The following is a 115,343-nucleotide window of genomic DNA, read 5'->3' on the forward strand; positions in this document are numbered from 1 at the left end:
TGCACGCGGCCTTCCTTCTTCACGGCATCCTGGCGCGTGACGATGGTAGAGCGCGCGTAGTAGAGTTCGACGATCTTCGACGCAGAGGCAAAGAAACGCTGCAGGTCGTTGATGAGCATGCCGAGCGTGCTCATCGGGTTCGTCAGCGTCCAGCACAGCGAGTTAAAGAGTGCAAACGTGCCGATTGAAATGCGGCCCATGATGAGGAACGAGCCGCCGACGAGCAGAACGGCGATGGAAAGCGACTGCGAAAAACCGTCGATATACGGCGAGAATTTGAACCACAGCAGCGACGCTTTGAGGTTCGCTTTGCGGTAATCCTCGTTTTTCTTATCAAACTGCTCGATCTCGTAGTCTTCGCGAGCAAAGGCTTTAACGACACGGTTGCCGGCGATGTTCTCCTGCGCGGCGGTGTTCATGCGCGAAAGGCGCTCGCGCAGGTCGACATACAGCGGATGCACCTGCTTTGCGAAAACCTTCGTCAGGATGAAAATGATCGGCGTTACGGCCAGCATGGCAAGCGCGAACAGCCAGTCCACACAAAGGAATGTAATGGATGTGGTGAGAAACAGCACCACGCAGTCGATGATCATGCGGATGACATAGCACGTAGTGTGGCGCACCATGTCAAGGTCGCCGGTCAGGCGGGTCATCAGATCGCCGGTGCGGTTCTTTGAGAAGAATGAGCTATCCTGCGCCTGCATGTTTGCGTACAGATCGCGGCGCAGCTTAAAGAGCAGCTTCTGCGAGCACGTCTCGTACGTCATGACCGAAAGATAGTTAAAGCACATTCTGAACATCGTGAAACCGATCAGAATGGAGACGAGCACAACGAGCCGATGCCAAAGCTCCGGCGTAGTGCCCTGCCCCTCTTTTACCGGCGTAAATACGGTGTCCATGATCTGCGCGGTCAAAACCGAGTTGACCAGCGCCATCATAGAAAGAACCGCGGTAGAGCACAGCGCGAAAACATATCGCTTTCGGCAGCCTTCCAGGTTTTTCCAAACCCATTTCAGCTGAAACATAGCGTTCCCTTTCCTTTCAATGCATATCCTGCTTTCTTTGTACCCTTGGTACAGTTGTACCTTCGGTACAGTCCGCACCGCACGTGCGGTTTCCTCCTCAGGCGCATGGAATATTTACGCAGAAACACTTCATACGCTTGTTTAAACTATTATAACTGTATTCTGTTAAAATGGAACCCTTTTTCGCGATTTTCTCTCCGTGAGAACAAACAAACTTTGGTTGAGATTTTTAGGCAATAAAACAGCCCCGCAAATCGGACTTTTCATCCGTTTGCGGGGCATGCTCTATATGCTTTTATTATATATAGTATACGTACTTTTGTAATTTAGATTTCAAAGACCGTGTAGGCGTACTCGGCTTCTTCGCCGGGCTGCAAAGTGCGCATGCCGTGCTTCTTTTCAAACACGTCGTCCTCCTGTACGGCGGTGGCGCAGCCGGTCCACGGCTCCAGCGCAACATACGGGCCGTCGTTTGCGGCAGACCAGATGCCGAGCATCGGGAAGCCGGAAAACTCCATCATCACACCGCGGCCGGACTGGCGGCTTTTGAGCGAAACGCAGGTGGAGTTGAGGTTCTCGAACACGAGCGCGTCCTTATAGAACAGGCTGTGCTGCAGCGGGATGGTATCCGTATCGTCAAGCTCGAAGTTCGTCTTCTCAAAATCAATCAGGCAGCTTTCCATATCGAGCGTCGGGCATTTCTGGTCTTCCTTTTCCTCGAACACGATGTCGTAATCTTCAAAAACTTCATCGGACTGAATCGGGATATTAAAGCCCGGGTGACCGCCGATGCAGAAGGGCATGGGCTTCGTATCGGCATTTTTAACGGTAAATTTCGTCGTGATGCTGCTGCCGGTGAGGTAATAGGAGACCGTCAGCACAAAATCGAACGGGTACTGCTTTTTCGTCTCCTCGTTCGCCGTAAGCTGCAGGGTAACGTAGTCCTCTCCCTGCTCTGTGACGGTGAATTCCTCGTGGCGCGCGACGCCGTGGCGCTTCATCTCGTACCACTCGCCGTTGATACATGTGCGGTTATCGCGCAGCGCGCCGACGATAGGAAACAAAACCGGCGCGTGGCCGCCCCAATATGTTTTATCGCCCTGCCAAATGTGCTCAAAGCCGTCATCGCCCATAAAGGAGACGAGCTCGGCGCCGAGCGTATCAATGGCAGCAGATTCGTTTTCGTTTTTTATGTGGATCAGCATAATTCGTCCTTTCAAATCGCGGCGCTTTTGCGCCCTGTCTTTTTGCATGCACATAACCTGATTTTCAATCAACAGTATTATAACAAACAAAACCGCTTGAAGCAAGAGCGAAAGCCTGCTATAATTGAGAAAACACCGAAGAAATCTCCCGTTTTATCGGTCAAAATCCACCAACCGGAAAGGAATTTACAATATGAGAGCAGTTATTCAGCGTATAAACGGTGCAGAGATCACCATAAACGGCGGCGAGACCCGCAAAGTCGGCGAGGGCCTCGTTGTCTTCATCTGCGCCATGGAGGGTGACACGGACGCGCAGGCGGATTTTCTCGTGCAGAAGGTGTGCGGCCTGCGCGTATTTAAGGACGAAAACGACAAGATGAACCGCTCACTCGAAGACATCAAGGGCGATATTCTCATTGTCTCGAACATCACGCTGAGCGCCGATATGAAGCACGGCCGCCGTCCGGATTTCAGCCGTTCCGCTTCCCCGAGTGAAGCTTTGAGATTATATAACTACTTTGTGGAACAGGTGAAAAGCCAGCCTATCGGCAAAGTATGCACGGGTGAATTCGGCGCGCACATGCACGTAAGTGTGGAAAACGACGGCCCCGTAAACATCATCATCGACACGGAACGCATCGGAAAGTGACGGTGTGCCTATGACGCGATTTTTAACGTTGTTTGACACGGCTGTCACCGACCCGCTTGAGGACATTCCCACCGTGAACGAGCTTGAAAAATGGCTGAAAAACGTCGGCGAACAGGCGTTTTACTTTCTCATTCGCTTAGCCGCCGCCGGGCTGCTTTTGTTTATCGGCAGCAAGCTCATCAAATTTTTGATGAACCGCTTCAAGCGCTCGAAACTATATCAAAAAATGGACCCGGGGCTCGCTTCGTTCATGGCGAGCGGCAGCCGCATCGTGCTGTATATCATCCTCATTTTGATGTGCTTCGGCGTTCTTGGCATCGAGACCGCCTCGTTCCTCGCACTGTTCACCTCGGGCGGCGTTGCCATCGGCCTTGCGTTTCAGGGCGCCGTGACGAACCTTGCGGGCGGCGTGATGATTTTGCTTTTTCACCCGTTCCGCGTGGGCGATTACATTGAAACGACGGAAATTGCCGGCACGGTGAACGCCATCAGCGTTTTATACACCGTGGTGCTGACACCGGACAACAAGCGCGTGACCGTGCCGAACGGCTCGCTGACGAACGCCGCCATCACGAATTACAGCGCGGAGGGACAGCGCCGTGTGGAGCTGACATTCTCTGTCTCCTACGATTGTGACATTGACAAGGTGAAGCAAATTTTGCTTTCCGTTGCCGAAAGCGACCCGAAATCGCTGAAAGACCCCGCCCCGCTGGCGCGCCTGAAAACGCAGAGCGCGAGCTCGCTCGATTTCGTCCTGCGCGTTTGGTGCGCCCCGGAAAATTACTGGGACCTCTATTTTGACCTCAACGAAAACGTGAAAAAGGCGCTGGATGAAGCCGGCATGGAGATTCCGTTCCCGCAGATGGACGTGCACATGCGGTAAAGCACGCACGAAAATACGAATATTCCCGCAGCAGCGCCGTGAAACTTCCGTTTTCGGCGCTGAAATTTTCGTGGACTTTCCCAACAGAACCCCCGAAGGGAGATTTATCCGGTCTTCCTTCGGGGGTTCTGTATTATTCAATCTCTATATTCTTGATGCCGTATTCAAGTATCACGTTGATAAGCTCATTGCGCGAATAGTTGCTTTCGCTCGCGATTTTATCAAGACTTTGCAAAATATCTTCCCGAATACGCACGGAAATGATTCTGTTCCCGTCCTCTCCGCGCTTTTTAATCTTCAAAGGTTCATTTTTCACAAATTCCACCTCACAATCTATACTAATTATAGATTGACAGCCGAATTATAGTATGCTACAATTAGATTTGTAATATGATATTTATTTGTAATACAAATAAATATCATTAAGGAGGTGAAATGATGAAGAAACCAACCTTTGATAAGCTCGACGAGATATTTGAACATATCACAAGCCTACGGTTAACTGACCGTGAATATGCAGACAAAACAGGTGCAAGTTTGCCTAAAAGAAAGAGCTATCTTGTAAATGAGTCTGCCTTTTCAAGATGGCTAAACGAAAAAGGATTTAAAATTGTTGATGTTCAAGAAGAAGCCGTCATTGAACGAACCGTTTACATTCAAAAGAAGTAGGAGGAATTTCTCATGAAAAGAACAGTATCCATAATTTTAGCACTTCTGTTGTGCATTTCTCTCTGTGCCTGCGGAACATCTTCAGAAAGCAGTTCAAGCGATACGCAAGAAGGAGCAGATGTATATAGCAATTCGGAAATTGAAAGTAGTTCTGAAAAAAGTCACGAATTAACAGATGACGAAGTAGAAATGATCGTTGTTCAAGAACTGTACAATCAAATTTCAACAAGCGGATGGTACCAAGCCGATCCAGGTAGTTGCAGATACTCTATTAACAAAACCGAAAGAAAACCTGGGTTTATATATATATATGGTGAAGTTTATTTATACGATAAATATGGAAAACTTACAACCGGATATAGCGATGGCTCTGGATCTTATTCTCATACTTTTGAAATTGAATATTCTCTTATAACTAAATCGGTATATAAATGTATAATCGAATGACGACATTGATTCATCTATTCAACATTTTTTCATTCTGTTAAAACTAAATCGAAAAGAGGAGAAGGATCAAATCCCTCTCCTCTTCTTTTTTAATTATTCAGCGGGGTAAAAAGCATCTTTTCCGAGACCGCAGGTGGGGCAAACCCAATCTTCGGGGACATCTTCCCATGCCGTGCCGGGTGCAACGCCGTTTTCCGGATCGCCGAGTGCGGGGTCATAGACATAACCGCAGGGACACTCATATTTCATAAGATACACTCCTTTTACTTGTCGCCGAAATATCTCTTAAGGAGACCTGCGAACGCCTTGCCGTGGCGGGCTTCGTCGCGGGCCATTTCATGGACGGTGTCGTGGATAGCGTCGAGGTTTGCGGCTTTTGCACGCTTTGCAAGGTCGAACTTACCGGCGGTTGCACCGTTCTCGGCTTCAACGCGCATCTCGAGGTTCTTCTTCGTGCTGTCCGTTACAACTTCGCCGAGCAACTCTGCGAACTTTGCAGCATGCTCTGCTTCTTCGTAAGCGGCCTTCTCCCAGTAAAGGCCGATTTCCGGATAGCCCTCGCGGTGTGCAACTCTTGCCATTGCGAGATACATGCCGACCTCGCTGCACTCGCCCTGGAAGTTTGCGCGGAGATCAGCAAGGATATCCTCGCTGACGCCCTGTGCGACGCCGACAACGTGCTCAGCCGCCCAAGTCATGTTCTCTTCCTGCTTCGTGAACTTGGAAGCCGGTGCCTTACATACGGGGCAGAACTCCGGAGCTGCTTCGCCTTCAAAAACGTAACCACATACGGTGCATACAAACTTTGCCATAATAAAATCCTCCTAAAAATTTAAATTGATTTTTGTTTGCGGCTTTTAAGCCGTTTTATTTTTGCTTTTTTCTTTGCATTCGGCGCACACACCGCCGAACAGCAGGTCTTCTTTTGTGATCGTAAACCCGTGTTCCGCTTCAATGCGCTCGAGTGTTTCTGTGTCCACAAGCGGTTCAAAGATATCGAGCACGCGCCCGCAGCAGTCGCAGACGAAATGGCTGTGTGCCGAAGTATCGCCGTCGAAATGCTCCTGCCCGTTGATGACGCCGACGCTTCTCGCTTTGCCCTCTGCACAGAATTTTTTAAGATTGCGGTAAACTGTGCCGAGACTTAAATCGGGATATTCGGGTCGCAGCGCAGCGTAGAGCCACTCCGCAGTTGGGTGCACCGTTGTGGCACGCAGTGCGTTGTAGAGCGCCTCACGCTTTCGGCTGAACTTTTCCGGCATCGGCTTCACCTCCTTTAGGTTTGTGGGACTTCTTTCTCTCTCACTTGTTGGCACTATTATAGCACGCTTTTTTCAATTTGTAAATAGTAATAATTATCATTTTTATTATTATTTTGTAAACAAATTATGAACAAGCCTATTGAAAAGCTGCCAAAACCCCGTTTGCTTGCTTTCCGAAAACAAGATACAAAACGGCTCTGCATTTTACCCGCAAAGCCGTTTTCTTCGTTTCTATTTATTCTCCTTTGGTCTCATCGTTTTCCGGTGGAAACATTTTCATGAAGTTAAGTGCTGCGCCGACGAGGTCGTCGTTTTTCATCATTTCGGGAACATCCTGCGGTCGGAACCAGATCTGCGCAAACTTCTCTATGACGGGACGCACCATTTCTCTTTCCGCATCCGTATGCGGTGTGCCGATGCCGCCCGGGTTCATCATGTGTGCAATGAATGTCGCGGCACTCTGCACGCGCGCTTCACCCTCGGGGTTCCACCCGTCTTTTGTCATACAGTTCACGCCTTGCTTTGCGGCAATTTCAATTTTCTTTTCCGCACGGTGTTCAAAATCTGCGTAATCCCCCGCTTCGTTCCACGCGATTTCGGATACGGCATACAGGCGCGGGAACAGCAATTCTTCGAGGTGTTCCGGCGTTTCCACCTGCTCCGACCACAATGCCGCTTCGTAACCGAGCATATTCGGACTGTCTGCGTAGCTCTTGCCCATGACGACCGGCTGATAACGGTAGACCTTATTCAACGAATTGATGCCATGCGGGTAATCGAAATACAAAGCGGACATATTGGAGAAGATCACCTTGCCGCCACGCTCGATAAATGCCGGCACCGGCGCTTCATGCTGCGCCGTCCAATACTGTATGATGTTTCCGGTATCGACATCTTTGGATTCCAGAACATCGTTCCAGCAGACGGCGCGCTTGCCGTGCTTTTTGAGGATGGCGACGACACGCTTCGTGAAGTAGCCCTGCAAATCTTCATAATCGGTAAGGCCAAGCGCTTCCATGCGCGCCTTGCAGTGCGGGCATTTTTTCCATTCGGTCTTCGGCGCTTCGTCACCGCCGATGTGGAAGCGGTCGTCCGGGAACAGTGCGCAGACTTCTGTCAGAAGCTTTTCGATAAACTCGAATGTTTCGTCCTTACCGGGGCAGAGAATTTTCTCAAAAATGCCGCCAAACTGGCACAGCTCCGTTTTTTCGCCAAAGCAGCTCAAATGCGGGTATGTCGCAATCATCGATCTGGTGTGGCCCGGCATATCGATTTCCGGGATGATCTCCATGCCGCGCACGCGGGCATACTCGATAACGCTCCTGATCTCCTCCTGCGTGTAATACGTGCCGGTCGTTTCGTGCAGCAGCGGCAGCGTTTTGCACTCGATGCGCCAGCCCTGGTCGTCTACAAGATGCCAGTGCAGAACATTCAGCTTCACACGCGTCATCTGGTCGATGACCTTTTTCACTTCGTCCGCCGTAAAGAAATGACGGGAGCAGTCAAGCGACAGGCCGCGATGACCGTAGTGCGGTGCGTCTTCAATGGTGACGATTGGCAGCGCTTCGCCCTCTGCTGTGAGCTCCGTGACAGTCGTCAGCGCCCATACGACGCCGCTTTCGTCTGCCGCTTCCACGGTGATGCCGTCCTTTGTGACGGTCAGCTTGTAGCCCTCTTTTGCGATATCGGCCTTTTTCAGCGTGATAAACCCGTTTTCGGCGGTCTCCACGTGGCCGTCCAGTCTTGCAGCAAATGCCTCAAGGCACCACGGTGCAAAATCACCGAGCGAAACGGTGACGGTCTCCGGCAGCTTTACACTGCCCTCCTGCATGTGCACCGATCCGCGCGGCGCGGGAATAAGATTCAACATAAGCAAGATTCCTTTCTTCGGGCAAACGAATAACACGCTTGTCCTTTTACAACTTCTCCTCGGCTGCAACCGAACCGCAGCCTTTTTGTTCTATTAAGAACATTATACCGCAATTTGCTTCTTTTGCAAGAAAACCGTGCTATATTTCTATATAATTTTCAAAATTTTAATAATTATAAACAGATATGACAAAGCGGAATTTTGAATCTCCGTCTGGACTTGTCGAAATAGATATGGTATACTTCAAGCGAAAAGTTTTTGCATGACGGAGGAGCAAACATGGGCAGATTGATCTTAATTACGAATGACGATGGCATTGACGCAGGCGGCATTCGCCAGCTGGCAGAGACAGCAAAAGCATTCGGCGAAGTGTGGGTCGTCGCACCGGAGAGCCAGCGCAGCGGCAAATCGCACAGCGTAACGTATTTAGAGCCGCTTTACGTGCGCGAGCGTCCGGGTTACATGGACGGCGTAAAGGCATACGAATGCAGCGGCGTACCGGTGGACTGTGTGCGCGTGGGCATCCATCTGCTCGGTCGCAAGCCTGACGTTGTGCTTTCCGGCATCAATAGCGGCTACAATATTTCCGGCGATATTCAGTATTCCGGCACGGCGGGCGCCGCGCTGGAGGCCGCTTTCTGGGGAATTCACGCCATCGCGCTTTCCCAGGCCAACCTCGATTATCATCCCGTGACCGACCGCTACTTGCGTGCGCTCATCGGTGAATATATTGATAAACCTCTGCCGCAAAACACGGTTTGGAACATCAACTTTCCCGGCTGCGCACCGGAAGACTGCAAGGGTGTAAAGCACGGCTGCGCCGTTTCGCAGGATGATTTTTACACGGACAGCTTCACCTGCAAAACACTCGGGGACGGCACGGTGGAATACACGGTCGTGCCCGGCAGAAACTGGCACGGCAGCGAAGGCACCGACCTTGGCGCAGTGTGCGACAACTACGTCGCTGTCGGCACCGTGACGAATGTGCGATAATAAAAACATACAGATTTTGCACCTGCTCTTTGAAATCGCAAAAGCAGGTGCTTTTCTATTTTTAAAAACCGTGTTATACTGAAGAAAAGCAAAACATTGAAAGGAAACAGAACATGGTTATATTAGGTGTAGACCTCGGCAAGGCGCGTACGGGCGTTGCCGTATGCGATAAAAGCGAGCTGCTCGCAAGCCCCGTGGAGGTCGTGAACGAGCACAACCGCGAGCGCCTTTTGGAGCGTGTAGCGCAGCTTGCCAAAGCGCGCCGCGCCGAGCAGATCGTTGTCGGCCTGCCGCGCAACATGGATGGCAGCGAGGGCGAAAGCGCGCAGAACGCGCGCGCTTTCGGTGCGGAGCTTGCGGAAAAGACCGGGCTGCCCGTTGATTTCTCCGACGAACGCGGCACGACGATCACGGCACACGGCTTTTTAAACGAAACAAATACGCGCGGTAAGCGCCGCAAAGCAACCGTGGACGCCGTGGCGGCGACGATCATTTTGCAGGATTATCTCGATTATCGGCGAAACCGCAAAGGGTAATTTACACAAAAAACGCATAGACAAATTCGCTTCGCCTGTGCTATAATAACGATGTGCCGCGCAGAAATGCGTTTTTAAGGCACGGAAAGGAAAGATAACTATGGGTTACAAAATCATCACCGATTCCACCATCGATATGGATCATAAAATGATCGAAGAGTTAGGCCTCACAGTGGTGCCGCTCCGCTTTACAATCGACGGTAAAACATATAAAGACAAGGCAGATCTTTCGGATATGCCGACGGAAACTTTCTACGCAAAGCTGCGCGAGGGCAAAATGTCCACCACATCGCAGATCAACGCCGACGAATTCACACGGGTCTTTGAGCCTGTTCTGCAAGGCGGCGAAGACGTTCTGTACATTGCGTTTTCCAGCGGTTTATCCGGCACCTGCCAAAGCGCCTTCATCGCGCGCGATGAATTGAAAGAAAAATATCCCGAGCGCAAAATTTATGTGTTCGATTCGCTCTGCGCGTCCCTCGGCGAAGGTTTGCTCGTATACCATGCAGCCATGCTGAAGCGCGCCGGCACGGACATTGATTCGCTGTATAAGTGGCTCGGTGAAAACGTTTTGAAGCTCTGCCACTGGTTCACGGTGGACGACCTCAACCACTTAAAGCGCGGCGGCCGCGTTTCCGCCACAGCAGCGCTCGTCGGCACTTTGCTTGGCGTAAAACCCGTTTTGCATGTGGATGATGAGGGCCACCTCATCCCGGTCAGCAAGGTGCGCGGCAGACGGCAGTCCCTTGATGCCCTTGTGCAGAAAATGGAAGAGACCGCCATTCAGCCCGCAGACCAGACCGTGTTCATCAGCCACGGCGATTGCCTGGCAGACGCCGAATACGTCGCAAAACGCGTGCGTGAAAAGTTCGGTGTGAAGAACATTTATATCAACTTCGTCGGCCCTGTCATCGGCGCACATTCCGGTCCCGGCACCGTAGCACTGTTCTTCATCGGCGAGCACAGATAAAGGAGCAATACTATGTTAAACGGCAACACGATAGAGCTCGGCGTATGCTATTACCCGGAGCACTGGGATGCTTCGTTCTGGAAAGAGGATATGCTGCGCATGAAATCCTACGGCATCGGTGTCATCCGCGTGGCGGAATTTGCGTGGAACCTCTTTGAGCCGGAGGAAGGACGCTTTGACGACAGCTTTTGGGACCGCTTTTTAAATGTGGCAAAGGACTGCGGAATGCAGGTCATCTTCTGCACACCCACCGCGACCCCGCCCGCCTGGCTGACGGAAAAATACCCGGAAGTATTAAACTGTGATATTTACGGCCACCCGGTCTACCACGGTATGCGCAAGCACCACAACATGACATCCCCCGTGTACCTCGATTTTGTAAAGAAGATCGTTGAGCACATTGCGGCGCATTACAGCGCACACCCTGCGATCATCGGCTGGCAGATCGACAATGAAGTCAACTGCGAAACAAACAGCTACCACGCGCCGAGCGACCACGAGGCGTTCAGAAAGTACCTTAAAGAGAAATACGGCACGCTCGAAAACCTGAACCGCGCCATGGGCACGACATTCTGGAACCAGACCTACACGGACTGGGAGCAGGTTCACCTTTCGCGCTACACGCTCGCAAACTCCAACAATCCGCACATGATGCTGGAGGAAAAGCGTTTCATTTCCGAAGCGGCCATAAACTACATCGGCATACAGGCGGATATTATCCGGAAATATCGCCGTCCGGAGCAGTTCATCACGACAAACGGGCTTTTCGGCGTGCTCGATAACCACAAGCTCGTCAAGGAAAAGCTTGACTTCATGACGTATGACAGCTACCCGAACTTCGCGTTTGCGATGGAGGGCAGCAAGCTCTCTCCGCGCTCCCTGCGCGACCGCGAAACATCATTTAACCTTGCAAAAACGCGAAGCGTCTCAAACCGCTTCGGCATCATGGAGCAGCAATCCGGCCCCGGCGGTTGGAACACCCGCCTTCTGCAGCCCGCGCCAAAGCCGGGTCAGTTAAGACTGTGGACATTCCAGTCTATCGCGCACGGTGCAGATTTTGTCAGCTACTTCCGCTGGCGTACCTGCACATTCGGCACAGAAATGTACTGGCACGGATTATTGAACTATGATAATTTCCCGAACCGCCGCACGGAAGAGCTTTTGCGCGTAAGCGAGGATATTCAGAAGATTCAGCGCATCGCAGGCACAAAGCATACGGCAAAGTTCGCAATCCTCTGCGACTACGACAATGAGTGGGACGGCATGGAGGACAAATGGCACGGACCCTTGAACCGGGAGAGCACCGACGGGTGGTTCAAAGCCTTGCAGCGCGCGCACATCCCGTTCGAGTTCGTCAACATCAACGACGAGGGCACGTCCCGGCCGCTCGAAAATTTCACGGCTGCTGTGTACCCGCACCCAACCATCATGACGCCCGCCCGCGCGGAAATATTACGCGCTTACGCCGAAAACGGCGGCACTCTTTTCTTCGGCTGCCGCTCCGGCTATAAAGATATTGACGGGCAGTGCCCCATGATGCCGATGCCGGGGCTCTTAGCGCCGCTGACCGGCTGCACCGTGGAGGATTTCACGTTCATCGGCCCGGCGGACGAAAAGGAATACATGACGCTCGGCGAAAAGAAAATCCCCGCGCCGACGTTTAACGATATTTTGCGCCCGGATTTTGAAAACTGCGAGGTGCTGGCGACGTATGACGGTAACTATTACAACGGCAAACCCGCGCTGACCAAAAACACCGTCGGCAAAGGCACGGTCTACGCCTGTGGCTCCGTTTTTGCGGAGGAGACCGCTGCGGCGCTCTTGGAGCTGCTGCCGAAAGCAGAGCTTTGCCCTGTGACAGGCTGGCTGGAGCTGCCCGAGGAGATCGAGCTCACGGTGCGTGCAAACGAGAAAAACGGCCGCAGCTACGCGTTTTTGCTGAACTACACCGCACAGCCGCAAACCGTCACCGTGCAAAAGCCGACGAAGGAGCTGCTTACACGCGAAACGCTCGACGGCACGTATACCATGGAGCCTTACGGCGTGCTTGTGCTCGATAAACCACAATAAACGACAAAGGCCGTTACGATAAACATTTTGGGAGGAATTCATATGAAAGAGGAAGAAAAAATCTTTGCCGGGAAATTTTTCTGCCCCGGTCACCCGGACTTGAAAGCCATCAAGCTGCGTTGCCACAACCTTTGCAGCGCCTATAATGCAACGCTCGAAGACGAAACCGAAAAGCGTAATGCAATCGTGCACCAGATCTTCGGCGATTTCGGCGAGGGCTCGTTTGTGCAGGGGCCGATCCAGATCCACTATGGCACGCACACGCACATCGGCAAGAGCTTTTTCGGCAACTTCAACCTGACCATTCAGGATGACGCGCCCGTGACCATCGGTGACCGCTGCAACTTCGGCCCGAACGTGACCATCGTCACGCCGATGCACCCGATCATCGCAGAGGAACGCCGCGTGCTGAAAACAAAGGACGGCCGTGAAATTCGCGTTTGCTACGCAAAACCCGTCACCATCGGCAACGATTGCTGGTTCGGCGCAAACGTCGTCGTATGCCCGGGCGTGACCATCGGCGATAACTGTGTCATCGGTGCAGGCAGCGTGGTAACGAAGGACATTCCGTCAAACAGCGTAGCCGTCGGCAACCCCTGCCGTGTACAGCGCACCATTACGGAAGCAGACAGCATGAAATATCATCCGGAACGCTTCGGCGAAGATGAATTCGTGTTTGACGAATAAACTGAGCTTATAATACGCAAGAACAGCTCCGAGCTTTTCGCCGGAGCTGTTCTCAATTCATCTTAATTCGAATTAGAAGTAAACGACCTGATTCTTCTCTGCGCTCTCAAAGATCGCTTCCATCAGCTTCATCAGCTGGCGCTGCTGGTCGTGCGTGACGATCTGCTCTGCTTCGCCGTTGACAACTGCTGCGATGTTGCGATAATAATCGTGAATGTCGCAGTCGATTCTCGGCAGCGGAAGCTCACTGATCGTTTCCGGCGTTCTCGGCGCCATGGTCTTCGTGAGGCCTGCTGCGGTGACGATCGGCACTGCATCGTGCTCTTCGTCCGCCGTTGCGATGACAATCTTGCCGTTGACCTGGAAGTCATCGATGACAGCCGTGCCGTTCAGGCCTTCGACATACCAACGCGGCAGGTTGATGAAGTTGCTCGTGCCGACTTCTACGGTGAACACGAGATCGTTATCAAACTTGAACGTAGCGGTAAAGCCGTCGTCCACTTCTTCGTTCGTTACGTTGGACAGCGTTGCGTAAACGGAAACCGGCATTTTGCCCATCATCATGTTCATCTGGTCAAGGAGGTGCACGCCCCAGTCAAGAACCATGCCGCCGCCCTGTGCCTTCGTGTTTCTCCAGTCGCCCGGGATACCGCGGGAACCGTGAACACGGGACTGAATGGCGAAAACACGACCGAGCTGGCCGGACTTTGCAATCTTCTCCGCAACGCGGAAATCCTCGTCCCAACGGCGGTTCTGATGAACCGTGAAGACGGAGCCCGTGCGCTTGGAGGCTGCGATCATCTCTTCGAGATCAGCGGTGCAAAGCGTGACCGGCTTCTCGCTGATGGCAACCTTGCCCGCTTCCATAACCTGAATGCAAACCTTCTTGTGCTGATCGTTCGGGATTGCGACCGTTACAACATCAACGGTCTTGTCGGCAAGCAACTCCTCAAAAGAGCTGTATGCGTGAATACCGTTTTCCTCAGCAACCTTGTTGCGCTCCGGCTTAATATCGTATACGCCTGCAAGCTCTACAACACCCGGGATTTCCTGTAATCTCTTTGTGTGCCAGCCGCCCATGCCGCCATAGCCCACGACTGCTACTCTTACTACTTTAGACATAATAAATTGGACTCCTCTCGATTTAAAATAAATAACCTATTTGCGCTCTCTAAACTACGCGCTATACACCTTATTATACTAAAAGACGCGCAAGTTTCAAGATGTTTTTATAGATTTTTGCATCTTGTCCGCGATTTCGGCGAAAGATACAAAGACCGCCTGCGCAAAACTGTGTATAAATCCCACGTTTGATTGGAAATCGGCGCAAAAGGAATTTAGCCCCTTGAGTTTTTTCACCCGATGTGCTACGATGAACCTGAATAACACGTGAATACACCGGAAAGGTTGATTATATCTATGAAAATGTCATTTCGCTGGTATGGCCCGGACGACCCCGTGACCCTCCAAAATATTCGTCAGATTCCGAACATGCAGGCCATCGTCACCGCTGTATACGACGTGCCCGTCGGTGAAGTTTGGAGCCGCAAGAGCATTGCCGCGCTGAAAAAACAAACGGAAGATAACGGCCTGCAATTTGAGGTCATTGAAAGTGTGCCGGTGCACGAGGACATCAAACTCGGCAAACCCACGCGCGACCGCTATATCGAAAATTACTGCGAGAACATCCGCCGCCTTGCCGAGGCCGGCATCCGCTGCATCTGCTACAATTTCATGCCGGTGTTTGACTGGACGCGCACGCAGCTTGACCACCGCCTGCCGGACGGCTCTACAAGCCTTGTCTACTATAAAGAGCAGGTGGATGCCGTGGACCCGCTGAAAAGCGACAGCGACCTCACGCTGCCCGGCTGGGACGCGAGCTACACGCGCGAGGAGCTGAGGGCCGTCGTGGCGGAATACAACAAAATGACCGAGGAAGACCTTTGGGCAAACCTCACTTATTTTCTTGAGCGCATCATTCCCGTCGCTGCGGAATGTGACGTGAACATGGCCATCCATGAAGACGACCCGTGCTGGAGCATTTTCGGACTGCCACGCATTATCACGTGCGAAAAGAATCTCGACCGCTTCCTGAAAATCGTCGATGACCCGCACAACGGCATCACGCTGTGTACCGGCTCGCTCGGATGCAGCGCCGAAAACGATGTGGTGCACATGGCGGCAAAATACGCCGCGATGGGCCGCATCCATTTCGTTCACGCCCGCAACGTCGCCGTGCTGGAAAACGGTTTTGAGGAGCGCGCACACTACTCCGCATGCGGCTCGCTCGATATGTATGCCATTTTGAGCGCGCTCTACAAAAACGGTTTCAACGGTTACATCCGCCCGGACCACGGCAGAATGATCTGGGGCGAGACCGGCCGCGCCGGCTATGGCCTTTACGACCGTGCCCTCGGCGCCGCGTACTTAAATGGCCTGTGGGAAGCCATCACAAAGCGCAACTCCAATATGGAGCGATAAATTAAAGCCAACAAAAAAACCGATGCAGTCGAAACTCTGCATCGGTTTTTTTAATAGATACCGTAAGCTTCACCTTCTGTTTTACCGCAGCGAACACAGGTCTTGGGGTAGTTGATCGTAGCAGCTTTCCAATCATGCCCAAGCGGCTCGCCTTCCGTCATACCGCAATATACACAGGTTTTCGGCTCGGTGCAGGTGGCTTCCTTCCATTTATGCGCACAGGTGCAGGTCGTAAGAAGAAAGCATACCAACAGCATGAACAAAATTACTTGTCCCCAGCGTTTAAGCATTGCTTTTTCTCTCCTATCTCTCCTCTTTTCCCAATTTTAGATGAAATATATCTAAAAGTCAATAGATAAAATCCGTCTACATATACTTTGAGTGGATACCACTCAAAGCAGGTGAAAAAATTGACGGAAAACAGAATACGCGATCTGCGGGAGGACTCTGATTTAACGCAGCAGCAAGTCGCAGATGCAATCGGCATTACACAGCGCAAATACAGTTATATCGAAACAGGCCAGCAGCAGCTTACGGACGACATTCTAATTAAACTCGCAAACTTCTATAACGTGAGCATTGATTATCTCTTGCGGCAGACGGCGAACCCCAAACGAAATCTCTGACGTAAAATTCCCGAAAAGTCGTTTGTTAGGCTTGACAATTATTCAAAAAAAGGGTAACTTTATAGATAAGAACGCCGACAAAAATGCGGCGTTTTGTTTCCGTATGCAAAAACGCAAAAGCACTTTGCGATTATTTGCAAACACACTGACAAAAATACTAAAACAAAGGAGTGGAGAAAATGGACGCTGGCAGTAGTGGCGGTGCGGTTCCTCGAGAACGGATGCAGCCGCCCGCAGAAAAACAGGCGATTTTCTCCGCTTGTTTTTTGCGTAACCTTACATTTGTAAACGGCTGAGTTCAAACCGTATCGTCCGATTGCCGATTTTTGCACGATTGCAGAGAAAGGACGGACGAACTATGTTGGATATGTTGGACAAAATTTCAGAGCTGCTGGAGAATAAAGATTTCCCCCAGTTGGGCAATCTTCTGAAAGACATGAACCCGGCAGACGTGGCAGAACTTTTTGAAGACCTGCCGCGTGAAAAGATGGCGCTTGTGTTTCGCCTGCTCCCAAAAGAGCTTGCAGCGGACGCGTTCGCTTATATGAATCCGGACGAACAGACGGTGCTTGTTGAAGCATTCAGTGATAAAGAGCTGCACGACGTCGTGAACGAGCTGTATGTGGACGACGCTGCAGACATGATTGAAGAAATGCCCGCAAACCTCGTCAAGCGCATTCTGCGACACACGGACGCCGAAACGCGCGTACTCATCAACCAGATTTTAAATTACCCCAAAGACAGCGCAGGCTCCATCATGACGATGGAATACGTCGATTTGAAGCGCGGCATGACGGTGGAGGAGGCGTTTGACCGAATCCGTGCCATCGGCGTGGAAAAAGAGACGGTGTACACCTGCTATGTCACGGACAGCCGCCGCAAGCTGAAAGGCATTGTGACCGTGAAAGACCTGCTGCTTGCCCCGAAAAACGAGCTGATCCGCAATATCATGGAAACGAACATTATTTACGTTTCCACCCATACCGATAAAGAAGAAGTGGCCTCCCTGTTCGGCAAGTACGATTTTCTTGCCGTGCCGGTCGTCGATAACGAAGAGCGCCTTGTGGGCATCGTCACTGTTGACGACGCGATCGATGTTATTCAGGATGAGGCAACGGAAGATATCGAAATGATGGCGGCTATCACGCCGACCGATAAGCCGTACATGAAGACGGGCGTTTTTGCTACATGGAAAAAACGTATCCCGTGGCTTTTGCTCCTCATGATCTCCGCTACATTTACGGGCAGCATCATCACCTCGTTTGAAGATGCGCTTTCCGCTTCCATTGTGCTGACGGGTTTTATCCCCATGCTGATGGACACGGGCGGCAACGCGGGCAGTCAGGCTTCAGTCTCCATCATCCGCGGTCTTTCCCTCGGCGAGATCGAATATAAAGACATCGGGCGTATCCTCTGGAAGGAGGCGCGCGTGGCTTTTTTGTGCGGTGTTTCGCTTGCCGCCGCAAACTTTGTCAAATTGCTGTTCATTGATCGTGTGACCATCCCGGTCGCCATCGTTGTGTGCAGCACGCTTGTTGTAACGGTGCTCGCTGCAAAGCTTGTCGGCTGTTCGCTGCCGGTGCTTGCAAAGCGCATCGGTTTTGACCCGGCCGTCATGGCCAGTCCATTCATCACGACCATTGTAGACGCGCTTTCCTTGCTGATCTATTTCCGCATTGCGTGCGCGGTGCTGCATATCGGTTAACTTTATCCATTAAAGGAGGCTGCTGTTATGAACCAAAAAGATATTGAAACGCTTGCAATCGCGCTGCCGGAAGACATTTTAAAGGCAAAATGGTGCGGCGATTTTAACCGCGCGTTCCACCTGATCGACCTATACCTTGCAAACGAGAAAGTCCCGGCGTTTATGAAAACACGCCTTGCGCTGGAGCGTGAGGTCTTGAAAGCACTGCCGACGGGCTACACATACAGCGAAGAAGACGCTTTGGCGCTCGTGCAGAAGGAAATTCCGGATTTCACGAAGGCAGAGCTTGACGCATTGCGTGACCGCGGCGCCATCGACTGGATCTACATCAACGGCAAAACGACGTATTCCCGCACGTTCTACGATACGCTTTTGGGCGTTTACCCGGATATCGCCACGCGTGCAGGCAAGCCGCCGAAGGACAAAAGTGATCGCGTGGAATTTCTGCGCCAAAATGTACGCGACATGAAAAAAGACGGCGACGCGCTGTGGAGCATTCAGCTGCGCGCCCAGTTCCGTCTGCATGACGATGTTTTCCGTCCCGGCGAAGAGCTAACCGTGCATCTTCCCGTACCGAAGAACGCGATGAACATGCGCGACATTGAGATCCTTGCGACCTCCCACCCCATTTATAAGCTTGCAGATGAAAATGCACCCGCGCGCACGGTCTCATTCCGCGGCAAATTCGAGAAAAACGAAACCTTCTGGGTCGAATACAAATATCTTTCCTATGTGAAATACAACAACCTCGAATCCGCACAGGTCAGTGCAGAGCAGCCGACGTTTGACACCGAGGAGCTTTACCCGCACATTCGCTTCACGCCGCTCATCCGTGCGCTTTGCAAAGAGCTTTCCGGCGATGAGAAGAACCCGCTTCTGCTCGCACGCAAATTTTACGACTACTGCACGAAGGTCGGTACATATTCGTATGTGCGCGAATACTTCGCGCTGCCGGGCAGCATTCCGGATTATTACGGCGCGGGGCTGCACGGAGACTGCGGCGTGCAGGCGCTGCTGTTCATCACGCTGTGCCGCTGCGCAGGTATTCCTGCCCGTTGGCAGAGCGGCCTGTTCGTCACGCCGGACGACACCGGCTGCCACGACTGGGCACAGTTCTACATTGCTCCCTACGGCTGGCTGTTTGCAGACCCGTCCTTCGGCGGCAGTGCGCACCGCATGGGTGACAGCGAGCGCAACGACTTCTACTTCGGCAATCTCGACCCGTTCCGCATGGCGGCAAACAGCGAGCTTCAGGCGGATTTTGACCCGCCAAAGACACAGCTGCGCATCGACCCGTTCGACAACCAGCGCGGCGAAGCCGAATACGCAGATGCCGGCATCCGCTGGATGGACAAGGAGTGCGACTGGAAGACCATCGAAATGAAGAAGCTCTCTTAATTTAAAACGTTAAATGCCCGCCGTGCTTTTGCACGCGCGGGTATTTTTGACCGCAAAGGAACAGATCTATGGAAACGAAACTCGATATTCTGCGGCGCTATTTCGGTTACACGTCCTTTCGCCGCGGTCAGGAGGAAATTGTAGACGCACTGCTCACGGGCCGCGATGCGCTGTGCGTCATGCCGACGGGCGCAGGCAAATCCGTGTGCTATCAGGTGCCGGCACTCCTGCTGCCGGGCATCACGCTTGTCATCTCCCCGCTCATTTCGCTGATGAAAGACCAGGTGGAATCGCTGACGCAGGCGGGCGTGCACGCGGCATACCTCAACAGCTCGCTCACCCCGGCACAGTACAGCCGCGCACTGCACAATTTATCCGAGGGGTTGTATAAGCTCGTCTACGTCGCGCCGGAACGCCTTTCGACCGAGAATTTCCGCACGGCCGTAGAGAACCTCCATATTTCTCTCATCGCCGTGGATGAAGCGCACTGCGTCTCTCAGTGGGGGCAGGACTTCCGCCCGGACTATTTAAAGATTGCGGAATTTGCCGAAAGTTTGAAAAATCGCCCGACGATCGGCGCATTCACCGCCACGGCAACAAAAGCCGTGCGCAAGGACATTGCGGAGCACCTGCACCTCATTGAACCCGTGCATATCACGACGGGCTTTGACCGCCCGAACTTATATTTCGGCGTGCAGACGCCGCACAGTAAGGCGCTGGCGCTTTTGAAGCTCATTGAGGAACGCCCGGGAAAATGCGGCATTGTGTACTGCTCCACGCGCCGCACCGTGGAAGAAGTGGACGCGCTTTTAAACGACAAGGGCATTCCTTCCACGCGCTACCACGCCGGTCTGCCGGAGGAAGAACGCAGGCAAAACCAGGACGATTTCGTCTATGACCGCAAGCCCATTATGGTCGCAACGAACGCGTTCGGCATGGGCATCGATAAATCCAACGTGTCGTTCGTCATCCACTACAACATGCCGAAAAACCTCGAGAGTTATTATCAGGAAGCCGGGCGTGCCGGGCGCGACGGCAGCCCCGCCGAGTGTATTTTGCTTTACAGCCCGCAAGATGTGCGCACGAACCGCTATTTAATCGAAAACAGCGACCCGAACCCCGACCTCGACTTTGAAACGCAGGAAAAGCTCATCCAGCGCGAATACGACCGTCTGCGAAAAATGACATATTACTGCACGACGGCGGACTGTCTGCGCGCGTTCATCTTAAAATACTTCGGCGAGCCCGCCGAGGAATACTGCGGCAATTGCTCCAGCTGCGCGGGCGGCTCCGTTTTGGTAGAGGCCACCGTGGAAGCACAGCAGGTGCTCTCCTGCGTGGCGCGCACCGGGCAGCGGCTCGGCATCAACATGATCTGCGACATTCTGCGCGGCAGCGAAAATGAGCGTGTTTTGCAAATGAATCTGCAAACACAGTCCACCTACGGGCTCATGCGCGAAAAGCCGATTTTTGAAATTAAGCGTATCATCGACGCACTTTTGATGCAGGAATTGCTCATCCAGACCGACGGGCAATACCCGGTTTTAAAGCTGACACAGAACGCGCGGCCGGTTTTGCTCGGGGAAAAAAGCTTTGAAATGCGTATTCCCGTGCCGCAGGAAAAAGCGAAGAAGCCGGACAAGGCCGCAGGCGATGCCGACCCGAAGCTTTTCGCACGGCTGAAAAAGCTGCGTGCCGCGCTTGCCGCAAAAGCGAGCGTGCCGGCCTACGTCGTTTTCACCGACGCCACTTTGCGCGATATGTGCGCAAAAATGCCGACGGACGAACAGGAGCTTTTGCAGGTCTCCGGCGTGGGCGAGCGCAAGGCGCATCGCTACGGCAAGGCCTTTTTGGAAGAGATCAACCGCAAAGCGGAGGAAGAATAAATGGAACAAGCAAAGCACAAATTCAATCTTGTCGACCACATCGAGGTGCGCGGTGCGCGCGTGCACAACCTCAAAAACATTGACATCCATGTGCCGTTGCATAAGATCGTTGGCGTAGCGGGTGTTTCGGGCTCCGGCAAATCGTCGCTCGCGCTCGGTGTTTTGTATGCAGAGGGCTCACGGCGGTATTTGGAGTCGCTTTCCACCTACACGCGCCGCCGTATGACGCAGGCGGCACAGGCACAGGTGGACGAAGTTCTGTATGTCCCGGCCGCGCTCGCACTGCACCAGCGCCCCGGCGTACCGGGCATCCGCAGCACATTCGGCACGGGCACGGAGTTACTCAACAGCCTGCGCCTGATGTACTCGCGCCTTGCAAGCCACCGCTGTCCGAACGGGCACTACATTCAGCCGACATTGGCCGTCGCGGCGGGTCAGCCGTGCGTGTGCCCCGTTTGCGGTGCGGAATTTTTCGCGCCGTCCGCGGAGGAACTCGCGTTCAACAGCCAAGGCGCGTGCCGCAAATGTGATGGCACCGGCATCGTGCGCATTGTGGACGAAAGCACCCTTGTACCGGACGACACCCTCACGATCGACGAAGGCGCCGTGCGCCCGTGGCAGACGCTGATGTGGTCTTTGATGAAGGACATCGCCCGCGACCTCGGCGTGCGCACCGACGTGCCGTTCCGCGAGCTGACGGAAAAAGAAAAGGACATTGTGTTTCACGGCCCTGCCATTAAAAAGCACATGATCTACCAGAATAAAACGAGCGGCGCAGCAGGCGAAATGGATTTCACCTACTTCAACGCCGTGTATACCGTGGAAAACGCGCTCTCCAAAGTCAAAGATGAAAACGGCATGAAGCGCGTGGAAAAGTTTCTCAAGACCGAACCGTGCCCGGACTGCGGCGGCTCACGGCTATCGGAGAAAGCTCGCGCTCCGAAGCTTCGCGGCATTTCTTTAGATGAAGTCTGCCGTATGACGCTCGCCGGCCTCACCGATTGGGTCGCGGACGTACCGGGTTCGCTGCCCGAAGAAATGCGTCCCATGGCGCAGAGCATCTGCGATTCGTTTACATTGAATGCCAAGCGCCTTTTGGAGTTAGGGCTCGGCTACTTGACGCTCGACCGCGCCGCCTCCACGCTTTCCACAGGCGAGCGCCAGCGCATGCAGCTTGCCCGTGCCGTACGCAACCGCACCACCGGCGTTTTATATGTGCTCGATGAGCCTTCCATCGGCTTGCACCCGGCGAACATCGTCGGCCTCACCGGCGTGATGCACGATCTCATCGACGACGGCAACTCCGTTCTGCTCGTCGACCATGACACGCAGATTTTGAGCGAGGCCGACTGGCTCATTGAAATGGGCCCGGAAGCCGGTGCAAAAGGCGGCCATGTCATCGCGGAGGGCACAACAGATGACATTAAGATAAACGAAAACTCGCAGATTGGCCCGTTTTTGGCGGGAAAGCAGGGCATCTCGCGACAGAAAGCACCCGAAAGCGAGCTTTTCCAAAACGGCGCTATTCACCTTTCCACCGACCGCATCCATACGGTGAAGCCGCTCGAAGTGGATATTCCGAAAGGCCGCCTGACCGTTGTTACGGGCGTTTCCGGCTCCGGCAAAACGACGCTCATTCTGGAAAGCCTTATCCCGGCGCTTTCGGCGCATATTCGTGGTGAAAAGCTACCAGCGCACGTGAAGTCGGTCAGCGCCGAGGGCATTGACCAGGTGAAGCTCATCGACGCTACGCCTATCGGTATCAACGTGCGCTCCACCGTTGCGACATACGCCAATGTGCACGATGAGCTGCGCAAAATTTTCGCCCGCACGCCGGACGCCAAAAAAAGCAAATACAAAGCCGGCGACTTCTCCTACAACACCGGCAAGCTGCGCTGCCCCACCTGCGACGGTACCGGCAGTATCAGCTTGGACGTGCAGTTTTTGCCCGATGTGAATATCCCCTGCCCGGACTGCCGCGGCAGCCGTTACGGCAAAGACGCATCGAAGATCCGCTGCGTGACGAAAAGCGGCGAAGCGTACACCCTGCCCGAAATCATGGACATGGACGTGCGCACGGCGCTTTCGGCCTGCAAGGACTGGAAGCTCGTCTCGCAGAGATTAAATGTCTTAAACAGTCTCGGCCTCGGCTACCTCACGCTCGGTGAGGAAACGCCCGGACTTTCGGGCGGCGAAGCGCAGCGCTTAAAGCTTGCGAGTGAGATGGGCAAGGCACAAAGCGGCTCCGTGTTCGTGTTCGACGAGCCGACCATCGGCCTGCACCCGCTCGACGTGCAGACACTGCTCACCGTGTTCCAAACGCTCATCGAAAGCGGCGCGACTGTCATCGTTATTGAGCACGACCTCGACGTCATCCGCAGCGCTGATTATATTCTCGATATGGGCCCCGGCGGCGGTGAAGCGGGCGGTCGGCTTGTCGCCTGCGGCACTCCGGAACAGATCAAAAACGCCGCGGACAGCGTGACCGGAAAATTTATTTAAACCAAGCGCGTGTACCCACAACTCCGTGTGATGCACGCGCCTTTTTTATTCGTCGAATGCTTTTCGCAGCTTTTGCAGCGCTTTTTTCTCAAGGCGCGAGACATAGCTGCGGGAAATGTTCAGCTTTTTTGCGACTTCTCTCTGCACGAGCGGTCGCTGGCCCGTAAGCCCGTAGCGCAGCAAAATGATCTCGCGCTCGCGCGGCGAAAGACGGGTCTTCACCGCGTCGTACAACTGCCGCACCTTCATGCGCAAGTCGATGTCCTCCAAAATGTGGTCGTCCGTCGCGATGGTGTCGAGCAGCGTCAGCGTGTTGCCGTCCTTGTCTGTATCGATGGGGTCGTTCAGCGATACGTCCTGCGCTGTCTTTTTCGCGCTGCGGAAGAACATCAGAATCTCATTTTCAATGCACCGCGAAGCGTAGCTCGAAAGCCGAATGCCCTTTGTCGGGTCGAAGCTGTCCACAGCCTTGATGAGCCCCACCGTGCCAATGGAAACGAGGTCATCGCGGTCATTTTCATCGGCATAGTATTTCTTCGCAATGTGCGCCACAAGCCGTAAATTGTGTTCGATGAGTTTTTGCCGCGCGTGGTGGTCGCCCGCCGCCATTTGCTCCAGATATTTTTTCTCCTCCGCCGCAGTCAGCGCCTTTGGAAACGACCCGGCGCTTGTGATGTGCAGAAAGAAAAACAAAATCGACGATAAATACTCCAAAAGCCCCCAAAGCATACCCACTCCCCCTTTGGAGAATGGTATGCTTCAGGGGCTTTTCTTATGTCTTTTGCTATATATTATTTGTGGACAACATACTGATTCGGGTCGCCGAGCAGTTCCTTCGGCAAGTGGCTTTTATCGCTGAGGCGCACCGTTTCCACGCTGCCGTCTTTGCCGATATAAAATTCCGAAACCGAGGTGTTGCCGCCGATACGAATATCACTCAAACGTTCAATATCGTGCTCCAAAATCTCACACGCCATGCAGCGCAACAAAAAGCCGTGCGACGTGATGACCGCTGTTTTGCCCATGCAATCCGCTTTCACGCGTGCAAGCGCTTTTTTTGCGCGGTCATAGACTTCCGCTGTCGTCTCCCCCTCCGGAAAAATGCAGTTTTGCGGGGAATTCTGCCACTTTTCGGCAAATACCGGATAATCCGCAAACGCTTTGTCAAGCTTCATGCCGGACAGCGCGCCAACATCCACTTCCATCAGCTCCGGCAGTTTTATGATGGGCAAACTGTGGTATAAATTCACCGCTTCCGCCGTTTTATACGCACGCTTTAACGGGCTCGAATACACAGCATCGATGGGGATGTTCCGAAACCGCAGCGCCAAAAGCGCCAGCTGCTTTTCTCCTGCAGCGCTGATATCGAGGTCAAGCTGACCCTGAAAAATATTCTCGTGGTTGCCGAGGCTTTCGCAGTGGCGCACGAGATATAAGTGCAATTTTTCCATATCATTTACCACGGACGCATCGCACCGGTCAATTCGGAAAGGGTCTTCACGCCGTTTTTATCCATGTAATTTGTAAGCCCTTCGGTAATCTTCACGGGCGCATACGGGTCTGTGAACAGCACGGTGCCGATCTGCAGCGCCGTCGCACCTGCAAGAAGCATTTCCACGGCATCCTGCCACGTGCTGATGCCGCCGAGACCGACGATCGGAATTTTCACCTTCTGATACGTCTGCCACACCATGCGCACTGCAATGGGCAAAAGCGCCGGGCCGGAGAAGCCGCCTGTGTTGTTGTGAATGATCGGACGCTTTGTGTTGATGTCGATACGCATGCCGGTCAGCGTGTTGATCATGGAGACAGCATCCGCACCGGCGCTTTCCGCCGCGAGCGCGATCTCGGAAATATCCGTCACATTCGGGGAAAGCTTCACCATCAGCGGCTTTTTGCAGTGCGCGCGAACCGCTTTCGTGATGTCTTCAACGCCTGCGCAGCTCGTGCCGAACTGCACGCCGCCCTGCTTCACGTTCGGGCAGGAGATGTTCATTTCGATCATGTCGATGTCGGTGTCATTCAGTTTTTCCGCCATGGCGCAGTAATCCTCCGGCGTGTTGCCGGCAATGTTCGCAATGATGGTCACACCCTGCTCGCGCAGCCACGGGAGATCTTTTTCGATGAAGTGATCGACACCCGGATTTTGCAGACCCACGGCATTCAGCATACCGCCGGGGGCTTCCGCAATGCGCGGCGCAGGATTGCCCGGTCGCGCCTTTAACGTGATGCCCTTAGAAGAAATACCGCCGAGTGCGGAGAGCGGGTAAAACTCTGCATATTCGCGGCCGAAACCGAACGTGCCGGACGCCGCAATGAGCGGATTATGGAACTCCACACCCGCAACCGAAACCTTTAAATCAGCCATCAGAATACCACCCTTTCTGCCGGGAACACCGGGCCGTCCTTACAGACATGGCCCATATACGTTTCACCGTTTTCGTCGTAAAGCTCCACCGCGCAACCGAGGCACGCACCGATGCCGCACGCCATGCGCTCCTCAAGGGAAATTTCGCACGGAATGTTGTGCGCTTTTGCAAACTCCGTCACGGCGCGCAGCATGACCTTCGGACCGCAGGCAAAAATTTTATCGGGGTGCACATCCTGAATTAAATCGATGACAAGGCCGTGGTGGCCGTAGCTGCCGTCATCCGTCGCAATGCGCAGGTCGCAGCCTGCCGCATGGAAGTCATCTTCGAGAATTACAAAATCCTTATTGCGGAAACCGACCGCCACCGTGGCGTTTTTGCCGCACTGCTTTGCTGCGCCGAAAAGCGGGGGCACACCGATACCGCCGCCGATGAACAAATTGTGCGCGTTCGGGTCGAACGTAAAGCCGTGGCCGAGGGGCGCCAAAATATCCATCTTGTCGCCGACCTCAAACTTCGAGAGCTGCTCTGTGCCCGCGCCGCGAATCTGGAACACAAAACGCAGCGTGCCGTTTTTCTTATCGATGTCACAGATAGAAATCGGGCGGCGCAGCGTTTTACCGGGCACGTAAATGTGCGCAAACTGTCCGGGCTGCGCCACTTCTGCCAGTTTCGGCGCTAAGACCGTATAATCAAAGGTGTTCTCTACGGTCTGCGTGCGGCGCAGTACCTCGCAGAGCTGAACGTCATATTTCATAGCTTGTCCTTTCCGAGCGTTACTCATCCGTTCGCGCGAATTTCGCCGATGCGTGCGTAGATCTCGTCGCGCATGCGAATGGCTTCGCGTCTTGCCGCCTGTGCATAGTCATGCTCGTCGCACTTTTCCTTCTGCCATGCGCACATAATGCCGCGGGAGGAATTGATGATGGCGCCGAGACCGTTCTTGTCAAACGCCGGGGCAACATCATCCGCGCCGCCGCCCTGTGCGCCGTAACCGGGCACGAGGAAGAACGTGTGCGGCGCCTTCTCGCGCATTTCGCCGAGCTGTGCCGGGTACGTTGCGCCGACGACCGCACCGACGCCGGAGTAGCCGTATTTGCCCATGACAGCTTCTCCCCAGTGCTCGCAGAACTCGCCCATGGTTTCGTAGACAGTCTTGCCGCTTTCCATTTTCTGATCCTGCAATTCGCCGGAGGACGGGTTGGAGGTCTTCACGAGCACAAAAATACCCTTATCTTCCGCTTCGCAAACGCCGAGCAGCGGCTTGATGCCGTCCGTGCCGAGGTAGCCATTCACGGTCAGCGCGTCCGCACCGAAGGCTTCCGTTTTCTCGCCGAACACATCCGTTTTGCCGAGGTGCGCCGTGGCGTAGGCTTCCATCGTGGTGCCGATGTCGTTGCGCTTGCCGTCCGTGATGACGAACATGCCCTTTGCGCGCGCGTAGGCGACGGTCTCCGCAAGGGTTCTCACGCCCTGCCAGCCGTACATTTCATAGTACGCCGCCTGCGGCTTTACGGCCGGGACAATATCGCACAGCGCGTCGATGAGGCCCTTGTTGTATTCGAGCAGTGCGGCGGCCGCAGCCTCCAGCGTTTTGCCATACTTTGCGACGGCACCGTCCAGAATGTAGGACGGAATGTACGCGAGCTTCGGGTCAAGACCTGCAACGGTCGGATTCTGGGTTTCCACAATTTTTTCAATCATACGGTCAAAAGACATAGTAATCCCTCTCTCATTTCAAATCTATAATTTCAAATTTCTCAAACTTTTACAGTTCATTAAATACAACTCTGCCGCCGCAGACGGTCGCCTTTACGCGGCCCGTGAGCGTCATGCCCTTAAACGGCGTGTTGCGGCTTTTGCCGTGCAGCTTTTCGGGGTCCACAACCCACGCTTCGTGCTCGTCAATCAGCGCAATATCGGCCACTTCTCCCGCACCGATGGCGCCGGCTTCAATGCCGAGCAGCTCCGCCGGACGCACGCTCATCTTTTCGATGAGCTCTGTAAGCGTCAAAACGCCGGTCTTTACAAGCGCGGTATATGCCGCCGCAAACGACGTTTCCATACCGATGGAGCCGTTCGGCGCGTGCAGAAAATCGGCTTTTTCCGCCGGCGTGTGCGGCGCGTGGTCGGTCGCGATGACGTCGATCGTGCCGTCCTTTACGGCCTCGATCATCGCAAGGCGGTCCTTCTCGCTGCGCAGCGGCGGGTTCATGCGGTAGTCCGCGTCGTGCTTTTCGAGCGCTTCGTCGGTCAAAAGCAAGTAGTGCGGCGCGGTCTCCGCCGTCACCTTTACGCCGCGGGCTTTGGCATCACGGATGAGCGCCGCAGAGGTTGCCGTGCTGACATGGCAGATGTGCACCGGCACGCCATACGCCGCAGCCGCCGCAATTTCGCGCGCCGTGCCGCAGTCCTCCGCCGCCGCAGGTACGCCGGGCAGATTGAGCTTTTCGGAAACTTCTCCCTCATGCATGACCCACTTTTTCGCGAGGAACAAATCTTCGCAGTGCGCCGTCACGCGCATGTGGAGCTTCGGCGCTTCGCATAATGCCTTTACAAGGCAGGCGGTATCAATGACCGGGCGACCGTCGTCGCTCAAGGCAATGGCACCGGCATCGTGCAGCGCTTCTAAGTCGCACAGCTCTTCGCCTTTCAGCCCCTTTGTAATCGCCGCCGCAACGTAAACATGCGCATCGGCGGTCTTTGCTTTGTCCAAAATATAGCGCACAGTCTCGGGCGTATCAACCGCCGGCTTCGTGTTCGGCATACACAAAAGGCTCGTCACGCCGCCCGCCGCAGCCGCACGGCAGCCCGTGTAAATATCTTCTTTATCGGTAAAGCCAGGGTCACGCAAATGCACATGCATATCCACAAAGCCCGGCACCGCCGTTAAACCTTTTGCTTCAATGACTTCGGCATCCGCATCGTACAGGTTTTCGGAAACCGCGCTGATGCGGTCCCCGGAGATCAAAATATTGCCGATATAATCCTCGCCGCGCGCGGGGTTCAAAATGCGCGCACCGCGGATCAGCAAGCGCTTTTGCTCTTGTTCCATTCGTCTCATTCCTTTCGGGTAAACAGCAGGAATTTCAGGATAGCCAGAAATTCTCGGCACAGGTTTTTCGGCAGACTTTTCAAATTGGTCTTCGCATGCAGCGGATACGGCGTAAGTCCCAACATTTTTGCCATGCGGCAGGCGCGCCACTGGTGGTAACTTTGCGTTGCAAGCAAAACGGTATCGGAAAAGCCATTTTCGCGCAGAATATCCCGCGCAAAACGCAGGTTTTCAAGCGTCGTTTTGGAGTTTACTTCCGCAAAGATGCGCTTCGGCGCAACCCCGAACTTCATCAGCGCTTCCTTTGCGGCTTCGCCCTCGCTTTGCGGCTCGTCCTTGCCCTGCCCGCCGGTCGTGATACAAACGGCTTTCGGATAGGCTTTTAGATACGATGCTGCAGTATCCACACGATATTGAAACGCGCGACTGAGGTGCGCGGGGCAGGTTTTCGATGCCCCCACCACCCGTGCGCCAAGCACAATGACAACGCCGTTTTCGGGCAATTTTCTTCTTCGGTGCATAGTTTCTCCTTGTCGCATACTGAATAGCCAAAACACCTCATAATAATTATAAAGAATTCCCCCGAAAACCGCAAGGGCTTCGGGGGAAAAAGTTTACATGGTATGAAATTTCATTTAAGCCGCAGGCTCTGCGATTGTTTCGCCGCCGTTTGTGCCGGGATCCGGCTCTGCCGGTGTCTCGCCGCCACCGGAGGGTTCGGATGGAATCTCTTCGCCGCCGGAAGGCTCAGACGGTGTCTCGTCACCGCCCGCAGGTTCAGACGACGTTTCGCCGCCGGAGGGTTCGGATGGCACAGAAGGCTCTTCGTAGCCGGAATTGTCGGATCCACCCGAATAGCTGTAATCGTTGCTGTCGGAGTAGCTGTAGTTGTCGCTGGAGCTGCTCTGGGTACCGCTTCCGCTGCTCGTGTACGAGGCAGCGGGGTCACCCGGCATAGAAGCATATCTTGTGCGATCTGCATCCGTAATGTTCGTATCGGACTTCGAGAGCGTTTTGCCGTCCTTAACAGCCTGCATCAGCTCTTTTGCCTTATTTACGGTGTTATAATCCGGACGCATGACGTAGGCGTAATCGCTCATGGAGTACGGGATCTGCGAATCGCCCGTGCCGGTCACGCTGTATTGGACGACGTTCCAAGAGCCGTTATCGGAAAGCTGACGGCGCACGAGCGCCGCGATGTCGTCATACGGCACATCCATCTCGAAGCAGTCCTTGATGCTGTCCATAATGGAGTTGTAGCGCACCAGAATATCCGGGGAAAGTGCCTTATCGATGATGGCGGAAATAACCTTCAGCTGGTTTTTACCGCGCTGAATATCGCCATCCACAAACGAATAGCGCTCGCGGGCAAAGGTCAGCGCCATTTTGCCGTCCATCTGCACCTTGCCCACCGGGTACGTATAATCGCCTTTTGTAAACGCAACATCGTTATCGACCGTAATGCCGCCGAGCGCATCCACAATGCCGGTAAAGCCGGAGAAATTGAGGCGGAAATAGTAATCAATATCCGTATCATACAGCATTTCGAGCGTGCCTATGGAAACGTTCACGCCGTAAATACCCGCATGTGTCAGCTTATCCGGGATGCCGCCCGAAACAGGCAGCGGCACATAGTAGTCGCGCGGGGTCGTCACAAGCAGAATCTGGCGCGTTTCCGTATTGATTGTCGCCAAAATGTTTACGTCGCTGCGGCCGACCGTGTTAAGGCCCTGGCGTGTATCGCTGCCGCTGATGTACAAGGTGTAGATGCGATTTTCCGCATCGCTGTTGCCGGTGCTCTGCGTCTTTTCCGCTTCGCTCTGTACCGCCGTTTCCACGTGCAGCACTTCAAGCTCGCGAATTTTGCTTTCTACATCGGCGTATTTATCGAGCTCCGTCACAACGTCGAGGTATGCAGTATTTAGGATGATCGCACCGCATTCTTTGTTGAGCAGGCCGTCGATGAGCTGTGTGATGCCGGCATACGTCTTCGTCGTCACTGCGCTGCCAAAGCGCTCCGTGATCTGGCTGACGGCGGAATCGGTGCTTTCGCGGTCAAGCGATTCCAAAATGCCGAACGTATAGCCCTTTGTGTCTTCCAACGCGGAAGCCGGGTCATCCGTGCGCACATAGACCGCTACGGGCGTATATTCCGTGCGCACCGCGCCAATCTCCGTCAGCGTGCCGGTCGCGACCGAAATGTAGTTGCTCGCAAGACCAAGCACCAGCGTCAGCACCAGGGAAAGCGACGCGCCGCAGATGAACTGCCCTTTATTTCGGATGCTGCGCACCAACAAAACAGCAGAAGCCACCAAAAGGACAAGTGCAATACCGCCAAGGATCAGCAGCTTCGTCGGCACCATCTTGCTTTGCAGAAGGATCACCATAAACACGGCAAACACTGCCACCAAAAGGACAGAGATCACAATGCCCGGGATCCGTTCCTTCCATTTGCTCATATCGTGTACTCCTTTGATTTTGACGTTTCGGGAAAAGTCGGCGCGCCGCGCATTCCGCGGCAGTGCCTTATCCGAGTTATTATATCGCTTTTACCCGTTGTGCGTCAACGGATTTGAACAAAAAGCCGTCAAAATCAGTAAAACGCCGACAAAACATCTGCATTTTTAGCTACAAGGCACTATTTTGACGAAGCCGTCCGCACTGCAAAAAGCTGCTGCGGGTGCACAGCCGCGTAAAAATCATTCAGGATAAATCCGGCAAAATCCGTCCCGCTCTGCGTGAGCGCGTCGGCGCAGTCGTTTACTATACCGGCCGGAGTGTAGTCCTGCCGCACAACGAGCACCGAAAGATCCGAAAGCGCACTGAGCGCCTCGGCATCGGCGGAAAGCAGCATCGGTGGGGAATCGAGCAAAACATAGTCAAAGCGTTCGTCCGCCCGCGCCGCCAAAAGCAGCTTTTTCAGCTTTTCGCTGTGCAAAAGGCGCTCCGGGTGCGCGGCGGGCGCGGTAAGGCCGAGCGAAATGCCGTATTTTTCCGAAAAAATAAGCGGCGGCTCCGCGTCTTTCTCTGCCTGCAAATATTGCCCGATCCCGTTTTTAGCCGCCGTGCGCAGGCCGAAAATTTTGTGCAACGCCGGTTTTCTTAAATCGAGATCCAACAGCAGCACATGCCGCCCGCGCATGGAAAGCGCCAGCGCCAAATTTGCCGCTACGCTTGATTTTCCTTCGTTTTCTCCCGCGCCCGTGAGCAGCAGCACTTTTTTGCCGTCCCGCCGCATGCGGTGCTCCAACGCCGCACAGAGATCCTGATACGCTTCCGTGTAGGTGTACCGCACAAAAGGGTCTGTCAGCAGCGCCGCAGCCTTGCGCCCCGCACCGCGGCTCTTTTTTACGAACAGCCGCTTTTCCTTGCGCTCGTGCCCGATGGTGCCCAGCACGCGCCCATCCAGCTTGTGCCGCGCGGCCTGCGGAGTTTGCACCGTATCGCGCCGCAGAAACAAAACCGATACAATCAGCGATGCAGCCAGCATCGCGCCCACACAGGCCCGCATGCGGTACGGCTTTAAGTCCACCGGGTTTGAAGGAGCAAGCGGCACCTGCGGGTCGCGGATGACGCGCAGCTCGGCGTTTGAGAACAGCTCGTCCGTCAGGTCTGCGTGGTTTTCCAGCACATTTTTCAACGATAAAAACGATTCGCGCGGGTTTTCCGCCGTCACCTGCACATTGATGAGGTTTGTCTCCGGCAAAACGGAAGCCACAACGTCGCACTGCGCGGCCTCGCGGAACGTATCGCTTTGAAACACACTCGCAAACACCTGCGCCATGCGGGCCGTGAGATCTAAAGAGGTATACGCGCTCGTGCCGCCCTTTACATTTACCGCCACGGTCGCCGAAGCGGTATACACAGGGTGATACGTAAAAAGATGATACCCCTCCACGCACAGCCATGCCGTGAGCACCGCCAAAATCAACACCCACAGATTATAGAGCAGCCCACGCAGCACGCACACGGGGTGCAGGTCACCCCAAAAAAAGCGCTCGTCCTTCACGTTTTCCCCTCCTCCACGATCACCGTCAGGCAGGCGCGCACGGTCTCTGTTTCCGTCTCTGCCGCATACTGCACCGGGTAACAACCGGGCTTTGCGGTATCTATTTGCGTCACTGTCTGCTTTTTCACCTTTACCGCCGTGCCTGCATGGTCAAACACGCCCTCCAAATAATCCTTCGGCTCAAACTTTTCGCCTGCCTTCACATACACGATTCCCTGCTTCAGGCGAATTTCAAGACTGCTGTCGCTCAGCTGCATATAAAGCTGCATCTCGCTCTGTCCGCCGTAGGAATTCGTCACGGATACCGGCAGCGTGTACATGTCGTTTTCCACAAAAGTAATATCTTCGGTGAACAGTCGAATACGGTCGGAAACGTCGCCGTCCATTACGTCCTCCGCTGTGATCTGCGCCAAAAGCGCGGGCATCTCGCCCGTGCGGTAGGTCGACGGTACATTCAGCGCAAAGCGCGGCGGGTTGTAATCCGTATACCGCACCGTGCGCGTGAGCGTCGCCGCGTGGCAGTCCGCATCGAACACCACGTATTTTATGCGCCGACGGTCGCCGTCCAACAACGCGGACATACCCGCAATGCAGATCTCATCCGTCAGGTCTCCGTCATGCGCGTCTTCGGCATGCAGCCCCGCGCAATACGCGCTTTCCGGCGCGGTGACGCTGAGCGCAAGTTCGCCGTCCGTTTCGTCCGTCAAAACGGGCATGGAGGTATCCTGCGCCTGTACGCGCGGCACGGCAACCCACAGGTAAAACGTCAGTGCGGCGCAGAACAGCACTGCCATTACCATTTGAAATACCCTCATGCGATTCTCTCCTTTCCGGCTTCGCCGCTCAGAATTCTGCGTGGGTTTTCATGCAGCATCCGCTCGGCATACGCAGCACCGAAGTGCTCCGTGAGCCACGCGTTCACGTCCTCCAAAATCGGTCTGCGGTACGCGGTCCCGTGCCCGTCGCTCGCCACGCAAAAAGCCAGATCGCGCTCCAGCAGCACCCGCGCGGTCTCTGCCGCCCTGCGCCCGAAAGCGCCGAAAATACCGCTGCGCGTCACTTGCAGCGCGGCCCCCCGCTCTGTCCACAGCTCCGCGCGCCAAGGTTCGTTTTGCAAAATGACGTACCGCTCCGGGTGTGCGATGAGCGGCACATACCCGTATTTTCGTATATGCTCAGTCGCCGCCGCGCACCATTCCGACGAGTCGAGCGGGTCAAACTCCACCAAAAGGAACCGACTTTCGCCGAGCGGCTGCACGTCGCCGCTTTGCAGGCGGTCAAACAGCGTGCCGTCCGCCATCATTTCCATGCCGAAAAAGAGCTTTACGGGCAGACCTTCCCGCGCAGCCGCCGCTTTTAGACGCTCAAATTTTCCCAAATACTGCGTCTTCGTCACCCACGCCCCATGCGGCGTGACGGCTAAAGCTTTCGTGCCATGCTCTGATGCCATACGCAGCATCATAAGAGACGCTTCAAGCGTTTCCGCGCCGTCATCCACGCTGGGCAGCACATGCGCGTGCAGATCGATATAGCTCATACCGTCTCCTCCCGTGTGCGGTGCGAGCCGTAATGACCGTAGCCGTAATGCCCGTAGCGACCGTATTTTCCGTATCCGTAGCCATAACCGTACTTGCCGTAACCGTAGCCGGAAAGCCCCGCCTGTACGCCGTTCAGCACGCAGCCCGCAACGGTCACATCGCAGCTTAGGAGCTTTTCGATGCCCGCTTTGATCTTCGTCCGCGATGCGCGATCTTGCTCGATGACGTACACCGCCGCATCGCAGCTTTCCGCCGCGGGCAGAATTTCCGCAAAGCGCGCGCTTTCCGGGGCAATGAGCAAAACGCAGTCCGCGTCTTCGCGCAGAGAAGCAATCGCGCCGCGCAGATTTTCGCCAACAGCGAGCACCTCGCGCGGTGAAAGCCCGCGGCTGCACGCGGCGTAGCGATACGGCTCTGCACCGCGCCGATGCAGCACCTCCTGTACCGGGCAGTGCCCAAAAAGACACGCTTCCAAGCCCGGCGAGAGTTTATCCATGCCGCGCTTTAAATCTAAATCGATCAGTACCACGCTTTTGCCCATTTCGCCCAGCACATGCGCGGCAGTCATCGCCGTGGTGCGCACGCCTTCCCCGGGCAGTGTGCCGCAAAACAGCAGCACCTTGTCACCCGATGCCGCCATGCGACGTTCAAGGCGCATGGCAAGCCCGCGCGCAGCCTCGCGGTAATGCTCCGGCACATGCGGGTTCGTAAGGGTGAGCGTTTCGCGCCTACTCTTGCTTCGCTTTTTAAAGACGACCTTCGGCAGTGTGCCGAGACACAAAAGATGCAGCTTAGATGCAATCTCCTCCTCGCGCCGCACGGTGCGCCGTGTGCAGCCGTACAGCAGGATCACTCCTGCGCCAAAAAGCAGGCCGTACGCCGCGCCCGTCAACGCCGCACGTTTGCCGTCGAATATATTATACGGCGTGGTCGGCAGACTTGGGGCGCTCAGCATATGGAGCTTAATGTCGCCCAGCACGTAGCGTGCGGCCTCCGGGTAACAATCAATAGCGGCGTTCAGGACATTCAACGTGCTTTCGGCATTCGCGCCCGTCGCGGTCAGCGTGAACAGGTTGGAATCCTCCACTGCGCTCGCCGAAAGCGAAGCTGTAATAGAATCCGTGCCGAGCGCCTGCTTGATGCTGTCCGTTAAGAGCTCACTTTCGAGTATGTACGGGAACGTGCGTGCGAGCTGCGAAGCCGTGGCGGTGTTGTAATAAAACCCGTAGCTGAACCCGCCGCTTTCCCCGCTGCCGGTGGCAACCGTGAACGAAGCCGCCGCGCGGTACAGCGGGCGATACGCGCGCTTTGCCGTGTACCACGAGCCCGCGGCGCACAGTACCGTGAGCAAAAGGCACGCCCACCACAGCTTTTTCACACCGCGCAGCACATCGTGCAAAAGCGTGATGATGTCGATGGGCTCCGGCACCGCTTGCTTTTCCTTTTGCGTCTCCTCCATATAGACCTCCGAAATGCTTCATTTTTCATATACCGTAACGTTTTAAATGCCTGTCTGCGAATTTCACGGGCATTATAGCATTTTGCGCCCGATTTCTCAAGCACTTTCGGGATATTGTATATATACAAATATCGCAAATTCCGTTAAAAAATGAAAAAAAGCGACGCCTCAAGCGAGGCGCCGCCAATAATCGACAAATTAAATTTCTATTTTAGTTTCAATCAGCCTTCCGGCTCCAGCACGCCGTACTTGCCGTCGCGGCGCTTATACACCACATCAATCTCGCCGGTGTCGCCGTCACGGTACATGAAGAACGTGTGGCCCAGCATTTCCATCTGCAAAATGGCTTCTTCCACCGTCATGACCTTCACATAGAACGTCTTGCGCTTTGCGATTTCCGGTTCGTCTTCCTCATCCGGCATATCGTAGTACGTATCCGGCAGCTCCACGGGCTGCATCTTCTGTGCGCGCTCAAGGCGCTTTTTATTTCTACGGATCTGGTTGCCCAGTGCCGCCACAACATCATCCAACGCTTCGTTCATTTCCGGCGCAGTGGCTTCTGCACGGTACAGCATGCCGCGCTGCTTAATCATAATCTCCACGGTCTGGCGATTCTTTTCCAGCGTTACGGTTACGGTAGCATCCGCGTCTTCATCAAAGATGCGGTCAAACTTAGAGAGCTTGCGCTGCACCAGTTCCTTAAAATTCTCTCTCAGGTTCACTTTTCTGCCAACGATCTTGATGTTCATACGTCTACCGGTTTTTTCCGCAAAAAGCACAAAGGGATGTGCTTTTTTTCATCTACGGAAAAAACACATCCTTTCTGAAAGACTCGGCTTTCATTATTCAGCTTACGGCTTCTGCCGTTCTCTGTACCTACAGTATAAATCATTTGAACAAAAATTGCAATAGAAAAATAAAATTTTCAAGATTTATAAACAATTTGTTTGCGATTTAAATTTCTCATAAAACAAAAAGCGCCGTTCCGAAGAACAGCGCCGTTTCTGTTTTACTTTAGTTGTTGCGCGGGCCCTTGCGGGAATAACCGCCGCCGCGCTTATTTTCCGCACGCTTGAGGTCCGAGATCTTCTCATCGCTCATCTGCTTAAAGCGGGACATCATATCTTCAAAAGAGCCGGAGTTTTCGCGCGCGCGCCACTCATAATCGCCCGGTCTTGCGGGGCTCTGCACCGGGGCAGAAGCTTCGCGGCGGTGATAATTGTTCTGGCGCGGGGGTCTGCCGTTCTCATCGCGGCGGCGCGGGGGGCGCTGCTGCTGCGCGTTTTCGTCTGCCTTTTTCATGGAAAGGCTGATCTTGCCGTCTTCATTGATGCCGATGATCTTGACCTTCACGGTCTGGCCTTCCGTGACGAAATCGCGAATCTCCTTTACGAAGACCGGGGCAACCTCTGAAATGTGCACCATACCGGTCTTGCCGTTACCGAGATCGACGAATGCGCCGAACTTTGTGATGCCCGTTACCTTGCCCTCAAAAATTGCTCCGACCTCAAGCTTTGTTTCCTGCATACCCTCTAATTTTCCTCCGGGATTTCAAATTTGTTAGTTGTTGCCGCCTACATTGTAGAACACACGCTCGCCGGGCTTTACATAGTCCAGTTCGCGGCGTGCCACCTTCTCCGCATAGTCTGTGTTGTCTGCGTTCTCTTCATTCAGGTCATAGCGCAGCTCGTCATTGACGACCTGCTGTTCCTTAAGCTCGTTTTTCAACTGCTGCAGTTCGTCCTTTTTCTGACTGATGGAGATCTGCTGCCCGACGAGCATAGTGACCATGAAGCACGCAAAACAGAACACGGCGACCTTTAAAAGGAGGCTGCCCTTATAGCGTTTAATCTTGACTTCTTCCATGGGATTCCTCCCCTTTCCTTATGCCGAGCGTTCGGCTGCTTTTCTTGTTCCATTATATAATGATGCGCCGTCATTATTCAAGTCCTTTTTTCGCTTTTTTTCGATTTGTTCAGAAATGATTTGTGTTTTTTCCCGCTTTTTAGCAATGCTTCCACCTTTTTCCGCCGTCCTTGCGCATATTTTGCAAAAATTCGGTTTCTAAAGCAGTGCAAGCGGCGCTCTGCATACGGCAAAAAGCGGCAAATGCCGTGCGTCACCGTGACCTGCACGCATAAAAAGCCGATGACTTCGCAGGCGATTTGAAAAAAGCGCGCGTGCCCGACGCTGACCGCAAGGGACAGCAAAAACGTGGCGACGGCGGCAAAAAGACAAAACAGCACATCCGTAACCGCTGCCGCGATTTTGCCGAGAGAGAACAGCAGGCGCAAAAACTCCAACACGGCAAACACAAGCCCCAAAAACACACCGCACACAAGGCACAGCAACAGCGTTTCTGCCGGAATGCCGCTCATTTTAAAAGCCTTTTTAAAACGCCCGCCGGGCGCACGCCGTCTGTGTACGAAAGCGCCAGCACGCGGCCCTTTACAAGCAGCTCGCCCGTTTCGGCGCTCATGTTTTCAATGTACAGCCCTTCGCCCTTAATGTGCAACCTTCCATCTGCCGTCTGCACCGTGATGAGCGTCTCGCTGAAAAAATCCACGCGCGTAACGCCGCTTGCCGTAAGACGCGAGCGGTTTTCAATGTGCAAAGAATGTGCTTTTGCGCTTGCCGTCTGTGCCACTGTATCACCGATCCTCTTTTATGCTGTATCGCCTATTTATATGCAGCGATTTTCGGAAAAAGACCGAACAAGCAGCGAATATTTATGCACAAGAGCAGCTCAGCATGTTAAAAGCACAGTCAAAAAACTTACTTTTCTTCGATGATCTCGTACATCATAGCCGCTTCGTCTTTTTTTGCATATTCATTCACGGAAACAACGCGGGCCTTCACGGTGCGCGCGCCGAGCGTGAGCTCGATAACATCGTTCACCTTCACATCGTAGGAAGCGCGGGCAATCTTGCCGTTGACGACGACTCGACCGGCGTCGCAGGCTTCGTTTGCCACGGTGCGGCGCTTGATAATGCGGGAAACCTTCAAGTATTTATCCAGTCTCATGTTCAAACTCCTTTCTTTAATATATGGAGGCATAAAACTGCCTATAACAGAAGAACGGACCCACTTCGGGATCCGTTCCATCACAAATTATTCGCCAAAATTACTTATTGACAGATTCCTTCAGGGCCTTGCCGGCCTTGAATGCCGGAGCCTTGGAAGCCGGGATCACGATCTCAGCGCTCGTTCTCGGGTCACGGCCAACGCGCTCGCCTCTCTCGCGAACTTCAAAGGTGCCGAAACCTGCGATCTGAACCTTCTCGCCGCCTGCGAGGGACTCTGTGATGGAAGCGATAACAGCGGAAACAGCGTTTTCTGCGTCTTTCTTGGAAATGGTAGCCTTTTCTGCAACAGCAGCAATGAGTTCTGTTTTATTCATTATGAATAACCTCCAAATTTTTAGATTTATCTTCATCACCCGCGGCGCGAACCATCGCCGGAGCGTGAATTGCTTTATTCTTCTGCGCCGAACTGCTCAATATACGCGCGGCAGGCTTCAGACAGCGCCTGCTCTGCATCTACGCCGAGACGGCGTGCGAGCTCCGTTAAATTGAAAAGCGCTTTGCCAATCGATTCCGCGCCGTTTTCTTCGGTTGCACCGCTTACAGCTTTGCAAACGCTTTCGCGCAGGTCATCGGTCGTGCCGTTATCCGCGCCCATTTTCGCCGCCTTTTTCAGTACCTTCTGGGTACGCATCAAAGCGGGCATGGCGGGCGTTACGCTTTCAAGCACCTCGCGGTCAGACTTCTGTTTTTTCGTCTCGCGCTTAATCTGATCCCAGTTTGTCAGCACCTGCTCGGTCGTGTCCGCCGTCACATCGGCAAACACATGCGGGTGACGCTGCACCATTTTGGCAGCAACGTCGCTGATAACATCGTCAAGGTCGAACCGACCGGCTTCACGCTCGAGCTCACTGTGGAACGCCACCTGAAAAAGCACATCACCAAGCTCCTCGCGCAGCAGCACGGGGTCTTCCGTATCGATGGCTTCTATCGCTTCGTAGCACTCCTCAAGAAAATCGCGGCGGATGCTTTTGTGATCCTGCTCGCGGTCCCACGGGCAGCCGTCCGGCGCGCGCAGAATCGTGATGATCTCCTTGAGATCTTCCAGCGTATAACGGGATTTTCCTACATATTTCAACGCAGCTTTCATATTTTACCCTATCCCCCTGCTTTTTGCAAGTATTTTTCAAGTCTTTTTGTAATTTTTTCTCCGTTTGGCAGTGCTTTGATGTCTTCTTCGCAGATCCCGCGTGCAATCAGCAGGAAAACAACATAGATAAGCGCCCCCAAAAACACCGCAGGCAGCGCGGAAAAACGCGATTCCGGCAGCACCGCACACCATGCTTTGTGTGTTAAAAGAGCCGCCACGCCACAGCAAACGGATGCCAGAAACGGTTTTTTAAAAGTGGAAAAGAAATCTATTTTCACGCCGGCGATACGCCGTATCGCAATGCACGCCAATACACTTGTGAGCGCATAGCACACGAGCGTGCCGACAGCGCCGCCAAGCACGTTCACACGCGGCACAGCGGCGAGCGTGTAATCGAGCACGGCTTTTACGAATAGCCCAATGAGCGTCAGCACCACGGGCAGCTCCACATGGCCCATCGCCTGCAAGATGCTGTTCAGCGGCCCGCACAGCGCCGCAAAAACGGACGCCGCGCCCAAGGTCGTCAGCACGCGCCCCACGATGACCGTGCCCGGCCGTGCACCGTAGATCAGCAGTGCGGTGGGCTGCGCCAAAACGGAAAGCCCCACCCCCATCGGCAGTGCCGTCAAAAACGTAATACGCAGCACCGCTTCCACGGTGCGCTTCAGTTTCTGCGAATCCCCCGTCTGGAATGCCCGTGTCACGCTCGGCAGCGCGCTGACCCCGAACGACTGCGTTACGCTTGGCACGAGCAAAAAGAGTGTCAGCGCCATATTGTAGCAGCCGAAAAGGTAGTTCGGCACGGTTTCCGGCGCGGCGAGATTCCCTTTGGGAATCGCGCCGGCGTACATGGAAAGCAACGCTGCGGGGTCTGTCTGCACGGCATAGGCGACACGCGTCTGCAAAAATGACGCATCAATGAGTCCGGAAAAGCTCATGGCGACTGCCCCAAGCGAAATGGGCAGTGCAGTGCGCAGCAATTTTCCGGCCCAAATACGTTTGCTTTTCGGCTTCGGCGCACGTTGCAGCATCGCTTTTGTGACGCCGTCCCTGCGACTTTGGAAGACAAGCGTCAAAAGCCCCAGCACCGCGCCGAGCGTCACGCCGAGGATTGCGGCAGCAGCACCTAAAGCGCAGACAAGCTGACAGCCATCTGCTTCACTTTTCACGGTACAGCCGAATACCGTGCCGCTCGCTTGCAGCTCCCGTGTGCCCATATGCATCACAAAAATCGCGCCGGAAAGCCCGAAAATAAGCTTGCCGAGCGATTCCGCAACCTGCGAACGCGCCGTAGGCAGCATATTGCGCAGCCCCTCAAAATAACCGCGGTACACAGAGGAAATACTACACAGCGCGGCACACGGCGCAAGCGCCAACATGGAGAAAAGTGCGCCGGGGCTTTGCACCAAGCGCGTATAAAGCGGTGCAAAACTTGCCATCAGCAGAGCACAGAGAACGCCGATGACCGAAAACACCGGCAGCGCCGCCGCTTTGATTTGCCGCACGTCACGAAAATGTCCTAAGGCGTCCTCCGCCGCAGTCAGCCGCGCCACTGCCACGGGAAAACCGACGGTGGAAAGGCTGAACAGCACGTTAAAAAAACTATACGCCGTGCTGAAATATCCCATACCGTCTTCCGTGATGATACTCGATAACGGGATTTTAAACAACGCCCCAATGGCCTTCACCAGAAGAACGCCGAACATTAAAATGAACGCGCCGTGCAGAAATCCCTGCTGCACGCGCGCCGCGGGCCGTTTTTGCTCCATAAAACCCTTCCGTTTCAAAAAAGTTTCTCGGCGAAAGAAAAGGAAAGAGGGGGCACCTCTTTCCTTCTGGTTTTACGTCCTTGCAGGTCGGACCCGCGTTTTCAATTATTCCTCGGTCGTTTTCTCGGTCTTGACTTCCTCGGTCGGCTCAGCCGTCTTCTCTGTCTCGATTGTGACTTCCGTCGTCTCCGGCTCTGCGGGGACTTCGGCCTCCTCGACTGCTTCGGCAGCTTCTTCCGGCTCTGCCGGTGCGTTCTCCAGCTTTGCGCCGCAGTGGCTGCAGAACATGGAATCCGTCGGCATCTTCTTGCCACATGCCGGGCAAGTCACTTTATCCTGCATGGAAGCGTACTGTGCGGAAACCGCGGAAAGCTGTGCATACAGATCATCGATACCGGCGATCTGGTCTGCAAGCTCGGCTTCATCTGCGGAACCGGCCTTCTTGGCCTCGTAAATGAAGCGGCCAAGCCCCTGATAGCGTTTCGTAATCTCGCCGTTCAGCTCGGCCATATTGATGCGCAGCTTGGACATATCCACAAACTGGCCTGCCATTTTGCCTACGGTCTGTGCAGCGGATTTTGCGTTGACAACAACATCATCAAAAATTCCCATAACAAATTCTCCTTTTGTGGTTTGGAAACGGAACCTTAAGAAGCACACCGTTTCATGTATCTTTTTTCAGTCCCATTATAGCGCAATTTGTGTCAAAAAGCAAATGACAAACCGGCAATTTTGTAAACAAAGGTTAAATTTTTCCTGACAATAACCTTAATTCGTACCGTTTTCTACTTTCGGACCCAAAAATTCACGCAGCATAGAGTTTGCAGGCACCAGCTCGGCATCAATGGGCTCAAAGCGCATCAGACGGGCATCTAAATCGCGCGCCTTACGGTAACACGGGTTATCCTCCGGGATTTCGCGCAGAAGCGGAATGACAAGCCTGCGCAGCACACACGGTTCATAGATATGAATGGAGTTCACCGTGTAGTCCGCGGACAGGCGGTACGGGCGGATGTATTTATCTTCGCCCGCCACCACATTATCCCACATGGCGATGGTGCGCTCCGGCATGGTATCGCGGGAACGGATATCACGCGAGATGCGGCGCACAAGGCGAATATCCATCGGCGAAATGACCTCGCCGTTGATGTCCTTGATCTGCTGCTTCACGCTGACATACAGCTTTATGGTGCTGCCCTCCGGCAGATCACGCGTAAAAATGGGGTTCAGCGCGTGCAGACCCTCCATGATAACGAACCCGCGGTCGCTGACATCGAGCTTTCTTGCCGCCAATGTTCGGGTCTTCGTTGTAAAATCGTACTCCGGCAAAAGGCAGGAGCCGCTGTGAATGACGGAATTCAAACAATCCTGAATAAGCGCAATGTCGAGCGCGTCCACGGTCTCATAGTCCTTTTCGCCGTTCGGCAGCACGGGCGTTTCGTCCGGGCCAAGGTAAAAATCGTCAAGCGAGACAATCTCGGCGTGCACACCGAGCTTGCCGAGCTCGCGCTGCAATAAATGCGCCGTGGTAGTCTTGCCGCTGGAGGACGGCCCCGCCAGCATGCACACCTTCGCGGTTTTGTAATGCGTCACAATGTTGCGCGCAATGTTTTCGATGTGCTCGCGATAGGAATCCTCCACCTCATCGATCATGACCTGCGGGTTCAAAAGCGCCGCGTCGTTAATCTGCTCTAAGTGATTGATATATTTAATGTAACCGCTTGCGAAATTGCTCATATTGCTTCGCGATGCCCTCCTTTCGTTCGAGAATCTCCGGGTAACGGCTGATATATTCATACGAATATTTGAAGTTAAAAATGCGTGAAAGATCTTCGGAATACGGGTTCTTAAGCTTCGTCACGCCGCCTGCGCCGCACGCCAGCACCGTTTCGGTCTCATCCATCGTGAAAATATTATATGCACACGCGGTGCCCGGTTTTGCCCAGCCCGTATTCTCCAAATTGCCCGCCATGCGGCTTTGGCGATAGAGATAATACGGCTCAAGCCCCCGTTCTGTCAGCCGTTTTTCGGCATAAGCCATCATGCGGTCGGCAAGCGCGGCATCGGCGTGGGCCTTGTTGATCTCGCCGCTCTGCGTGATGAACGAGGAGCGCTTCAATGCGAGCGCGTGCACCGTCACGTTCTCAGGGTCAAGCGCAATGACCTTTTCGATTGTGTCACAGAACGTCTCATACGTGTCACCCGGCAAGCCGACAATGAGGTCCATATTGATATTCGTAAAGCCCGCTTCCCGCGCGAGGTGAAACGCATCCACAGTCTGCTGCGCCGTATGGCGGCGGCCGATGTTTTCGAGCACGTTGTCCTGCAAGGTTTGCGGGTTGATGCTGATACGCGAAACGCCGCTTTTAAGCAGCGCATCCAGCTTTGCACGGTCAATGGTATCCGGGCGGCCGGCCTCCACCGTAAGTTCCTCGCACTGCGACATGTCGAACGAATCTTTCACAACGCGGATCATCTCGGAAAGCTGCTCTGCGGAGAACGTCGTGGGTGTGCCGCCCCCGACATACACAGCGCGCAGGTTTAAGCCCAAAGCATCGGCGACTTTTGCCGTCTCTTTCAGCTCTTCCAAAAGCAGGCGGTGATATTCCGGGATCTGTTTCTTGGCCTTTTCCACGCTCTGCGAAACGAATGAGCAGTACGCGCAGCGCGTGGGGCAGAACGGCACGGAAATGTACAAAGAGTAGTCGTTTTCACGCACTTTATCCGTAATGGGCTTTTGTGCGCGCAGGGTGCGCACCGCAAGTGCCGTTTTTTCGTTTGAGACGAAATATTTTTCGCGGAACAGCCTTGCCGCTTCCGCTTCGCCGTGCTGTTCGGTCAGCTGGCGCAGGAGCTTAATGGGGTGAATGCCCGTCAGCATGCCCCAGCGCGGCATATTGCCCGTGTGGGCGCAAAATGCATCAAATAATAAAGACACCATGCCGTATTCGGTCTCTGCGCCTACTTTTGCTTTGCGCTCCGTTTTGCCGTCTGCGTCTTCAATGCGCACGATATATTCGCCGTTTTCTTCGGCGGTGTACACCGTGCGGTTTTCATCGCTCGGCATAAATTCGTGCTGTACCGTGACTTTGTCAAACGGGTAAAACACGCGGCAGAGGTTCTCCGCCTCATAATGATAAGGGTGATCGATAATATATAAAACCATACATTTTCCTTTATAAATACGGATTTCGGCGCTTTTCGTCTTCCAGCGTCGTCACGGGGCCGTGGCCGCCGCAGATATCGGGATTTCCGGGCAGCGCCGCAAGCTTTTTCAGAGACTCGCGCAGCTCGGCACTGTTGCCGGTTGGCAGGTCGCACCGCCCGACGGAGTAGCCCATCAGCGTATCGCCCGTAAACACGGCGTCCGGCGTAATGTAGCTCACGCCGCCCGCGGTGTGGCCGGGCGTGTGCAGCACCGTGACCGGCACTTCGCCGATCTGAAATGTTTCACCGTCTTTGAAAGCCTCGTGCACCTTGCAGGTGATGGACTCGTACATCATGAGAAGCGAGCCGTTTTGCTTATCGTCTGCTGCAAACGCCGCTTCCGTCTCATAGGCGCACACCGGCACACCGAGCATCTCGTGCAGGCGGTCAGCCTCCCAAATGTGGTCAAAATGGCCGTGTGTCAGCAAAATTCTCTGCACCGTATATTTTTTAATTTCATTTAACAGTACGTCGTTCAAAAAGCCGGGGTCAACGACCGCCGCCTGATTCGTTTTTTCGTCGATGAGCAGGTAGCAATTTTCCGAAATAGGCCCGCCCGTTATACATTTATATTTCATATCTTTGTTTACCTTTAGCTGCGGTCAATAGAGATTACGCCCTTAATCTTCTGCAAGCGGTCAATAACGGTCTGCAGGTGCGAAAGGCCGTTGATGGTAATCGTTGCCGAAATGACGGCATTCTCCGAGTTTTTGACCTCGCGGGAGTTGAGCGAGTGAATGAAAATGTGCATGTTGAAAAGCTGCTGGGTCACGTCTGCGAGCAGGCCGGAACGGTCGGTTGCCACAATATGCAGCGTAGACTTGAACTCTTCCTTGACTTCACCCGCCCAGTGCGCACGCACCCAGCGCTCCGGCTCCGGCGCCTGCGAGAAATCCTTCGGCACGTTCGAGCAGCTGCGTTTGTGGATGGAAACGCCGAAACCGCGCGTGATGAAGCCGACGATCTCATCGCCCGGCAGCGGGTTGCAGCAGCGGGAGAACTTGATGAGACAGTTGTCCATACCCTCTACGAGCACGCCGCCTGCCGCTTTCTTGTTGAGGTTCGGCGGCGGGGTCTGCTGCGCAATCTCCTGCTGCGGTTCGGGTGCAGGCTTGTGGGTCTTTTGGTATTCCTCTTTTACGCGCGGCAGGAGCTTCCAAAGCTGAATGCCGCCGTAGCCGATGGCCGCATAGAAATCATCGGGCGTGACACAGCTGTGGCGGCGTCCAGCGCTTTCCAGCATGAACTGCATCAGCTCGTCGCTCATCACGATGCCGTTGCGCTTAAACTCGCGCTCCAACTCCGCCTTGCCCTCCACGATGTTCTCATCGCGCTTTTCTTTCTTGAACCACGCGCGGATCTTATTGCGTGCTTCGCTTGTACGCACGATGGAAAGCCAGTCGCGGTTCGGGCCGCGGCCGACCTCCTTCGTCGTCAAAATCTCAATGATCTCGCCCGTTTTTACCTTGTAATCGAGCGGCACGATCTTCTGGTCAACCTTTGCGCCGATCATGCGGTTGCCGACGGCGGAATGAATGGCATACGCAAAATCGATAACCGTAGAGCCCATCGGCAGGTTGATAACGTCACCTTTCGGGGTGAAGACGAACACCTCTTCCGGCGCAAGATCGGTCTTGATGGAGCGCACAAGGTCAGTGATATCTTCACTTTCGGACTGGTTATCGAGCATGTTGCGGATCCACTGCAAGCGGCCCTCCAGCGAGTCGGGCTTTTCGTTGCCGCTCGTCATGCCGAGCTTATACTTCCAGTGCGCCGCGATGCCGTATTCTGCCGTGTGGTGCATTTCCCACGTGCGAATCTGCACCTCGAACGGGATGCCCTCTTTGCTGATGACCGTCGTGTGCAAGGACTGGTACATGTTCTGCTTCGGCGTGGAAATGTAGTCCTTAAAGCGGTTCGGCAGCGGGGTGAACATATCATGGATGATACCGAGCACATTATAGCAATCGTTGATGGTATCGACGATTACGCGCAGGGCGAACACGTCGTAAATTTCGTCAAAGCTCTTACCCTGAATGAACATCTTGCGATAAATGCCGTTGACGCTTTTTACGCGCCCTTCAATATATACGCCCGGGATAAGCGGCTCCACACGACTGCGGATCATTTCTTTCGTTGTCTCAATAAACTGCTTGCGCTTTGTGCTGCGCGCCTCAAGGTTATCTTCAATCTCCTTATACGCCACAGGGTCAAGGTACTTTAAAGAAACGTCCTCCATGTATTCCTTAACCTTGCGCATACCGAGACGGTGCGCAATGGGTGCGTACACCTCAAGACATTCCAGCGCCTTGTCGCGCTGCTTCTGCGGCGCTACGTATTCGAGCGTCGCTAAATTGTGCATACGGTCCGCAAATTTAATAATGATTACGCGGATGTCCTCGCTCATCGCAATGAGCATTTTGCGCAGGTTTTCCGCCTGCTGCTCTTCACGGGAGGAGAACGGGATCTTGCCGAGCTTTGTCACGCCGTCCGTCAGGTTTGCAATCTCCTTGCCGAACGCTTTCACAATGTCGTCATACGTAACCGGCGTGTCCTCAATGACGTCATGCAGCAGACCTGCTACGACGGACGGGGTATCCATGCCGAATTCCACAAGCTTATACGCCACCGCAATGGGGTGGATGATGTACGGCTCGCCGGAGCGCCGCACCTGTCCCTGATGCGCTGCCTCCGCGAACTTATACGCTTTTTCGATCAACGCGAGGTCATATTCTTTTTCGCTTTTTTCGATCAGTGACACAAGGTCCGCATACGTTTTTGCTGCTTCTGCCATCGTTTTTCACTCCTTCCGTTCCCTTATTGCAGTGCCAAAAGCACCGGGGAACGTGTAATATCTGTTTTGCCGCTCGTTTCGATGAGCGTTGCCGTAAATGTGTCGTCTGCAATTTCGCTGTGTACCAAGCCGCGCTCCTCAAATACAAGAAGCGCCGTTTTAAAGAGTCCCAGTGTCATATCTTTTCCAAACTGCGAAACAAACCGAACCTGGTCCGTCTCTTTACCGTTCACCGTGCGCAGTGCGCGGTAAATGGCCGCTAAGCACGCGCGGTCGGGGTATAATCTGTTTTTATCCTCCGCGGAAAGCACCTCGCCGCGCTGCCACTTTTCAAAGCTCGCAAGCGACGCTATATTCTTTTCCGTATTGAACGCTGCAAACTTCATATCGCGCACGATGACAGTCAGCGACGGCTGGCCGCGAAATTCGCGCGCCTCCAGCTGTACCGCAAGGTCGATCTTATCGCCGATGTGGTACGGCAGCTCCTCGGGCTTTGTATTAAAACGCATTGCCGTGATGACCGCGCCGTTCTTTTCTAAGGTCAGGCGCAGATGCCCCCCGCCGCCGACCGGTGTGACATTGGAAATCTCCATGTTGAACAAACCGAACACCGGCTGCGGGTTGCCGTTTCCAAACGGCTCCAACTGCGTCAGGCTTTGCGCCATGGAAACCGAAAGTGCCGCCGGGTTCAGCTTGCAGTCCAGCGTGACAGTCTGCGTGGGCATCTGCGGGAAGTGCTCCGCCGCATACTGATTGATTCGCTTGCGGAACGCTTCGATGTTTTCGGGCTTCAACGTGATGCCCGCCGCCATGGGATGTCCGCCGAATTTGATGAGCAAGTCGCCGCACGCGCAGATGGCTTCAAACAGCGAGAAACCCTCAACGCTTCTGCCGCTGCCCTTCGCCTCTGTTTCGCCGCGCGAAATGATCATGCACGGCTTGCCGCAGCGCTCCGTCACACGGGATGCCACAATGCCAATAACACCATGGTGCCAGTTTTCACCGTCCACCACGACCACGCGGTCTTTCATGTATCCTTTCGCTTCGATATCCGCAAACGCCGCTTCGGCAATCTCTGCTTCCACACGGCGGCGTTCCTCGTTATCGGCGCAGATTTCCTCACTCAACACCTCGGCTTCCTCTTCATAGCCGCTGATAAGCAAGCGCACAGCGCGTTCCGGCGCGCCCATACGGCCCGTCGCGTTGATGCGCGGCACAAGTGTAAACGCCACATTCGTGCTCGTCAGTGCCTTGCCTGCAATGCCTGCGTTTTCCAAAAGTGCCTGCACGCCCGGGCGGTCGCTCTGTGAAAGACGCTCAAGACCCGCGCGGATCAGCGTGCGGTTTTCACCCGTCAGCGGCACAATATCGCCGATGGTGCCGATGGCCGCGAGATCGCTGTATGCTTCTAACAGATCTTCCACGTCGCCCGCGCCGTCCTCCAGCGCCATAAGCAATTTAAACGCGATGCCTACACCGGAAAAATGCTTATATGGGCTTGTGTCATCCGGTCGGTATGCGTCCACGACCGCCACGGCATCGGGCAATACCTCCTGCGGGCGGTGATGATCGGTGACGACCACATCAATGCCAAGCTCGTTCGCACGCGCTACCTCCTGCACGGAGGAAATGCCGTTGTCGACCGTGACAATGAGCGACACACCTTGCTCTTTTAAGTATTCCACGGCGCCGATGTTCATGCCGTAGCCTTCGCCCTCGCGCTGCGGTATGTAGAAGATTACGTCCGCACCGCGCGTTTCAAGGTACGAATACAGCATGGCGGTCGAAGTCACACCGTCGGCATCGTAATCCCCGTAAACCGCGATTTTTTCCATGTTGTCCACCGCGCGGGTAATACGCGCGGCGGCTTTGTCCATATCTTTTAAAAGAAACGGGTCGGAGAGCGGCTCGCCCTCGCCAAGAAATTCCCGCAGATGCGCGGCATCGTCAAGGCCGCGAATATTCATCAGCATCGCGAGGAAGAACGGCACGCCATACGTCTGTGCAAACGCCGCCGCACGTTCCTTATCGAGAGGACGCACCTCCCATTTTCGCAAGATCATTTTGCTTCACCCTTTAAATCAAAAGCCCGATTTTCCGCGCAACCCCAACTACTGCGCGGCAACCGTGTTCTATGTAAATTCATTTCATTTTTAAAAGAATATTTTAGCATTTTTTTGCCGGTTATTCAACAGAATTTCACAATTATCTGCGAAACTGTTTGTAGAAAAAGAAAAACACATTCTCCATCTGTCGGCAAAGCGACGAACAAAGTCTTTGATTAAACTTTCTTCAAGAAAGTTTACGGATTCTCAAGGCAGTACCTTGCGTCGTCGTCCGCAGACGACGAAACACTTTTGCGTTCGTAATCGTCAGGACAGGTAGACTTGAACTTCCGGCGGACGTTCAAGTCGTAGGGAAACCCTACTAAGGAGGTTCTCTAAAACAAGTCACCAAAATGTCTTGTTTTATAAGCTCTCAACACAAAAATATCCCTCGAATTTTTGTTGATTTTTTCGAAGAAAAAAGTCGATAAATTATAGAAAACAGGAAAAGCATGTGATAAAATGGAAATGAAAGATTCTGTATCTTTGCAGAAAAGAGGTGCCGTTATGGAAGAAAAAACACGGAAACCCGAAACCGCCAAGCAGACCGCTAAAGAACACCATGTGCCGGAGCACGAAGACGAGCACCAGCACGGCAACCCGCAGTTTGCGCTTAAGGTGCTGCTTATTCTCATCGCCATCATTTTGGTGATCGTTATTTTAAAGGCCACCGGCGTACCGTTCGCCGTAAAGGACTGGCTTTCGCACTTCACCGGCGACATGATCGCGCTACGCTGAATGTACTCTCCCCATAAAACACAAACCCGCCGAAACTTTTCAGCTCGGCGGGTTTTCATTTTGCTTATTTAGTCCGAAGCATCACTGGTGGAAGATTCGGTTTTCGGCGAAAGCGTCACATGCGCCGTGTAGCTGCCGGTCGCCCAGCAGGAATCCGCATTGTTAATCGTCACCGTCACCGGCGCTTCCATGCTGCCGCTCGGGTCTGTCACCGTGGAAAGATCCACCGTACAGAAAACGGAATCTCCCGTCAGCTTCGAGATCTGCGCCGCCGTGCCGATGATCTTCAGTGTGAGCGTCTTTGTAGAAAGCTCTGCTTCCATACCCTCCGGCACGTTGATGACGCTGATGTTGCTCGTCAGCACAGACGTTTCCTTGTAACCGTTCAGGTTGAATGTAACGGTCGCGTTTTCCACTCGCGTCACATTTGTCACACCGCTCGGCACCGGGATAGCCACCGTGAACGTGTTGTTTTCCGGCGTAACGTCCAGGAAGTTGATCGGCGTGGAGAGCGTCAGGGTCGTGTACTTTGAGACCGTTTCACCGTCGCCGGCAATTTCAATTTCTGCCGGGTCGATCGTGATGCGGTTCGAGGCAAAGCTGTCCGGAATATTGCGCACATCCGCTTCCAGCTTGACCGTCTGTCGGCTCGTCACCGGAATGGAGACCTCCACCGTGTCGTCGCTCAGCTTCAAATAGAGCTCCGTTGGGTCAAGTACATTGCCGTTCGCGTCGTACAACGTCACTTTGCAGGAAAGCGACTTCGACTGCGTGAGCTCTTCGCTGAACTTATATTCCAACACGGCACGCGCCACCTTGTTCACGCTGCTTTCCGGGCCGGAGACCGTGACAAGCTCCGTAGAAAGTGTGGGCGTAGAAGGCGCATAGTAATTTTCCGCCGTAGTGTACTGAAAATTTGTTTCCAAAGTGAGCTGCGTTTCTTTATATTTATCATACACCACTGTGATCTCGGACGGCGAAACGCTTTCCGCCTCGTATTCGGCGAGGGTGTTGCCCTTTTTTGCTGCGCGCAGAGAAAGCGTCGTCTGTTGCAAGCTGCTGCCCGTCAGCATGCTGACGGAAGGATCCAGCGTCGCCGTAACGCCGATGTCCTCGCTCGTCACCTTACTTGTGATGAGTGAGTTGCCCGTAATACTCACATCCGTCGCGCTGCTGCTCATACTGAACACGCGCACACCGGCTTCCTGCGCCGTATCGGAAATTTCAACGTTAATCGGCACATTGCGGATCACGGTTGCGCGGCTTTCGGAGTTGCTCGCCATCATGGCAAACCAGACGGCTGCCGCGGCAAGGAATGAAAAGATAAGCAAAATTGTGTTGTTTTCAAACACGCGTAAGCGTTGTTTCACTTCGTTTCTGGGTTTCTTAGACATTTTTGCCATCACTTCTTCACCGTCCTTTTGCTTTTCAGCACGCCGAACTTACGGCGCACGGTGGAAGCTTCTTCCTGCGGAATGAGGTACCCCTCCAAAACATCACGCAGCGTATCGCGCGTAAAGCGGCGCGCCAAAACGCCGTTTACAGCCACGGAGATCTGCCCCGTTTCTTCCGAAACCACCACGACCACGGCATCCGATTCCTCACTGACACCGAGCGCCGCGCGGTGGCGCGTGCCGAGCTCTGCAGAGACCGAAGTGTTTTTCGTCAGCGGCAGAATACAGCCCGCCGCATGAATCATGCCGTCGCGAATGATCATGGCGCCGTCATGCAAAGGCGCCTTATTGAAGAAAATATTGCCCACAATCTGGCCGGAAGGCTCGCAGTTAATCTGCGTGCCGGTCTCAATGATGTCGCCAAGCTTCGTTTTACGCTCGAATACGATAAGCGCGCCCATTTTGAGCTGCTGTAAAATCCCCACACCGTCCACCACGGCGTTGATTGCCTTGCGGATCTGCGCGCGGTCATAGCTGCGGTCACGGCCTGTTACCACAGCCGCAATAGATTGTCCGACGTTGTTGCGGCCCACTTGCTCGAGCGCCTTGCGGATTTCCGGCTGAAACACGATGAGGATTGCGACGAAAGCGAACTGGAAGAAATACGCCAGCACGCGGCTGACCATCACCAGATTAAAATACGAAGAAATAATAAACAAAATGACAAGCAGAAAAAGTCCCTTTACAAGCTGCCCCGCGCGCGTTTCGCGCACAAGCTTGACCACACCGTAGATCAAAAGTGCAACGATGATAATATCAACGGCATCTTTAAATTGAAAATTCATGGCAATGCTCACCATCCACTCCCACCAGGAAGTAATGGCTTCAAAAACCTTATTCAAAGCATTCACCTCTTTGCACAGGATTCGGCGGTACATGCACACGGTGCACATCCGCTCCATACGATTTGCTTTTTACAAAACCTAAATGCGTACTGTATATAGTTTAACACAAAGAGGTGGGGATGAAAAGGGGGAATTGTATGTTTTTTCCTGTTCTTTTCTATATTTTTTGATTTTTATTTACACTTTGTTCATTTTTATTCAACTTTTCGCGCCGCACTTTCAGCCCGGAGCGAATAGACCGTGCGAATCAGCTCCGTAATGTCCCTGTCGGTCGTGAACGCACCCGGCGAAACGCGCACCGCGCCGCCGGGCGTTTCACCGTCCGTTCCCATTTTGCGGTGTACGAGCGGCGCACAGTGGAACCCACAGCGCACGGCAATATTCCGCTTTGCAAGCACCTCGCCCACTTCTTCACTCTGCATGCCGCGCACGTTAAAGCCGAGCACCGGCACAAAGTACATCGTGTCCGGCATTGCGGTGTATAAAACAACATGCGGCATGTTTTTGAATGCCTCGTATACGCGGCAAATGTGGCGCATTTCCCTCTCCCGCAGCATGTATTCCCCGTTCGTGCGCACAAAATCCATGCCCGCGCCGAGTGCGAGGATGCCCGGCACATTCTGCGTGCCGCTTTCAAGGTACTCCGGCATTTCCCGCGGCTGGTCCGGCTCTAACGCGCGCGTACCCGTGCCGCCCTGTATCAGGCTTTCCAGCTTTTCGCCGTTTTTCGTAATGAGCATACCCGTGCCCATCGGACCGTATAACCCCTTGTGTCCTGCGCAGCAAAGGTAATCGATGCCGTCGCGCTCCGCATGAATGGGAATCACCCCGCCGGACTGCGCCGCGTCCACGCAGATTTCCGCGCCGTATATATGCGCAAGCGCCGCCAGCCGCTCCACAGGCACGCGGATGCCGAATACATTCGAGGCCTGCGTGCAGACCAATAACCTTGTGTTCTCGCGCATCGCATGACGGAACGCGTCGAGCGTCGCGTCGTTGTCGCCGGGCGTCACGGGCACAACGGTAAACGAAACACCGTGCGCCTCCATGGCTTTCAGCGGCCGCAAAACCGCGTTGTGCTCCAAATCGGTCACAAGCACGTGGTCGCCACGCTTTAACGAGTGGATAACGATATTCAGCGACTGCGTGCAGCTCGGCTGAAACGAGATGCACTCCGGGCCCGCCGCACCGAAAAAGCTCGCCGCCTTCTGCCGCACATCGTAGACCGCCTGCGCCGTCTGCAAGCTCATTTTAAACCCGCCGCGGCCGGGGTTCGCGCCGAACTGCTCCAGCGCCTGTGCCATTTTGCGGCGCACCGAAAGCGGCTTTGGGTACGTCGTCGCGCTGTTATCGAGATAGATCATTTCTTTTCGCCCCGTTCCGCACGGTAGAACACTTTCACGCCTGCATCCCGCAAAATGCGCTCCGCTTCGTCCGTGCGCTGCGGAACATATACACCATAGCCGCAGCCGCTTTCTCGGGTGCGCGGCAGCCGCTCAATGTAGGCTTTTATCCCTCTTTGAAAAAGCAGATCACGGCTTTTCAGCGCATAGGTCACGCTGCTGACAACAATAAGCCGCTTCCCGCCCGTGTCTCTTTTGTTTTCCATTGCAAGCACCTCCAAGCCTTCAAAACAGTCTCATCAAAACAGAATATGAGACAAGCCGGGAATTGGTGCAAAAAAGAGCCCCGCCGAAGCGAAGCTCTCAAAAATACTGCAAATTTATTTCAGCAGGCACACCGCATGCGCTGCAATACCCTCGCCGCGGCCGGTAAAGCCGAGGCCCTCCTCCGTCGTCGCCTTGATGCTCACGCAATCGAGGTCGAGGTTGCAGGCGGATGCAATGTTGCGGCGCATCTCATCGATGTACGGGCGCAGCTTCGGACGCTGTGCCAAAACCGTCGCATCGATATTTTCAATCCCAAAGCCCTTGCGGCGTACCGCCGCCACCGCCACCGCGAGCAGCTTTAAGCTGTCCGCACCGGCGTACTGCGGGTCATCGTCCGGGAAAAGCACGCCGATGTCCCCGAGCGTCGCCGCGCCGAGCAAAGCATCCGCTATGGCATGCGCAAGCACGTCCGCATCGGAATGCCCCAAAAGCCCCTTTTCATACGGGATATGCACGCCGCCCAAAATGAGCTTTCTGTTTTCTACAAGCTTGTGTACGTCATAACCGTGACCGATCCGCATAGTAACACTCCTTTACTTTTCCGCCGCAAAAGCCTCTGCCACAAGCAGATCCTCCGGCGTTGTGATCTTGATGTTTTTGTAGTCGCCCGGGGTCAAATATACCTTGCCGCCCGCCGCTTCAATGAGCTGGCAATCGTCCGTATATTGCTTTCCGGCGTTTTTTGCAAGGCACAGCGCTTCTTTATACAAAGAAAGGCGGAATACCTGCGGCGTCTGAATGGCGCGCAAAGTGCTTCTCTCCGGCGTATCGCACACCGTGCCGTCCGCCGCAGCAACCTTGATGGTGTCTTTCACCGGCACCGCCAGCGTCGCCGCGCCGTATTTTTTCGCGTCCGCGCACACGGTTTCGATTTCCTCCGGCGTGATAAACGGTCGCGCCGCATCGTGCACGGCGATATACTCTGCGTCACCGCAAAGCGCCGCACCGTTTGAAACGGAATCCTGCCGCTCCTTGCCGCCCTCGGTAATCGTGAGCGGCTTTGTGACGAACGCTGACGCTTTTTGGATTGCATCGAAATCGCACGCACGCGCCACAATAACGATCTTTGAGATGCACGCGGCATTCTCAAATGCGCGCAGTGTACGGCTCAAAACCGGCTCGCCGCCGATCTCCATCATCGTTTTCGATGCGCCGCCGCTTTTCATACGTGCAGAGCTGCCCGCCGCTACCAAAATTGCCGCCGTTTTCATCACGTTTCCCACCTTATTTTTCAAGTATTCAAATGCGTTTGCTTAAAATGCGCCTAAAATATAAATACAGTATACCGCGATGTTTACCGCGGGTCAAGGCAAGATAATTTTCTCTTTCGACGTTTTTTATCAAAAAAGCATTGAATTCCCGCCGTCACCTATGTTAGAATAAGCTTGTATGTAAAGATTAAGTAAGAAAAAAGAAAAAAATTTGAAAAGCGAGCGTTTTGCGCACACAAAGGAGCTGCAACCACAAATGGACATTTTCTCCGTTATTACACTCTTTGGCGGACTTGCGTTCTTCCTCTACGGCATGCATTTGCTTTCCTCCAGCCTTGAAAAAATGGTCGGCGGTAAGCTCGAACGTATTTTGCGTTCCATGACCTCGAATCGCTTCAAGGCCCTTTTGCTCGGCATGGGCATCACCATTGCGATCCAGTCCTCCTCTGCTATGACGGTCATGCTGGTCGGCCTCGTCAACTCCGGCATCATGGAGCTTGGGCAAACCATCGGCGTCATCATGGGCTCAAACATCGGTACCACCGTCACTGCGTGGATCTTAAGCCTTTCCGGCATCACGAGCGACAACGTTTTCGTACAGCTTTTAAAGCCGGAGAGCTTTTCGCCCATCGTGGCGCTCATCGGCATCATTCTCATCATGTTCACCAAGAGCAGCAAGAAAAAAGACATCGGCTCCGTATGTGTCGGCTTCGCCATTTTGATGACCGGCATGACCATGATGAGCGGCGCGGTAAAACCGCTTGCGGACTTGCCGCAGTTTAAAGAGGTCTTAACGATTCTCGATAACCCCATCATCGCCATTTTAGTCGGCGCAGGCATCACGGCACTCATTCAGAGCTCCGCTGCTTCGCTCGGCATTCTGCAGTCTCTTGCCATGACGGGCAGCATTTCGTTCAGCATGGCGCTGCCGGTCATTATGGGCCAGAACATCGGCACATGTATCACGGCGCTGCTTTCCTCCATCGGCACCACAAAAAGCGCAAAGCGCGTGACCGCCGTGCATATCTACTTTAACGTGCTCGGCACCGTCATCTGTCTTTCCGGCTTTTATATTGCAAACAGCATTTTCCATTTCACATTCACCGACCAGCCGATCTCCTCGTTTATGATCGCGGTCGTGCATTCCGCATTCAACCTCATCACCACGTTCATTCTGTTGCCCTTCTGCAATCAGCTTGAAAAGCTCGCCGTTATCACCGTGCGTGATAAGCGCCTGAAGCCCGGCAAGCAGGACCCGCACGCGGTTTTGCTCGATGAGCGTCTGCTGCTCTCTCCGTCCTTCGCGATTGCAGAGTGCCGCAATGCCACCACAAAAATGGCAAACCTTGTGCGCGACACCATTTTGGATGCCATCGGTCTGCTCTCGCATTTTGATTCCGCCACAGCAGAAAAAATCGAGAAAAATGAAGAAACCATCGACCAGTACGAAGATAAGCTCGGTTCTTACCTCGTCAAAATTTCCAGTAAAAACCTCTCCACGTCCGACAGCAACGATGTTTCGCAGCTGTTGCATACCATCGGCGATTTCGAGCGTATCGGCGACCACGCGGTGAATCTCCTGCGCGTTGCACGCGAGATTCATGATAAAGATCTGAAATTCTCCGAAAAGGCCCAGCAGGAGCTTGAGGTCTTCACAGGTGCCATCATCGAGATTTTGAACATCACGACAGACGCGTTTGTCGAGAACAACTTACAGCTTTCCTACGAAGTAGAGCCGCTCGAACAGGTCATCGATTCATTGAAAGTTGAACTGAAAAACCGCCATATCCGCCGCTTACAGGAAGGCAAGTGCACCATTGAACTCGGCTTCGTGCTCTCAGACATCCTCAACAATTTCGAGCGCGTTTCCGATCACTGCTCTAACATTGCAGTATGCCTGATCCAGATCAAGGATTCCACCATGGACACACACGGTTACTTAAACGAGATCAAAACCTCCGGCGACCCGCGCTTTACCGGCTATTACAACCGCTTCACAAGCAAGTATACATTACCGGAAAGCCACCACAAAAAGGCCCCGCAGGAAGTACCTGTAAAAAGCTAACAGAGCTATTTAAAGCCGCATAGAATTTTAGCCCTCCGTATTTGTTTGCGGAGGGCTTTTCTCATTTCTTCTGTGCCTCGTATTTACGCTTTGTCGCCATACCGCCGCGGATATGCCGCTGGGCTTTATTCACCGCCAGTACGCTGCTCACCTCTTTGTAAAGCCCCATATCCACGCTGCGCAGCCGCTCGGCAACGTCCTTATGTACGGTGGATTTACTCACGCCAAACTGCTTTGCGGCACGGCGCACAGTAGCTTTGTTCTCTACGATATACTCCCCCAGCATGGCGGCTCTGTCCTCAACATTCTGCTTCATCGTAACACACCCTTGTCTGTGATACTTGTGCTGCATTATATGTTGAGCTTTTCTCTAATTATACCTCTTTTTGTTTTGAAAAAGAATTTAAGCGCTCATCAACACATGGAATCAATTGTTATTGCTCTGCCATGCATTCCGATATTCATTAATCATGAGCCGCTTTTTCCTTGAGATACCCTATGAAACCAGAACCACTTGCCCAGCGAGCAGGTCTCTTTATAAAAAGAAAGACAGCACCTAAAAGGCTCTGTCTTTCTTTTCATTCAAAACACGATTTTTTAAATAAAATGGAAAAAAATTCCTGCAGAACCTGTATTGCAATAATGTTCCGGAGAATCCATGACCGATTTCCAAGAAATCTTTCCAGAAATTAAATTGTTACACAGGCAGATCATATCCAGCATAACCTGCTGACGAATTGGGTTAAAATACTGAGACTCCCCTGCTAAATAATCCTGCTGATGACGCGGATCACAGCCGTTTTCTTGAATTCCATGACCGCCTAACCAAGCAAAATTCTTCAGCTCAGACATGCGAGGGGTTATTTTCATCAGGCTTTCCCGGTACTGCTCTACCGTCTCCATTGCATGTTCTTCAGAGCAAATCAAAAGTACAATATAACCAGATCCAATAGCGTCCCCAGTGAAAATACATTTATGACTACGATCCACAAATACTACCGAATGCGCAGTATGACCGGATAATTCCCACACTTCTACGTCTATGTCTCCTAAATGAATCTTCGTCCCTTCCTCAATAGGAATAAACTCTGTATGAGAATTGTTCGGATAACGGAACGTTGCAGGAAATACATCTGATTCTTCCCTCATCAAGGCAATATCATCTTTATGCAGGTACACACGATCAAAAGAATCCACCCAGTGCATGTGATCACCGTGGGGATGAGTGATAGCCACCTCTACCGGAAGATTGGTGAGAGACGTCACAAGTTCCGCTAAGTTTCCTTCTCCTAAACCTGTGTCGATAAGTAACGCCTTATCCTGACCTTCAATCAAATAGCAAGAGGAAGAAAACCAATCGTCAATACGCCATACTCCGGGTTTCAGCCATATCACCTGAAATTGATGTTTTCGGTTCTGTTCCAAAAGCCATGAAACCACCCCATCTTCCTGGATTGCCTTATTCCATGGATTTTTCTCATACATAGATCTCATTTCCATACATTCCGAACCTGCAGTTAATAGGCTCATGACCAGTTGGTCCACGTTCACTGCCACTTTTCCCTTCCGTATAATCTGTGGTTCTTCTTCTACCAAATAAGCACGAACAGGAACATTTTTCATGGCTCTAACTTCATAGGGATCTCCATAACCTCCAACAGCGCAAATTCCCGCGAACCACTGTGGAAAATGGCTTCCAAGACGCCAGACCCAGTCCGCTGCGGAAAGGGTTCCTGTCAGAGTAATTCTATTTTCGTCCACGTCCTCTCTCTGGCGCAATGAGTAGAGCCAATCTCCTACAATCTGCTCTTCGGTTTGCGGATAGACCACTAAAGCTGCAACGCTTGCTCCATTTGCTTGAGAAAACAGCAAATTAAGATCCCTTTGCGCATCTTCTTCCTTATCCGCCAGGCAAATAATCAATGGCTTTTTTCCAGAACTTGCCCCTTCTTCCCAAAAGCAAGTCATTTTTCCGTTTTCATTCGGAATACTTAGGATTTTCAAACTTAATTCTCCTTTCTACACTTATAATTTGCAATCACGGTCTTACAGCTGTGCCGTCAGTAGTACGAGCCAAAAGCCATCCGGGCTCACGGTAACTGCAAGGATACATAGCCGCCTTTTTCTCATCAATATCTATACCAAAACCGGGCTTATCATTGGCATACAGATAACCATTTCGCACTTGAGGACAACCTGGGAATACCTCTTCTTCCTCTGGGGAAAACCCAGAAAACTCCTGAATTCCGAAATTCGGAATGGCAAGATCCAGATGAAGTTGGGCAACCACTCCCACCGGAGAAAGATCTCCAGGTCCATGCCAAGCAGTGCGTACGCCGAAATTCTCGCACAACGCCGCCAACTTTCGGGCAGGCGTTAGGCCACCTATCTGACTGACGTGAACCCTGATATAGTCGATTAATCGCTTGGAGATTAGCTCGTTCCATTCAATCGGATTATTGAATAACTCACCCATGGCAAGAGGTACTGCTGTCTGATTGCGGAAATGGCTAAACCACCCCATTTGCTCCGGCGAAAGAGCATCTTCCAGAAAGAACAGTTGGTATGGTTCAAGTTTCTTGGCTAACCCTATCGCCTGTGCTGGTGTTAACCGCTCGTGTATATCGTGAAGCAACTCCACTTCATATCCTAACTTGTCGCGAAGATGGCTAAATAGATTAACTACCCCCGCACAGTACTGATTCGGGTCATAGTAAGCACCAGGCTTGCTGTTTTCCGGAGAAATGACTCGTTGTTTTCCCTTTCCCATCTGACCGCCATAAGTTCCCATCTGGCATCGAAGATAACGATATCCATCTTCCATATACCTGCGAACATTTTCTTCCACCTCTTCAGGAGTGGCACCGTCAGTGTGACGATAGACCGACACTGCTTCCCGGCACTTTCCTCCTAGCAGATCATATACCGGCATGCCCGCCATTTTGCCTTTAATATCCCAAAGCGCTTCATCTACACCAGAGATAGCGTTGTTGAGTACAGGACCGTTACGCCAATAGGAACTTCCCATAGCTGTCTGCCAGATATCTTCAATATCATTCACGCAACGTCCCACCAGCAAAGGTTTCATATATTCCTCCACTGCCGTGGCTACAGCCGCCCAACGTTGGGTAAATGTGGCACAGCCTAATCCATAAAGCCCCGGCTCACTGGTCTCCACTTTTACTACTACTAAGTCAATGCCTCGGGGCGCTGTAAGGATTGTTTTAATATTCCGAATTGTGACCATATCAAATAAGCTCCTTTCTTAAACAATTCTCTTAAATACTTCTTCTGCGAACAAGGAATGAGCTTTGCTCCACCCATTGAAATCTTCCTCAGGTAAAACATGTTCCGGCATACCGGGAAGAATCAGACCTCCATCAATTCTCAGAGTAGTGCCAGTAATATAAGAAGCTTTTTCCGAAGCTAAAAAAGCCACAGCTTCTCCGATATCCTCAGGCATACCACAGCGTTCCAATGGAATCTTCTTTCCCAAATCGTCCCAAAAATCTATTTTTCCCTGATTTACCAATTCCTGCTTATCCCGGACTCGAACAGCTCCAGGCGCTACATTATTAACTCTGATCCCGTAAGGTGCCAAATCCAAAGCGATAGACTGGATCGCCCGATTAAGTCCAGCTTTTAACCCTCCGTAAAGAAAATCCCCTGCATAGGCACGTTCACCTCGGGATGATGTGATGTTGATTAGGCTACCTCTCACCTTATTTTTTACCATATAACGCGCTGCTTCTTGCATCATTAGTATGTAATTTTTGAAATCGAGATGAAACAGCAAATCGAAAACTTCTGGCGTCAAGTCAAGGATATTCTCAAATCGGGTCACTCCAGCGTTATTTACGAGCAAATCCAACCCACCCAAAGCTTCAACACTTTTCTTCAATAACTCTACACCAACACCTTCCTTTTCTAAGGAAGCCTGAAAACAGAAGCACTTTCCACCATACGTTTCCTGAAGTTCGTTAGCCAACTTTTGAGCTTCCTCCTGCTTAGTAGCGTAGGAAATGGCTAAGTCATACCCTTCTCTGGCCAAGCAACGGGCAATCCCGTTCCCAATACCTCGGCTAGCTCCTGTTACCACTGCCTTTTTTCGTTCCATTGCAATACCTCCTATCTGTATATGTTACCGCAAGAATTCGTTCCTCCATTTTACGCAGGACACATGAGGAACTTCCACGCAGCACAGCAACTTTCCCAATTGTCCGTTCGTATTTTCTCTAGAAAACACTTCCAACGTCCCCAACTCCTGATTGGCTACTGCTACGTAGCGTCCATCCGGACTAATATGGAAGCTTCGGGGACACCAGCCACCAGTGGAAAATCTCCCCAAAGGATTTAACAAACCATTCTCCTTTTGAATCTCGAATCCTTGCAAACATCCCGGACCACGGACAGAAACATACAAGAACTTTCCATCCGGAGAAACATGAATATCTGCTGCTAATGAACTGTCCGGATCGCCCTTCTCCCTCAGGGAATATTCTCCCACTTGGTTCAATCTGTTATTCTGATACCGGAACACCAAAAGTGAACAATCCAATTCTGTTACCAGATACAGCCATTTTCCGTTTGGATGAAACGCGAAATGCCTCGGTCCCTGTCCCGCTCTTACCTGAAAGTACGGCTGTTCCTCATCAAGCATCAAGCCGATTTTGGCATCCATCACAAACTTGTATAGACGGTCAGTGCCTAGATCTGCTACCAAAAGTCGGGAACCATCCGGCGTAGGCTGCGCGGAATGAATATGGGACTTTTCCTGCCTAAGAGTATTGGAACCATGCCCCGAGAACTCCTTATAAAACATAACTTGTCCCGAAATAGCATTCAACCCCGTGAGTGTTCCTCCAGTATATCCGGAAACATACAAACTGTTCCCGATAATCGCACAGTGGCACAATCCAGCTCCAGGTACTTCCTTATGCCATAAAACGCTTGATTTTTCTTTATTATCCACAGAAAAACAAGCCACACTTGCTCCATCGAGGATTTCTTCCACAACATACAAGCGATCTCCATGTGGCAGTACATAAGAAGGGTTTATTAACTTTCCAAACTGTTTCTTTCGTCGAAGAACCGCCCCATCGAAATTCCAAGAGCACACCCCATCCTCGGAGGGTTCTCCCGTGTATCTTCCGGTATAAAGTTCATACTCCATAAATTCGTCCATCCCTACCTTTGGTCCTTAAAGAAGACAGGAGCCTGCTCATGCGTATAGGGCAGGCTCCTGAATTATCGCTAACTTACTATCCTGTTTTTCTGTTTTTCAGAAAAGAACGCGTTTATTGCTCATTCAATTCATCTAACAGAGGCTGTACCAACTGCATTTTCTCATCCACCCAGTTGCGCCAATTTGTCTCCAAATCTCCTTCTTTCAAAATCAGCTGAGCATACTCTTCAGACAAATCCATGTTGGCCTGAGTCTTAGTACGAGAACTATAAAACTCATAATCATATTCGCGTGGCAACAAAGTGGTTTCATCGGAAAGTTCATCTCGCAACTGATAGAAATGAGAAATGGTATCTCGGGTCTCTTTAGTATAGTTGGGAGTCACAAACTGGAAATCATCACCCAGAATAACGCCACCAAAGAACACATCGGCAGTAGGATATTTGCTTGCCAAAATAGAACCGGCATTACCAGTAATCTCATTCGGAAGAAGGCTGACATATTCACCGTTTTCATCCCGCTTCCAATCTTCCCCTTCAAAACCCATATTGATAATTTCCTGACCTTCCTCCGTGCAGCAAAAATCAAGAATATCCATGGCTCTCTCAAACTCTTCATCGGTAATGGTGGGAGAGAAAATGATGGATCCGTAGAAGTTCATGTCCTCACGATAATAATACTTTCCATCCTCACCTACTAATTGAGCGATATGCAGCGCTTCATCAGGGTTCAGTCCAAGATTCTTCTGAAGTCCGTTTTCCATTCGGCTTTGAATCATATAGCCCATACCGTCATCTAAAACGATGCCTGCGGTGCCTCCGATGTATAACTTTTCTGTACCTTCATATCGAGTCAAGGTGTAGAATTCAGGATCCAACAGTCCGCTGGTATAAAGGTTCTGATATTTCTTTAATCCTTCCAGAGTGCGCTCGTCCGCCGGCGCCCACTGGAACTGTCCACTTTCATCTTTGTAGTAGCCATCGCCGACATTGATGGATTGAGGGAAATATGTGCCGGGATAAATCTTAGGAACATCATATGTACGAATACTGATTGGTACCAGCTGGCTTCCTACATTACCCGGATCCTCTTCCTTGAACTTTGTGGCGATCTCTTCCAGCTCTGATGGGCTATATGTATCTTTGATTTCGACTCCACAAGCTTGCATCCAGTCTTTGCGCATATACAAAAGGGCATGATAACTTAATCTCTTAGAAGGACGGTGATTAGCGAAGATAGTTCTGAACAGTGTGTATGTACCACCCAGTTTTTCTTCCGCTACAGCTGCACCTGGAACGCATTCCTGACTTGCAGCTACGTTAGGCCAACGCTCTTTCCAATCGTCAGGGAAACGGTAAACTGCATCTTGGGCGGCGTAGTCAACCAACTCACCGTAGTTAAATCCCCAGTGGGCCACATCGGGCATGTCTCCGGAATTAATCCAGATACGCAAGCGTTGACTCCAGTCTGAATCATCCATGGTAGCAGCGGTCAAGTCGAAAGTAGTGTTGAATTTATCCTGCCAAAACTGACCCAACGCATCTCCGTCGTAGTTAATCTCATGACCCGTGATGCCCTCTTTAAACCAAGACAGCTCCACATGAGTGTCATATCCGGTCTTTTCTTCTCCTGTAGCAGACGATACCCCTGTACTCTGCTGAGATGAGCTATTCTGACTTGCATTCCCACCACAAGCCGCTGTAGACATCACCATGATAGTTGCTAAAAACGCTGTTATAAACTTTTTGCTTTTTTGCACTTCTTTCATCCTTTCATTTTGATTCTTGATGTATGTCGATCCGTCATTTTTAAATAACTATTAACTATCCTCCTCCTTTTTCTATATCTATCTGGAACAGTTCTATTAAGCTTTCACCGCCCCCACCATCACGCCTTGAGCGAAATGTTTTTGTAGGAAAGGGTACACGCACATAACTGGCAAGATTGTTACGATAACTGCTGCCATTTTCACGCCCATGTTAAAATTCTGCATTTGCTCCATAGCGGCAGCACTGGTTACGTTATTGACAATACTGGACTCCATCACAATGGATCGCAAAACTAACTGTAAGGGTTGCAGATCCGTATTACGAATAAAAATCAAGGCATTGTACCATTCGTTCCATCGATCCACCAAATAGAACAATGTCAAAGTAGCAATAATCGGTTTGGACAAAGGAAGGATAATGTCAAATAGGATTCTCCATTCTCCTGCACCATCCAGACGAGCTGACTCCATCAAAGATTCCGGCAAAGACTGAAAGTAATTCCTCATAATCACAAAATAAAATACATTCACTGTTCCAGCCAGAACCACTGACCAAATAGTGTTAGTCAGTCCCATTTCCTTCATCTGCAAGTACAGAGGAATGATACCCCCATTAAAAAGCATTGTGAAGAGAATTCCGCCGATAATAATCTTTTTTCCTGGATAATTTCCTCGGCTGGTGCCATAAGCCAACATCGTAGTCAAAAGCATGCTTACCGGAACGCCCACCACTACCAATAAAAAGGAAGTGCGAAAACCTACCCAAATGCGGTAATCATTGAGAAGCAATTTGTAGCTTTGCAGCGTAGGCTGCGAAGGAAAGAGCATCAAAGGATTGTCTACGTATTCCTTTTGTGTGGCGAAGGAAATAGAGATGGCATTGACGAACGGAACGATGACCAAAAGCATCCATAAAGTCAACAAAATAAACACCACAACATCCACTGCATCGAACCGTTTTTTATGAATCTGATTCTTTCTTTTCATTAACACTACCTCCTCAACCAAATAAACCGCTTCCGCCCAGTGCTTTTGCACCCCTGTCAGCAGCTACTAAAAATATGCAGTTTATCACAGAACGGAAAAAACTGACAGCTGTTGAGAAACCGAAATCGGGTGTGGAGCCGAATGAAATATTGTAAATGTACATATCTAAGATTTCAGATACATCTTTTACTGCGGGGTTAGAAAGGTTAAAAATCTGATCGAATCCTCCAGACATCATGTTGCCCATCTGTAATACAAACATCACCGAAATAGTTGGGAGAATATTCGGAAGGGTGATACGGAAGATTTTCTGTATTCGAGAAGCTCCGTCCAGATCCGCTGCTTCATACTGGTCCATATCAATTCCCGAAATCGCTGCCATATAGATGATGGCACTCCACCCAGCGGATTTCCAGTTCTCCGTAATATACAGCAACGGCTGGAACAGTTTGGCGTTTCCTGTAAAGTTCACTGTCTCTCCCCCAAAAGACAGGATTAAACTGTTCAACAAACCGTCATAAGAAAGGACATTGATTGCAATACTTGCCACAATAACCCAAGACAAGAAATGCGGGAATGTCAGCACTGTCTGCACAACTTTTTTGTATCGCTTCATTCTCAACTCGTTCATCAGCAGTGCCAATATGATAGGAATAGGAAATTGAAAGATTAATCGTCCAGCATTTATCCATAAAGTCGTCCCAACGGATTTTAAAAAAGATGGATCCCGAAACACGTATTGAAAATTCTCCAATCCGCACCAAGGACTTCCCCAAATCCCCTGCTTCATACTGTATGTTTTAAATGCCAACTGCAAACCAGACATAGGTCCGTAAGAAAAAACAATGAACCATATGATACCCGGTAGCATAATCAGATAGATTGCTTTGTTTTTCCAAATCTCTTGCCAAAGAGACTTTTGCTTTATTGTTTTTTCTTTTTTTTCCACATTCATCCGCCTTTCTGTTTTGGAATATTTGTCAAAAGTTTTTATGGAAATCTCCAAAATCTATGCTTAAATTATATCGAAGAATTTTTCGTTTGCACAGGGACAATCTTTTGCACTTCTCTTACAAAATTAAGATTTTCCTAATTTTTTTCTTCTACGCCGCTTGAAATTGTAACTTTTGTCAACGCCTTTAGTCTTTACTCTATCAATAAATCGCAATTCTGTTACTTTACATTTTTCTATAGATAAGGTATACTTGGCTAAATACTGTTCTTTCGTGCAAAGGAGATATTTTATGACTGGTAAAAAAAGTATTTCTATCAAACATTTTCTGCGAATCAGTCTCGCAGTAATGCTCCTTTTTTTGTTTATTATTTCAGCATTATATTCTCTGTTCATTTACACCTTTTCCAAGGATCAATTTGAAAGCTCTTTTCAGACTTTTTCCGAAAGTATAGAAGCACAACTTGACTCTCAGTTCCGCAACGTTGAGCATAGTGTTACACAACTCTCCTATTTTTCCAACATGCAAGAGATTCTCTTTAGCAAAAAGCCTCTTGTATATCTCAACAACATCTCCGGCTGCAACCAACTTTGGGGTTATTTGAAAACATCCCTGCCCATAATTACTGAAGTCATTATCACCAGCCCCTACGGTCACACCTTTTATTCAGGTACTACTGGAAAATACCGCTATCAGCAATTTGCGAAAAAAATTCTCCAAGACAATAAGAATATGTCCCGTGAACCGTTCTTCCTCACCATCCCTCCCGGAGATGATTCCAATCAACTACCTCAATTGGTCTATTGCTTTCCGGTATATAATACTCTGCTTTCAGGTTACATTTCCGATGAGTACGCATTAGGAATGGCATTAATTGATGTCAATACATTGGTAGGTCTGTCCTCTTCGGAAAAATATGTTGGAGAAATCAAAGCCATCCTTTATCATAATAATATTGTTTATATCAGCAGAGAAGTATCTCAATTAGAAATGTCAGCTTTACATAAAAGAACCCCAGGCAAGTTTCGGATAGGTAACGTTGAATATACCTGCCACACAGTGATGTTGGAAAATATAGACATGTCTATGATTGACATGGTTCCTACTGCTAATCTTTTGCAAAGCAGTGCTCAAATTGGAATTATCGCTACAACGGTTCTTTTAGGTACCTGCGCCTGTCTGATCTTCTCCACATGGCTTATTCAACATTATATCTCTAAACCAATAAACCAGATGATTGCAGATATGCAGGATATTCAAGCTGGAATAAGGAAATCACTAACTCTGCCCAACCTCAGTGACCTTAGGTATTTGGCAGAAAGCATCAATCAAACACTGAACGTACTGGATATTGCCAATCGTCGGCAACTGGAAATGTCCCATACGTTGTATCAAACCACACTGGCTCAAAAGCAAGCGCAGCTAAACGCATATAAAAATCAGATTAGCCCCCATTTCCTTTTCAACACTTTAGAGAGCATGCGGAGTATGGCTCACCATTATCAAGTCCCTATACTTGAAAATATGCTCACCTCTTTATCCAGTCTTTTCCGATACAGCCTTCGGAGCAATCTGGTCGTATCCTTAAAAGAAGAGCTGAATCATGTGCAACACTATTTCAATGTAATGGACATGCGTTCCCCACTGCGCTATGAACTACGAGTAGATATTTCTTCGAAAGCACTATCCCATTCACTTCTTTCTATGATTTTGCAACCTATAGTTGAAAACTCCATCACTCACGGTTTTCAAAGAAAAAGAAAGCCCTGTATTCTTTTCATACAGGGCCAAGTAAACGAGGAAAGCGGTATTCTTCTTCTTAAAATTGCAGATAACGGAATAGGAATTCCTTTGGAAAAAATCCAAGAAATAGAACAACGTTACTCTCAGGAAGGAGAAGCTCTCCATAACGACCACATCGGTCTTGATAATGTACTCCGCCGTTTGCATTTATTCTATGGAAAAGATTTTCGGTTTTCTTTACGCTCTCAAGAAAATCATTACACCGTCATTACTCTTTATATTCCTAATTTTCCTTCTGAGCCATCCCAATAGGCTTCTGGAGTTTGTCCAATATATCTCTTAAATAGCTTCCCAAAATAGCTGTAATTCTCAAATCCTACCTCTTCCGCGATTTCTTGAAGCTTTTTTTCACTGTTTCGAATGAGATAAGTTCCATAATGAACGCGCACATGTTGAACAAAATGGATAACCGACATACCGGTCCCCTTTTTAAACAGTGTACAAAAATATGGTTCGGAAAAATGATACTTCTCCGCCACTGATTTAAGAGAGATCTCTTCATTCATATTTTTGCAAAGATAAAACTGAATCTCTCCTACCTTTTCACTGCCGGAATAAGAAAATCCCGCCCACAATGCGTACCAAGCTTCTTGTAGCATTTGAGGTAAAGAATTTACTCCACTTTTGTGCTCCCGACTGACTCCCCACTTTTGATTATCCTCTTGAGGCAAGTTGAGTCTGGACATATGGGATTTTGCAGATACTCTCAGATATGCACCCCCGGTGTCTTTGACAACAAAAGGAATCCACTTTTCTTCTCTCAATACTTCCGGCTCTTCGCATGGACGAGAGCAAATGTACAAAACCATTGTTTGGTAGTTTTTCAGCTGGTCCTGAAGCGATCCCGCCTTACGCAAGATTTCTTCTGCGCAATCGTTCCATTCCACACTGACGAGATCATTTCTCTTCTCCAAATGAAGTGACAAAACTTTAGTAACACTATGGATATCTTCCGCGTTATAGGGCTTTAAAATGTATTCCCACACATGCAGGCGAATTCCTTTTTGTGCTGCCTCAAAATCTTCATATGAGCTTATAAGCACAAACTCACAGTTAAGCCCCTTTACGCGAGACATCTCAATGAGATCCAATCCGGAAAGTCCAGGCATTCGAATGTCCGTAAACACTACATCAGGTTCTTTTTTGCACAGGAATTCAAAAGCCTCGTCCGGATCCGTAAACTGGCCTATAATAGAAAAACCTTCGTTGTTCCAATCAATGATTTCTGCCAGCCCTTGCAATGCCCACGGCTCATCATCAACGATTACAACAGTATACATAAGTGTTCATCCTTTCCTGACATTCTAAAAATGACCTATAAAAAAGCAGAGCATCAGAAGCCACTCCTGATGCTCTGTCTTTCTTTCCTAATTATCGGGACTCCTGCATATCAATTAGAATGGATTCCTTTTTGCGTGTGCCGTACCATTAAACAGAATATCATCAGAGAGTTCCACCACCATATGCAAGTCGCTGGGAGATTCGACTTGTTTGCCTAAAACCACTACGTTGTCAAAATAGATATTTCGGGGGCGACTCATTTCCGTATGCATCTCAAACCCGCGAATAATAGAAACAGGGAAATTACCATTCAGAATTTCCACGTTACGGAAATATATATTTTCGACACTTCCGCGTTTTCGATCCAATGAGTACTTGGAATCCAATACCTTGATGTCGACAAACTTTTCCTGAGCATCTTCAACGCGGATATCTTCATACACAATGTCATGAATGTGAGCGCGATCTGCATTGTGGATGGTCAGCACGCCGCCAGACTGATTACCCTCATACTCGCAATGAACGATGTCCAGATCTCGGAATGTGATGTCGCTAATCTCATCGCAGCGCACTTCATATCCGATTTCCACGGCGTTACCGGGTTCTGCATTCCACAAAACGCAGTGTTCTACCAGAATATTCTTCACATCCCTATTGGCAGCAGGGTCAGGATAACTTGCAGCTTTGATGCACACGCAGTCATCCGAAGCGCGAATAAAGGAATTACGCATGGTTACGTCTTCGCAGCCTACAATATCGATGCCGTCACCCGTGCAAACTCGAGACATGATGTTTACATCCTCAATCTCCACATTCCGGCAAGCGCCAGGAACCAGGTGCCACGAACCACCGTCCACCATGGTGATGCCCTGAATCTTCACATCATCGCAAAACACCATCCGAATCATTGGTCTGCCGCCACCGTTTTCTTCTTTCGGATGCCATACACAACCATTCAGAATGCCGTTTCCTAAAATTCTCATGCCGTGGGCGAAAAGAGCATTCACACAACCACAGACAACACTGCCCTCTTCCAAGAAAACCGTTTCTTCCGCTTTGACCTCTAACGTGCCAACATTGTAGACTTTCCCACTCTCAAAAAGATGATCCACTTTTTCAGGCTTCGGGACACGCTTTGTGCACAAGATAAAGAGCGGTGTCTTCAAATTGCCATCTAACTCCAAGGTGACCTTACTGGGCTTTTCCAGCTGGAAGCTCAACTCTCGGCCGGAAATCTGCGCCTGAACATTGGTCTTGGCCGGACGGAAAACCGCCTTTTGGAAATCTTTGGATACTTTTACCTGAAAACTTAGCGGAGAATCGTCGTCCACAACCGGAATTACGTAATCAAAACTATCCGTGTGGTAAACCGTCAGCTCCTTTTCGCCGCAAAGCACAGTGTACAAAGGAGATTTTTCCAGTTCCTCAACTTTATACAACGGCTCCGTAATTCTTGCAGGATTGGGATTGTAACGCACAGCCACTTTTACTCCTCCTTAAAATAATGGTTTTTCCTTTATGGAAGTGATTATAGAATATCATGTCTGAAGAATATTGAAAACAAACAATTTTTTCTTTTATTCCCACAAAATTAAGCTTTTGATAAATTTTATTAGTGAAAACATAAAGAATCAGCTGTATTTATGCCGGAATTACATTATTCACGATGAGAAACTGTAAAAGCATCATGTGGCAGTCGGTATACAGGAGCTTCAGCATAAGTTTAGGCTACAATATCTTGCGCCGCAAACTCGGAGCCAACTGTACCGTTTTATCGATATAAAGAGCCGCTTACAATAAGGAGGTAATCGAGAAAATCCACTGCCTCCGTACCGCAGATATTTCATTCATATTATATCAATTTTTCAAACACTTGTCGAGTATATTTTATCTTATTTCCCAATTTCACTTCATTGCCATACTCTATTAAAGGTTTTATAGTATAGCAAGACCCCCGATCTGCATTGCTGCAAATCGGGGGTCTCTTTATTTCAGCGGTTTACGCCGCTTTTGTATGGTTCAGTACAGGCGGAAAATTCCTTGCGGAATTATTCCTCCTCAGAAGCCATGTGTGCGAACTTCTCGTACTTCTCTTCTGCGTACTTCTCAGCCTTCTCGAAGAGCTGCTCGGCTCTCTGCGGGAATGCACGGGTAAGGCTGTTGTAACGAACCTCGCCCATGATGAAGTCACGGTAAGAAGCAGACGGCTTCTTGCTGTCGAGCTGGAACGGGTTCTCACCGTTGTCAGCACGGCGCGGATCGAAGCGGAAGGTATGCCAGTAGCCTGCTGCAACTGCCTTCTTCTCTTCGTTCATGGAAACGCCCATGCCGCCCTTGATACCGTGGTTGATGCACGGTGCGTAAGCGATAACGATGGACGGGCCATGATAGCTCTCAGCCTCATGCATAGCCTTCAGGCACTGGTTCATGTCGGCGCCCATAGCGACCTGCGCAACATAAACATAGCCGTAGCTCATCATGATGGAAGCCAGATCCTTTTTCTTCACAGACTTACCTGCAGCCGCGAACTGTGCAACAGAACCGACCGGGGTAGACTTGGAAGCCTGTCCGCCTGTGTTGGAGTAAACCTCGGTATCGAAGACCAGAATGTTGATGTCTTCACCGGAAGCCAGAGCGTGGTCAACGCCACCGAAGCCGATGTCGTATGCCCAGCCGTCGCCGCCGAAGATCCACATGGACTTCTTAGCGAGATAATCCTTATCCTTCAGAATCTCGGCTGCCTTCTCGGAGGAGGAAGCCTCAAGAGCCGTGATGTAAGCCTCAGCTGCCGGACCGTTTTCAGCGCGGTCAGCCATGGTCTCAACCCACTTCTCAGCTGCTGCCTTCAGCTCTTCGCTTGCGCCTTCTTCTGCAACGAGCTCATTCGTGAGCTGCTCCAGACGGCCGCGAATTGCGTTCTGTGCAAGCGTCATGCCAAGGCCGAACTCAGCGTTGTCTTCAAACAGGGAGTTCTGCCATGCCGGGCCGTGACCCTGCTTGTTGACGGTGTACGGCGTTGCCGGTGCGGAACCGCCCCAGATGGAGGAGCAGCCGGTAGCATTTGCAATGTACATCTTGTCGCCGAACAGCTGGGTAACGAGCTTAGCGTACGGAGTTTCACCGCAGCCGCCGCATGCGCCGGAGAACTCGAGGAGCGGCTGCTTGAACTGGCTGCCCTTGACCGTGGTGTCCTTGAACTTAGCAAGAACTTCCGGCTTCGGATCCAGCTTAACGCCGTAATCGAATACTTCCTGACCCGGGCGCTCGTTGTCGATCGGGGACATTGCGAGAGCCTTGTTGCCCTTCATGCCCGGGCAAACCTGTACGCAAGAGCCGCAGCCCGTGCAGTCCAGGGTGGAAATCGTCATGACAAAGTTCATGCCCGGCATACCGGTCATGGCCTTGCTCTTCACAGCAGCCGGAGCCGCCGCGAGCTCTGCATCTGTCATCGGCACCGGACGGATAACCGCGTGCGGGCAGACCATAGAGCAGAAGTTGCACTGGATGCAGTTTTCCGGGATCCAGGTCGGAACGTCAACTGCAACGCCGCGCTTCTCGTAAGCAGCGGTGCCCTGCGGGGAGGTGCCGTCTGCATACTTTTCAAAGGTGGAAACCGGCAGATCCTTACCGTGGAAGGTGTTAACCGGGATAACCACGTTGTTTACATAGTCCACGAGCTCCGGACGGTCGCCGGTTGCAACGTGCTTCATGGAATCGTCCACAGCGTCCTTCCAGGAAGCCGGAACATCAATCTTCACGTAGCCGTTAGCGCCGCGTTCAATAGCGTCATGGTTCATCTTAACGATGGCGTCACCCTTCTTGGAGTAGGACTTCGTAGCCGCATCCTTCATGTAGCGGATTGCGTCTTCCTCCGGGATAATCTTCGCGATGGAGAAGAATGCGGACTGGAGAACCGTGTTGATTCTGGTGCCGAGGCCGATCTCCTTGCCGATCTTGAAGCCGTCGATCGTGTAGAAGTTGATATCGTTATCAGCAATGTATTTCTTAACCTTGCCCGGGAGCTTCTCGTCAAGCTCTTCCGGCGTCCACTGGCAGTTCAGCAGGAAGCTGCCGCCCTTCTTCAGGTCTTCAACCATGTCATAGGTGCCGAGGTAAGCCGGGTTGTGACATGCAACGAAGTCAGCCTGAGAGATGTAATAGGTGGACTTGATCGGCGTATGACCGAAACGCAGGTGGGACATCGTCAGACCGCCGGACTTCTTGGAGTCGTAGTCAAAGTAACCCTGTGCGTACATATCGGTGTGGTCGCCGATGATCTTGATGGAGTTCTTGTTTGCGCCGACGGTACCGTCAGAACCGAGGCCCCAGAACTTGCAGGATTTCGTGCCTGCCGGTGCGGTATCCGGGTGCTCGTTTGCTTCGAGGGACAGGTGCGTAACATCGTCCACGATGCCGATGGTGAACTTCTTCTTCGCATCGTCGCCCTTTTCCATGTTGCGGTAAACAGCGATGATGTCAGCCGGCTTCGTATCCTTGGAGCCGAGGCCGTAACGACCGGTGAGAACCTTAGCACAGCCGAACTGCGTGCCGTTGATAGCAGCCAGAACGTCAAGGTACAGCGGCTCGCCGATGGAGCCCGGCTCCTTCGTTCTGTCGAGCACGGAGATCGTCTTAACGGTTTCCGGAAGCACGTCAAGCAGGTACTTTGCAACGAACGGTCTGTAAAGGTGGACCTTAACAAGGCCAACCTTCTCGCCGGCTGCTACGAGGTAATCGATCACTTCTTCGATGGTCTCACAGACAGAGCCCATAGCGATGATGACCTTCTCCGCATCCGGAGCGCCATAGTAGTTGAAGGGCTTGTAATCGGTGCCGATCTTCTCGTTGACCTTGTTCATGTAATCGACAACGGTCTCCGGAATCGCATCGTAGTACTTGTTGCAAGCCTCACGAGCCTGGAAGAAGATATCGCCGTTCTGTGCCTGGCCGCGGAGAACCGGGTGCTCAGGATTCAGAGCGTGTCTTCTGAACTCGTTTACAGCATCCCAATCGAGCATCTCGCCGAGATCCTTGTAGTCCCATACTTCGATCTTCTGAATCTCATGAGAGGTACGGAAGCCGTCGAAGAAGTGCAGGAACGGAACCTTGCCGTGGATAGCGGAAAGGTGAGCCACAGCACCGAGGTCCATAACTTCCTGCGGGCTGTTGGAGCACAGCATTGCATAACCGGTCTGGCGGCATGCATAGACGTCGGAATGGTCACCGAAGATGTTCAGAGCGTGGGTAGCAACGCAGCGAGCAGAAACGTGGATAACGCTCGGCAGCAGCTCGCCGGCCATCTTGTACATGTTCGGGATCATCAGGAGCAGGCCCTGAGAAGCGGTGTAGGTGGTGGTAAGAGCACCAGCCGCCAGAGAACCGTGAACTGCACCAGCAGCACCGGCCTCAGACTGCATCTCCGTTACGCGTACTTCACGGCCGAAAAGATTCTTTCTGCCGGCAGCAGCATACTTATCGGTCTCATCAGCCATAACGGAAGACGGCGTGATCGGATAGATCGCAGCAACGTCGGTAAACGCATAAGAAACATGCGCGGCGGCGTTGTTGCCATCCATGGTCTTCATTTTTCTTGCCATTTAACTAATTCCTCCTTTAAGGATTATCAATGGATTTACCTGACGGCGCAGTACCCCGTTCACCGCCCTGCCGTTTGCAGAACTCTCCCGTAAGCACCTGTCGTCGTTCAAAACAAATTTTATCATTTTTTCGCCTATATGTAAAGGAAAAAACGAGGATTTTTTGAAATTTCTTCTGAATTAACAGAGATTTTCGGCATTTTTTATTTTTCTCCGCTTCGCCTTTCGCCCTTTTCGTCGTTCTCCCTCCGCTTTGTCCGGGATTCGGCGCGCCTCCGGCATAAAATATTGACAACAGCGTTTTTTTGCGGTAAAATTTTAATAATTATATATCGGTGAGCAGTTAGTTTTAGCTAAACATCACGTGACGCTTTTGAAAAGAAAACTCGCTTTTTCATATTGCGTTTTTCTTTGACTTTTGCGGAAAGCGACTTAGGGCGCTTCCCTAAGAACTCGCAAGCTTTATTCTCCCGTCTTCACGAAAGCACATTCAAAACCATTTCACTGCTCCCAAACTTTCAGAAAGGATGCTTTTTTCACTATGAACGACGACCCTTACGGCAATTTACTGCCGTCCTCGTCCGTCTTACCCCTCCCCCTCGCCCTGTTGCTGTTTCTGCTCTTTTTCGTGCTTGGCGCGCTTTTCGCCATGTGCGAATCCGCCGCGGAAACGGCTAACGAATCCCGCATCAAAAAAGATGCGGAGTCCGGCGAACCGCGCGCCAAAAAGCTGCTCGAGTATCTCGAACGCAGCGCAGGCATCATTTCGCCCCTGCAATCGGGCATGATGCTTATGGGCTTCTTTGCTCTCGCGGTTGCGGTCACCGGCTTTGCGCCGCGCCTTTACAACGTATTCATCCGCGCCGCGCTCCCCACGGCTGCCGCTGCCGTGCTTTCGGCACTGCTTTGCACATTGCTGTGCGCAGGTCTTTATCTAACGGCAGCAGACCTCGCTCCGAAAAAATTCGTAGCGCACAAGGCTGCACACGGCATGCAGCATACATACAAACTCTGCCCCATGCTGTGCGCCCTCAGCGCCGTCATGCATCCGTTTGTCCTCTTGTGCAACCTCATTTCGGATGGTCTCATGCGTCTTTTGGGCAACGACCCCAAAGCGCTTGATGAAACCGTCACCGAAGAAGAAATCCTCCACATGGTCGGCGAAGGCGAGGAAAAAGGCGTTATCGAAGAAAATGAGCGCGACATGATCACGAACATTTTCGATTTCAACGACACCACCGTCACCGAGATCATGACACACCGTACGGACATCTGCGCCATCGATGAGGAGAGCACCATTGCACAAGCCGCCGTACTTGCGGTGGAAAACGGCTTCTCCCGTCTCCCTGTCTACCGCGAAGACATCGATACCATCGTCGGCATCTGCTATGTTAAGGATTTTCTGCCCTACGTCAACCAGCCTGTACCGGATTTCATCCATTTAAAAGACATGGTTCGCCCGGCGTATTTCATTCCGGAAACGAAAAAGTGCAGCCAACTCTTTAAAGAGCTCAAGGAGCGCCGCCTGCAGATCGCCATCATCGTCGATGAATACGGCGGCACGGCGGGTCTCGTCACACTCGAAGACCTCATGGAGTCCATTTTCGGCAACATTCAGGACGAGTATGACAACGAGCAGGAAGAGATCTTCCGTGTCAGCGAAAACGAATTCACCGTGGACGGCACCACCTCCATCGACGAGATTTCCGACCTTACCGACACTGAGCTGCCGGAGGGCGATTACGATACCATCGCCGGCCTTGTCACCGACCTTTTAGGCCGCATTCCGAAAGAAAACGAGCACCCCAGCGTACAGGTCTGTGGGCTCACCATCACCGTACTTGAAATTGAAGACCAGCGTCTTTCCCGCCTGCTGATCGTGAAAAATGGCCCCCGGAGAACCCCCGAAGAAGAAACACACGAAGACTGATGTTTTTTGAAAGGAGCGTCCCTATGACATTTTCCGAAGCATTCTACGGCACGTACAAACTCGACAAAAAAGACGGCAAGCCGCACTTAAAGGAGCGTATTTTCGCCCCGGTAGACGGCTTTTGGAGCGGCGTCATGATCTTTGGCGGTGTGGTCGGCACGATCATTCTGCTCTTGACCTTTGCCGCACATGTGCAGGTCGCCCTCGGCACCTTCGCGCACCCGGCCGAAAACGGCGCGCTCACGCCCGATGCACAGTATACGCTGTGGGGCGTGCTCGTCGCGTTCATCTTTGCGTTTTTCGTGCTCGCCATTCCGCGCTGGTTCCTTTGCCGCGGCACTATGCAGTTCAGCTTCATCGGCGCATTTCTCATCCTGCTCGCGGCGCAGCTCATCTCCGCGTTCAGCCTGAATAACACGACACCCGATGTCGGCAATGTGCTGTGGGTCATCGTAACGGGCCTTCTGCTCGTGTTCCTCATCACATGCGCCGTGTGCACCGTTTCGGCGGGCCTAACCGCGCTCGTGAACTACTTCATCGCGAAGTACCGCATGGCGCACGCAAAGCCTGTCACCACATAAACGCACGATGACCATAACCTGACTTTTTCACAGATCGGCGAATATAGAAAGCCGTGCTGTCGCCCTAATAGGGGGGGGTAACAGCACGGCTTATTTTTTCAGTTCTCAAACCTTTTCTTCATATCCCAACAGACGCCAAGAAAATCTCATAGGCATCGTTAAAAGAGTCATACGGCGTAGGGTTGCCGCCGTTTGTGCTCTTGCACTGGTTGTCGGAGTATTCCTCGCCCACAGCCAAAAGCTCGCCGGGGTAAAGCTCCACGCCCGCTTCCCGCGCCAGCGCGCAAAATGAGAGAATCGGCTCCTTGTTTTCGCGCGTTTTAAGCAGAGCTTTGCGCAAAGTCTCGTCCTTTTTTGCAAGCTCCGTCAACCTTTCGAGCTTTTCAAATGTGTTCATAAACGCCCCTCGCTTCACCAAATGGATAAATTCAGTTTAGCAAAGTTCGGGGTCGTTGTCAAACGCTGTTTTCAGGCAAGCGGAAAACCGCTCCGTCTCCGCCCGCACAGCGTCTTTCGTGCACAAGTTTTCCGCGACCATCGCGTCTCCCACAGCACAGAAATAGCGGTATAAGCTCTCGGTCATCGAAGCCTCGCGGCTCATTGCGTGTCGGCGCATAATGGCCTTATCCGCCTGCACAAAATACCAAAAGGACTCCGGCACGCCGCTTTCCCTCTCACAGCAGACAGGTCGCCACACTTCCGCCGTGTCTTTTCTGCCCGTCAGTGCGTTTAAAAACGACGCTTCCGCCTCTGTGATTGTCTTGCGCGCCGAAACACGCGCCGCAAACGAAGCCGTGTCCTTTAAAAGCTGTTTTCGCAGGTCACACCCCGGCTTTTCATCGCCGTCGAGCAGCCTTTCTTCAATGAGATCACAGCAGTTATATAGCTGCTTTAATATCTCCTTTGCGTTCAAAATCATAATTACTCTCCCCGCCTATCAAGCGCTTTACCTTGCATTTTTACATTATAGTCTATTTAACGACCATAGTCAAGAACAGAACGATTGCATAAGATAAAGGTACATAGATATTTTATGCAGGGAAAGCGAGGGAAAGCTATGGTCGTGTACACGCCCTTTTGGAACACGCTGCGCAGCTCGGGAGAATCCACCTATACGCTCATCAAAAATCATCACATCTCCAGCTCCACCATCGATAAGCTGCGTCATAATAAGCCGCTTAACACCACCACAATCAACGACCTCTGCCGCATCTTAAGCTGCAAAGTGGAAGACATCCTCCTCTACATCCCCAGCGACGACGACCAGATCTTATAAAGCAAACCCCGGGTATACCAAGCCATAAGAACAGTCCATATATCCCGGGATCCTATTTTACGCAAAAATGCTCCCGATCATGCGACCGGGAGCATCTTTTATGCTTTAATATGCGATTTTCAGAAGCAACTCTTACTTGGAAGCCTCTTCAACAGCAACAGCGCAAGCAACGGTTGCACCGACCATCGGGTTGTTGCCCATGCCGATGAGACCCATCATCTCAACGTGTGCCGGAACAGAGGAGGAACCTGCGAACTGTGCATCGGAGTGCATACGGCCCATGGTATCGGTCATGCCGTAAGAGGAAGGACCGGCAGCCATGTTATCCGGATGCAGCGTACGGCCTGTGCCGCCGCCGGAAGCAACGGAGAAGTACTTCACGCCGTTCTCATTGCACCACTTCTTGTAGGTACCTGCAACCGGGTGCTGGAATCTGGTCGGGTTCGTGGAGTTACCGGTGATGGAAACGCCGACGTTCTCGAGCTTCATGATTGCAACGCCTTCCGGAACGTTATCTGCGCCGTAGCACTTAACATCCGCACGCGGGCCGTTGGAATAAGCCTTTTCGCTGACAACCTTAACTTCTTCTGCGTACGGATCGAACTCGGTCTCAACATACGTAAAGCCGTTGATTCTGGAGATGATGAACGCAGCGTCCTTGCCGAGACCGTTGAGGATAACGCGCAGCGGCTTCGTTCTGACCTTGTTCGCGTTCAGAGCGATCTTGATAGCACCCTCAGCAGCCGCGAAGGACTCGTGGCCGGCGAGGAATGCGAAGCACTCGGTCTCCTCGGAAAGGAGCATTTTGCCCAGATTGCCGTGGCCGAGGCCGACCTTACGGTTTTCAGCAACAGAGCCCGGGATGCAGAATGCCTGCAGGCCGATGCCGATAGCGGCAGCAGCGTCAGCAGCCTTCGTGCAGCCCATCTTGATAGCAATCGCGCAGCCTACGGTGTAAGCCCACTTTGCGTTCTCAAAGCAGATCGGCTGTGTTTCCTGTACGATGGTGTACGGGTCGATGCCCTTCTCTTCGCAGATGGTCTTGCACTCATCAATGGAATTGATGCCGTATTCTTTCAGGACGGAGAGGATTTTCGCCTCACGTCTCTCATAACCTTCAAATGTAGCCATTTCTCGTGCCCTCCTTATTCCTTGCGCGGGTCGATGTACTTAACGGCCTCATTGAATCTGCCGTATGTACCCATAGACTTCTTGTACGCCTCGTTCGGCTCCATGCCGGCCTTGATGAAGTCGGTCATCTTGCCGAGGGAAACGAACTCGTAGCCGATAACCTGGTCGTCAGCGTCGAGTGCCATTCTGGTGCAGTAGCCTTCGGTCATCTCAAGATAACGAACGCCCTTTGCCTTTGTGCCGTACATGGTACCGACCATGGAGCGTGCGCCCTTACCAAGGTCTTCCATGCCTGCGCCGATAACAAGACCGCCCTCGGAGAAAGCAGACTGGGAACGGCCATAAACGATCTGGAGGAACAGCTCGCGCATAGCGGTGTTAATCGCATCACATACAAGGTCCGTGTTCAGAGCTTCCATAACGGTCTTGCCCGGGAGGATCTCTGCTGCCATTGCAGCGGAGTGCGTCATGCCGGAGCAGCCGACGGTCTCAACGAGCGCTTCCTCAATGATGCCGTCCTTAACGTTCAGGGAGAGCTTGCAAGCGCCCTGCTGCGGTGCACACCAGCCTACACCGTGGGTGTAACCGGAAATGTCCTTAACTTCCTTTGCCTGTACCCACTTGCCCTCTTCCGGGATGGGAGCCGGACCGTGCTTCGGGCCCTTGGCTACAATACACATCTCTTCCACTTCTTTGGAATAATTCATAAGTGGTACTCCTTTCGGTTCCAGTTTTATTTGGCAGACTTCGCGCAGAAGAGAGCCGCAGCGAAAAAGCGCCGCCCGCATCCCGCAAAAAGCCATTTTACTGATTTTCTTCATTATAGCTTTTTTTCATGCGTTTCGCAAGGGGCAAAACACACATTTCGCGAAAAAAGCGCACAATATACGCAAAAAGGAGCGCCGCAGCGCCCCTTTTGTATCTTATTTCGGTTTGAAATTACTTCCAAAGCGGGTCGGGATATGTGCCGTTTTGCATCATCTCAGCAAGCGCCGCCATCACGACGGGCTTATCGGCCTTATACGTCACGCCGAACCACTTGTCCGCCGATTTTAAAACCGTCACGTCCGCCTTGCCGTCGCGAATCTGGTCATTGACGACAAACGGCAGGAAGTATTCCGCTTTCAGCGGGTTCTTCGGCACATCGTTCTCGAGGAACGAGACGAAATTCTTCTTCAATGCGTCTACAAAGTCCGGCGTAAAGCCCCACAGGTTCATGGAAACGGTCGTGTCCTCATCGAGCGCGTGCCACGTTGCGCCGTCGTCCTCGGTGTAAGCCGGACCGTCCTCGCGCTTTTCAATGTGCGTGCGCTCCACGATGGTATCCAACACACCGTTTTTCTCCACGCATACGCCGCGTGCCACATGGCCGTTTTCGGTCAGCGTGTTTTTCAGATGGTAGCCCACCATCGCCCAATGTGCCTTTTCACCGTCTTCCTTCACGTTCCGGAGGAACGCGCCGATCTTCTTAAACGCCTCGCCGCCGTAGAAATCGTCTGCGTTGATGACGACAAACGGCGCATCAATGTGGTCGCGTGCCGCCAAAACGGCGTGGCCCGTGCCCCACGGCTTCTCGCGGCCTTCCGGCACCGTAAAGCCCTCCGGCAGGTCATCCAACTTCTGGAAAACATACTCGACCTGCACGTACTTCGATACGCGGTCGCCGATGACCTCTTTAAAGTCCTCAAAAAGTTGCTCCTTGATGATGAAGATTACCTTGGAAAAGCCCGCCCGCACGGCATCAAAAACAGAAAAATCCATGATAATCTCGCCGTTTTTGCCAACGGGATCGATCTGCTTCAGGCCGCCGTAACGGCTGCCCATACCGGCCGCCATAACGACTAAAATCGGTTTTTTCATAGCTAAATTGTCCTTTCTCGTCTGCGGCATCACACCGCCATAGGTACAGGTTCGGTCACGCGACCGTCAGGGGTCAGTTTTCATCCTCGTAAATAAATTCGTGGATATGTTGTGCCGCAACATCGGTGTCATACGTCCACATCCAACCGCCGCCCTCGCAATAATCGGAGGCATAGCCCTCCACATCACTCGGGATGGAAAGGCGCTCAATGTCAAAGCCCGTCAGCGCAATCTGCGCCAAACCGATCATCTTATCAAACGTCAAAGAAGTCTCGCAAAGCGGCGCAAGCTGTTGAATGATGCTCGGGTATTCAAGCTTGGAAATAGAACTTGCCTTGCTCAAAAGCGCAGAAAGCACCTCCTGCTGGCGTTCCACACGGCCGTTATCGTCGCCGATGGCACGAATACGCCCGTAAGCCACAGCTTCGTCGCCGTTCAAGAGCACGCCCTCGCCCGCCGAAAGCGGCGCGTATGTAGAAACATCGCCTGCCATTGATTCAGGGGATTCCGCCGCCAACGCATACATATTTTTGTTGATCTCACTAACTTCATCTTCCGTCAAATCAATATTCACGCCGCCGAACGCATCCACAATCTTCGCCATGGCGGAGAAATTCACAGTCACGTAGTCCTGAATATCGAGACCGAAGTTCTGGTTGATCGCACGGATGGCCTGCTCCGGGCCACCGTACATATAGGCATGGTTCAACTTATCATAGCCGGAGTCATACGGGCTGCCGTCGCCCATATACACACGCACATCGCGCATGATGGACGTCAGCTTAACCTTGTGGTGCACGTTATCGATCGACATCACCATAATGGCGTCGCTGCGCCCGGCAAAGGTACCGCCGTCATAATCACGGGCATCCACACCGAACAGCGCAATATTCGTAATGCCCGCTTCCGATTTTGTTTCTTCGGAAATACCGAGCTCCGTCTTGTCTTTCGTGATGGTCGTCGTCTTCAGGTCGCCCAAAAGCACCGTGGAAGCGTAGATCATCACGCCGCCCACCAGCACCAAAATAACGCAGATGAAGCTCAAAAAGACCTTAAGACCCGTCCGTTTTTTCTTTTTTTGATTTTTCTTATACGCCTGCTTTGAGGAGTAACTGGAAATATCCTGAAACTCATCGCGGCGTTGTTTTCTTTTTGCCATAAAAGCCTCCGTCTCGGCCAAAGGCCGGATGTCTTTATCTTATAAATTATATTCCCATAACCTCGTTTCGTCAATTTACTTTTTCTTACGAAAAACGACCAGTTTGCTTAAAATATAATTTGCAAGGATCACAAAAACGTTCGCGACGAGCTTTACAATCTTATCATTCACGTGCAGCAGATCCACACCGATGAACATCATGCCCATTTCCATAAAGCCGGACGCAATACGGCTCGCAAAAAATTTCGCCGCCTCCGTCAAAATCGGCACAAAGCCGTGCGCACGGCTCTCAAACACCCACTTGCGGTTCGTCACATACGCAAAGGTAACTGAAAGCACCCACGAAAGCGCTGTCGATACCATGTACGGGATGTGCAGAAAATCCGTAAAGATCCAGTAAGAAGCGTAGCTCACGACCGTCGTAAGCAAGCCGAACACCACGTACAAAACCGGCTCTTTGTATTTTATAAGCAGTTCTTTGATTTTTCCCATATTTTCTATCCTTTATGTTTCGGGCAAAGCGCCCTCTTCTTTCTTATGATAAATATTCTTCCACGCCGTGCGCCGCCACCGCGCCGTCCGCAGCCGCCGTCACGATTTGCCGCAGCGTCTTTTTACGACAGTCGCCCGCAGCAAACACGCCCGGAACGTTCGTCTTCGTGCTCTCGCCCGCCATAAAATACCCGTTTTCGTCAAGGTCAAGAATATCGCGTACAAAGTCCGTCGCCGGCACATTGCCCACCGCCACAAACACGCCGTTCACCTCAATCTCGCACACCTCGTCCGTCTTTACATTGCGCAGACGCAGCCCGCCGACTTTTCCGTCTTTTTTGAGGATCTCATCCGTCACCGTATCGAAAACGATCTCGATATTCGGCTTATCGAGCTTCTTCTCATAGCTCTTTGAAGCGCGCAGGCGGTCTCTTCTGTGGATGAGATATACCTTTTTGCACATCGCGGAGAGAAAAACCGCATCGCCCGCCGCCGTGTCACCGCCGCCAATGACCGCAACCGTCTTATCTTTATAAAACGCACCGTCGCATGTCGCGCAATAGGAAACGCCCTTGCCGCGCAAAGCGTCTTCGTTCGGCAAGCCGAGCGTCCTCGGTGCCGCACCGGGTGCCAAAACGACGCTTTTCGCGCGGTAAACCGTGCCGTCTTCCGTCTCCAGAATTTTCACATCACCGTCTAACCGCAGTGCCGTCACGTTGCCGTAGGTCTGCTTCGCGCCAAAGCGCTCCGCCTGCTTTTTCATGTTCATCGTCAGCGTAAACCCGTCCACCGCCTCCGGGAAGCCGGGGTAGTTTTCAATTTCATTCGAGGTCACCATTTGACCGCCGGGGATATATTTTTCCAGCACCAGCGTCTCGTAGCCCGCGCGGGCGCAGTACAGTGCCGCCGTAAGCCCCGCAGGGCCGGAACCCACCACGGTTACGTCATAGACCTTTTCCATGTTTTCGCTCATAAGTCACCGCTCCTTTTCCTGGTGAAGTGCAGCTTTTCTGCACACCGTCTTGCGAACATCGTTAGTATAGCACATTCTCCCGAAAAATACAATTCCGTGCGGCGCGAAAGAGTTTTCTACCGCAAAGCGACACGCAGTCGAAAACTCTATCAGAATCAAATACGTGCTCCCGTTCTCCTACTTAAACCAAAAAACACGCAAACCGCGCTCCTTGCACGACATCCCCCTATCGCGCAAAACAAAAGAGGCTCTTTCAGCATCCCGAAAAAGCCTCTCGTTCTTTACTTTTTATTGCACATCTTGTGCGGTGTACGCTCAGCGCACACATCTCATGTTAATTTAAACTGATACTAATACATCGGACTTTCCTCTGCTTGAAACCATCGGTCTCTTTTTATACCTGCACTCTGCATTACTTTCAGAATGTCGTCGGTCTTTCAGAGTTTATCATTTGTGCATTGGACACAACTCCATGTATATTCTCAAAACTGTATTTGATTTTTTCTTTGGCGTTTTCCGCCTGTCCTTACACACGTCCGTACGCTTTGTACAACCCATGTATAATTCTATATGTTAATTTCGACCTACTTATCTTTGCTGTACCACGAAAACCTTTTGGGACTCGCTTTTGCGATCCCGCGCTTTCATAAAGCTTGAAACACTCGTGTGCAAATATTCAGTCTACTTCAGGGATCCGAGGCGCAACGCACCACGGATCTTCTGCTGCTGAGGTTCAGTAGCCATTGGCCTCACCCGCTTTCTTTCAATAGATTTGCCTTTGCGGCTCATGCAGCTTTGCCTCTTTTCACGTTTTGCCTGTTTCCACATGTTCAAAACGTACGGCTGCTTCTTTATTTATGTTCCCGTTTCTCCGCTTCGGCTTTTTGTCCCTTTGTACCGGCACATTCGTAAAAGCCTACTTATCTCTTTCATCACATTTCCCGGAAGCCGAAGAACATTTGAAGCTCCGCCTTTGCAAATACTGCCTCAAGAGTTTCCTCCGCGCCTTTCTCTCTCCCCTTCGGAATACTTTCCGCGCACTGAACCGCTTCGATCTTTTACCGAGACTTTTTTGAGCCTCCACCAAGAAAACCTCTTACGGTTTTCCCGATCTACTTTGCGTTCTGGAGTTCTTTCTCTTTTCACCTATATATTAGCACCATCCGTCTACTTTGTCAACAGTTTTTTTGAAGATTTTATTTTTTATTTGTATATTCTATTTTCGCAAAATGAAGCTTGACATTCTTCCGCATTCACGATACAATTATTCTTGCAGGTAAAAGCAACGGGCTTATTTTCCACAGCTTTTCTGCTCCGCCGCATAAATTACAAAACGGCGAATATACTGAGAAAGAAGGCTTTTCCCATGAGTATAGACAACAACCAGGAATACGAAGCAGAGCTCATCACCCTCATCGACGATGAAGGCACGGAGCACGAATTTGAGATCATCGACGAACTCGAGAACGATGACGGCTACTTTATGGCACTTGTCCCCACTCTGCGCGACGCCCAAAGCGAAGTTGCAGACGCAGATGAGTACTACATCTTTGAAGTCGTAGAAGACGAGAACGGCGAAGAGCAGCTTTGCGAGATCGAAGACGACGACCTGCTGGATAAGCTCGCCGAAATTTTTGAGACCCGCTATGCACAGGCTATGGAGGAAGAAGAGGAGTAATCTTCTTTCCCCGTTCAAGATCATGTAAAGACACCTGCCCGATGCGCGGACCGTGCAAAATAACCCTACACTCAACTTTTAGGGAGCTCGGCTCCGCAGGCGGACTGCAGACCTCCCGGCCCGGCTTGACCGGATACCGGAAGAAGGGAGCGCGAAACCTGCGGGAGGGCACCCACCTGCTTATTTCGTAGCAGGTTATTGAGAGCACGTTACGGTCGGGCGGGGTTTTTTATGCCCATTTCAAGGCGGTGAAAACCGCCTTTTTTCATACTTTACACACCTTTTTCTGTGCTTTTCTTTTGGAAACGGTTGTATTTTGCGAATTTTGCCGCATTTGGGTGCGGTAGCAAAGAAGGAGAAGGTCATCATGACCGGAAAACAGTATTTTTCAAGCGGCCTCAAAGACGGCATGCCCATTTGCTTCGGGTACTTTGCCGTTTCGTTCGCGTTTGGCATTCAGGCCGCAGGCATCGGACTTTCGGTGTTTGAAGCCTCCGTGCTCTCCGCCCTAAACGTCACCTCCGCCGGGCAATTCGCAGCACTCGCCATCATCGCATCGGGCGCGTCGCTCATCGAGCTTGCATTCACGCAGCTCATCATCAACCTACGGTATTTTCTCATGTCGTGTGCGCTCTCGCAAAAGCTCTCGCCAAGCCTGCCCCTTGGGCACCGCCTCGGCATCGCCTACGGCATGACGGATGAGATCTTCGCCGTCAGCGTCAGCCAAAGGGAGCCTCTCTCACCGTTTTACAGCTATGGACTCATCGCCGTCGCCATTCCGGGCTGGGTGCTCGGCACGGCACTCGGCGCGGCGGCGGGCAACATTCTGCCGGCCGTTTTGACGAACGCGCTCGGCATCGCAATCTACGGTATGTTCATTGCCATCATCCTGCCGCCTGCAAAGGAGAACCGTGTCGTCGCCGGTGTGGTCGTCCTTTCCATGGTGCTTTCCGCACTGTTTACGTATCTGCCGGTGCTGTGCAACATTTCCTCGGGCTTCCGCATCATTGTCATCACGCTTATCATCGCAGGCGGTGCAGCGCTGCTGTTCCCCATCCCGGATGAGCCCGCAGAGCCGGAAAAGGAGATACCGCATGAGGGTTGAGGTTTTTCTTTACATACTCGTCATGGCGGCCGTTACATATCTTATCCGTATGCTGCCGCTGACGCTCATCCGCCGCAAGATCACGAACCGCACACTGCGCTCGTTTCTCTATTATGTGCCGTACGCCACACTTTCCGCCATGACCTTCCCGGCAATTCTCACTGCCACCGGCAGCGCCATCAGCGCCGCGCTCGGCTTTGCCGCCGCTTTGATTTTAGCATTCCGCGGTAAAAGCCTGCTCACCGTCGCCATTATCGCCAGCGCCACCGTGCTTGTGTGTGAACTCATATTGCCGTATCTGCCGCTGTAAAGCACAGCTTGCAACGTAAAAGTTTCGCCCGCCTTTTTCAATAGGCGGGCGAAACTTTTTACTATCGTTATAGAAAGCCTTGTGTTTATTCTCTCTCAAAATGCTTTGCGACCGTCTGCAAGTACTCGATGATCGGCAAATGCTGCGGACATACACCCTCGCACTGGCCGCACTGAATGCACGCGCTCGCTTTGCCGAAGTGCTTTGCGACGTTCTCGTAATACTCGCTCTGCGGCGTCCAGCCCTCGTCCGGAGAGATTCCCCTGCCGCGCAGCTCCTGCATATCGGCGTTGTACAGCGAGAAATACTTCGGGATTGCAATCTGCATCGGGCAGCCGTCCGTGCAGTACGAACAGCCCGTACACGGAATGTCGATGCTCGCGTTGATGATGTCCGTCGCCTTTTTGATGAGCGCTTTTTCCTCATCGTTCAGCGGCTTAAAATCCTGCATGTACGATGTGTTGTCCAAAAGCTGATCCATATCGCTCATGCCGGAAAGCACGATCTTCACGTTTGGCAGGCTCGCTGCGAAACGAATTGCCCAAGACGGTACGGAGGCTTCCGGATTATAGTCCTTAAACAGCTTTGTCACTTCCTCCGGCACGTTTGCGAGCGTGCCGCCCTTCACCGGCTCCATGACGAATACCGACACGCCGTGCTTTTCGGCAACTTCATAGCATTTTCCGGACTGCACACCGGCGCTTTCCCAGTCGAGGTAGTTGAGCTGTAACTGTACAAACTCAAACTCCGGGTGCGCGGTCAGCACTTCGTCCAACAGCTCCGGGCCGTCGTGGAACGAGAAGCCGATGTGCTTTACAAGGCCCTTTTCCTTCTTGTCGCGGATCCAGCCGAAGCAATCAAACTTATTGTACGTCTCAATGCTGTGGCTGTTGATGTCGTGGATGAGGTAGTAATCAAAATACGTTACGCCCGTCTTTTCCATCTGCTCATTAAAAATGCGGTCGCGGTCTTCAAACGAATTCACGAACGCCGAATGCAGCTTTGTCGTCAGCGTGAAGCTGTCGCGCGGATGGCGGGAAACAAGTGCTTCCTTCACGGCGTTTTCGCTCTTGAATGCGCAGTACATCCACGCCGTATCAAAATACGTGAAGCCGCGCTCGATGAACGTATCCACCATTTTCTTGACCTGCTCAATGTCAATCTTGCCCGGGTCGTTCGGGTCCAGAGACGGCAGACGCATGAGGCCGAAGCCCAATTTCTTTTCAGACATTTTACTCATACTCCTTATGCAAACGATTCAAATGTTTTTGTTGCCTATATTTTACAACTTAAAGTGCACTCTAAGTCAAGCTTTTTCGAAAAAATTATTTTTCTGCACGAAATATTCCTCCCGCAGTAGCGAAAACTGCATGTCATCGCGGATTTCGCTTTCTGACGTACGCACGCAGCGGCGGATACACCCTTCATACACAAACCCCAAGGATCTCAGCAACTTTTCCGAAGCAATATTCCCCGTGAAAACACGCGCTGCTACAACTTCCAGATCTTCTTCGGTGAATAGTTCATGCAGCACAGCCCGCAGTGCTTCTTTCATATAGCCCTGCCGCGTATATTGCTCCCCGAGATAATACGAAAGACATCTCGAGCGCACATCGAACCGAACGCCGTCCTCCTCCGCCGCAATCATACCAAGCAAAGCGCCGTCCTCTTTTCGCTCAATATACCATGTGTTTTCATAATCGATTTCCCTATGAATCAAATGAACCATCTGCTCTTTATCAAGCACTTTCATTACGTTGTTTTTCATTACGAAAGCGCTGTTGCGTATGGCCATGATCTCCGCCGCATCTCTCTCCCGCGGCGTGCGCAGTAAAAGTCTTTCTGTGTGCAGTTCTCTCATATTTTCCCTGCCTTTCTTTGCCGTGTGTACGTATTTCGGATAAAAAACACCCTTTCCTCCATGAACCACGGAAGAAAGGGTGCGAAAATCAATTCAGTCTTTTGCTGCATGATGCAGCGTCAAAACACCTGATTTTTCCAGCGCCTAAGCCGAAATTAGATCTCAGCGAAGTACTTGATGGTTCTGACCATCTGGCTGGTGTAGGAGTTCTCGTTGTCGTACCAAGAAACAACCTGAACCTCATAGAGGTCGTCAGCAATCTTGGAGACCATCGTCTGGGTAGCATCGAACAGGGAACCGAATCTCATGCCGATAACATCGGAAGAAACGATCGGATCGCAGTTGTAGCCGAAGCTCTCAGAGGAAGCTGCCTTCATAGCTGCGTTGATGCCGTCGACGGTTACGTCAGCGCCCTTAACAACAGCGGTGAGGATGGTGGTGGAACCGGTCGGAACCGGAACACGCTGTGCGGAACCGATGAGCTTACCGTTCAGCTCCGGGATAACAAGGCCGATAGCCTTTGCAGCGCCCGTGGAGTTCGGAACGATGTTAGCAGCGCCGGCACGTGCACGGCGGAGGTCACCCTTTCTGTGCGGGCCGTCGAGGATCATCTGGTCGCCGGTGTAAGCGTGGATCGTGCTCATGATGCCGCTCTGGATCGGAGCATAATCGTTCAGTGCCTTCGCCATCGGAGCGAGGCAGTTCGTGGTGCAGGAAGCAGCGGAGATGATGGTGTCATCAGCCGTCAGGGTCTTCTCGTTTACGCTGTAAACGATCGTCGGGAGATCGTTGCCTGCCGGAGCGGAAATAACGACCTTCTTTGCGCCTGCGTCGATGTGAGCCTGGCTCTTAGCCTTAGAGGTGTAGAAGCCGGTGCACTCGAGAACAACGTCAACACCGATCTCGCCCCACGGAAGGTCCTTAGCGTCCTTCTCAGCGTAGATCTTCAGGGTCTTGCCGTCAACTGTGATGGTGTTAGCCTCGTCGTCAGCGGAAACCGTGTGGAGACCTTCGCCGATCTTGCCGCAATAACCGCCCTGTGCGGTGTCATACTTGAGCAGGTGAGCCAGCATGGAGGGTTTCGTCAGATCGTTGATCGCAACGACCTCATAACCCTCAGCGCCGAACATCTGTCTGAACGCCAGACGGCCGATACGGCCGAAACCATTGATTGCAACTTTAACTGCCATGATTGTATACCTCCTGATAATTGTGGATGCATAATTTGCAATTCTATTTTATAGCATTTCGCAGGATTTTACAAGGGCTAACTGCTAAAAATGCAAACTTTTTCCGTAATTTTCAGAAAATTCACGCGTTTCCCGTGTCTTTTAAAGCATTTTCTTCTAAATTGCTCTCCGCTTTCGCAGATGCGCGCTGCCCGCTCACCGTAAACAGCAGGCAAAGGCTGTGGACAGAAAGACACAGCATCGCAAGCTGGATCACATACGGCATCTCCGTCGCATACCCGCGCCCCGCAATGATGAGCACCGTGTTCGAGATCACATACGTCATCCAAAGCACCGCCGCCGGCAGACCGAACACATACGTGCTGCGCAGCGCCTTTTTGCCGCCCGCGCCGGAGAGCAGCTTACCTTCGGAAAGCAGGAACAGCAGCATCATCGCACCGCCACCCACGGTAAAGATATTTTCCTCCGTCGTCGCCACAGCGGAATACGTCATGAACGTCACGATCATATACGAAATGCCCCAAACGGAACCGATGGCCCAAAGCCCGCCCGTGCCGCTCGGGAATCCCTCGCCCGTCAGCCATATAATGGCAAAAATGAGAGAAACGATCGCGAAAAGCAACGTTAAGACCGCAAACGGCAAATGCGTCGTCACGTGCGAAGCCTGCACAAAGTAGGTCGGCTGATTGTTGCGGTATAAGTAAAAGTCCCGCAGAAGCGCTGCCGCACACAAAAACAAAAATACACACATCAGAAGCGCAGAAGCACCCGCCGCCGCATTTCTTTTCGTCTCTATGCGCGCGCAAAGCTTTTTGTCCACACGGCACAAAAGCATGCAGAGAAGCGATACGCCGATCGCCGCACCGCAGTAAATATACGTCAACAGTCCGCTGTCCGTCACAAAGCCCGTGTCATAATCAAAAAAGCAGAGCATCTGCACGCAGCGCAGCGCAGCCGCCGCAAAGATGCCGATTCCTGCCAAAACAAACGCCAATTTCACTTTCTTATTCATATATCATACACCGCCCACACCCTCTGGGCTTTCCTTTCATCGATTCATTCGCCGTCCGAATTTGCGGCACATCGGTTCACTGTGTTTTATTTTAGCACATTCCGCCTAAGATGAAAACACCCCGCAAAAAAGATTTTTAATTTCCTGTTGACAACAAACTTTCAAGTGATTATAATATATGCCAGAGTAAACAATTAAGCGCATGATTGTTCACATAGGAGCAGATTCGATTCTGCTGTACGGCGGGGCCTTCTCCCCGCGAAAACAGATGAAAGGATGGTAACAATGCACGATCACGAAAAAGAGCCCATCGGCCATGCATTGCATGTGCTGGATACCACCATGCGCCGGTATATTGATACGTATTCCCACAAAAAGGAACACGAAAACCTCACCGGCACAAACACATGGGTCATCCAGTTCATCGCCGATCACAAAGACGGGCCCGTGTATTTGCGCGATATTGAGCGCCGCTTCGGCATTACGCGTTCCACCGCCTCCAAAGTGGTGGATATGCTTGTGCGAAACGGTTTTGTGGAGCGCCATACCGGCGAAACGGACGCCCGTCTGCGTCGTCTGACCCTGACGGAAAAGTCAGAGAACCTTTTGGCCGATATCCGCGCCGACCACGAAGCAATGGAAGCCGTTTTAACGAAAGGCTTCACGCAAAATGAAAAAGAAACCATGCTCTCTTATTTACGGCGCGCAAAAATAAATGTAGATGCTGCCTTTGCCGAAAAGCAGCAGAAGAAAGAAAGGAGCGGTGCAGATGGTTAAAAAACTGATGGAAAGCATCCGCGAACAGAAAAAGAATTCCATATTGGCCATGGTCACCATCAGCGGTGAGGTCGTCTTCGAGGTCATCATCCCGCTTTTGATGGCGAATCTCATCGATTACGGCATTGACACGGGCGATATGGGGTACATTGTCAAAATGGGCATTGTCCTGTTGCTCTCCGCACTGGGTCAGCTTTTCTGCGGTGCCATTTCCGGTAAATTCGCAGCCATTGCCTCCAGTGGCTTTGCCCGCAACCTGCGCCACGACATGTTCTACAAGGTGCAGAATTATTCATTCTCAAACATCGATAAGTTTTCCACCGCAAGTATTGTCACGCGTCTGACAACAGACGTTACGAATCTGCAAAACACTTACCAAATGATCATCCGCATGGCGGTACGCAGCCCGCTTATGGCGATCTTCTCGCTTGTCGCGGCATTCGGCATCGACGCCAAGCTCTCGCTTATCTTCCTTGCCATCATCCCGGTGCTCGTTCTCGGCCTGTACTTCATCATGACGAGAACGCACCCGATCTTCGAGCGCGTGTTCAGAACTTATGATAAGCTGAACAGCGTTGTGCAGGAGAACCTGCACGGCATCCGCGTGGTAAAGTCCTTTGTCCGTGAAGATCACGAAAATAAGAAGTTCACCGCCATTTCCGAAAATATCTATAAGGACTTCAAAAAAGCCGAGCAGCAGCTTGCATGGAACGCCCCCTTGATGCAGCTTTGCATGTACGCGGCGGTGCTCCTGCTCTCCTGGTTCGGCGCACGCACCATCGTGGCCTGTGGCGGTGACGCAGCGACCGGCCTTTCTACCGGCGAGCTTCTGAGCCTGCTGTCTTACGCCACGCAAATTCTCATGAGCCTCATGGGCCTCTCTATGATCTTCGTTATGCTCACCATGTCCCGCACCTCCGGCGAGCGTGTCGTTGAGCTGCTCAACGAAACCCCGGACATCACCACCCCCGAAAATGCCGTAAAGAGCGTTTCGGACGGCAGCATCGATTTCGAGCACGTTCAGTTCAGCTATCGTCACGGCACAGAGGGCAAACCCGTGCTTTCCGATATTAACCTGCACATTCCGGCAGGTGCCACGGTCGGCGTCATCGGCGGCACCGGCTCCTCCAAATCGAGTTTCGTACAGCTCATCCCGCGCCTGTACGATGTTGACCTCGGCGCGGTCAAGGTCGGCGGCATCGACGTCCGCAAATACGACCTGGATACCCTCCGCGGCGATGTCGCCATGGTGCTGCAAAAGAACGTCCTGTTCTCCGGCACCATCAAAGACAACCTACGCTGGGGCGATGAAAACGCCACCGACGAGGAAATCCGCCATGCCTGTCAGCTCGCACAGGCCGATGATTTCATTCAAACCTTCCCTAAAGGCTACGATACCTACATTGAGCAGGGCGGCACGAACGTCTCCGGCGGCCAGAAGCAGCGCCTCTGCATCGCGCGTGCGCTGCTAAAAAAGCCGAAGATTCTCATTTTGGACGACTCCACCAGCGCGGTCGATACCCGCACGGATGCGCTTATCCGCGGCGCGTTCGCAAAGGAAATCCCGAACACGACAAAAATCATCATCGCCCAGCGCATCGCCTCCGTACAGGAAGCCGATATGATCCTTGTCTTAGATGACGGCAAGATCGTCAGCTGCGGCACACATGACGAGCTCATGCAAACAAGCCCGATCTACCGCGAAGTTTATGAATCCCAGACGAAAGGAGATCCTGACAATGCCACCGCGTCCTAATGGTCCCAGACTCTCCATGAAAGAAAGCATGAAGCAGCTCGATAAGAAGACCTTATTCCGACTGCTTTCCTATATGAAACCGTACAGGCTGCACCTTGTGTTCGTGTTCATCTGCATTGCGGTGAGCGCTTTCGCAAGCGTCATGTCCTCCCTGTTTTTAAAGTCCCTCATTGATGATTACATCTCCCCGCTCCTGCTCGAATCCAATCCGAACTTCAGCGGTCTTCTGTATGCGCTTCTCCAAATGGCAGTCATTTACGTCATCGGCGCGTTCTCCACGCTGTTCTACAACCGTACCATGGCGGTCGTTTCGCAGGGCACGTTAAAGAAAATTCGTGACGAGATGTTCGAGCACATGCAGACGCTGCCCATCAAGTTCTTCGATACGCACACCCACGGCGACATCATGAGCTTCTACACAAACGATACGGACACCCTGCGCCAGATGATTTCCCAGAGCATTCCGCAGACGCTTTCCTCCATCTTCACGGTCGTTTCCGTGTTCTGCTCCATGCTGACGCTCAGCGTTTGGCTTACCCTGTTCCTGGTCGCGTTCCTCTTTGTCATGTTTAAGATCGTCGGCAAGGTCACCGCAAAAAGCGGCAGCTACTTTGTTCGCCAGCAGCAGTCTCTCGGCAATGTGAACGGCTACATTGAAGAAATGATTAACGGCCAGAAGGTTATCAAGGTCTTCTGCCACGAAGATAAAACAAAGGTCGAGTTCGACAAACGAAACGACGACCTCTTCACAAACGCTTCCGAAGCGAATAAGTTTGCCAATATCCTCGGCCCCATCATGAACGCACTCGGCTACTTCCTTTACGTGCTCATCGCCGTGCTTGGCGGCGGTCTCGCACTTGCTGGCGTACCGAACCTGACCCTCACCGGCATGGGTGTCATGACGCTCGGCGGCATCGCGTCGTTCCTGCAGCTCTCCCGCAGCTTCGTTATGCCGATCAGCCAGGTCACGCAGCAGATCTCGTCCATCATCATGGCTATGGCAGGCGCTTCCCGCATCTTCTCTCTGCTCGATGAAGGGAGCGAAAAGGACGAGGGCTACGTCACGCTCGTCAACGCCGAAAAGAAAAACGGCGTGCTCACCGAAACCGATAAGCGCACCGGCCTTTGGGCATGGAAGCACCCGCATAAGGACGGCACTGTCACCTATACGGAGCTTACCGGCCACGTAGAGCTTGAGGACGTAGACTTCGGCTATGCGCCCGATAAGACCGTCCTGCATGACATCACGCTTTACGCAGAGCCCGGCCAGAAGGTCGCGTTTGTCGGCGCAACAGGCGCAGGCAAAACGACCATCACAAACCTCATCAACCGCTTCTATGACATTTCTGACGGCAAGATCCGCTACGACGGCATCAATATCACGAAGATCAAGAAGCCGGATCTCCGCCGTTCCCTCGGCGTGGTTTTGCAGGACGTCAACCTGTTCACCGGCACCGTTATGGAGAATATCCGCTACGGTAAGCTCGATGCCACGGACGAAGAGTGCATCGCCGCCGCAAAGCTCGCAAATGCCGACGGCTTCATTCGTATGCTGCCGCAGGGCTATGACACCGTTCTTTCCGGCGACGGCAGCGGCCTCTCACAGGGCCAGCGCCAGCTCATTTCCATCGCCCGCGCCGCCGTTGCAGACCCGCCCGTCATGATTCTCGACGAAGCGACGTCCTCCATCGATACCCGCACGGAAGCCATCGTGCAGTCCGGCATGGACGCCTTGATGAACGGCCGCACCGTGTTTGTCATCGCGCACCGCCTATCGACGGTCCAGAACTCCGACGTCATCATGGTGCTCGACCACGGCCACATCATCGAACGTGGCAGCCACCGCGATCTCATCGCGCAGAAAGGCACCTACTACCGCCTCTACACCGGCGCATTCGAGCTGGAATAAGTAAAATTCAAAGCGATAAACGAAAACTCCGTTTGCTGATGAGCAAGCGGAGTTTTTTGCTGCGCAAAAACAGCCCCGTTCACGTCGGAACAGGACTGCTTTCTCATTTTATCTTATTTCGTTCTACCGATGTCATGGCGGTAATGTACGCCGTCAAAATGGATTTTCTCCACAGCTGCATACGCCTTTTCAAGCGCTTCATTGAGCGTCGCCGCCGTCGCGGTCACGCCAAGCACGCGGCCGCCGTTCGTCAGCAGCTTGCCGTTTTCAAGCTTCGTGCCGGCATGGTACACCGTCACGCCTTCCGCCTGACCGTTTTCGTCAAGGCCGGTGATTTCCAGTCCCTTCGGGTAAGACTGCGGGTAGCCGCCGCTCGCCATCACGACGCACGCGCACGCTTCCGGGATCCATTCAATCTCAAGCTCGTCGAGCTTCTCGTCGATGACCGCGTTGATGATGTCCACAAAATCAGTCTTGAGGCGCGGCAGCACGACCTGCGTCTCCGGGTCGCCGAAGCGCGCGTTGTACTCAATGACCTTCGGGCCGTCCGGGGTCAGCATCAGGCCGAAGTACAAACAGCCCTTAAACGGTCTGCCCTCTGCCTGCATCGCTTTGACGGTCGGCAGGAAGATGGTTTTCATACACTCGTCCGCAATTTCGTTCGTGTAGTACGGGTTCGGGCTGATGGTACCCATGCCGCCGGTGTTCAGGCCCTTGTCGCCGTCCAGTGCACGCTTGTGGTCTTTAGAGGACACCATCGGGCGCAGCGTCTTGCCGTCCGTAAATGCCAACACGGAAACCTCCGGGCCAGTCAGGAATTCCTCCACAACAACGTTGTTGCCGGAAGCGCCGAACACCTTATCTTCCATAATGGTGTGCACGGCATCCTTCGCCTCGTCAAAGTTTTGCGCGATGATAACACCCTTGCCAAGCGCCAAGCCGTCTGCCTTAATGACAACCGGGAACTTGCCGCGCTTTTCCACGTACTCTACGACCTCTTTCGGGTCGGAGAACACCGCGTAATCCGCCGTCGGAATACCGTATTTCTTCATCAGATTTTTCGAGAACACCTTGCTGCTCTCGATGATGGCCGCGTTCGCGCGCGGGCCGAATGCACGGATGCCCTCTTTTTCGAGCGCATCTACCATACCGGCCGCAAGCGGGTCGTCCGGCGCAACAAACACAAGGTCAACTGCGTTTTTTTTCGCGAAATCCACAACGCCGTCAATGTCCATCGCGTTAATGGCCACGCACTCGGCGTCTGCCGCAATGCCGCCGTTGCCCGGTGCGCACCACAGCTTTTCCGCTTTAGGGCTCTCTTTCAGCTTGCGGATGATCGCATGCTCACGTCCGCCGCTGCCGATAACCAGAATATTCATAAAAGCACCTCGCCTTTCGGATCAATGGTGGAACAGACGGATGCCCGTGAATGCCATGGCGATGCCATACTTGTTACACGTATCGATGACGTTGTCGTCGCGGATAGAGCCGCCCGGCTGCGCAATAAATTCTACGCCGCTCTTGTGTGCGCGCTCAATGTTGTCGCCGAACGGGAAGAACGCGTCGCTGCCCACGGAAACGCCCTTAAACGTCGCAAGCCAAGCCGCTTTCTCCTCGCGGGTGAACACCTCCGGCTTCTCCGTGAAAAACTGCTGCCAAACACCGTCGCGCAGCACGTCATCATGCTCCTCACTGATGTACACGTCAATGGTGTTGTCGCGGTCAGGACGGCGGATGCCCTCCTTAAACGGCAGATTCAGCACCTTTTCGTGCTGACGCAGATACCAGATGTCCGCCTTGTTGCCCGCAAGACGCGTGCAGTGGATGCGGCTCTGCTGGCCGGCGCCGATGCCGATGGCCTGACCGTCCTTCGCATAGCAGACGGAGTTCGACTGCGTGTATTTCAGCGTGATGAGGGAGAGCACTAAGTCAAGCTTTGCGTCCTCCGGAATCTCTTTGTTTTCCGTCACAAGATTCGTCAGCATGTCCGCGTCGATTTTCAGCTCGTTTCTGCCCTGCTCGAACGTGATGCCGAAAACATCCTTATGCTCAATCGGCTCCGGCTTGTAATCCGGGTCGATCTCGACGACATTGTACGTGCCCTTACGCTTTGTCTTTAAAATTGCGAGCGCTTCGTCCGTGTAGCCCGGTGCAATGATGCCGTCGGAAACTTCACGTGCCAACAGCGTTGCGGTTTCCTTATCGCATACGTCGGAAAGCGCTGCCCAGTCGCCGTAGGAGGACATTCTGTCTGCGCCGCGGGCTCTTGCATACGCTGTCGCGATGGGAGAAAGCTCCAGATCGTCCACAAAATAAATCTTTTTCAGCGTGTCGCTCATCGGCTTTGCCACAGCTGCGCCCGCCGGGCTCACGTGCTTAAAGGAAGCCGCCGCCGGCATGCCGGTTGCCGCTTTCAGCTCTTTTACAAGCTGCCAGGAGTTGAACGCATCCAAAAGGTTGATATAGCCCGGTCTGCCGTTCAAAACGCGAATCGGCAGGTCGCGACCGTCGTTCGTAAAAATTTTCGCCGGCTTCTGGTTCGGGTTGCAGCCGTATTTCAGTTCCAATTCTTTCATAGTTTCCCCTCCGAAAAATCACTTATTCTTGTTGACGATGCGGGTCTCCATCTTGCCCGTCTTCAAATTGATGAAGCGCGTGAACAAGGAGACCTTGTTGTCTTCGTTCAGGTTCGTCCACAGGTCATTCGTAAACGTGTCGATGTCGCCCTCAATCTTAACCGGCTTCGGCTCTCCCTCAAAGGACGGGATACGCGGTGTGCCGTCACACTTATACGTGTGGATGAAGTGGCCGAGGCCGTCCACCGGCGTATAGTCGAAGAAAAAGCTCTGCGGCGCGTCCGGGTTGCCCTCGCAGCTCTTCAAAATGGAAAGCTTATAGGTAAAGTCGCCGTCCTTCAGCTTTACAAGGCCGGAAATTCTCGGCGTAAAGTTCGGGGCGTCCGGCTCAAACTTACGGGTCTTCAACGCTTTTTTGAAGCTCTTGCCCGCCTTGAGGTATGTAAACACGGTATCCGTCTGGTCTCCGTTCGTCACAATGGTCTTGTTTGCCAAAACGCGCACCGGCGCATAAATGACAAGGGACGGGTCAGAAAGCTTTGCGGGGTCAAACGCTTCCGTGCGGATGCCGTCGCCCTGCTCCACAAACACGCGGTTGCGGGAGTTCACGCTGCGGCCCATAATGAAATACGCGATGACCGCATGCACGCCGTCCGCGCTTTTGCCGATGACGATGCCGCGGCCCGGGTATGCGTTGCCTGCAAGTTCCTTTTTAATATCCAGAATTTCCATGTATCCGTTTCCTTTCTATGTAAAGGGATAAATTATTCTTTAATCGTAACGATAGAGCCGTTCACGGAAAGCTTACCCGCGCAGAACAAAGACACTGCCTGCGGCAGAATCTTCCACTCCGCCTGCTCCATAATGCGGCGCTGCAGCGTCTCGGGTGTGTCGCCCTGCTCCACCGGCACCGCTTTCTGTAAGATGATCGGGCCGCCGTCGCACACCTCGTTTACAAAGTGTACTGTCGCGCCGGAGACCTTCACGCCGCGTGCCAAAGCCGCCTCGTGCACGTGCAGACCGTAATAGCCCTTGCCGCAGAACGACGGAATGAGCGCCGGGTGCACGTTGATGATCTTATTTTCAAACGCCTTCGTGAACTTCTCGTTCGTAATGGTCATAAAGCCCGCCAGAACAATTAAGTCCGTGTGCTTTTCTTTCAGCAAGTTTTCGAGCGCTTCGCTGTACGCGTCCACGTTTTCATAGTCGCTGCGCGCCAGCACAATGCCCTCAATGCCCGCGTTTTTCGCACGCTCCAAGGCATAAACGCCCGGCTTGCTCGCCACAACCACGGAAATTTTGCCGTTTTCGATTTTACCGGCTTTCTCCGCGTCGATCAGCGCCTGCAAATTCGTTCCGCCGCCGGAAACGAGGACTGCGATGTTCAGCACAGGATGACCCCCTCGTCGCCCTCAACCACTTCACCGATGACAAACGCCTTTTCGCCCGCATCATACAGCGCCTTAATGGCCGCGTCCGCCGTCTCCTTGGAGACCGCCATGCACATGCCGACGCCCATGTTGAACGTGTTGAACATGTCGCGCTCCGGAATGTTGCCCGTCTTCGCGATGAGGTCGAAGATCGGCAGCACCGGCACTGCGGAACGGTCCACCTTAGCGGTGAGGCCCTTTCTCATCATACGCGGAATGTTCTCGTAGAAGCCGCCTCCCGTAATGTGGGAGATTGCCTTCACGTCTGCCGCTTCAATGGCCGCCAGCGCAGGCTTTACATACAGGCGCGTCGGGGTCAGAAGTGCCTCGCCCAACGTGCAGCCGAGTTCTTCGTAATACGTCTCAAGCTTTTCTTTATTCAGACCGAACACCTTTCTCACCAGAGAGAAGCCGTTCGAATGTACGCCGGAGGATGCCACGCCAACAAGCACGTCGCCCGCCTGCATCTTGGAGCCGTCAATGATCTTATCCTTATCTACAATGCCCACCGTGAAGCCCGCGAGGTCATAGTCGTCCTCCGGCATCACGCCCGGGTGCTCTGCGGTCTCGCCGCCGATGAGCGCGCAGCCGGACTGCACGCAGCCCTCCGCAACACCCTTTACGATCTCTGCAATCTTCTCCGGCACGTTCTTGCCGCAGGCGATGTAATCGAGGAAAAAGAGCGGTTTTGCGCCGCAGCATACGACGTCGTTCACGCACATGGCAACGCAGTCAATGCCGATGGTGTCATGCTTATCGAGCAGCATGGCCGCCACGAGCTTCGTGCCCACGCCGTCTGTGCCGGAAACGAGCACAGGCTCTTTCATACCGGTCATATCCGGCTGGAAAAGACCGCCGAAACCGCCGATGCCGGAAACCACGCCCGGAATGCTTGTACGCTTTACATGCTCTTTCATCAGCTCTACGGACTTGTAGCCTGCGGTAACGTCAACGCCCGCTGCCTTGTAGCTATCGCTGTAACTTTTCATTCTTTAACTTCTCTCTTTCTTTAAATTATCTATAAAATGAATTACATGAATTTCTCTGTCCAGTTGCCGTTTCTGAACACCGGGATAACCTCGCCGTCCGGCGTGATGCCGTCAATGTTCATCGTCGCGTCGCCCACCATGAAGTCCACATGGATGACGGAATCGTTCACGCCCTTGTCGTGAATCTCATCAAGCGTATACTTGTCGTAATCCTTGATGACATTCGGGAAGCCCAAGCCAAGCGCAATGTGGCAGGAAGCGTTCTCATCAAACAGCGTGTTGTAAAACAGAATGCCGAGGTTCGAGATGGGAGAGTCGTTCGGGATAAGTGCCAGCTCGCCGATCTGCGCCGCGCCCTCGTCCATCGCGATCATGTGCTCCAAAAGCTCCTGGTTCTTTTCTGCCTTGCAGGAGACCGCGCGGCCGTCCTTAAACGTAATGGAGAAGTTTTCAATCAAATTGCCTTGGTAAGACAGCGGCATCGTAGAAACGACCGTACCCTCTGCCTTGCCCTTCATCGGGGAGGTGAAAATCTCTTCGGTCGGCATATTCGGGTTGAAGAATGTACCGTCCAGCAGCGTTTCGCCGCCGCCCATCCACTGTGCGTCCGGGATCAGGCCGCAGGTGAAATCGGTGCCGTTCTCGCTGAAATAGTGCAGGCTCTCAAAGTGACATGCGTTCAGCTTCTCATAGCGTGCTTTGAGGGAAGCGTTGTGCTTCTGCCAAGCCTCCACCGGGTCGTTATCCTTAGAAACACGTACCGTCTGAAGGATTGCGTCCCACAGCTTCTTCACCGCCACGCTCGTGCGGTCGTTCGGGAACACCTTCTTCGCCCACTTTGCACTCGGCACGGCGACAATCGTCCACTGGTACTTGTTTTCCATCGCGTCGCGGTACGGCTTTCTCACCTTCATACGGGCAAGGTTCGCCTTCTGCATTTTCTCAACGTTCACGCCCTTCAGGCCGTCCGGGTCGTCAGAGTCGACCCAAATGCGCACCGGCAGCTCGTCAAGCTCATACTGCATACGCGCCTTTTCCCACTCCTGCGTAGCGGAAAGCACCTTTACGCTTTCTTTCTTATAGCGCATCTTGTCAAGGTCCTGGTTCGTCCAGCGGATGTCCACCCACTTCGCACCGGCGCGGTAGGCTTCCTCCGCCACCATCAGCGCGATCTCAGACTGCGCCGTGTCCGCCAAGATTACAGCGCCCTGACCCTTTTTGATGTTCACGCCCATCTTAACGATGAGCTTTGCGTACTTTCTCAAAATCGATTTTGTCATCGTTTATCCCTCCCGAATTATAGCTCGGCAACTTTCTGCTGCAAGGCTTCGTTCTTTTTCGCAACACCCTGCTCCATATCCACCTTCATCTGGTGCAGCTGCTTTGCGATGCTCTCGTCGGAAAGCGCCAGCATCTGCGCCGCCAAAATCGCAGCATTATCCGCACCGTCAATCGCCACCGTCGCCACCGGAATGCCGGAGGGCATCTGCACGGTTGCAAGCAGCGCGTCAAGGCCGTCGAGCGTGGAAGACTTCACCGGAATGCCGATGACCGGCAACGTCGTGTGCGCAGCCAGCACGCCCGCAAGATGCGCAGCCTTGCCCGCCGCCGCAATGATAACGCCAAAGCCGTCCTTTTCCGCGTTCTTAGAGAATTCCGCCGCGGCCTCCGGCGTGCGGTGTGCGCTCATCACGCGCGCCTCCACCGGGATGCCGAACTGCTTCAATCTGCGAATCGCCGGGGAAACCACCGGAAAATCACTGTCACTGCCCATGATCACTGCAACTTTTTTGCTCATTGAAAATCACCGATCCTTTCAAGTTTTGCGGCGTAAAAGAAAACACCGCGAAAAAAAGAAAATAGGCTGTGCTCAAAAAACACAACCTATGCTTCTAAAATTGACCGCAAAACGCCCATGCAGATACAGTAAAAATGCACATCAGTTCAGCCATATCGCACCTCCGGCACTTGCAGCCTTGAATTTTCTGTCCTTAATCTGTCTCAAGCGACTGATAAATCAATCCATTAAGCAGACCTTTAAGGCAGCAATGTATAACGTTGGTGCACAAGCTGCGCCGTCAGATTTTCGTCAGGCTGCACGGAACACCCGCAGGCAGGCTGACGCCCGGCAAGGGGGGTTACGGTCGGCATGGCGGAAAAATGCAAGCAAATTGCGTGCCAAGCCGTAGGCGTACTTTATACGTTGTTGCCTTTATCATTTTACGGGATTTAACGCGTTTTTTCAATAGTTTTTGCCGTTTTTAGAAAAAAATCCAAAATTCTCCCCTGCTCGTGGACATGCGTTGTATACCTCGATATGTCCCCTTTCTCCGCTTCCGTCTCACCATATATCAAATACATAGCAGCACACCTTGAAATGCAAAAGGCGTTTTCACTTTACCTACGTACATTATCTCCTTCTATTCGTCAAAAAAGGCAGCTTTCCAAGTTCCCTCTGACGAGGGAGCTGTCAGTGAAGCTGACTGAGGGAGATATACAGAGAGCTTTTATATACACAAGTCGCGCAAATCACCTTGAAAACGCATAAAACGCAAGCTCAATAGAAAAAATCCTCTCCCGGCTGCGCCGAGAGAGGATAAATTGTATTAGCGGCAAAGGTATTTCGCCATTTGCGAATGGCGACTCAAGGCGCTGCCCTAAGAACCCGTAAGTTTTCCGAAGAAAACTTGACGAAAGACTTTTACGTCTTGCTCGCCGTAAACTCTACTTTACTCCTTCGGTGTTTCCGTCGCAAAAATCTCCTTCGCGCTTGCGGCTAAGCCTGCCATACCCTGAATCTCGGACGGAATGATAATCTTCGTCGCCTTGCCGTCCGCTACTTTCTCAAGCGCTTCAAAGCTCTTCAAGGTCAGCACAGCTTTATTCGGATCGGCTTCGTTGAGAAGCTTAATGGAATCCGCCAACGCACGTTGCACGGAGAGGATTGCCTCCGCTTCACCCTGTGCTTCTCTGATTTTCGTCTCACGCACAGCCTCCGCGCGCAGGACGGCAGATTCCTTCTGGCCTTCCGCAATGAGGATGGCGCTGCGCTTTTCGCCCTCTGCGTCCAAAATCTTCGCACGGCGCTCGCGCTCCGCCTTCATCTGCTTCTCCATCGAATCCTGAATTTCCTTCGGCGGAATGATGTTTTTCAGCTCCACGCGGTTAACCTTAATGCCCCACGCATCGGTCGCTTCATCCAGAATGACGCGAATTTTCGAGTTGATAACATCGCGCGAGGTCAGCGTGTGGTCAAGCTCCATCTCACCGATGATGTTTCTCAGCGTCGTTGCGGAAAGGTTCTCAATCGCGGAGATCGGGCGCTCCACGCCGTAAGCATACAGCTTCGAGTCCGTGATCTGGAAATATACCACCGTGTCGATCTGCATCGTGACGTTATCCTTCGTGATAACGGGCTGCGGCGGGAAATCGATGACCTGCTCTTTCAGCGAGACCTTCTTCGCAATGCGGTCGATAAACGGAATTTTCAAATGCAGACCCGTGCTCCATGTGGCGTGGTACGCGCCGAGTCTTTCAATGACGAATGCGTGTGCCTGCGGCACCACCTTAATGTTCGCCGCAAGCAGTGCGATGACAAGAGCGATGAGAACGATAATGCCCACAACGCCCCAGTTGATGTACAGTTCAAAATCCATGTTTTTACCTCCAGTTTCAATTTAAGATACAACCGGTGTCACGATAAGCTTTACGCCTTCAATGCGCACCACCTGCACCTTTGTGCCTTTTTGAATACGGACATTTTCTGTGCTGCGTGCTGCCCAGTCGTTGCCGAGCACTTCCACGCGTCCATGCGCCGCAAGGTTATCGATATCCTCCGTCACAACGGCGGTCTGCCCCACCACGCGGTCGGCGTTCGTGTGCGTTTCCTTGTTTTGCAGGAACTTTTTCACGAGCGGACGCGTTGCCAAAAGCAGAACGAGCGTCACCACAGCGGCAATCATCACTTGCAGCCAAACCGGCGCGCCGCACAGCTGTACGATCATGCCGGCGATGCCGCCGCCCACAAACCAGATGGAAATAAGCTGCGTGCTCATGCCCTCCAGTATTGCGGCAATCACAATGACCGCCACCCAGATCATGGTTTCCAAAACCATTCCCCCTTTCTCAAAGCGGAAGCCGCATACACGCGCCCGACCCGTTCAGGCGCCCGCGCTCCCTATCCTCATCATATCGGATTTTCATAAAATATGCAAGAGGTTTTCTTCCCCGGAAAAATATTTTACACAGATTATAAAATACCGCGCCCGATTCTGCCGAGCGCGGCTTTCATATCCTTATCGATTCACATGCTCCATGCTGAGCTTCACGCGCAGCCCGTCGCCTGTGTTCTGTACGGAAACCTCAATATAATCGCCGTCATCGCTCATGCGGTCGTTTTCACCCGCAAGGCTGAACCGGAGCTGCACGCCGCTGCCGCTTTCGCCGCCCGCCACGTCTTTCAAATACGTTTCAAGCTGCGCCGCGTCATACGTTTCTTTCGTCTTTTCCGCCTGCGTGTAGCACGTCACGGCATACGGGTCGTTAAACTGCGCCGTGAATTTCTCCACAAACGCTTTAATTTCTGCCGTGCCCGCATCGTTGTTTTCAAACGTCTTCTGCGCTTCCGCATAGCCGAACACACCCGCACCGCCGTAGTTTGTAGCAAGATTCGTTTCCATCGTTTGCCCGCCCCACGCGTAGTCCAGCGTGTAGCCGTAGTCGCCGGCCTTTTGGCCGTCCTTCAGTCCCAGCGCCTTCACGGCTTCATCCGCAGACTTTCCGAAGCATCCGAGCAGCGCTTCATTCACCGCCGCGTCCGATGTCTTTCCTCCGCCGGAAGACCCGCCGTTTCCGCCCGCGCAGCCCGTAAAAAGCAGTGCTGCAAGCAGCAGACACAACACCAAGCTTACATACTTTTTCATACGATCACCTTTCCTTTTTTCGGCTTAAAAAGCCGCCGTACCAAGGCTTTTTTGAACGTACCGAAATCGTATCCGCCTCGGTATTGTTAAATATTTATCTACTATAATAGTATCAAGACCGCACCGCATTGTCAATCGGCGGAATCCCATATTTCATCGCACAAACTTGTGTTTTCCTACAAAAATCCCCCGCGCAGGGAATTTCCTGTGCGGGGGATCAACGTTTTATGACGTTTTCATGCGGTTTAAGCGCTCTTCATTAGTACATGCCGCCCATGTCCGGTGCTGCCGGAGCTGCGGGTGCAGCCGGCTCCTTGATGTCTGCCACGAGGGACTCGGTGGTCAGAACGGTGGAAGCCACGGAGGAAGCGTTCTGCAGAGCGGAACGTGTAACCTTTGTCGGGTCAACGATGCCTTCGTCGATCATGTCGCCGTAGGTATCGGTCAGAGCATTGTAGCCGTAGCCGACGGTGTTCTTTGCCTTCAGGTGCTCAATGATGATGGAGCCCTCCAGACCTGCGTTCGCAGCAATCTGGCGAACCGGCTCCTCAAGCGCCTTCAGAACGATGGCAGCGCCGGTCTTCTCGTCGCCGTCAACGGAATCGACATAGGCCTTAACAGCCGGAATCGCATCGATGAGTGCGGTGCCGCCGCCTGCGACGATGCCCTCTTCAACAGCAGCCTTCGTTGCAGCCAGAGCGTCCTCAATGCGCATCTTCTGCTCTTTCATTTCGACCTCGGTAGCCGCACCGACCTTGATAACCGCTACGCCGCCTGCGAGCTTTGCAAGGCGCTCCTGCAGCTTCTCACGGTCGAAATCGGACGTGGTGGTCTCGATCTGGCTTCTGATCTGGCCGACACGACTCTTGATAGCCTCGCTGTCACCTGCACCGTCAACAATGATGGTGTTTTCCTTGTCGATCTTGACCTGACGTGCACGGCCGAGCTGATCAACGGTGGTATCCTTCAGCTCAAGGCCCAGCTCGCTGGAGATGACCTGGCCGCCCGTGAGCGTTGCGATATCGGTGAGCATTTCTTTTCTTCTGTCGCCGAAGCCCGGAGCCTTAACGCCCACGCAGGTGAACGTGCCGCGGAGCTTGTTGAGGATCAGGGTGGTCAGCGCCTCGCCCTCAATGTCCTCCGCGATGATGACGAGCTTCTTGCCGGACTGTACAATCTGCTCGAGCAACGGCAGAATCTCCTGAATGTTGGAGATCTTCTTATCGGTGATGAGGATGTACGCATCGTCGATGACAGCAACCATCTTGTCGGTATCGGTGACCATGTACGGCGTAATGTAGCCGCGGTCGAACATCATGCCTTCTACGACCTCGCTGTACGTCTCGGCCGTCTTGGATTCTTCAACGGTGATAACGCCGTCGGACGTGACCTTTTCCATCGCGTCGGCGATGAGGTTGCCGATCTGCTCACTTGCGGAGGAAACAGCCGCAACACGTGCAATGTCCTTCGTGCCGGAGACCTTCTTGGAGTTCTTCTCAATCGCCTCAACAGCGGTCTCGGTCGCCTTCTGAATGCCCTTTCTCAGGACCATCGGGTTTGCGCCTGCGGTAACGTTCTTCATGCCCTCACGGATAAGTGCCTGTGCAAGCAGCGTTGCGGTCGTGGTGCCGTCGCCTGCAACGTCGTTCGTCTTGGTTGCAACTTCCTTCACGAGCTGTGCGCCCATGTTCTCAAACGGATCTTCAAGCTCAACTTCCTTAGCGATTGTCACGCCGTCGTTCGTGATGAGCGGTGCGCCGAACTTCTTATCGAGCACAACGTTTCTGCCCTTCGGGCCAAGGGTGATCTTAACGGTATCTGCAAGCTTGTTGATACCGCCGAGCAATGCTTTTCTGGCTTCTTCGCCGTAAATGATCTGCTTTGCCATAATAAATTACCTCACAATTCCAAATATCAAAAATAAAGACTGAAACTCAAATTACTCAACGACTGCCAGAACGTCGGACTGACGAACGATGGTATATTCCTCGCCGTCGATCTTCACTTCCGTGCCGGTGTACTTGCCGGTGATGACGCGGTCGCCGGCCTTAAGCTGCATAACGACTTCCTTGCCGTCTACCATGCCGCCGGGGCCTACTGCGATAACACGGGAGATTTGCGGCTTCTCCTGTGCCGCGCTTGTCAGCACGATGCCGCTCTTTGTGGTCTCCTCCGCTTTTTCGGCCTGAATGAGTACTCTGTCTGTCAAAGGCTTAATGGTCATAACTTCCACCTCGGCGCCTAATGCGCCGTATCCTTTCTCCCCGCAGTTCATAAATAAGTTTTTCGCGTACAGCGGGGTGCGCCGCGAAACCCGCCGGGGTGCGGCCCGGTCGGTAAAGAAATACAAGTTTAGGTCTCGGGGAGCTGTGCCGCTTACACTTTAGCACTCCTTATCCCCGAGTGCTAAACTTATTCTAATCACTTGGTCAAGAAAAGTCAATAGGAAAACGCGTTTTTTTTGACTTTTAACAGTTCCGTAATAATTTTGTCCTCCGATGTCCTCTGATGTCCGCTTTTTTCATACAAAACCACCCACAAAACGACAAAAAAACAGCCCCGCGCTCGTTTGAAAGCCGGGACTGTCTTTTGCAAATGACAGCTTAAATCATGGAGGCATATTCGTCAAACGGGGCTAAGCTCCGCTTTAAAATGCCATTGATATATGCAATGAGAATGCCGTAGTTCGTGTACGGCACACCTTTTTCTTCGGCGGAAGACTGTCTGAACTGCATTTCGCGTTCATTCAGCATACAGCCGCCGCAGTGCACAATAAGGGCATACAGCGAAAGATCTTCGGGAAATCCGCCGCCGGAAGTAAACTCGAATTCAAAGTCCTTGCCGGTGTGTTTGCGGATCCACGCGGGCAGCTTCACGGTGCCGATATCGCCGCACTGGCGGTGATGCGTGCAGCCTTCGGAGATCAAAATGCGGTCGCCCGCTTTCAGATTCTCAATAGCCGCAGCGCCGCGCACGGCCGTCTCTAAAACGCCCTTGTAGCGCGCAAATAAGATGGAGAATGACGTGAGCTTAATGCCCTCGGGCACGATCTGCTTTACTTTGCCGAATGCCTGGCTGTCCGTAACAACGAGCTTCGGCGGCGTTTTGAGGCCGTTTAGCACGCCCGCAAGCTCTTCCACCTGCGTGACAGAGCATGTTGCACCTGCGTCCAGAATATCGCGGATGGCCTGCACCTGCGGCAAAATCATGCGGCCTTTCGGCGCGGAGGAATCGATGGGCGTGACGAGCACCACGTGGTCGCCGCGCTCAAGTAAGTCACCCAAAATAACTTTGGTGTTCTGCCCCTTTGCAGCGATGGCGGCAAGCTTTTCCTTGAGCTCAAAAATATGCTCGCCCGTCTTCGCGCTGACCGCGATTTCGTTGTCGTTTTCGGCCTTGAACCCGCCGAGGTCGGCTTTATTCAATACGATGATATACGGCACGCCTTTTTTCTCGATGAGCTTTTGCAGTGCGAGGTCTTCCGCACTTTTGCCGACCGTGCCGTCGATGACGAGCACCGCAATATCAGCTTTATTGAGTACCTGCCGGGCGCGCTGCACACGCAGCTCGCCCACGGTGCCCTCGTCGTCCATGCCGGGCGTGTCGATAATGACGACCGGGCCAAGCGGCAAAAGCTCCATGGCTTTCTGCACAGGGTCGGTCGTGGTGCCCTTGACATCGGACACAATGGAGATATTCTGCCCCGTAACGGCGTTCACCACGCTGGATTTACCGGCGTTGCGCTTGCCGAAAAATGCGATGTGCACACGGTTTGCCGAGGGGGTCTGGTTGAGGTCTGCCATAGAAGTCGCCTGCCTTTTAAAGAATAACCGAAAGTTTTAGAAACGGAAGTCGCGCTCGCCGTGGGCGACCTTTTCAACGTAGCCCTTTGCGATGCTGCGGGTCTTCTCGTTCGGGATATTTTCAAGCTCCTGCGCGATCATCTTTTCGCCGATGGCCTTCGTCTCCGGGGAAGCGTAGTCCTCGAGGAATTCTTTTAAGGTGATGAGTGCGTTCGGGTGGCAGCAGTTCTGGATCTGTCCGCTCTTACACAGGCTCATGAAGCGGTCGCCGGTGCGGCCCTCGCGGTAGCATGCCGTGCAGAAGGACGGAATGTGGTCGGTCTCCATCAGCCAGCGGACGACCTCGTCAAGGGAGCGCTGGTCGGAAACGTCGAACTGCTCGGTGTCGGTGGGGCGCTCCTCTTCGGCATAGCCGCCGACGGAGGTACGGGATGCGCCGCTGATCTGCGAAACGCCGAGGTTGATAACCTGCTCGCGCACCTTCTGGCTCTCACGCGTGGAGATGATCATGCCGGTGTACGGCACGGCGATACGAATAAGTGCGCAGATTTTCGCGAATGTTTCGTCGCTGATGCCGTTATCAAACTTCGTCGGGTCAATGTCGTCGGCTTTTTTAAGGCGCGGCACACTGATGGTATGCGGGCCTACGCCATGCACGGCTTCAAGGTGCTCCGCGTGCATCAGCTGGCCACAGAACTCGTAACGGTACATTTCAAGGCCGTACAGAACGCCGAGACCCACGTCATCGATACCGCCCTCCATGGCACGGTCCATCGCCTCGGTGTGGTAGGCGTAGTTATGCTTCGGGCCCGTGGGATGCAGCTTTTCATAGCTTTCCTTGTGGTAGGTCTCCTGGAACAGAATGTACGTGCCGATGCCGGCTTCCTTTAATTTGCGGTAGTTTTCCACGGTCGTCGCGGCGATGTTGACGTTTACGCGGCGGATGGCGCCGTTCTTATGCTGAATGCTGTAAATGGTCTTGATGCAGTCGAGAATGTACTCGATGGGGTTATTCACCGGGTCTTCGCCGGCTTCAATGGCAAGGCGCTTATGACCCATGTCCTGCAGCGCAATGACTTCCTTTGCAACCTCCTCCTGCGTCAGCTTGCGGCGCGGGATGTGATGGTTCTGGCGGTGATACGGACAGTAGATGCAGCCGTTCACGCAGTAGTTGGAAAGGTACAGCGGCGCAAACATGACAATGCGGTTACCGTAAAACTTGTGCTTGATCTCGTTTGCGAGCTTATAGATTTCGTCCAGAATCTCCGGGTCTTCGCAGGCGAGCAGAACGGATGCTTCGCGGTGCGAAAGCCCCTTACACAGACGGGCTTTATCGAGAATTTCGCGGATGAGCGGCAGGTTATCTTTGTTCTCGTCTGCGTATTTTAAGGTGTCTTCAATTTCTTCGTGGCAGATAAATTCCTCTGCTTTTAAGGATTTCGGATCGTACATAATTTGAATTTTCCTTTCTTTCGGGTCAGTTCACTTTCCCGTTAGTCATTTTTTCGGATCACTCCGTTTTGATTTCCGGCTCTGTGCTCGTGAAATTGGAATACGCCGTTTTGATGTTGGCGCCGCGCACGCGCCCGAGCTTTCCCGCCATGGCGCTGATGACATCCTGTGGGGCATCCACCGCCACACAGATGATGTTGATATTTTTCTGTCTGTACGGCAGCCCCATACGTCCGATGATGTACCGGCCGTACAGGTGCAGAATGTCGTTGATTTCTTCCGCGTGGGCGTTATCTTCTAAAATAATGCTCATCACGGCTACGCGTGTCTGCATAAAACACCTCCCGTTTTTATAAAACAAGCAAAACAAAAATGCTCCCTGCCGAAAATGCAGGAAGCACAAAAAGCGCAGAATCTATCTGCGGAATATACCTCTATCCATTTTCGGCTTACACGCGGCGATGCCTTGTGCTCAGAACGAAAAAGCTGTTTTGCGGCGCACCGCAGAAAAAACTTTGGTGAACCGTGTTTTGTATAGTATAACGGATTTTCAGGGATTTGTAAAGAGCGGATTGCAAATTTTAACAACAAAAAAGCCCCGGCGTACAGCCGAGGCTCTGTTTGTTTCAAAAATTACGCGTCCAGCATAGTGATGACATGTCTCGGGCAGACCTCGGCACATTTGCCGCAGCCGATGCACTTTGCGGGATCGACCTTCGCGCAGAAGTTCGTTACCTTTACGGCGCCCACTTCGCACGCCTTCATGCACTTGCCGCAGCCGATACAGCCCACCTTGCAAACCTTCATCGTCTCTGCGCCCTTATCACAGTTGGAGCAGCGCACGACCGCCTGCTTTTTCAGCGGCACAAAGCTGATGAGCCCCTTCGGACATGCAGCGGTGCATTTTGCGCAGCCGCGGCACTTTGCGGGGTCGATTGACGCCATGCCGTTGCAGACGTTGATTGCGCCGTATTCGCACACGGCGGCGCAGTCGCCCATGCCCATGCAGCCGTAGCGGCAGCTGGAGATACCGCCGGCAAGCAGGGTAGATGCGGCGCAGCTATCGATGCCGTCGTAGCGCATTTTGTCGCTGGTGCAGTCATAGCTGCCCATGCAGTGGACAAGCGCCGTCTTTTTCTCGACGGCAACGTCGCCCGTGCCAAGCAGCTCTGCGCACGCTTTGGCGCACGCTTCGCCGCCGGGAGAACACAGCCCGGGCTGCGCTTCGCCCTTAGAGAGCGCCGCCGCATAGCCGGAGCAGCCGGAAAAACCGCACGCGCCGCAGTTCGCGCCCGGAAGCACCTCTAAAATCGCTTCCGCTTTCTCGTCCTTCGGCACGGCCATGATGGCGGAGGCGACCGCCAGAATAATACCCGCCAGAAGACCGATGCCCGCGACGATCAGAACCGGGATCAAAATTTTATCCATATAGAAACCCCTTTCGTTTTGCTCAGGCGAGCAGACGGTCTATAATGCCGTTAAAGCCGAGGAACGAAACCGCCACAAGCGACGCGGCGATCAGCGTGATCGGCAGACCTTTGAGGAAATTCGGCACGTCGCACAGCTCGAGGCGCTCACGCACACCGGCGAAAATGACCATTGCAACCATGAAGCCGATGCCTGCGCCGAACGCGTTGACAAGCGACGCCAAATAGCCGAAGCTCGGGTTTTCCGCGCCTTTTTCGAGCACGAGCATCGTCACGCCCAGCACGGCGCAGTTTGTCGTGATGAGCGGCAGATAAATGCCGAGCGCGTTATACAGCGGCGGCATATACTTGTGCATCACGGTCTCCAAAAGCTGCACAAGCGCCGCGATGATGAGGATGAACACCACGGTCTGCAAATAATCGAGGTTCAGCGGGACAAGTACATACGTATACACCGGCCACGTGACCGCCGTCGCGATAACCATGACAACCGTTACGGCGCAGCTCATGCCGAACGCCGTATTGAGCTTTTTGGAAACGCCGAGGAACGGACAGATGCCGAGAAACTTATTGAGAATATAGTTCTCCGTGAGGATTGCGGCAAGGAAAATGCCGACTAAAAATTTAAGACTCATGCTTTGCCGCCCTCCTTTTCACATTTTTCCTGTACCTTGGAGCAGGAAGCCGCCAACGGGCATGCAGCGCAGCCCATGGTCTCCGGCGCTTTGCCCTCCGCGGAAAGCTTGCCCGCAATGGCGATGAGAATACCGAACACGAAGAAGCCGCCCGGCGGGAGCAGGAAAATGATGATGGGATCCATGAAATTCGAGAGGAGCGGAATGCCGAACACGGTACCCGCGCCGAGCAATTCACGGATGATGCCCATGGCGAGCAGCGCGGCGGTGAAGCCCACGCCCATGCCGAGACCGTCTACGATGCTCGGCAGCACGGGATTTTTGCTGGCGAACATTTCCGCACGGCCCAAAATGATGCAGTTGACAACGATGAGCGGCAGGAACACGCCGAGCGACTTGTTAAGCGCCGGCACGTAGGCCTTGATGAGCAGCTGCACAATGGTAACAAAACCCGCAACAATGGTGATATACGCCGGGATGCGGACTTTATCCGGGATGATTTTTTTGAGAAGAGAAATAACGGCGTTGGAACATACGAGTACGAATGTCGTCGCAAGGCCCATGCCGATGGCGTTCGAAGCTGCCGTTGTGACGGCGAGCGTCGCGCAGGTGCCGAGCATCAGGCGCAGCACGGGGTTCTCTTTGATAATGCCTTTTGTAAATTCTTCTTTGAGGCTTTTTGCCATGTTATGCGCCCTCCTTTACCGTGTTGTACTTTGTGATGGCTTCGTTGACGGCATTCGTCACCGCGCGGCTCGTGATGGACGCGCCGGTCATGGCTTCGATCTCGCCGTCCGACGGTGCCTTGTTCTTCACAAGCGTGATGCCGTTTTCCGGCGCAGTCTGCTTAAACTGATCCGTAAAGGAAGCTTTTTCCGCATTTGCGCCGAGCCCCGGCGTTTCGCTGTGCTCCAGAATGACAACGCCGGTGATCTGCCCGTCGGCGCTGATGCCGGTCATGACCTTCACCGCACCGCCGTAGCCCTTCGCCTCCGTCTGGAAAACGTAGCCGACCGTTTCGTTATTCGCTTTGCCGATGTAATAGCCGTCCGCTTCTTCAAAGCTGTCCGCGTCGCTCAAAACGACTTTTCTCGACTGCTCCGCTTCCAGTGCGGACTGCTCGGCAATTTTATCCTTCGTCAGCAGGTTTGTGCCCGCCAGAAGCGCCGTGACGACAAGGCAGATGACAAACAGAATGAGCGCCGGTTTT

The 115,343-nt window shown here is 52.6% G+C and carries 111 protein-coding genes and 1 other RNA gene (2 of these 112 cut by a window edge); 28 read left to right on the forward strand and 84 right to left on the reverse strand.

The features are described from left to right. Both R2K26_RS07305 and R2K26_RS07310 read right to left on the reverse strand, forming a co-directional pair. A protein-coding gene (locus R2K26_RS07305; RefSeq protein ID WP_316519415.1) for an ABC transporter ATP-binding protein crosses the window boundary here: on the reverse strand, positions 1-1,025 show its 5' portion. 748 nt of this gene lie to the left of the window's left edge; the window shows 1,025 of its 1,773 coding nt (coding positions 1-1,025); it begins with the start codon at positions 1,023-1,025; the stop codon falls past the left edge of the window. 326 nt (positions 1,026-1,351) lie between these two features. Next, the gene (locus R2K26_RS07310; protein ID WP_316519416.1) at positions 1,352-2,230 is read right to left on the reverse strand and encodes an aldose 1-epimerase family protein; all 879 of its coding nucleotides are present in this window, start codon (positions 2,228-2,230) and stop codon (positions 1,352-1,354) included. 193 nt (positions 2,231-2,423) lie between these two features. Between R2K26_RS07310 and dtd the strand changes: the two genes are divergently transcribed. Continuing rightward, a complete protein-coding gene (dtd, locus tag R2K26_RS07315; RefSeq protein ID WP_316519417.1) occupies positions 2,424-2,879 on the forward strand; it encodes a D-aminoacyl-tRNA deacylase in 456 nt (151 codons plus the stop codon). A 10-nt stretch (positions 2,880-2,889) separates the two neighbouring features. Further along, a complete protein-coding gene (locus R2K26_RS07320; protein ID WP_316519418.1) occupies positions 2,890-3,762 on the forward strand; it encodes a mechanosensitive ion channel domain-containing protein in 873 nt (290 codons plus the stop codon). Between the two features lie 133 nt (positions 3,763-3,895). On the opposite strand, the gene R2K26_RS07325 is transcribed toward R2K26_RS07320, so the two are convergent. Further along, a complete protein-coding gene (locus R2K26_RS07325) occupies positions 3,896-4,078 on the reverse strand; it encodes a CopG family transcriptional regulator (RefSeq protein ID WP_176820212.1) in 183 nt (60 codons plus the stop codon). A gap of 119 nt (positions 4,079-4,197) precedes the next feature. Here R2K26_RS07325 and R2K26_RS07330 point away from each other — a divergent pair, with 119 nt between their 5' ends. Together R2K26_RS07330 and R2K26_RS07335 are read left to right on the forward strand one after the other, a co-directional pair. Then, a complete protein-coding gene (locus tag R2K26_RS07330) occupies positions 4,198-4,431 on the forward strand; it encodes a hypothetical protein (protein WP_176820711.1) in 234 nt (77 codons plus the stop codon). Between the two features lie 12 nt (positions 4,432-4,443). Next, entirely contained in the window at positions 4,444-4,878 is a 435-nt protein-coding gene (locus tag R2K26_RS07335; RefSeq protein WP_316519419.1) for a hypothetical protein, read from the forward strand. A gap of 93 nt (positions 4,879-4,971) precedes the next feature. Here R2K26_RS07335 and R2K26_RS07340 read toward each other — a convergent pair whose 3' ends face one another. From R2K26_RS07340 to R2K26_RS07355, 4 genes are all read right to left on the reverse strand, one after another. Further along, entirely contained in the window at positions 4,972-5,127 is a 156-nt protein-coding gene (locus R2K26_RS07340) for a rubredoxin (RefSeq protein WP_176820713.1), read from the reverse strand. A gap of 14 nt (positions 5,128-5,141) precedes the next feature. Next, a complete protein-coding gene (locus R2K26_RS07345) occupies positions 5,142-5,690 on the reverse strand; it encodes an NADH peroxidase (RefSeq protein WP_176820714.1) in 549 nt (182 codons plus the stop codon). Between the two features lie 45 nt (positions 5,691-5,735). Continuing rightward, complete coding sequence (locus R2K26_RS07350; RefSeq protein WP_308448948.1) at positions 5,736-6,140, reverse strand: transcriptional repressor; 405 nt, start codon at positions 6,138-6,140, stop codon at positions 5,736-5,738. 235 nt (positions 6,141-6,375) lie between these two features. After that, entirely contained in the window at positions 6,376-8,010 is a 1,635-nt protein-coding gene (locus tag R2K26_RS07355) for a beta-N-acetylhexosaminidase (protein ID WP_316519420.1), read from the reverse strand. A gap of 279 nt (positions 8,011-8,289) precedes the next feature. Between R2K26_RS07355 and surE the strand changes: the two genes are divergently transcribed. From surE to R2K26_RS07380, 5 genes are all read left to right on the forward strand, one after another. Continuing rightward, on the forward strand, positions 8,290-9,003 hold the full coding sequence (gene surE / locus R2K26_RS07360; protein WP_316519421.1) for a 5'/3'-nucleotidase SurE: 714 nt from the start codon (positions 8,290-8,292) through the stop codon (positions 9,001-9,003). A 113-nt stretch (positions 9,004-9,116) separates the two neighbouring features. Continuing rightward, a complete protein-coding gene (gene ruvX / locus R2K26_RS07365; RefSeq protein ID WP_176820718.1) occupies positions 9,117-9,539 on the forward strand; it encodes a Holliday junction resolvase RuvX in 423 nt (140 codons plus the stop codon). Positions 9,540-9,639: 100 nt separating this feature from the next. Then, complete coding sequence (locus R2K26_RS07370) at positions 9,640-10,509, forward strand: DegV family protein (protein ID WP_316519422.1); 870 nt, start codon at positions 9,640-9,642, stop codon at positions 10,507-10,509. A 12-nt stretch (positions 10,510-10,521) separates the two neighbouring features. Further along, entirely contained in the window at positions 10,522-12,579 is a 2,058-nt protein-coding gene (locus tag R2K26_RS07375) for a beta-galactosidase (RefSeq protein ID WP_316519423.1), read from the forward strand. Between the two features lie 42 nt (positions 12,580-12,621). Further along, positions 12,622-13,266 carry a sugar O-acetyltransferase gene (locus R2K26_RS07380; RefSeq protein ID WP_308448954.1) on the forward strand — a complete coding sequence of 215 codons (645 nt, stop codon included), beginning with the start codon at positions 12,622-12,624 and terminating at the stop codon, positions 13,264-13,266. 72 nt (positions 13,267-13,338) lie between these two features. Here R2K26_RS07380 and R2K26_RS07385 read toward each other — a convergent pair whose 3' ends face one another. Continuing rightward, on the reverse strand, positions 13,339-14,388 hold the full coding sequence (locus R2K26_RS07385; RefSeq protein ID WP_176820722.1) for a Gfo/Idh/MocA family oxidoreductase: 1,050 nt from the start codon (positions 14,386-14,388) through the stop codon (positions 13,339-13,341). A gap of 297 nt (positions 14,389-14,685) precedes the next feature. Here R2K26_RS07385 and uxuA point away from each other — a divergent pair, with 297 nt between their 5' ends. Then, positions 14,686-15,747 (forward strand): mannonate dehydratase, encoded by a 1,062-nt coding sequence (gene uxuA, locus R2K26_RS07390; RefSeq protein ID WP_316519424.1) that lies wholly within the window; start codon positions 14,686-14,688, stop codon positions 15,745-15,747. Between the two features lie 50 nt (positions 15,748-15,797). Here uxuA and R2K26_RS07395 read toward each other — a convergent pair whose 3' ends face one another. Continuing rightward, positions 15,798-16,037, reverse strand: coding sequence for a hypothetical protein (locus tag R2K26_RS07395; RefSeq protein WP_316519425.1), 240 nt, complete (start codon positions 16,035-16,037; stop codon positions 15,798-15,800). Positions 16,038-16,157: 120 nt separating this feature from the next. On the opposite strand from R2K26_RS07395, the gene R2K26_RS07400 reads away from it, so the two are divergent. The 5 genes from R2K26_RS07400 to R2K26_RS07420 all read left to right on the forward strand — a co-directional run bounded on the left by R2K26_RS07400 (position 16,158) and on the right by R2K26_RS07420 (position 23,864). Next, positions 16,158-16,373: a helix-turn-helix domain-containing protein gene (locus R2K26_RS07400; RefSeq protein WP_176820725.1), complete on the forward strand. Its 216-nt coding sequence runs from the start codon at positions 16,158-16,160 to the stop codon at positions 16,371-16,373. 367 nt (positions 16,374-16,740) lie between these two features. After that, positions 16,741-18,078 carry a magnesium transporter gene (gene mgtE / locus R2K26_RS07405; protein ID WP_396897233.1) on the forward strand — a complete coding sequence of 446 codons (1,338 nt, stop codon included), beginning with the start codon at positions 16,741-16,743 and terminating at the stop codon, positions 18,076-18,078. 27 nt (positions 18,079-18,105) lie between these two features. Next, the gene (locus R2K26_RS07410; protein WP_316519427.1) at positions 18,106-19,476 is read left to right on the forward strand and encodes a transglutaminase domain-containing protein; all 1,371 of its coding nucleotides are present in this window, start codon (positions 18,106-18,108) and stop codon (positions 19,474-19,476) included. Positions 19,477-19,544: 68 nt separating this feature from the next. Further along, entirely contained in the window at positions 19,545-21,362 is a 1,818-nt protein-coding gene (gene recQ / locus R2K26_RS07415; protein ID WP_316519428.1) for a DNA helicase RecQ, read from the forward strand. Then, entirely contained in the window at positions 21,363-23,864 is a 2,502-nt protein-coding gene (locus R2K26_RS07420; RefSeq protein ID WP_316519429.1) for an excinuclease ABC subunit UvrA, read from the forward strand. A gap of 45 nt (positions 23,865-23,909) precedes the next feature. Here R2K26_RS07420 and sigK read toward each other — a convergent pair whose 3' ends face one another. The 27 genes from sigK to recJ form a co-directional block, all read right to left on the reverse strand. Then, positions 23,910-24,593 carry an RNA polymerase sporulation sigma factor SigK gene (gene sigK, locus R2K26_RS07425; protein ID WP_308449025.1) on the reverse strand — a complete coding sequence of 228 codons (684 nt, stop codon included), beginning with the start codon at positions 24,591-24,593 and terminating at the stop codon, positions 23,910-23,912. Between the two features lie 62 nt (positions 24,594-24,655). Next, positions 24,656-25,315 (reverse strand): histidine phosphatase family protein, encoded by a 660-nt coding sequence (locus tag R2K26_RS07430; protein WP_316519430.1) that lies wholly within the window; start codon positions 25,313-25,315, stop codon positions 24,656-24,658. 5 nt (positions 25,316-25,320) lie between these two features. Then, positions 25,321-26,232 (reverse strand): dihydroorotate dehydrogenase, encoded by a 912-nt coding sequence (locus R2K26_RS07435; RefSeq protein WP_308448962.1) that lies wholly within the window; start codon positions 26,230-26,232, stop codon positions 25,321-25,323. Continuing rightward, positions 26,232-26,990 (reverse strand): dihydroorotate dehydrogenase electron transfer subunit, encoded by a 759-nt coding sequence (locus R2K26_RS07440; RefSeq protein WP_316519431.1) that lies wholly within the window; start codon positions 26,988-26,990, stop codon positions 26,232-26,234. The genes R2K26_RS07435 and R2K26_RS07440 overlap by 1 nt, the downstream gene beginning before the upstream one ends. A 23-nt stretch (positions 26,991-27,013) precedes the next feature. After that, on the reverse strand, positions 27,014-27,952 hold the full coding sequence (gene pyrF, locus R2K26_RS07445; protein WP_316519432.1) for an orotidine-5'-phosphate decarboxylase: 939 nt from the start codon (positions 27,950-27,952) through the stop codon (positions 27,014-27,016). A 49-nt stretch (positions 27,953-28,001) separates the two neighbouring features. Continuing rightward, positions 28,002-29,288, reverse strand: a complete 1,287-nt coding sequence (locus tag R2K26_RS07450) for a dihydroorotase (RefSeq protein WP_316519433.1) — start codon at positions 29,286-29,288, stop codon at positions 28,002-28,004. Positions 29,289-29,293: 5 nt separating this feature from the next. Beyond that, positions 29,294-29,809: a YdcF family protein gene (locus R2K26_RS07455; RefSeq protein ID WP_316519434.1), complete on the reverse strand. Its 516-nt coding sequence runs from the start codon at positions 29,807-29,809 to the stop codon at positions 29,294-29,296. Positions 29,810-29,923: 114 nt separating this feature from the next. After that, positions 29,924-31,747: an LCP family protein gene (locus R2K26_RS07460; RefSeq protein WP_316519435.1), complete on the reverse strand. Its 1,824-nt coding sequence runs from the start codon at positions 31,745-31,747 to the stop codon at positions 29,924-29,926. 179 nt (positions 31,748-31,926) lie between these two features. Further along, positions 31,927-33,297, reverse strand: a complete 1,371-nt coding sequence (locus R2K26_RS07465) for a P-loop NTPase (RefSeq protein WP_176820738.1) — start codon at positions 33,295-33,297, stop codon at positions 31,927-31,929. Further along, positions 33,294-34,112 (reverse strand): bacterial Ig-like domain-containing protein, encoded by an 819-nt coding sequence (locus R2K26_RS07470; protein WP_316519436.1) that lies wholly within the window; start codon positions 34,110-34,112, stop codon positions 33,294-33,296. The genes R2K26_RS07465 and R2K26_RS07470 overlap by 4 nt, the downstream gene beginning before the upstream one ends. After that, the gene (locus R2K26_RS07475) at positions 34,109-34,834 is read right to left on the reverse strand and encodes a CpsB/CapC family capsule biosynthesis tyrosine phosphatase (protein ID WP_316519437.1); all 726 of its coding nucleotides are present in this window, start codon (positions 34,832-34,834) and stop codon (positions 34,109-34,111) included. Before R2K26_RS07475 ends, R2K26_RS07470 begins: the two co-directional genes overlap by 4 nt. Beyond that, positions 34,831-36,294, reverse strand: a complete 1,464-nt coding sequence (locus tag R2K26_RS07480) for a hypothetical protein (protein ID WP_316519438.1) — start codon at positions 36,292-36,294, stop codon at positions 34,831-34,833. Before R2K26_RS07480 ends, R2K26_RS07475 begins: the two co-directional genes overlap by 4 nt. 221 nt (positions 36,295-36,515) lie before the next feature. Beyond that, positions 36,516-37,043: a ribosome hibernation-promoting factor, HPF/YfiA family gene (gene hpf / locus R2K26_RS07485; RefSeq protein WP_176820742.1), complete on the reverse strand. Its 528-nt coding sequence runs from the start codon at positions 37,041-37,043 to the stop codon at positions 36,516-36,518. 265 nt (positions 37,044-37,308) lie between these two features. Continuing rightward, positions 37,309-37,821 carry a S1 RNA-binding domain-containing protein gene (locus tag R2K26_RS07490; protein WP_308448973.1) on the reverse strand — a complete coding sequence of 171 codons (513 nt, stop codon included), beginning with the start codon at positions 37,819-37,821 and terminating at the stop codon, positions 37,309-37,311. Positions 37,822-37,854: 33 nt separating this feature from the next. Then, a complete protein-coding gene (locus tag R2K26_RS07495; RefSeq protein WP_176820744.1) occupies positions 37,855-38,160 on the reverse strand; it encodes a septum formation initiator family protein in 306 nt (101 codons plus the stop codon). Positions 38,161-38,237: 77 nt separating this feature from the next. Next, the gene (gene yabQ / locus R2K26_RS07500; RefSeq protein WP_316519439.1) at positions 38,238-38,672 is read right to left on the reverse strand and encodes a spore cortex biosynthesis protein YabQ; all 435 of its coding nucleotides are present in this window, start codon (positions 38,670-38,672) and stop codon (positions 38,238-38,240) included. Then, positions 38,669-38,941 (reverse strand): YabP/YqfC family sporulation protein, encoded by a 273-nt coding sequence (locus R2K26_RS07505; protein WP_316519440.1) that lies wholly within the window; start codon positions 38,939-38,941, stop codon positions 38,669-38,671. Before R2K26_RS07505 ends, yabQ begins: the two co-directional genes overlap by 4 nt. 128 nt (positions 38,942-39,069) lie before the next feature. Continuing rightward, positions 39,070-39,318: an RNA-binding S4 domain-containing protein gene (locus R2K26_RS07510; RefSeq protein WP_176820747.1), complete on the reverse strand. Its 249-nt coding sequence runs from the start codon at positions 39,316-39,318 to the stop codon at positions 39,070-39,072. Positions 39,319-39,418: 100 nt separating this feature from the next. After that, positions 39,419-39,694: an HU family DNA-binding protein gene (locus R2K26_RS07515; protein WP_176820748.1), complete on the reverse strand. Its 276-nt coding sequence runs from the start codon at positions 39,692-39,694 to the stop codon at positions 39,419-39,421. Positions 39,695-39,768: 74 nt separating this feature from the next. Beyond that, complete coding sequence (gene mazG, locus R2K26_RS07520) at positions 39,769-40,467, reverse strand: nucleoside triphosphate pyrophosphohydrolase (protein ID WP_316519441.1); 699 nt, start codon at positions 40,465-40,467, stop codon at positions 39,769-39,771. 8 nt (positions 40,468-40,475) lie between these two features. Further along, positions 40,476-42,236, reverse strand: a complete 1,761-nt coding sequence (locus R2K26_RS07525) for a polysaccharide biosynthesis protein (RefSeq protein WP_316519442.1) — start codon at positions 42,234-42,236, stop codon at positions 40,476-40,478. A gap of 105 nt (positions 42,237-42,341) precedes the next feature. Next, positions 42,342-42,848 carry a zinc ribbon domain-containing protein gene (locus tag R2K26_RS07530; protein ID WP_316519443.1) on the reverse strand — a complete coding sequence of 169 codons (507 nt, stop codon included), beginning with the start codon at positions 42,846-42,848 and terminating at the stop codon, positions 42,342-42,344. A gap of 156 nt (positions 42,849-43,004) precedes the next feature. Next, on the reverse strand, positions 43,005-43,973 hold the full coding sequence (locus R2K26_RS07535) for a nucleoside kinase (protein WP_316519444.1): 969 nt from the start codon (positions 43,971-43,973) through the stop codon (positions 43,005-43,007). After that, positions 43,945-45,402 (reverse strand): coproporphyrinogen dehydrogenase HemZ, encoded by a 1,458-nt coding sequence (gene hemZ, locus R2K26_RS07540; protein WP_316519445.1) that lies wholly within the window; start codon positions 45,400-45,402, stop codon positions 43,945-43,947. The genes R2K26_RS07535 and hemZ overlap by 29 nt, the downstream gene beginning before the upstream one ends. 10 nt (positions 45,403-45,412) lie before the next feature. Continuing rightward, a complete protein-coding gene (locus R2K26_RS07545) occupies positions 45,413-46,021 on the reverse strand; it encodes an MBL fold metallo-hydrolase (protein WP_316519446.1) in 609 nt (202 codons plus the stop codon). Positions 46,022-46,035: 14 nt separating this feature from the next. After that, on the reverse strand, positions 46,036-48,237 hold the full coding sequence (locus R2K26_RS07550; protein WP_316519447.1) for a bifunctional (p)ppGpp synthetase/guanosine-3',5'-bis(diphosphate) 3'-pyrophosphohydrolase: 2,202 nt from the start codon (positions 48,235-48,237) through the stop codon (positions 46,036-46,038). A 23-nt stretch (positions 48,238-48,260) separates the two neighbouring features. Continuing rightward, complete coding sequence (recJ, locus tag R2K26_RS07555) at positions 48,261-50,300, reverse strand: single-stranded-DNA-specific exonuclease RecJ (RefSeq protein ID WP_316519448.1); 2,040 nt, start codon at positions 50,298-50,300, stop codon at positions 48,261-48,263. A gap of 549 nt (positions 50,301-50,849) precedes the next feature. On the opposite strand from recJ, the gene R2K26_RS07560 reads away from it, so the two are divergent. Continuing rightward, a complete protein-coding gene (locus R2K26_RS07560; RefSeq protein ID WP_176820757.1) occupies positions 50,850-51,080 on the forward strand; it encodes a hypothetical protein in 231 nt (76 codons plus the stop codon). A gap of 68 nt (positions 51,081-51,148) precedes the next feature. Here R2K26_RS07560 and R2K26_RS07565 read toward each other — a convergent pair whose 3' ends face one another. The 6 genes from R2K26_RS07565 to ispD all read right to left on the reverse strand — a co-directional run bounded on the left by R2K26_RS07565 (position 51,149) and on the right by ispD (position 56,260). After that, complete coding sequence (locus R2K26_RS07565) at positions 51,149-52,474, reverse strand: CdaR family protein (protein WP_316519449.1); 1,326 nt, start codon at positions 52,472-52,474, stop codon at positions 51,149-51,151. An 8-nt stretch (positions 52,475-52,482) separates the two neighbouring features. Next, positions 52,483-53,376, reverse strand: a complete 894-nt coding sequence (gene cdaA / locus R2K26_RS07570; RefSeq protein ID WP_316519450.1) for a diadenylate cyclase CdaA — start codon at positions 53,374-53,376, stop codon at positions 52,483-52,485. A 197-nt stretch (positions 53,377-53,573) separates the two neighbouring features. Then, the gene (locus R2K26_RS07575) at positions 53,574-54,743 is read right to left on the reverse strand and encodes an aminotransferase class V-fold PLP-dependent enzyme (RefSeq protein WP_316519451.1); all 1,170 of its coding nucleotides are present in this window, start codon (positions 54,741-54,743) and stop codon (positions 53,574-53,576) included. Further along, the gene (locus R2K26_RS07580; RefSeq protein WP_176820760.1) at positions 54,740-54,988 is read right to left on the reverse strand and encodes a DUF3343 domain-containing protein; all 249 of its coding nucleotides are present in this window, start codon (positions 54,986-54,988) and stop codon (positions 54,740-54,742) included. Before R2K26_RS07580 ends, R2K26_RS07575 begins: the two co-directional genes overlap by 4 nt. Positions 54,989-55,102: 114 nt before the next feature. Continuing rightward, positions 55,103-55,570: a 2-C-methyl-D-erythritol 2,4-cyclodiphosphate synthase gene (gene ispF / locus R2K26_RS07585; RefSeq protein ID WP_308448987.1), complete on the reverse strand. Its 468-nt coding sequence runs from the start codon at positions 55,568-55,570 to the stop codon at positions 55,103-55,105. Positions 55,571-55,582: 12 nt separating this feature from the next. Then, complete coding sequence (gene ispD, locus R2K26_RS07590; protein ID WP_316519452.1) at positions 55,583-56,260, reverse strand: 2-C-methyl-D-erythritol 4-phosphate cytidylyltransferase; 678 nt, start codon at positions 56,258-56,260, stop codon at positions 55,583-55,585. Positions 56,261-56,516: 256 nt separating this feature from the next. On the opposite strand from ispD, the gene R2K26_RS07595 reads away from it, so the two are divergent. Next, a complete protein-coding gene (locus tag R2K26_RS07595; protein WP_396897234.1) occupies positions 56,517-58,325 on the forward strand; it encodes a Na/Pi cotransporter family protein in 1,809 nt (602 codons plus the stop codon). A 61-nt stretch (positions 58,326-58,386) separates the two neighbouring features. Here the strand turns inward: R2K26_RS07595 and R2K26_RS07600 are convergent, their stop codons facing one another. The 8 genes from R2K26_RS07600 to R2K26_RS07635 form a co-directional block, all read right to left on the reverse strand. Beyond that, on the reverse strand, positions 58,387-58,641 hold the full coding sequence (locus R2K26_RS07600; RefSeq protein WP_176820763.1) for a sporulation transcriptional regulator SpoIIID: 255 nt from the start codon (positions 58,639-58,641) through the stop codon (positions 58,387-58,389). Between the two features lie 281 nt (positions 58,642-58,922). Then, on the reverse strand, positions 58,923-60,329 hold the full coding sequence (locus R2K26_RS07605) for an MBL fold metallo-hydrolase (protein WP_316519454.1): 1,407 nt from the start codon (positions 60,327-60,329) through the stop codon (positions 58,923-58,925). A 34-nt stretch (positions 60,330-60,363) separates the two neighbouring features. Next, positions 60,364-61,572, reverse strand: coding sequence for an enolase C-terminal domain-like protein (locus R2K26_RS07610; protein ID WP_316519455.1), 1,209 nt, complete (start codon positions 61,570-61,572; stop codon positions 60,364-60,366). A gap of 18 nt (positions 61,573-61,590) precedes the next feature. Beyond that, positions 61,591-62,442, reverse strand: a complete 852-nt coding sequence (locus tag R2K26_RS07615) for an SDR family NAD(P)-dependent oxidoreductase (protein ID WP_316519456.1) — start codon at positions 62,440-62,442, stop codon at positions 61,591-61,593. 24 nt (positions 62,443-62,466) lie between these two features. Further along, positions 62,467-63,510 carry a lactonase family protein gene (locus R2K26_RS07620; RefSeq protein ID WP_316519457.1) on the reverse strand — a complete coding sequence of 348 codons (1,044 nt, stop codon included), beginning with the start codon at positions 63,508-63,510 and terminating at the stop codon, positions 62,467-62,469. 112 nt (positions 63,511-63,622) lie between these two features. Further along, positions 63,623-65,278: an ABC transporter substrate-binding protein gene (locus tag R2K26_RS07625; RefSeq protein WP_316519458.1), complete on the reverse strand. Its 1,656-nt coding sequence runs from the start codon at positions 65,276-65,278 to the stop codon at positions 63,623-63,625. A gap of 96 nt (positions 65,279-65,374) precedes the next feature. Beyond that, a complete protein-coding gene (locus R2K26_RS07630) occupies positions 65,375-66,265 on the reverse strand; it encodes a carbohydrate ABC transporter permease (protein ID WP_316519459.1) in 891 nt (296 codons plus the stop codon). A gap of 13 nt (positions 66,266-66,278) precedes the next feature. Next, positions 66,279-67,214, reverse strand: coding sequence for an ABC transporter permease subunit (locus R2K26_RS07635; RefSeq protein WP_316519460.1), 936 nt, complete (start codon positions 67,212-67,214; stop codon positions 66,279-66,281). A gap of 295 nt (positions 67,215-67,509) precedes the next feature. On the opposite strand from R2K26_RS07635, the gene R2K26_RS07640 reads away from it, so the two are divergent. Continuing rightward, entirely contained in the window at positions 67,510-69,273 is a 1,764-nt protein-coding gene (locus R2K26_RS07640) for a histidine kinase (RefSeq protein WP_316519461.1), read from the forward strand. On the opposite strand, the gene R2K26_RS07645 is transcribed toward R2K26_RS07640, so the two are convergent. The 3 genes from R2K26_RS07645 to nifJ all read right to left on the reverse strand — a co-directional run bounded on the left by R2K26_RS07645 (position 69,237) and on the right by nifJ (position 75,899). After that, entirely contained in the window at positions 69,237-70,301 is a 1,065-nt protein-coding gene (locus R2K26_RS07645) for a response regulator (RefSeq protein WP_316519462.1), read from the reverse strand. The two genes, R2K26_RS07640 and R2K26_RS07645, sit on opposite strands and share 37 nt — an antisense overlap. A gap of 114 nt (positions 70,302-70,415) precedes the next feature. Beyond that, entirely contained in the window at positions 70,416-71,786 is a 1,371-nt protein-coding gene (locus R2K26_RS07650) for a glycosyl hydrolase family 28 protein (protein ID WP_316519463.1), read from the reverse strand. A gap of 564 nt (positions 71,787-72,350) precedes the next feature. Continuing rightward, a complete protein-coding gene (gene nifJ / locus R2K26_RS07655) occupies positions 72,351-75,899 on the reverse strand; it encodes a pyruvate:ferredoxin (flavodoxin) oxidoreductase (protein ID WP_316519464.1) in 3,549 nt (1,182 codons plus the stop codon). Between the two features lie 541 nt (positions 75,900-76,440). Between nifJ and R2K26_RS07660 the strand changes: the two genes are divergently transcribed. Next, on the forward strand, positions 76,441-77,829 hold the full coding sequence (locus R2K26_RS07660; RefSeq protein ID WP_316519465.1) for a hemolysin family protein: 1,389 nt from the start codon (positions 76,441-76,443) through the stop codon (positions 77,827-77,829). Between the two features lie 23 nt (positions 77,830-77,852). After that, positions 77,853-78,410, forward strand: coding sequence for a hypothetical protein (locus R2K26_RS07665; RefSeq protein ID WP_308449002.1), 558 nt, complete (start codon positions 77,853-77,855; stop codon positions 78,408-78,410). 118 nt (positions 78,411-78,528) lie between these two features. Here R2K26_RS07665 and R2K26_RS07670 read toward each other — a convergent pair whose 3' ends face one another. Beyond that, complete coding sequence (locus R2K26_RS07670; RefSeq protein WP_316519466.1) at positions 78,529-78,807, reverse strand: hypothetical protein; 279 nt, start codon at positions 78,805-78,807, stop codon at positions 78,529-78,531. Between the two features lie 36 nt (positions 78,808-78,843). Continuing rightward, positions 78,844-79,329, reverse strand: a complete 486-nt coding sequence (locus tag R2K26_RS07675; RefSeq protein ID WP_316519467.1) for a hypothetical protein — start codon at positions 79,327-79,329, stop codon at positions 78,844-78,846. A gap of 114 nt (positions 79,330-79,443) precedes the next feature. On the opposite strand from R2K26_RS07675, the gene R2K26_RS07680 reads away from it, so the two are divergent. Continuing rightward, complete coding sequence (locus R2K26_RS07680) at positions 79,444-79,686, forward strand: helix-turn-helix domain-containing protein (RefSeq protein WP_396897230.1); 243 nt, start codon at positions 79,444-79,446, stop codon at positions 79,684-79,686. A 132-nt stretch (positions 79,687-79,818) separates the two neighbouring features. On the opposite strand, the gene R2K26_RS07685 is transcribed toward R2K26_RS07680, so the two are convergent. The 6 genes from R2K26_RS07685 to trxB all read right to left on the reverse strand — a co-directional run bounded on the left by R2K26_RS07685 (position 79,819) and on the right by trxB (position 85,301). Continuing rightward, positions 79,819-80,817 (reverse strand): GGGtGRT protein, encoded by a 999-nt coding sequence (locus R2K26_RS07685; RefSeq protein WP_176820769.1) that lies wholly within the window; start codon positions 80,815-80,817, stop codon positions 79,819-79,821. A 14-nt stretch (positions 80,818-80,831) separates the two neighbouring features. After that, positions 80,832-81,524, reverse strand: a complete 693-nt coding sequence (locus tag R2K26_RS07690; protein WP_176820770.1) for an iron-sulfur cluster assembly scaffold protein — start codon at positions 81,522-81,524, stop codon at positions 80,832-80,834. A 232-nt stretch (positions 81,525-81,756) separates the two neighbouring features. Beyond that, on the reverse strand, positions 81,757-82,677 hold the full coding sequence (locus tag R2K26_RS07695) for a sugar phosphate nucleotidyltransferase (protein WP_316519468.1): 921 nt from the start codon (positions 82,675-82,677) through the stop codon (positions 81,757-81,759). A 73-nt stretch (positions 82,678-82,750) separates the two neighbouring features. Further along, positions 82,751-83,836: an LCP family protein gene (locus R2K26_RS07700; protein ID WP_316519469.1), complete on the reverse strand. Its 1,086-nt coding sequence runs from the start codon at positions 83,834-83,836 to the stop codon at positions 82,751-82,753. Between the two features lie 75 nt (positions 83,837-83,911). Further along, positions 83,912-84,328, reverse strand: coding sequence for a GtrA family protein (locus R2K26_RS07705; RefSeq protein ID WP_316519470.1), 417 nt, complete (start codon positions 84,326-84,328; stop codon positions 83,912-83,914). A gap of 43 nt (positions 84,329-84,371) precedes the next feature. Beyond that, entirely contained in the window at positions 84,372-85,301 is a 930-nt protein-coding gene (gene trxB, locus R2K26_RS07710) for a thioredoxin-disulfide reductase (protein ID WP_316519471.1), read from the reverse strand. Between the two features lie 1,366 nt (positions 85,302-86,667). Between trxB and R2K26_RS07715 the strand changes: the two genes are divergently transcribed. The 4 genes from R2K26_RS07715 to R2K26_RS07730 all read left to right on the forward strand — a co-directional run bounded on the left by R2K26_RS07715 (position 86,668) and on the right by R2K26_RS07730 (position 88,394). Beyond that, a complete protein-coding gene (locus tag R2K26_RS07715) occupies positions 86,668-86,979 on the forward strand; it encodes a DUF1292 domain-containing protein (protein ID WP_176820774.1) in 312 nt (103 codons plus the stop codon). 28 nt (positions 86,980-87,007) lie between these two features. Next, positions 87,008-87,209, forward strand: a non-coding RNA gene (gene ssrS, locus R2K26_RS07720) — 6S RNA. Positions 87,210-87,346: 137 nt separating this feature from the next. Then, positions 87,347-88,084: an AzlC family ABC transporter permease gene (locus R2K26_RS07725; RefSeq protein ID WP_316519472.1), complete on the forward strand. Its 738-nt coding sequence runs from the start codon at positions 87,347-87,349 to the stop codon at positions 88,082-88,084. After that, positions 88,074-88,394 carry an AzlD domain-containing protein gene (locus tag R2K26_RS07730; protein WP_176820776.1) on the forward strand — a complete coding sequence of 107 codons (321 nt, stop codon included), beginning with the start codon at positions 88,074-88,076 and terminating at the stop codon, positions 88,392-88,394. The genes R2K26_RS07725 and R2K26_RS07730 overlap by 11 nt, the downstream gene beginning before the upstream one ends. Positions 88,395-88,479: 85 nt before the next feature. Here the strand turns inward: R2K26_RS07730 and R2K26_RS07735 are convergent, their stop codons facing one another. The 4 genes from R2K26_RS07735 to R2K26_RS07750 form a co-directional block, all read right to left on the reverse strand. Further along, positions 88,480-89,625, reverse strand: coding sequence for an aldo/keto reductase (locus R2K26_RS07735; protein WP_316519473.1), 1,146 nt, complete (start codon positions 89,623-89,625; stop codon positions 88,480-88,482). 75 nt (positions 89,626-89,700) lie between these two features. Continuing rightward, positions 89,701-90,255, reverse strand: a complete 555-nt coding sequence (locus tag R2K26_RS07740) for a GNAT family protein (protein ID WP_316519474.1) — start codon at positions 90,253-90,255, stop codon at positions 89,701-89,703. Positions 90,256-90,410: 155 nt separating this feature from the next. Further along, the gene (gene gap, locus R2K26_RS07745) at positions 90,411-91,445 is read right to left on the reverse strand and encodes a type I glyceraldehyde-3-phosphate dehydrogenase (RefSeq protein ID WP_316519475.1); all 1,035 of its coding nucleotides are present in this window, start codon (positions 91,443-91,445) and stop codon (positions 90,411-90,413) included. A gap of 121 nt (positions 91,446-91,566) precedes the next feature. After that, positions 91,567-92,457, reverse strand: coding sequence for a hypothetical protein (locus tag R2K26_RS07750; protein WP_316519476.1), 891 nt, complete (start codon positions 92,455-92,457; stop codon positions 91,567-91,569). 285 nt (positions 92,458-92,742) lie between these two features. Between R2K26_RS07750 and R2K26_RS07755 the strand changes: the two genes are divergently transcribed. The 3 genes from R2K26_RS07755 to R2K26_RS07765 are packed head-to-tail and all read left to right on the forward strand — an operon-like array spanning position 92,743 to position 96,899. Continuing rightward, positions 92,743-93,234: a MarR family winged helix-turn-helix transcriptional regulator gene (locus R2K26_RS07755; protein WP_316519477.1), complete on the forward strand. Its 492-nt coding sequence runs from the start codon at positions 92,743-92,745 to the stop codon at positions 93,232-93,234. Further along, positions 93,227-94,990 (forward strand): ABC transporter ATP-binding protein, encoded by a 1,764-nt coding sequence (locus R2K26_RS07760; RefSeq protein ID WP_316519478.1) that lies wholly within the window; start codon positions 93,227-93,229, stop codon positions 94,988-94,990. The genes R2K26_RS07755 and R2K26_RS07760 overlap by 8 nt, the downstream gene beginning before the upstream one ends. Beyond that, positions 94,974-96,899 (forward strand): ABC transporter ATP-binding protein, encoded by a 1,926-nt coding sequence (locus R2K26_RS07765; protein ID WP_396897231.1) that lies wholly within the window; start codon positions 94,974-94,976, stop codon positions 96,897-96,899. Before R2K26_RS07760 ends, R2K26_RS07765 begins: the two co-directional genes overlap by 17 nt. Before the next feature lie 113 nt (positions 96,900-97,012). Here R2K26_RS07765 and purD read toward each other — a convergent pair whose 3' ends face one another. The 19 genes from purD to R2K26_RS07860 form a co-directional block, all read right to left on the reverse strand. Continuing rightward, a complete protein-coding gene (gene purD, locus R2K26_RS07770; protein WP_316519479.1) occupies positions 97,013-98,278 on the reverse strand; it encodes a phosphoribosylamine--glycine ligase in 1,266 nt (421 codons plus the stop codon). 21 nt (positions 98,279-98,299) lie between these two features. Continuing rightward, positions 98,300-99,475, reverse strand: a complete 1,176-nt coding sequence (locus R2K26_RS07775; protein WP_176820785.1) for a phosphoribosylaminoimidazolecarboxamide formyltransferase — start codon at positions 99,473-99,475, stop codon at positions 98,300-98,302. 18 nt (positions 99,476-99,493) lie between these two features. Then, positions 99,494-100,207: an IMP cyclohydrolase gene (locus tag R2K26_RS07780; RefSeq protein ID WP_316519480.1), complete on the reverse strand. Its 714-nt coding sequence runs from the start codon at positions 100,205-100,207 to the stop codon at positions 99,494-99,496. Positions 100,208-100,239: 32 nt separating this feature from the next. After that, positions 100,240-100,866 (reverse strand): phosphoribosylglycinamide formyltransferase, encoded by a 627-nt coding sequence (gene purN / locus R2K26_RS07785; RefSeq protein ID WP_176820787.1) that lies wholly within the window; start codon positions 100,864-100,866, stop codon positions 100,240-100,242. Further along, positions 100,860-101,894 (reverse strand): phosphoribosylformylglycinamidine cyclo-ligase, encoded by a 1,035-nt coding sequence (purM, locus tag R2K26_RS07790; RefSeq protein WP_316519481.1) that lies wholly within the window; start codon positions 101,892-101,894, stop codon positions 100,860-100,862. Before purM ends, purN begins: the two co-directional genes overlap by 7 nt. A 41-nt stretch (positions 101,895-101,935) precedes the next feature. Continuing rightward, complete coding sequence (locus tag R2K26_RS07795) at positions 101,936-103,174, reverse strand: aminopeptidase (RefSeq protein WP_316519482.1); 1,239 nt, start codon at positions 103,172-103,174, stop codon at positions 101,936-101,938. A 17-nt stretch (positions 103,175-103,191) separates the two neighbouring features. Continuing rightward, a complete protein-coding gene (gene purE, locus R2K26_RS07800) occupies positions 103,192-103,692 on the reverse strand; it encodes a 5-(carboxyamino)imidazole ribonucleotide mutase (RefSeq protein ID WP_176820790.1) in 501 nt (166 codons plus the stop codon). A gap of 931 nt (positions 103,693-104,623) precedes the next feature. Then, the gene (locus R2K26_RS07805; RefSeq protein ID WP_316519483.1) at positions 104,624-105,550 is read right to left on the reverse strand and encodes an SPFH domain-containing protein; all 927 of its coding nucleotides are present in this window, start codon (positions 105,548-105,550) and stop codon (positions 104,624-104,626) included. Between the two features lie 21 nt (positions 105,551-105,571). Further along, on the reverse strand, positions 105,572-105,994 hold the full coding sequence (locus R2K26_RS07810; RefSeq protein ID WP_316519634.1) for an NfeD family protein: 423 nt from the start codon (positions 105,992-105,994) through the stop codon (positions 105,572-105,574). A gap of 195 nt (positions 105,995-106,189) precedes the next feature. Then, positions 106,190-106,816 carry a hypothetical protein gene (locus tag R2K26_RS07815; protein ID WP_316519484.1) on the reverse strand — a complete coding sequence of 209 codons (627 nt, stop codon included), beginning with the start codon at positions 106,814-106,816 and terminating at the stop codon, positions 106,190-106,192. 259 nt (positions 106,817-107,075) lie between these two features. Then, positions 107,076-108,704: a chaperonin GroEL gene (gene groL / locus R2K26_RS07820; protein ID WP_316519485.1), complete on the reverse strand. Its 1,629-nt coding sequence runs from the start codon at positions 108,702-108,704 to the stop codon at positions 107,076-107,078. A gap of 51 nt (positions 108,705-108,755) precedes the next feature. Continuing rightward, positions 108,756-109,040, reverse strand: a complete 285-nt coding sequence (groES, locus tag R2K26_RS07825) for a co-chaperone GroES (RefSeq protein ID WP_176820795.1) — start codon at positions 109,038-109,040, stop codon at positions 108,756-108,758. Positions 109,041-109,419: 379 nt separating this feature from the next. After that, on the reverse strand, positions 109,420-110,619 hold the full coding sequence (gene hydF / locus R2K26_RS07830) for a [FeFe] hydrogenase H-cluster maturation GTPase HydF (protein WP_316519486.1): 1,200 nt from the start codon (positions 110,617-110,619) through the stop codon (positions 109,420-109,422). A 36-nt stretch (positions 110,620-110,655) separates the two neighbouring features. Beyond that, entirely contained in the window at positions 110,656-112,071 is a 1,416-nt protein-coding gene (gene hydG, locus R2K26_RS07835; RefSeq protein ID WP_316519487.1) for a [FeFe] hydrogenase H-cluster radical SAM maturase HydG, read from the reverse strand. 58 nt (positions 112,072-112,129) lie between these two features. Continuing rightward, a complete protein-coding gene (locus tag R2K26_RS07840; protein ID WP_176820798.1) occupies positions 112,130-112,405 on the reverse strand; it encodes a TM1266 family iron-only hydrogenase system putative regulator in 276 nt (91 codons plus the stop codon). Positions 112,406-112,704: 299 nt separating this feature from the next. Next, positions 112,705-113,499, reverse strand: a complete 795-nt coding sequence (locus tag R2K26_RS07845) for an RnfABCDGE type electron transport complex subunit B (protein WP_176820799.1) — start codon at positions 113,497-113,499, stop codon at positions 112,705-112,707. A gap of 22 nt (positions 113,500-113,521) precedes the next feature. Further along, entirely contained in the window at positions 113,522-114,133 is a 612-nt protein-coding gene (locus R2K26_RS07850; RefSeq protein WP_176820800.1) for an electron transport complex protein RnfA, read from the reverse strand. Next, positions 114,130-114,819, reverse strand: coding sequence for an electron transport complex subunit RsxE (gene rsxE, locus R2K26_RS07855; protein WP_176820801.1), 690 nt, complete (start codon positions 114,817-114,819; stop codon positions 114,130-114,132). The genes R2K26_RS07850 and rsxE overlap by 4 nt, the downstream gene beginning before the upstream one ends. Position 114,820: 1 nt before the next feature. Next, a protein-coding gene (locus R2K26_RS07860) for an RnfABCDGE type electron transport complex subunit G (RefSeq protein ID WP_316519488.1) crosses the window boundary here: on the reverse strand, positions 114,821-115,343 show its 3' portion. 26 nt of this gene lie beyond the right edge of the window; the window shows 523 of its 549 coding nt (coding positions 27-549); the start codon falls outside the window, past its right edge; it ends in the stop codon at positions 114,821-114,823.

The organism is Neglectibacter sp. CSJ-5, from assembly GCF_032490475.1.
In the GTDB taxonomy this organism is placed as follows: domain Bacteria; phylum Bacillota; class Clostridia; order Oscillospirales; family Acutalibacteraceae; genus Hominenteromicrobium; species Hominenteromicrobium mulieris.

Excerpts from the sequence above, each read along its gene's own strand:
- mgtE (WP_396897233.1), top strand. The coding sequence starts at position 16,741 with ATGTTGGACAAAATTTCAGAGCTGCTGGAGAATAAAGATTTCCCCCAG.
- sigK (WP_308449025.1), bottom strand. The coding sequence starts at position 24,593 with ATGCTTTGGGGGCTTTTGGAGTATTTATCGTCGATTTTGTTTTTCTTT.
- R2K26_RS07350 (WP_308448948.1), bottom strand. The coding sequence starts at position 6,140 with ATGCCGGAAAAGTTCAGCCGAAAGCGTGAGGCGCTCTACAACGCACTG.
- pyrF (WP_316519432.1), bottom strand. The coding sequence starts at position 27,952 with ATGTCTTTTGACCGTATGATTGAAAAAATTGTGGAAACCCAGAATCCG.
- R2K26_RS07320 (WP_316519418.1), top strand. The coding sequence starts at position 2,890 with ATGACGCGATTTTTAACGTTGTTTGACACGGCTGTCACCGACCCGCTT.
- R2K26_RS07550 (WP_316519447.1), bottom strand. The coding sequence starts at position 48,237 with ATGGCAGAAGCAGCAAAAACGTATGCGGACCTTGTGTCACTGATCGAA.
- R2K26_RS07735 (WP_316519473.1), bottom strand. The coding sequence starts at position 89,625 with ATGTCTGAAAAGAAATTGGGCTTCGGCCTCATGCGTCTGCCGTCTCTG.
- trxB (WP_316519471.1), bottom strand. The coding sequence starts at position 85,301 with ATGAGCGAAAACATGGAAAAGGTCTATGACGTAACCGTGGTGGGTTCC.
- R2K26_RS07670 (WP_316519466.1), bottom strand. The coding sequence starts at position 78,807 with ATGAACACATTTGAAAAGCTCGAAAGGTTGACGGAGCTTGCAAAAAAG.
- recJ (WP_316519448.1), bottom strand. The coding sequence starts at position 50,300 with ATGATCTTGCGAAAATGGGAGGTGCGTCCTCTCGATAAGGAACGTGCG.
- uxuA (WP_316519424.1), top strand. The coding sequence starts at position 14,686 with ATGAAAATGTCATTTCGCTGGTATGGCCCGGACGACCCCGTGACCCTC.
- R2K26_RS07615 (WP_316519456.1), bottom strand. The coding sequence starts at position 62,442 with ATGGAACGAAAAAAGGCAGTGGTAACAGGAGCTAGCCGAGGTATTGGG.
- nifJ (WP_316519464.1), bottom strand. The coding sequence starts at position 75,899 with ATGGCAAGAAAAATGAAGACCATGGATGGCAACAACGCCGCCGCGCAT.
- R2K26_RS07695 (WP_316519468.1), bottom strand. The coding sequence starts at position 82,677 with ATGAAAAAACCGATTTTAGTCGTTATGGCGGCCGGTATGGGCAGCCGT.
- R2K26_RS07565 (WP_316519449.1), bottom strand. The coding sequence starts at position 52,474 with ATGTCTAAGAAACCCAGAAACGAAGTGAAACAACGCTTACGCGTGTTT.
- R2K26_RS07610 (WP_316519455.1), bottom strand. The coding sequence starts at position 61,572 with ATGGTCACAATTCGGAATATTAAAACAATCCTTACAGCGCCCCGAGGC.
- R2K26_RS07700 (WP_316519469.1), bottom strand. The coding sequence starts at position 83,836 with ATGGCAAAAAGAAAACAACGCCGCGATGAGTTTCAGGATATTTCCAGT.
- R2K26_RS07765 (WP_396897231.1), top strand. The coding sequence starts at position 94,974 with ATGCCACCGCGTCCTAATGGTCCCAGACTCTCCATGAAAGAAAGCATG.
- R2K26_RS07660 (WP_316519465.1), top strand. The coding sequence starts at position 76,441 with ATGAACGACGACCCTTACGGCAATTTACTGCCGTCCTCGTCCGTCTTA.
- surE (WP_316519421.1), top strand. The coding sequence starts at position 8,290 with ATGGGCAGATTGATCTTAATTACGAATGACGATGGCATTGACGCAGGC.
- R2K26_RS07850 (WP_176820800.1), bottom strand. The coding sequence starts at position 114,133 with ATGAGTCTTAAATTTTTAGTCGGCATTTTCCTTGCCGCAATCCTCACG.
- R2K26_RS07705 (WP_316519470.1), bottom strand. The coding sequence starts at position 84,328 with ATGGGAAAAATCAAAGAACTGCTTATAAAATACAAAGAGCCGGTTTTG.
- R2K26_RS07685 (WP_176820769.1), bottom strand. The coding sequence starts at position 80,817 with ATGGCTACATTTGAAGGTTATGAGAGACGTGAGGCGAAAATCCTCTCC.
- ruvX (WP_176820718.1), top strand. The coding sequence starts at position 9,117 with ATGGTTATATTAGGTGTAGACCTCGGCAAGGCGCGTACGGGCGTTGCC.
- ispF (WP_308448987.1), bottom strand. The coding sequence starts at position 55,570 with ATGCGGATCGGTCACGGTTATGACGTACACAAGCTTGTAGAAAACAGA.
- R2K26_RS07845 (WP_176820799.1), bottom strand. The coding sequence starts at position 113,499 with ATGGATAAAATTTTGATCCCGGTTCTGATCGTCGCGGGCATCGGTCTT.
- R2K26_RS07375 (WP_316519423.1), top strand. The coding sequence starts at position 10,522 with ATGTTAAACGGCAACACGATAGAGCTCGGCGTATGCTATTACCCGGAG.
- R2K26_RS07630 (WP_316519459.1), bottom strand. The coding sequence starts at position 66,265 with ATGAAAAGAAAGAATCAGATTCATAAAAAACGGTTCGATGCAGTGGAT.
- R2K26_RS07805 (WP_316519483.1), bottom strand. The coding sequence starts at position 105,550 with ATGGATTTTGAACTGTACATCAACTGGGGCGTTGTGGGCATTATCGTT.
- hemZ (WP_316519445.1), bottom strand. The coding sequence starts at position 45,402 with ATGGTTTTATATATTATCGATCACCCTTATCATTATGAGGCGGAGAAC.
- R2K26_RS07815 (WP_316519484.1), bottom strand. The coding sequence starts at position 106,816 with ATGAAAAAGTATGTAAGCTTGGTGTTGTGTCTGCTGCTTGCAGCACTG.
- R2K26_RS07665 (WP_308449002.1), top strand. The coding sequence starts at position 77,853 with ATGACATTTTCCGAAGCATTCTACGGCACGTACAAACTCGACAAAAAA.
- R2K26_RS07680 (WP_396897230.1), top strand. The coding sequence starts at position 79,444 with ATGCAGGGAAAGCGAGGGAAAGCTATGGTCGTGTACACGCCCTTTTGG.
- R2K26_RS07345 (WP_176820714.1), bottom strand. The coding sequence starts at position 5,690 with ATGGCAAAGTTTGTATGCACCGTATGTGGTTACGTTTTTGAAGGCGAA.
- purE (WP_176820790.1), bottom strand. The coding sequence starts at position 103,692 with ATGAGCAAAAAAGTTGCAGTGATCATGGGCAGTGACAGTGATTTTCCG.
- R2K26_RS07330 (WP_176820711.1), top strand. The coding sequence starts at position 4,198 with ATGATGAAGAAACCAACCTTTGATAAGCTCGACGAGATATTTGAACAT.
- R2K26_RS07440 (WP_316519431.1), bottom strand. The coding sequence starts at position 26,990 with ATGAAATATGACGTTCAGCTCTGCGAGGTACTGCGCCGCACGCAGACC.
- R2K26_RS07525 (WP_316519442.1), bottom strand. The coding sequence starts at position 42,236 with ATGGAGCAAAAACGGCCCGCGGCGCGCGTGCAGCAGGGATTTCTGCAC.
- R2K26_RS07725 (WP_316519472.1), top strand. The coding sequence starts at position 87,347 with ATGACCGGAAAACAGTATTTTTCAAGCGGCCTCAAAGACGGCATGCCC.
- R2K26_RS07780 (WP_316519480.1), bottom strand. The coding sequence starts at position 100,207 with ATGGAAATTCTGGATATTAAAAAGGAACTTGCAGGCAACGCATACCCG.
- R2K26_RS07715 (WP_176820774.1), top strand. The coding sequence starts at position 86,668 with ATGAGTATAGACAACAACCAGGAATACGAAGCAGAGCTCATCACCCTC.
- R2K26_RS07480 (WP_316519438.1), bottom strand. The coding sequence starts at position 36,294 with ATGGAGGAGACGCAAAAGGAAAAGCAAGCGGTGCCGGAGCCCATCGAC.
- R2K26_RS07575 (WP_316519451.1), bottom strand. The coding sequence starts at position 54,743 with ATGATCTATCTCGATAACAGCGCGACGACGTACCCAAAGCCGCTTTCG.
- mazG (WP_316519441.1), bottom strand. The coding sequence starts at position 40,467 with ATGAAAGCTGCGTTGAAATATGTAGGAAAATCCCGTTATACGCTGGAA.
- hpf (WP_176820742.1), bottom strand. The coding sequence starts at position 37,043 with ATGAACATCAAGATCGTTGGCAGAAAAGTGAACCTGAGAGAGAATTTT.
- R2K26_RS07595 (WP_396897234.1), top strand. The coding sequence starts at position 56,517 with ATGGACATTTTCTCCGTTATTACACTCTTTGGCGGACTTGCGTTCTTC.
- R2K26_RS07600 (WP_176820763.1), bottom strand. The coding sequence starts at position 58,641 with ATGAAGCAGAATGTTGAGGACAGAGCCGCCATGCTGGGGGAGTATATC.
- dtd (WP_316519417.1), top strand. The coding sequence starts at position 2,424 with ATGAGAGCAGTTATTCAGCGTATAAACGGTGCAGAGATCACCATAAAC.
- R2K26_RS07435 (WP_308448962.1), bottom strand. The coding sequence starts at position 26,232 with ATGGCTGATTTAAAGGTTTCGGTTGCGGGTGTGGAGTTCCATAATCCG.
- R2K26_RS07380 (WP_308448954.1), top strand. The coding sequence starts at position 12,622 with ATGAAAGAGGAAGAAAAAATCTTTGCCGGGAAATTTTTCTGCCCCGGT.
- R2K26_RS07690 (WP_176820770.1), bottom strand. The coding sequence starts at position 81,524 with ATGAATTATTCCAAAGAAGTGGAAGAGATGTGTATTGTAGCCAAGGGC.
- R2K26_RS07450 (WP_316519433.1), bottom strand. The coding sequence starts at position 29,288 with ATGGAACAAGAGCAAAAGCGCTTGCTGATCCGCGGTGCGCGCATTTTG.
- R2K26_RS07750 (WP_316519476.1), bottom strand. The coding sequence starts at position 92,457 with ATGAATAAGAAAGTGAAATTGGCGTTTGTTTTGGCAGGAATCGGCATC.
- groL (WP_316519485.1), bottom strand. The coding sequence starts at position 108,704 with ATGGCAAAGCAGATCATTTACGGCGAAGAAGCCAGAAAAGCATTGCTC.
- R2K26_RS07495 (WP_176820744.1), bottom strand. The coding sequence starts at position 38,160 with ATGGAAGAAGTCAAGATTAAACGCTATAAGGGCAGCCTCCTTTTAAAG.
- R2K26_RS07755 (WP_316519477.1), top strand. The coding sequence starts at position 92,743 with ATGCACGATCACGAAAAAGAGCCCATCGGCCATGCATTGCATGTGCTG.
- R2K26_RS07470 (WP_316519436.1), bottom strand. The coding sequence starts at position 34,112 with ATGAGGGTATTTCAAATGGTAATGGCAGTGCTGTTCTGCGCCGCACTG.
- R2K26_RS07530 (WP_316519443.1), bottom strand. The coding sequence starts at position 42,848 with ATGGGAATTTTTGATGATGTTGTTGTCAACGCAAAATCCGCTGCACAG.
- R2K26_RS07640 (WP_316519461.1), top strand. The coding sequence starts at position 67,510 with ATGACTGGTAAAAAAAGTATTTCTATCAAACATTTTCTGCGAATCAGT.
- R2K26_RS07730 (WP_176820776.1), top strand. The coding sequence starts at position 88,074 with ATGAGGGTTGAGGTTTTTCTTTACATACTCGTCATGGCGGCCGTTACA.
- rsxE (WP_176820801.1), bottom strand. The coding sequence starts at position 114,819 with ATGGCAAAAAGCCTCAAAGAAGAATTTACAAAAGGCATTATCAAAGAG.
- R2K26_RS07335 (WP_316519419.1), top strand. The coding sequence starts at position 4,444 with ATGAAAAGAACAGTATCCATAATTTTAGCACTTCTGTTGTGCATTTCT.
- R2K26_RS07455 (WP_316519434.1), bottom strand. The coding sequence starts at position 29,809 with ATGCACCGAAGAAGAAAATTGCCCGAAAACGGCGTTGTCATTGTGCTT.
- R2K26_RS07510 (WP_176820747.1), bottom strand. The coding sequence starts at position 39,318 with ATGAGACTGGATAAATACTTGAAGGTTTCCCGCATTATCAAGCGCCGC.
- R2K26_RS07560 (WP_176820757.1), top strand. The coding sequence starts at position 50,850 with ATGGAAGAAAAAACACGGAAACCCGAAACCGCCAAGCAGACCGCTAAA.
- R2K26_RS07475 (WP_316519437.1), bottom strand. The coding sequence starts at position 34,834 with ATGAGCTATATCGATCTGCACGCGCATGTGCTGCCCAGCGTGGATGAC.
- R2K26_RS07840 (WP_176820798.1), bottom strand. The coding sequence starts at position 112,405 with ATGCAGACACGCGTAGCCGTGATGAGCATTATTTTAGAAGATAACGCC.
- ispD (WP_316519452.1), bottom strand. The coding sequence starts at position 56,260 with ATGAAAACGGCGGCAATTTTGGTAGCGGCGGGCAGCTCTGCACGTATG.
- recQ (WP_316519428.1), top strand. The coding sequence starts at position 19,545 with ATGGAAACGAAACTCGATATTCTGCGGCGCTATTTCGGTTACACGTCC.
- R2K26_RS07620 (WP_316519457.1), bottom strand. The coding sequence starts at position 63,510 with ATGGACGAATTTATGGAGTATGAACTTTATACCGGAAGATACACGGGA.
- R2K26_RS07490 (WP_308448973.1), bottom strand. The coding sequence starts at position 37,821 with ATGCAGGAAACAAAGCTTGAGGTCGGAGCAATTTTTGAGGGCAAGGTA.
- R2K26_RS07355 (WP_316519420.1), bottom strand. The coding sequence starts at position 8,010 with ATGTTGAATCTTATTCCCGCGCCGCGCGGATCGGTGCACATGCAGGAG.
- R2K26_RS07740 (WP_316519474.1), bottom strand. The coding sequence starts at position 90,255 with ATGAGAGAACTGCACACAGAAAGACTTTTACTGCGCACGCCGCGGGAG.
- R2K26_RS07675 (WP_316519467.1), bottom strand. The coding sequence starts at position 79,329 with ATGATTTTGAACGCAAAGGAGATATTAAAGCAGCTATATAACTGCTGT.
- R2K26_RS07395 (WP_316519425.1), bottom strand. The coding sequence starts at position 16,037 with ATGCTTAAACGCTGGGGACAAGTAATTTTGTTCATGCTGTTGGTATGC.
- R2K26_RS07410 (WP_316519427.1), top strand. The coding sequence starts at position 18,106 with ATGAACCAAAAAGATATTGAAACGCTTGCAATCGCGCTGCCGGAAGAC.
- R2K26_RS07460 (WP_316519435.1), bottom strand. The coding sequence starts at position 31,747 with ATGAGCAAATGGAAGGAACGGATCCCGGGCATTGTGATCTCTGTCCTT.
- hydG (WP_316519487.1), bottom strand. The coding sequence starts at position 112,071 with ATGTACGATCCGAAATCCTTAAAAGCAGAGGAATTTATCTGCCACGAA.
- R2K26_RS07580 (WP_176820760.1), bottom strand. The coding sequence starts at position 54,988 with ATGGAAAACAAAAGAGACACGGGCGGGAAGCGGCTTATTGTTGTCAGC.
- R2K26_RS07515 (WP_176820748.1), bottom strand. The coding sequence starts at position 39,694 with ATGAATAAAACAGAACTCATTGCTGCTGTTGCAGAAAAGGCTACCATT.
- R2K26_RS07760 (WP_316519478.1), top strand. The coding sequence starts at position 93,227 with ATGGTTAAAAAACTGATGGAAAGCATCCGCGAACAGAAAAAGAATTCC.
- R2K26_RS07645 (WP_316519462.1), bottom strand. The coding sequence starts at position 70,301 with ATGTATACTGTTGTAATCGTTGATGATGAGCCGTGGGCATTGCAAGGG.
- R2K26_RS07430 (WP_316519430.1), bottom strand. The coding sequence starts at position 25,315 with ATGGAAAAATTGCACTTATATCTCGTGCGCCACTGCGAAAGCCTCGGC.
- R2K26_RS07420 (WP_316519429.1), top strand. The coding sequence starts at position 21,363 with ATGGAACAAGCAAAGCACAAATTCAATCTTGTCGACCACATCGAGGTG.
- R2K26_RS07625 (WP_316519458.1), bottom strand. The coding sequence starts at position 65,278 with ATGAAAGAAGTGCAAAAAAGCAAAAAGTTTATAACAGCGTTTTTAGCA.
- R2K26_RS07810 (WP_316519634.1), bottom strand. The coding sequence starts at position 105,994 with ATGATCTGGGTGGCGGTCATTGTGATTGCCGCAATACTGGAGGGCATG.
- gap (WP_316519475.1), bottom strand. The coding sequence starts at position 91,445 with ATGGCAGTTAAAGTTGCAATCAATGGTTTCGGCCGTATCGGCCGTCTG.
- purD (WP_316519479.1), bottom strand. The coding sequence starts at position 98,278 with ATGAATATTCTGGTTATCGGCAGCGGCGGACGTGAGCATGCGATCATC.
- R2K26_RS07795 (WP_316519482.1), bottom strand. The coding sequence starts at position 103,174 with ATGACAAAATCGATTTTGAGAAAGTACGCAAAGCTCATCGTTAAGATG.
- R2K26_RS07545 (WP_316519446.1), bottom strand. The coding sequence starts at position 46,021 with ATGAAATATAAATGTATAACGGGCGGGCCTATTTCGGAAAATTGCTAC.
- groES (WP_176820795.1), bottom strand. The coding sequence starts at position 109,040 with ATGACCATTAAGCCTTTGACAGACAGAGTACTCATTCAGGCCGAAAAA.
- yabQ (WP_316519439.1), bottom strand. The coding sequence starts at position 38,672 with ATGAGCGGCATTCCGGCAGAAACGCTGTTGCTGTGCCTTGTGTGCGGT.
- R2K26_RS07340 (WP_176820713.1), bottom strand. The coding sequence starts at position 5,127 with ATGAAATATGAGTGTCCCTGCGGTTATGTCTATGACCCCGCACTCGGC.
- R2K26_RS07370 (WP_316519422.1), top strand. The coding sequence starts at position 9,640 with ATGGGTTACAAAATCATCACCGATTCCACCATCGATATGGATCATAAA.
- purM (WP_316519481.1), bottom strand. The coding sequence starts at position 101,894 with ATGAAAAGTTACAGCGATAGCTACAAGGCAGCGGGCGTTGACGTTACC.
- hydF (WP_316519486.1), bottom strand. The coding sequence starts at position 110,619 with ATGGCAGACCTCAACCAGACCCCCTCGGCAAACCGTGTGCACATCGCA.
- R2K26_RS07385 (WP_176820722.1), bottom strand. The coding sequence starts at position 14,388 with ATGTCTAAAGTAGTAAGAGTAGCAGTCGTGGGCTATGGCGGCATGGGC.
- R2K26_RS07310 (WP_316519416.1), bottom strand. The coding sequence starts at position 2,230 with ATGCTGATCCACATAAAAAACGAAAACGAATCTGCTGCCATTGATACG.
- R2K26_RS07535 (WP_316519444.1), bottom strand. The coding sequence starts at position 43,973 with ATGAGCAATTTCGCAAGCGGTTACATTAAATATATCAATCACTTAGAG.
- R2K26_RS07775 (WP_176820785.1), bottom strand. The coding sequence starts at position 99,475 with ATGAAAGAATTGGAACTGAAATACGGCTGCAACCCGAACCAGAAGCCG.